Annotated in this window: 106 protein-coding genes and 1 riboswitch (2 of these 107 cut by a window edge); of the genes, 46 read left to right on the top strand and 60 right to left on the bottom strand. The window is 49.0% G+C overall.

The annotated features are described in order from the left end of the window. The 3 genes from dusA to QNM19_RS14500 all read right to left on the bottom strand — a co-directional run. A protein-coding gene (dusA, locus tag QNM19_RS14510) for a tRNA dihydrouridine(20/20a) synthase DusA (RefSeq protein WP_284026848.1) crosses the window boundary here: on the bottom strand, positions 1-651 show its 5' portion. It extends 363 nt beyond the left edge of the window; 651 of the gene's 1,014 nt are visible here — the first part of the coding sequence; the start codon lies at positions 649-651; its stop codon lies beyond the left edge, outside the window. Between the two features lie 209 nt (positions 652-860). Continuing rightward, on the bottom strand, positions 861-1,877 hold the full coding sequence (galE, locus tag QNM19_RS14505) for a UDP-glucose 4-epimerase GalE (RefSeq protein WP_049866479.1): 1,017 nt from the start codon (positions 1,875-1,877) through the stop codon (positions 861-863). Positions 1,878-1,962: 85 nt separating this feature from the next. Beyond that, positions 1,963-2,826, bottom strand: a complete 864-nt coding sequence (locus QNM19_RS14500; RefSeq protein WP_049866478.1) for a TolB-like translocation protein — start codon at positions 2,824-2,826, stop codon at positions 1,963-1,965. A gap of 170 nt (positions 2,827-2,996) precedes the next feature. Here QNM19_RS14500 and QNM19_RS14495 point away from each other — a divergent pair, with 170 nt between their 5' ends. From QNM19_RS14495 to yjjG, 3 genes are all read left to right on the top strand, one after another. Next, positions 2,997-3,896: a phosphoribulokinase gene (locus QNM19_RS14495; RefSeq protein ID WP_010383702.1), complete on the top strand. Its 900-nt coding sequence runs from the start codon at positions 2,997-2,999 to the stop codon at positions 3,894-3,896. A gap of 73 nt (positions 3,897-3,969) precedes the next feature. Then, a complete protein-coding gene (gene yjjX, locus QNM19_RS14490) occupies positions 3,970-4,503 on the top strand; it encodes an inosine/xanthosine triphosphatase (RefSeq protein ID WP_284026847.1) in 534 nt (177 codons plus the stop codon). Next, positions 4,500-5,195, top strand: coding sequence for a pyrimidine 5'-nucleotidase (yjjG, locus tag QNM19_RS14485; protein WP_284026846.1), 696 nt, complete (start codon positions 4,500-4,502; stop codon positions 5,193-5,195). Before yjjX ends, yjjG begins: the two co-directional genes overlap by 4 nt. A 34-nt stretch (positions 5,196-5,229) precedes the next feature. On the opposite strand, the gene rlmB is transcribed toward yjjG, so the two are convergent. From rlmB to QNM19_RS14470, 3 genes are read right to left on the bottom strand one after another with little or no spacing between them, the layout of a single operon-like run. Next, on the bottom strand, positions 5,230-5,970 hold the full coding sequence (gene rlmB, locus QNM19_RS14480; protein ID WP_010383706.1) for a 23S rRNA (guanosine(2251)-2'-O)-methyltransferase RlmB: 741 nt from the start codon (positions 5,968-5,970) through the stop codon (positions 5,230-5,232). A 2-nt stretch (positions 5,971-5,972) separates the two neighbouring features. Then, on the bottom strand, positions 5,973-8,468 hold the full coding sequence (gene rnr / locus QNM19_RS14475) for a ribonuclease R (protein WP_284026845.1): 2,496 nt from the start codon (positions 8,466-8,468) through the stop codon (positions 5,973-5,975). 60 nt (positions 8,469-8,528) lie between these two features. After that, a complete protein-coding gene (locus QNM19_RS14470; RefSeq protein ID WP_284026844.1) occupies positions 8,529-10,715 on the bottom strand; it encodes a hybrid sensor histidine kinase/response regulator in 2,187 nt (728 codons plus the stop codon). A 233-nt stretch (positions 10,716-10,948) separates the two neighbouring features. Between QNM19_RS14470 and QNM19_RS14465 the strand changes: the two genes are divergently transcribed. The 3 genes from QNM19_RS14465 (at position 10,949) to QNM19_RS14455 (ending at position 13,869) form a co-directional block, all read left to right on the top strand. Beyond that, the gene (locus tag QNM19_RS14465) at positions 10,949-11,812 is read left to right on the top strand and encodes a DMT family transporter (protein WP_284026843.1); all 864 of its coding nucleotides are present in this window, start codon (positions 10,949-10,951) and stop codon (positions 11,810-11,812) included. Next, positions 11,809-12,531 (top strand): glycerophosphodiester phosphodiesterase, encoded by a 723-nt coding sequence (locus tag QNM19_RS14460; RefSeq protein ID WP_049864989.1) that lies wholly within the window; start codon positions 11,809-11,811, stop codon positions 12,529-12,531. Before QNM19_RS14465 ends, QNM19_RS14460 begins: the two co-directional genes overlap by 4 nt. 120 nt (positions 12,532-12,651) lie before the next feature. After that, positions 12,652-13,869 (top strand): methyl-accepting chemotaxis protein, encoded by a 1,218-nt coding sequence (locus QNM19_RS14455; protein ID WP_284026842.1) that lies wholly within the window; start codon positions 12,652-12,654, stop codon positions 13,867-13,869. Between the two features lie 20 nt (positions 13,870-13,889). Here the strand turns inward: QNM19_RS14455 and epmA are convergent, their stop codons facing one another. Then, positions 13,890-14,888 (bottom strand): elongation factor P--(R)-beta-lysine ligase, encoded by a 999-nt coding sequence (gene epmA / locus QNM19_RS14450; RefSeq protein ID WP_049864990.1) that lies wholly within the window; start codon positions 14,886-14,888, stop codon positions 13,890-13,892. A 104-nt stretch (positions 14,889-14,992) separates the two neighbouring features. Then, the gene (efp, locus tag QNM19_RS14445; RefSeq protein ID WP_010383714.1) at positions 14,993-15,559 is read right to left on the bottom strand and encodes an elongation factor P; all 567 of its coding nucleotides are present in this window, start codon (positions 15,557-15,559) and stop codon (positions 14,993-14,995) included. A 41-nt stretch (positions 15,560-15,600) separates the two neighbouring features. On the opposite strand from efp, the gene epmB reads away from it, so the two are divergent. Then, entirely contained in the window at positions 15,601-16,620 is a 1,020-nt protein-coding gene (epmB, locus tag QNM19_RS14440) for an EF-P beta-lysylation protein EpmB (protein WP_049864991.1), read from the top strand. Between the two features lie 55 nt (positions 16,621-16,675). Here the strand turns inward: epmB and QNM19_RS14435 are convergent, their stop codons facing one another. Continuing rightward, entirely contained in the window at positions 16,676-16,873 is a 198-nt protein-coding gene (locus QNM19_RS14435; protein WP_040644570.1) for a hypothetical protein, read from the bottom strand. Between the two features lie 72 nt (positions 16,874-16,945). Between QNM19_RS14435 and QNM19_RS14430 the strand changes: the two genes are divergently transcribed. Then, positions 16,946-17,239, top strand: a complete 294-nt coding sequence (locus QNM19_RS14430; RefSeq protein WP_010383718.1) for a hypothetical protein — start codon at positions 16,946-16,948, stop codon at positions 17,237-17,239. A gap of 261 nt (positions 17,240-17,500) precedes the next feature. Here QNM19_RS14430 and QNM19_RS14425 read toward each other — a convergent pair whose 3' ends face one another. The 14 genes from QNM19_RS14425 to QNM19_RS14360 all read right to left on the bottom strand — a co-directional run bounded on the left by QNM19_RS14425 (position 17,501) and on the right by QNM19_RS14360 (position 33,348). Next, a complete protein-coding gene (locus tag QNM19_RS14425; RefSeq protein WP_049864992.1) occupies positions 17,501-17,986 on the bottom strand; it encodes a DUF3016 domain-containing protein in 486 nt (161 codons plus the stop codon). A 159-nt stretch (positions 17,987-18,145) separates the two neighbouring features. Next, positions 18,146-21,202 (bottom strand): efflux RND transporter permease subunit, encoded by a 3,057-nt coding sequence (locus QNM19_RS14420; protein WP_284026841.1) that lies wholly within the window; start codon positions 21,200-21,202, stop codon positions 18,146-18,148. Further along, on the bottom strand, positions 21,199-22,266 hold the full coding sequence (locus QNM19_RS14415; RefSeq protein WP_049865764.1) for an efflux RND transporter periplasmic adaptor subunit: 1,068 nt from the start codon (positions 22,264-22,266) through the stop codon (positions 21,199-21,201). The genes QNM19_RS14420 and QNM19_RS14415 overlap by 4 nt, the downstream gene beginning before the upstream one ends. A 12-nt stretch (positions 22,267-22,278) precedes the next feature. Beyond that, positions 22,279-22,968: a DUF3313 family protein gene (locus tag QNM19_RS14410; RefSeq protein WP_049865763.1), complete on the bottom strand. Its 690-nt coding sequence runs from the start codon at positions 22,966-22,968 to the stop codon at positions 22,279-22,281. Positions 22,969-23,290: 322 nt separating this feature from the next. Further along, positions 23,291-25,201, bottom strand: coding sequence for a flavin monoamine oxidase family protein (locus QNM19_RS14405; RefSeq protein WP_049865768.1), 1,911 nt, complete (start codon positions 25,199-25,201; stop codon positions 23,291-23,293). A gap of 687 nt (positions 25,202-25,888) precedes the next feature. Then, positions 25,889-26,158: a hypothetical protein gene (locus tag QNM19_RS14400; RefSeq protein WP_228553276.1), complete on the bottom strand. Its 270-nt coding sequence runs from the start codon at positions 26,156-26,158 to the stop codon at positions 25,889-25,891. A gap of 53 nt (positions 26,159-26,211) precedes the next feature. Beyond that, positions 26,212-26,850 (bottom strand): hypothetical protein, encoded by a 639-nt coding sequence (locus tag QNM19_RS14395; protein ID WP_049865762.1) that lies wholly within the window; start codon positions 26,848-26,850, stop codon positions 26,212-26,214. Positions 26,851-26,918: 68 nt separating this feature from the next. Then, positions 26,919-27,608 carry a PspA/IM30 family protein gene (locus QNM19_RS14390; protein WP_010383728.1) on the bottom strand — a complete coding sequence of 230 codons (690 nt, stop codon included), beginning with the start codon at positions 27,606-27,608 and terminating at the stop codon, positions 26,919-26,921. A 15-nt stretch (positions 27,609-27,623) separates the two neighbouring features. Continuing rightward, positions 27,624-28,037, bottom strand: a complete 414-nt coding sequence (locus tag QNM19_RS14385) for a DUF2170 family protein (RefSeq protein ID WP_010383729.1) — start codon at positions 28,035-28,037, stop codon at positions 27,624-27,626. Between the two features lie 80 nt (positions 28,038-28,117). Beyond that, positions 28,118-29,854 carry a polyamine aminopropyltransferase gene (locus QNM19_RS14380; protein ID WP_284026840.1) on the bottom strand — a complete coding sequence of 579 codons (1,737 nt, stop codon included), beginning with the start codon at positions 29,852-29,854 and terminating at the stop codon, positions 28,118-28,120. Positions 29,855-29,857: 3 nt separating this feature from the next. Next, positions 29,858-30,757, bottom strand: coding sequence for a DUF350 domain-containing protein (locus QNM19_RS14375; RefSeq protein ID WP_284026839.1), 900 nt, complete (start codon positions 30,755-30,757; stop codon positions 29,858-29,860). 24 nt (positions 30,758-30,781) lie between these two features. Continuing rightward, positions 30,782-31,726, bottom strand: coding sequence for a hypothetical protein (locus QNM19_RS14370; protein WP_049865551.1), 945 nt, complete (start codon positions 31,724-31,726; stop codon positions 30,782-30,784). A gap of 301 nt (positions 31,727-32,027) precedes the next feature. After that, positions 32,028-32,474 carry a hypothetical protein gene (locus tag QNM19_RS14365; protein WP_049865552.1) on the bottom strand — a complete coding sequence of 149 codons (447 nt, stop codon included), beginning with the start codon at positions 32,472-32,474 and terminating at the stop codon, positions 32,028-32,030. Between the two features lie 91 nt (positions 32,475-32,565). Then, on the bottom strand, positions 32,566-33,348 hold the full coding sequence (locus tag QNM19_RS14360; protein WP_049865553.1) for a sporulation protein: 783 nt from the start codon (positions 33,346-33,348) through the stop codon (positions 32,566-32,568). 752 nt (positions 33,349-34,100) lie between these two features. Between QNM19_RS14360 and QNM19_RS14355 the strand changes: the two genes are divergently transcribed. Continuing rightward, entirely contained in the window at positions 34,101-35,927 is a 1,827-nt protein-coding gene (locus QNM19_RS14355; RefSeq protein WP_049865554.1) for a hypothetical protein, read from the top strand. A 297-nt stretch (positions 35,928-36,224) separates the two neighbouring features. On the opposite strand, the gene groL is transcribed toward QNM19_RS14355, so the two are convergent. The 3 genes from groL to QNM19_RS14340 all read right to left on the bottom strand — a co-directional run bounded on the left by groL (position 36,225) and on the right by QNM19_RS14340 (position 38,889). After that, positions 36,225-37,874 (bottom strand): chaperonin GroEL, encoded by a 1,650-nt coding sequence (groL, locus tag QNM19_RS14350; RefSeq protein ID WP_010383738.1) that lies wholly within the window; start codon positions 37,872-37,874, stop codon positions 36,225-36,227. A 60-nt stretch (positions 37,875-37,934) separates the two neighbouring features. Beyond that, on the bottom strand, positions 37,935-38,222 hold the full coding sequence (locus QNM19_RS14345; protein ID WP_010383739.1) for a co-chaperone GroES: 288 nt from the start codon (positions 38,220-38,222) through the stop codon (positions 37,935-37,937). 163 nt (positions 38,223-38,385) lie between these two features. Then, positions 38,386-38,889, bottom strand: coding sequence for an FxsA family protein (locus QNM19_RS14340; RefSeq protein ID WP_049865555.1), 504 nt, complete (start codon positions 38,887-38,889; stop codon positions 38,386-38,388). A gap of 174 nt (positions 38,890-39,063) precedes the next feature. Between QNM19_RS14340 and cutA the strand changes: the two genes are divergently transcribed. The 6 genes from cutA to QNM19_RS14310 all read left to right on the top strand — a co-directional run bounded on the left by cutA (position 39,064) and on the right by QNM19_RS14310 (position 44,822). Continuing rightward, positions 39,064-39,384: a divalent-cation tolerance protein CutA gene (gene cutA, locus QNM19_RS14335; RefSeq protein ID WP_049865556.1), complete on the top strand. Its 321-nt coding sequence runs from the start codon at positions 39,064-39,066 to the stop codon at positions 39,382-39,384. Continuing rightward, complete coding sequence (locus QNM19_RS14330; RefSeq protein ID WP_417712407.1) at positions 39,384-41,213, top strand: protein-disulfide reductase DsbD; 1,830 nt, start codon at positions 39,384-39,386, stop codon at positions 41,211-41,213. The genes cutA and QNM19_RS14330 overlap by 1 nt, the downstream gene beginning before the upstream one ends. A gap of 236 nt (positions 41,214-41,449) precedes the next feature. Then, on the top strand, positions 41,450-41,911 hold the full coding sequence (aroQ, locus tag QNM19_RS14325; RefSeq protein WP_010383744.1) for a type II 3-dehydroquinate dehydratase: 462 nt from the start codon (positions 41,450-41,452) through the stop codon (positions 41,909-41,911). 19 nt (positions 41,912-41,930) lie between these two features. Continuing rightward, positions 41,931-42,395, top strand: a complete 465-nt coding sequence (accB, locus tag QNM19_RS14320) for an acetyl-CoA carboxylase biotin carboxyl carrier protein (protein ID WP_049865557.1) — start codon at positions 41,931-41,933, stop codon at positions 42,393-42,395. 21 nt (positions 42,396-42,416) lie between these two features. Further along, positions 42,417-43,757, top strand: a complete 1,341-nt coding sequence (accC, locus tag QNM19_RS14315; RefSeq protein WP_058796541.1) for an acetyl-CoA carboxylase biotin carboxylase subunit — start codon at positions 42,417-42,419, stop codon at positions 43,755-43,757. 171 nt (positions 43,758-43,928) lie between these two features. Continuing rightward, a complete protein-coding gene (locus tag QNM19_RS14310; protein ID WP_284026838.1) occupies positions 43,929-44,822 on the top strand; it encodes a DMT family transporter in 894 nt (297 codons plus the stop codon). Positions 44,823-44,833: 11 nt separating this feature from the next. On the opposite strand, the gene QNM19_RS14305 is transcribed toward QNM19_RS14310, so the two are convergent. The 4 genes from QNM19_RS14305 to QNM19_RS14290 all read right to left on the bottom strand — a co-directional run bounded on the left by QNM19_RS14305 (position 44,834) and on the right by QNM19_RS14290 (position 47,873). Continuing rightward, complete coding sequence (locus tag QNM19_RS14305) at positions 44,834-45,340, bottom strand: DUF2489 domain-containing protein (RefSeq protein ID WP_010383749.1); 507 nt, start codon at positions 45,338-45,340, stop codon at positions 44,834-44,836. Positions 45,341-45,343: 3 nt separating this feature from the next. After that, a complete protein-coding gene (yihI, locus tag QNM19_RS14300) occupies positions 45,344-45,919 on the bottom strand; it encodes a Der GTPase-activating protein YihI (protein WP_049866239.1) in 576 nt (191 codons plus the stop codon). A 22-nt stretch (positions 45,920-45,941) separates the two neighbouring features. After that, a complete protein-coding gene (locus QNM19_RS14295; RefSeq protein ID WP_049866240.1) occupies positions 45,942-46,592 on the bottom strand; it encodes a class I SAM-dependent methyltransferase in 651 nt (216 codons plus the stop codon). A gap of 648 nt (positions 46,593-47,240) precedes the next feature. Continuing rightward, complete coding sequence (locus tag QNM19_RS14290) at positions 47,241-47,873, bottom strand: c-type cytochrome (RefSeq protein ID WP_010383752.1); 633 nt, start codon at positions 47,871-47,873, stop codon at positions 47,241-47,243. Between the two features lie 370 nt (positions 47,874-48,243). On the opposite strand from QNM19_RS14290, the gene yihA reads away from it, so the two are divergent. Next, a complete protein-coding gene (gene yihA, locus QNM19_RS14285; RefSeq protein WP_049866241.1) occupies positions 48,244-48,888 on the top strand; it encodes a ribosome biogenesis GTP-binding protein YihA/YsxC in 645 nt (214 codons plus the stop codon). A 34-nt stretch (positions 48,889-48,922) separates the two neighbouring features. Here yihA and QNM19_RS14280 read toward each other — a convergent pair whose 3' ends face one another. The 3 genes from QNM19_RS14280 to polA form a co-directional block, all read right to left on the bottom strand. Beyond that, complete coding sequence (locus tag QNM19_RS14280; RefSeq protein WP_049866242.1) at positions 48,923-49,453, bottom strand: DUF1285 domain-containing protein; 531 nt, start codon at positions 49,451-49,453, stop codon at positions 48,923-48,925. After that, positions 49,446-50,009, bottom strand: coding sequence for a YceI family protein (locus tag QNM19_RS14275; protein WP_049866243.1), 564 nt, complete (start codon positions 50,007-50,009; stop codon positions 49,446-49,448). Before QNM19_RS14275 ends, QNM19_RS14280 begins: the two co-directional genes overlap by 8 nt. 448 nt (positions 50,010-50,457) lie before the next feature. Next, on the bottom strand, positions 50,458-53,211 hold the full coding sequence (polA, locus tag QNM19_RS14270; RefSeq protein ID WP_049866244.1) for a DNA polymerase I: 2,754 nt from the start codon (positions 53,209-53,211) through the stop codon (positions 50,458-50,460). Positions 53,212-53,645: 434 nt separating this feature from the next. On the opposite strand from polA, the gene elbB reads away from it, so the two are divergent. From elbB to QNM19_RS14255, 3 genes are all read left to right on the top strand, one after another. After that, the gene (gene elbB, locus QNM19_RS14265; RefSeq protein ID WP_284026837.1) at positions 53,646-54,296 is read left to right on the top strand and encodes an isoprenoid biosynthesis glyoxalase ElbB; all 651 of its coding nucleotides are present in this window, start codon (positions 53,646-53,648) and stop codon (positions 54,294-54,296) included. 236 nt (positions 54,297-54,532) lie between these two features. After that, positions 54,533-54,922 carry a c-type cytochrome gene (locus QNM19_RS14260; RefSeq protein ID WP_010383759.1) on the top strand — a complete coding sequence of 130 codons (390 nt, stop codon included), beginning with the start codon at positions 54,533-54,535 and terminating at the stop codon, positions 54,920-54,922. A gap of 170 nt (positions 54,923-55,092) precedes the next feature. Continuing rightward, positions 55,093-57,666: a sensor domain-containing diguanylate cyclase gene (locus tag QNM19_RS14255; RefSeq protein ID WP_284026836.1), complete on the top strand. Its 2,574-nt coding sequence runs from the start codon at positions 55,093-55,095 to the stop codon at positions 57,664-57,666. Here the strand turns inward: QNM19_RS14255 and rep are convergent. Then, the gene (gene rep / locus QNM19_RS14250; protein ID WP_284026835.1) at positions 57,663-59,675 is read right to left on the bottom strand and encodes a DNA helicase Rep; all 2,013 of its coding nucleotides are present in this window, start codon (positions 59,673-59,675) and stop codon (positions 57,663-57,665) included. The genes QNM19_RS14255 and rep overlap by 4 nt on opposite strands. A 127-nt stretch (positions 59,676-59,802) precedes the next feature. Between rep and ubiK the strand changes: the two genes are divergently transcribed. Then, on the top strand, positions 59,803-60,075 hold the full coding sequence (gene ubiK / locus QNM19_RS14245; protein ID WP_049866620.1) for a ubiquinone biosynthesis accessory factor UbiK: 273 nt from the start codon (positions 59,803-59,805) through the stop codon (positions 60,073-60,075). Between the two features lie 3 nt (positions 60,076-60,078). On the opposite strand, the gene can is transcribed toward ubiK, so the two are convergent. The 8 genes from can to ilvG all read right to left on the bottom strand — a co-directional run bounded on the left by can (position 60,079) and on the right by ilvG (position 69,522). Next, complete coding sequence (gene can / locus QNM19_RS14240) at positions 60,079-60,747, bottom strand: carbonate dehydratase (RefSeq protein WP_049866621.1); 669 nt, start codon at positions 60,745-60,747, stop codon at positions 60,079-60,081. Positions 60,748-60,756: 9 nt separating this feature from the next. Then, positions 60,757-61,950 (bottom strand): methyltransferase, encoded by a 1,194-nt coding sequence (locus tag QNM19_RS14235; RefSeq protein ID WP_284026834.1) that lies wholly within the window; start codon positions 61,948-61,950, stop codon positions 60,757-60,759. A gap of 75 nt (positions 61,951-62,025) precedes the next feature. After that, positions 62,026-63,081, bottom strand: coding sequence for an ABC transporter substrate-binding protein (locus tag QNM19_RS14230; RefSeq protein WP_049866279.1), 1,056 nt, complete (start codon positions 63,079-63,081; stop codon positions 62,026-62,028). Between the two features lie 62 nt (positions 63,082-63,143). Further along, the gene (ilvA, locus tag QNM19_RS14225; RefSeq protein ID WP_049866278.1) at positions 63,144-64,688 is read right to left on the bottom strand and encodes a threonine ammonia-lyase, biosynthetic; all 1,545 of its coding nucleotides are present in this window, start codon (positions 64,686-64,688) and stop codon (positions 63,144-63,146) included. Positions 64,689-64,690: 2 nt separating this feature from the next. Next, positions 64,691-66,547, bottom strand: coding sequence for a dihydroxy-acid dehydratase (ilvD, locus tag QNM19_RS14220; protein ID WP_284026833.1), 1,857 nt, complete (start codon positions 66,545-66,547; stop codon positions 64,691-64,693). Positions 66,548-66,656: 109 nt separating this feature from the next. Further along, positions 66,657-67,580 (bottom strand): branched-chain amino acid transaminase, encoded by a 924-nt coding sequence (locus QNM19_RS14215; protein WP_049864097.1) that lies wholly within the window; start codon positions 67,578-67,580, stop codon positions 66,657-66,659. A gap of 18 nt (positions 67,581-67,598) precedes the next feature. Continuing rightward, positions 67,599-67,838 (bottom strand): acetolactate synthase 2 small subunit, encoded by a 240-nt coding sequence (gene ilvM, locus QNM19_RS14210; RefSeq protein ID WP_010383772.1) that lies wholly within the window; start codon positions 67,836-67,838, stop codon positions 67,599-67,601. Between the two features lie 28 nt (positions 67,839-67,866). Further along, positions 67,867-69,522 carry an acetolactate synthase 2 catalytic subunit gene (gene ilvG, locus QNM19_RS14205; RefSeq protein WP_049864122.1) on the bottom strand — a complete coding sequence of 552 codons (1,656 nt, stop codon included), beginning with the start codon at positions 69,520-69,522 and terminating at the stop codon, positions 67,867-67,869. Positions 69,523-70,027: 505 nt separating this feature from the next. Between ilvG and QNM19_RS14200 the strand changes: the two genes are divergently transcribed. Both QNM19_RS14200 and QNM19_RS14195 read left to right on the top strand, forming a co-directional pair. Further along, entirely contained in the window at positions 70,028-70,909 is an 882-nt protein-coding gene (locus QNM19_RS14200) for a TraB/GumN family protein (protein WP_049864099.1), read from the top strand. A 96-nt stretch (positions 70,910-71,005) separates the two neighbouring features. Continuing rightward, positions 71,006-71,620 carry a hypothetical protein gene (locus QNM19_RS14195; protein WP_049864100.1) on the top strand — a complete coding sequence of 205 codons (615 nt, stop codon included), beginning with the start codon at positions 71,006-71,008 and terminating at the stop codon, positions 71,618-71,620. On the opposite strand, the gene QNM19_RS14190 is transcribed toward QNM19_RS14195, so the two are convergent. Then, a complete protein-coding gene (locus QNM19_RS14190; protein ID WP_284026832.1) occupies positions 71,604-73,358 on the bottom strand; it encodes a response regulator in 1,755 nt (584 codons plus the stop codon). The genes QNM19_RS14195 and QNM19_RS14190 overlap by 17 nt on opposite strands. A gap of 173 nt (positions 73,359-73,531) precedes the next feature. Continuing rightward, positions 73,532-73,708: riboswitch (Lysine riboswitch) on the top strand. Positions 73,709-73,821: 113 nt separating this feature from the next. On the opposite strand from QNM19_RS14190, the gene dapA reads away from it, so the two are divergent. The 4 genes from dapA to QNM19_RS14170 are packed head-to-tail and all read left to right on the top strand — an operon-like array spanning position 73,822 to position 77,789. After that, on the top strand, positions 73,822-74,718 hold the full coding sequence (gene dapA, locus QNM19_RS14185; RefSeq protein WP_049864102.1) for a 4-hydroxy-tetrahydrodipicolinate synthase: 897 nt from the start codon (positions 73,822-73,824) through the stop codon (positions 74,716-74,718). Between the two features lie 10 nt (positions 74,719-74,728). Further along, the gene (locus QNM19_RS14180) at positions 74,729-75,469 is read left to right on the top strand and encodes a 2,3,4,5-tetrahydropyridine-2,6-dicarboxylate N-succinyltransferase (protein WP_049864103.1); all 741 of its coding nucleotides are present in this window, start codon (positions 74,729-74,731) and stop codon (positions 75,467-75,469) included. Next, positions 75,469-76,674 carry a PLP-dependent decarboxylase gene (locus QNM19_RS14175; RefSeq protein WP_049864104.1) on the top strand — a complete coding sequence of 402 codons (1,206 nt, stop codon included), beginning with the start codon at positions 75,469-75,471 and terminating at the stop codon, positions 76,672-76,674. Before QNM19_RS14180 ends, QNM19_RS14175 begins: the two co-directional genes overlap by 1 nt. Before the next feature lie 2 nt (positions 76,675-76,676). Further along, on the top strand, positions 76,677-77,789 hold the full coding sequence (locus QNM19_RS14170; protein ID WP_049864105.1) for a succinylglutamate desuccinylase/aspartoacylase family protein: 1,113 nt from the start codon (positions 76,677-76,679) through the stop codon (positions 77,787-77,789). A 351-nt stretch (positions 77,790-78,140) separates the two neighbouring features. Here QNM19_RS14170 and QNM19_RS14165 read toward each other — a convergent pair whose 3' ends face one another. Then, a complete protein-coding gene (locus QNM19_RS14165; protein ID WP_010383783.1) occupies positions 78,141-78,344 on the bottom strand; it encodes a hypothetical protein in 204 nt (67 codons plus the stop codon). Between the two features lie 169 nt (positions 78,345-78,513). Here QNM19_RS14165 and QNM19_RS14160 point away from each other — a divergent pair, with 169 nt between their 5' ends. Then, the gene (locus tag QNM19_RS14160) at positions 78,514-79,536 is read left to right on the top strand and encodes a phospholipase A (protein ID WP_284026831.1); all 1,023 of its coding nucleotides are present in this window, start codon (positions 78,514-78,516) and stop codon (positions 79,534-79,536) included. Between the two features lie 40 nt (positions 79,537-79,576). Here the strand turns inward: QNM19_RS14160 and QNM19_RS14155 are convergent, their stop codons facing one another. Beyond that, positions 79,577-80,470 (bottom strand): bifunctional GNAT family N-acetyltransferase/hotdog fold thioesterase, encoded by an 894-nt coding sequence (locus QNM19_RS14155; protein ID WP_049864106.1) that lies wholly within the window; start codon positions 80,468-80,470, stop codon positions 79,577-79,579. Between the two features lie 217 nt (positions 80,471-80,687). Between QNM19_RS14155 and QNM19_RS14150 the strand changes: the two genes are divergently transcribed. Beyond that, positions 80,688-81,377 (top strand): spermidine synthase, encoded by a 690-nt coding sequence (locus QNM19_RS14150; RefSeq protein ID WP_040644601.1) that lies wholly within the window; start codon positions 80,688-80,690, stop codon positions 81,375-81,377. Between the two features lie 13 nt (positions 81,378-81,390). Here QNM19_RS14150 and dtd read toward each other — a convergent pair whose 3' ends face one another. From dtd to QNM19_RS14135, 3 genes are read right to left on the bottom strand one after another with little or no spacing between them, the layout of a single operon-like run. Continuing rightward, complete coding sequence (dtd, locus tag QNM19_RS14145) at positions 81,391-81,828, bottom strand: D-aminoacyl-tRNA deacylase (protein ID WP_049864107.1); 438 nt, start codon at positions 81,826-81,828, stop codon at positions 81,391-81,393. A 39-nt stretch (positions 81,829-81,867) separates the two neighbouring features. Further along, positions 81,868-82,809 (bottom strand): alpha/beta fold hydrolase, encoded by a 942-nt coding sequence (locus QNM19_RS14140; RefSeq protein ID WP_049864108.1) that lies wholly within the window; start codon positions 82,807-82,809, stop codon positions 81,868-81,870. Positions 82,810-82,820: 11 nt separating this feature from the next. Then, entirely contained in the window at positions 82,821-83,705 is an 885-nt protein-coding gene (locus QNM19_RS14135) for a virulence factor BrkB family protein (RefSeq protein ID WP_417712391.1), read from the bottom strand. Between the two features lie 108 nt (positions 83,706-83,813). Here QNM19_RS14135 and QNM19_RS14130 point away from each other — a divergent pair, with 108 nt between their 5' ends. Beyond that, a complete protein-coding gene (locus tag QNM19_RS14130; RefSeq protein WP_049864109.1) occupies positions 83,814-84,473 on the top strand; it encodes a DUF2959 domain-containing protein in 660 nt (219 codons plus the stop codon). 30 nt (positions 84,474-84,503) lie between these two features. Further along, positions 84,504-85,643, top strand: coding sequence for a DUF4238 domain-containing protein (locus QNM19_RS14125; RefSeq protein ID WP_082225403.1), 1,140 nt, complete (start codon positions 84,504-84,506; stop codon positions 85,641-85,643). A 23-nt stretch (positions 85,644-85,666) separates the two neighbouring features. On the opposite strand, the gene QNM19_RS14120 is transcribed toward QNM19_RS14125, so the two are convergent. Further along, complete coding sequence (locus QNM19_RS14120; RefSeq protein ID WP_156202238.1) at positions 85,667-85,891, bottom strand: hypothetical protein; 225 nt, start codon at positions 85,889-85,891, stop codon at positions 85,667-85,669. Positions 85,892-85,975: 84 nt separating this feature from the next. Next, complete coding sequence (locus QNM19_RS14115) at positions 85,976-86,248, bottom strand: hypothetical protein (protein ID WP_010383794.1); 273 nt, start codon at positions 86,246-86,248, stop codon at positions 85,976-85,978. Between the two features lie 206 nt (positions 86,249-86,454). Between QNM19_RS14115 and QNM19_RS14110 the strand changes: the two genes are divergently transcribed. The 4 genes from QNM19_RS14110 (at position 86,455) to QNM19_RS14095 (ending at position 88,808) form a co-directional block, all read left to right on the top strand. Then, positions 86,455-86,853: an RNA-binding S4 domain-containing protein gene (locus QNM19_RS14110; protein WP_049864111.1), complete on the top strand. Its 399-nt coding sequence runs from the start codon at positions 86,455-86,457 to the stop codon at positions 86,851-86,853. A 15-nt stretch (positions 86,854-86,868) separates the two neighbouring features. After that, positions 86,869-87,309 (top strand): PaaI family thioesterase, encoded by a 441-nt coding sequence (locus QNM19_RS14105; protein WP_049864112.1) that lies wholly within the window; start codon positions 86,869-86,871, stop codon positions 87,307-87,309. An 85-nt stretch (positions 87,310-87,394) separates the two neighbouring features. Continuing rightward, on the top strand, positions 87,395-87,619 hold the full coding sequence (locus QNM19_RS14100) for a hypothetical protein (RefSeq protein ID WP_049864113.1): 225 nt from the start codon (positions 87,395-87,397) through the stop codon (positions 87,617-87,619). Between the two features lie 97 nt (positions 87,620-87,716). Continuing rightward, the gene (locus QNM19_RS14095; RefSeq protein ID WP_049864114.1) at positions 87,717-88,808 is read left to right on the top strand and encodes an NAD(P)/FAD-dependent oxidoreductase; all 1,092 of its coding nucleotides are present in this window, start codon (positions 87,717-87,719) and stop codon (positions 88,806-88,808) included. Positions 88,809-88,810: 2 nt separating this feature from the next. On the opposite strand, the gene QNM19_RS14090 is transcribed toward QNM19_RS14095, so the two are convergent. The 5 genes from QNM19_RS14090 to QNM19_RS14070 all read right to left on the bottom strand — a co-directional run bounded on the left by QNM19_RS14090 (position 88,811) and on the right by QNM19_RS14070 (position 94,622). Beyond that, positions 88,811-89,320 carry a DUF4124 domain-containing protein gene (locus tag QNM19_RS14090; RefSeq protein WP_049864115.1) on the bottom strand — a complete coding sequence of 170 codons (510 nt, stop codon included), beginning with the start codon at positions 89,318-89,320 and terminating at the stop codon, positions 88,811-88,813. Further along, positions 89,317-90,096, bottom strand: a complete 780-nt coding sequence (locus QNM19_RS14085) for a hypothetical protein (protein ID WP_049864116.1) — start codon at positions 90,094-90,096, stop codon at positions 89,317-89,319. The genes QNM19_RS14090 and QNM19_RS14085 overlap by 4 nt, the downstream gene beginning before the upstream one ends. A gap of 124 nt (positions 90,097-90,220) precedes the next feature. Then, positions 90,221-90,961 (bottom strand): phosphoadenylyl-sulfate reductase, encoded by a 741-nt coding sequence (locus QNM19_RS14080; RefSeq protein ID WP_049864117.1) that lies wholly within the window; start codon positions 90,959-90,961, stop codon positions 90,221-90,223. 64 nt (positions 90,962-91,025) lie between these two features. Then, on the bottom strand, positions 91,026-92,750 hold the full coding sequence (cysI, locus tag QNM19_RS14075) for an assimilatory sulfite reductase (NADPH) hemoprotein subunit (protein WP_049864118.1): 1,725 nt from the start codon (positions 92,748-92,750) through the stop codon (positions 91,026-91,028). A 54-nt stretch (positions 92,751-92,804) separates the two neighbouring features. Then, positions 92,805-94,622, bottom strand: coding sequence for an assimilatory sulfite reductase (NADPH) flavoprotein subunit (locus QNM19_RS14070; protein ID WP_049864119.1), 1,818 nt, complete (start codon positions 94,620-94,622; stop codon positions 92,805-92,807). A 326-nt stretch (positions 94,623-94,948) separates the two neighbouring features. Between QNM19_RS14070 and QNM19_RS14065 the strand changes: the two genes are divergently transcribed. After that, a complete protein-coding gene (locus tag QNM19_RS14065) occupies positions 94,949-96,595 on the top strand; it encodes an endonuclease (RefSeq protein ID WP_417712385.1) in 1,647 nt (548 codons plus the stop codon). An 86-nt stretch (positions 96,596-96,681) separates the two neighbouring features. On the opposite strand, the gene QNM19_RS14060 is transcribed toward QNM19_RS14065, so the two are convergent. Genes QNM19_RS14060 through QNM19_RS14050 form a run of 3 tightly spaced genes read right to left on the bottom strand, consistent with a single transcriptional unit; the run spans position 96,682 to position 101,730 of the window. Continuing rightward, on the bottom strand, positions 96,682-97,308 hold the full coding sequence (locus tag QNM19_RS14060) for a TetR family transcriptional regulator (protein WP_284026830.1): 627 nt from the start codon (positions 97,306-97,308) through the stop codon (positions 96,682-96,684). Between the two features lie 20 nt (positions 97,309-97,328). After that, positions 97,329-100,472, bottom strand: a complete 3,144-nt coding sequence (locus tag QNM19_RS14055; RefSeq protein ID WP_284026829.1) for an efflux RND transporter permease subunit — start codon at positions 100,470-100,472, stop codon at positions 97,329-97,331. After that, positions 100,465-101,730: an efflux RND transporter periplasmic adaptor subunit gene (locus QNM19_RS14050; protein ID WP_156202376.1), complete on the bottom strand. Its 1,266-nt coding sequence runs from the start codon at positions 101,728-101,730 to the stop codon at positions 100,465-100,467. Before QNM19_RS14050 ends, QNM19_RS14055 begins: the two co-directional genes overlap by 8 nt. Positions 101,731-102,001: 271 nt before the next feature. Here QNM19_RS14050 and QNM19_RS14045 point away from each other — a divergent pair, with 271 nt between their 5' ends. Together QNM19_RS14045 and QNM19_RS14040 are read left to right on the top strand one after the other, a co-directional pair. Then, positions 102,002-103,939 carry a hypothetical protein gene (locus tag QNM19_RS14045; protein ID WP_284026828.1) on the top strand — a complete coding sequence of 646 codons (1,938 nt, stop codon included), beginning with the start codon at positions 102,002-102,004 and terminating at the stop codon, positions 103,937-103,939. 11 nt (positions 103,940-103,950) lie between these two features. Continuing rightward, positions 103,951-105,669 (top strand): HEAT repeat domain-containing protein, encoded by a 1,719-nt coding sequence (locus QNM19_RS14040; protein WP_284026827.1) that lies wholly within the window; start codon positions 103,951-103,953, stop codon positions 105,667-105,669. Between the two features lie 183 nt (positions 105,670-105,852). Here the strand turns inward: QNM19_RS14040 and QNM19_RS14035 are convergent, their stop codons facing one another. Together QNM19_RS14035 and QNM19_RS14030 are read right to left on the bottom strand one after the other, a co-directional pair. Further along, positions 105,853-107,046, bottom strand: coding sequence for a DUF3103 family protein (locus QNM19_RS14035; protein WP_049865497.1), 1,194 nt, complete (start codon positions 107,044-107,046; stop codon positions 105,853-105,855). 354 nt (positions 107,047-107,400) lie between these two features. Further along, complete coding sequence (locus QNM19_RS14030) at positions 107,401-107,781, bottom strand: hypothetical protein (protein WP_010383815.1); 381 nt, start codon at positions 107,779-107,781, stop codon at positions 107,401-107,403. A gap of 161 nt (positions 107,782-107,942) precedes the next feature. Here QNM19_RS14030 and QNM19_RS14025 point away from each other — a divergent pair, with 161 nt between their 5' ends. The 9 genes from QNM19_RS14025 to QNM19_RS13985 form a co-directional block, all read left to right on the top strand. Further along, a complete protein-coding gene (locus QNM19_RS14025) occupies positions 107,943-108,647 on the top strand; it encodes a hypothetical protein (protein WP_049865496.1) in 705 nt (234 codons plus the stop codon). Positions 108,648-108,944: 297 nt separating this feature from the next. After that, positions 108,945-109,862, top strand: a complete 918-nt coding sequence (locus tag QNM19_RS14020; protein ID WP_049865495.1) for a LysR family transcriptional regulator — start codon at positions 108,945-108,947, stop codon at positions 109,860-109,862. A gap of 257 nt (positions 109,863-110,119) precedes the next feature. Continuing rightward, on the top strand, positions 110,120-111,163 hold the full coding sequence (locus QNM19_RS14015; RefSeq protein ID WP_082225517.1) for a TauD/TfdA family dioxygenase: 1,044 nt from the start codon (positions 110,120-110,122) through the stop codon (positions 111,161-111,163). A gap of 21 nt (positions 111,164-111,184) precedes the next feature. Next, entirely contained in the window at positions 111,185-112,405 is a 1,221-nt protein-coding gene (locus QNM19_RS14010; protein WP_284026826.1) for an aminotransferase class III-fold pyridoxal phosphate-dependent enzyme, read from the top strand. Positions 112,406-112,423: 18 nt separating this feature from the next. Further along, entirely contained in the window at positions 112,424-112,999 is a 576-nt protein-coding gene (locus tag QNM19_RS14005; protein ID WP_284026825.1) for an NUDIX hydrolase, read from the top strand. Further along, the gene (locus QNM19_RS14000) at positions 112,992-113,837 is read left to right on the top strand and encodes an EamA family transporter (RefSeq protein ID WP_284026824.1); all 846 of its coding nucleotides are present in this window, start codon (positions 112,992-112,994) and stop codon (positions 113,835-113,837) included. Before QNM19_RS14005 ends, QNM19_RS14000 begins: the two co-directional genes overlap by 8 nt. Next, positions 113,824-114,630 (top strand): inositol monophosphatase family protein, encoded by an 807-nt coding sequence (locus QNM19_RS13995; RefSeq protein WP_049866292.1) that lies wholly within the window; start codon positions 113,824-113,826, stop codon positions 114,628-114,630. The genes QNM19_RS14000 and QNM19_RS13995 overlap by 14 nt, the downstream gene beginning before the upstream one ends. 85 nt (positions 114,631-114,715) lie before the next feature. Then, positions 114,716-115,207, top strand: coding sequence for an ankyrin repeat domain-containing protein (locus QNM19_RS13990; protein ID WP_049866291.1), 492 nt, complete (start codon positions 114,716-114,718; stop codon positions 115,205-115,207). Between the two features lie 17 nt (positions 115,208-115,224). Further along, positions 115,225-115,343 carry the 5' end (the start) of an HAD hydrolase family protein gene (locus tag QNM19_RS13985; RefSeq protein WP_049866290.1) on the top strand. The gene runs 661 nt beyond the window's last position, so only the first 119 of its 780 coding nucleotides appear in the window; its start codon is at positions 115,225-115,227; the stop codon falls past the right edge of the window.

The following is a 115,343-nucleotide window of genomic DNA, read 5'->3' as shown; positions in this document are numbered from 1 at the left end:
GCTGATGTGCAGATCCGAATAATCCTGCTTCAATTTGTACACGCGCGGGTAATCCAGCGGCGGAATTTCCCGGTTTTCCTTGGGGCTCAGACCCTGCAGCCAGGCTTTACGGGCATGGATAATAAAATCATCACAGCCGGCTGTCTTTGAGGCCTCAATCAGGCGGGTCAAAAACTCATAGGAATCCTGCTCATCAATACCAATCCGGGTTTTCACCGTTACCGGGATAGAGACTTCGCTTTTCATCGCCGCAACACACTCAGCGACCAGCTCAGGTTCTGCCATCAAACAGGCACCAAAGCGACCATTTTGTACTCTGTCTGATGGACAGCCCACGTTGAGGTTTACCTCGTTATAGCCGTATTGTTCGGCGCGTTTAGCACATTCAGCCAGCGCTTTGGGATCGGATCCACCGAGCTGCAATGCCACTGGCATTTCATGCTCTCCAAAGTGCAAATAATCGCCTTTGCCAAAGATGATGGCACCGGTGGTGATCATTTCGGTATACAGTACTGCATGCTTAGTTAGTTTACGATGAAAGGTCCGGCAATGACGGTCCGTCCAATCTAACATCGGTGCAACGGAAAAGCGACGAAACGCTGAATCGCTTGTATTTACTGGGCTAATACCTGATTTATCTGTGTTTGTCATACTACCTCTGAAACGCCCCATTGCACGGCTCCAAACCGCGACCAGCGTCAATAACCTAACCACATCCCAGCCCATGCTCTGCAAATAAGGCGTCGCTTGTGGTCATCAATATAGATAAGGAGGGAATTATACACGCTGTTGCGGGGAGTTTCATCCAGCGATAATGCAGTGAAAGGAGAGAGCGGCCAAAACAGGCCGCTTACTGAGAATTACCCTTCATATCCGTTCGGGTTTTGGCTTTGCCAGCGCCAGGTGTCCTGCATCATTTCATCGATGCCGCGCTCTGCTCGCCAACCCAGCTCATTGAATGCTTTTTCGGGTGCCGCATAGCAGGCCGCGATGTCACCATCACGACGCGGTTTGATTTCATAGTTCACCGGCTTGCCCGCCGCTTTTTCAAACGCTTTAACCATGTCCAGCACCGAGTAACCATTACCTGTACCCAGGTTAAAAATATGCGCCCCAGCCTGAGCTGCAATCTTGTCCAGCGCTTTGAGGTGACCAATAGCGAGATCTACAACGTGAATGTAATCACGTACACCCGTGCCATCGTGCGTATCATAGTCATTACCAAAAACGCCCAGCGTGTCTAGCTTGCCCACCGCAACCTGCGCAATATAAGGCAGCAAGTTGTTTGGGATGCCATTGGGATCTTCCCCTATCTTGCCAGATATGTGCGCCCCTACGGGATTGAAATAACGCAAAATCGCAAACGCCCAGCGCGGATCTGACTTAGCCAAGTCCTGCAGGATCATCTCCACCATCAGCTTAGAGGTACCGTATGGGTTAGTTGTCCCGCCTACCGGGAAATCTTCACGAATAGGCAAGTTGGCCGGATCACCATACACTGTCGCAGAAGAACTGAATACCAGCTGGAATACATCAGCATCACGCATCGCATCCAGCAAAGTTAACGTTCCCTGGACATTATTTTGGTAATATTCAACCGGTTTTTGCACCGACTCTCCCACAGCTTTTAATCCCGCAAAGTGGATCACCTGGGTTATCTGGTGTTGTGCAAACACGCGGTCGAGAAATGCTTTATCACAAATATCGCCCTGGTAAAACGTCGCGGTGCGCCCTGTTAATGCCTCTACACGCTGCAAGGACTGCTGAGAGGAATTACTTAAGTTATCGACAACAATCACATCCTTGCCTTCACTAAGCAACTCCAGCACGGTATGCGAACCAATATACCCGGCACCACCGGTAACTAAGACGGTCATAGTCATTTTCCTAAAAATATATCTGTGTCCATTGTAATTGATCCCAACCAGTGTGTCAGTGTTTTACACTCAATGGCGACCTCAGTTATGCCTGGTTACACACAAATACCAGTCGCGATCCTTGCTTACTCAAGCGTGAAATCGTCCCTGGGCAATACGCAGACAGATTTCGCCAAAGCAAGACCTTATCAGGGTTATCCAAATGTCGGGTATAAATACGACCGGCAATGGCATAGGCGATCGTATCGTCATCAAACCAGGTGTAATAATGTACGCTGCCTGGTAACGCAAAATGCGGCGTCACCGTCTGAGTCTGTGCATCGAAGCTGGCAAACCATTGCTGACCTTGCGAGGTATAAGTAAAACTATACAGGTTCCGCGCGGCATTGTAGGCCAACGTGCGACCGATATCACTGGCAACTAACTTAGGCAAATGTCCTTTTAAATCGGTAAATTGTAAAGTGTGGGGCTCGCCAAGAATAAACATCACCAGTTGCTCGTCCTTACCCCAGGCGTGATATCCCACCGGTGCAATATGATCAAACACGCGCCGTGGTGACTGTGTTTCTGCAAATGGATAAAACCATAGCTTTTGCGAACCATCCGCTTCGACGACCACAGCTGAAAGACCCTCATCATAAGGGTATACCGTCGGTGAGTATTCAGATACTGGCGTATTGGTCAGATTACGGGCCTCATGGGTTGCAAAATCGTAAAAAAACAGGTCAGTCTGGCCACCCTCAGGGCTTGTTACCTGCTGGGTAAAATATACACCATTGTCGACAACCAAAGGTTGATTGTGATAACCATCAGCTGCACTGATTGGCTTCACCGACAGTGAACCAGATTGCTCTTCGGCCAACCAAAGCTGCGAGGCAGGCATTGCATTAAGTGTTCCTATAACGCCCCATAGTAATCCAGTGACGATGATCTTTTGCAGCAGAGTCATTGTGTTATATTCCTTGTTTTTTTCGCTATCATACCGAGCGACAGCAGGAACTCAATCACCACAGGGCAACTCTCCGCGAAATGCCTTGCGAATTTTCCCTTATCGAGTAACATCGAAAGGTGTTAATCGGAAGTTACGCTCAGTCCAACTGAGCCAGGTAAGGGGACAAAATGTCTGCAAAGCATCCAATCATTGCAATCACGGGAAGTTCGGGGGCCGGTACCACGACCACCACGGCCGCGATTAAGCACATTTTTCGCAGCCTGGACGCCAAAGCTGAGATTGTCGAGGGTGATAGCTTCCATCGTTATACCCGCCCGGAAATGGACAAGCTCAAACGCGAAGCTCTGCAAGAAGGTAAACACCTGAGCTACTTTGGTCAGGAGGCCAATGACTTTGCCGCACTGGAAGCGTTATTTGCCACTTATGGTCAGACCGGAACCGGTCAGGTCCGGCGTTATTTGCATACCTTTGATGATGCCGTACCGTATAACCAGTTGCCCGGCACCTTCACACCTTACCAGGAGCTGGATAGCAACAGTGATATGCTGTTTTATGAAGGTCTGCATGGCGGCATAGTGACCGAAGAGCATGATGTCGCCCATCATGTCGACCTGCTGATTGGCATGGTGCCGATTATTAACCTGGAGTGGATCCAAAAACTGATCCGCGATACGCATGAAAGAGGCCATTCTCGTGAAGCCGTCATGACCTCAATCGTGCGCAGTATGGATGATTACATTAACCATATTACCCCCCAGTTCTCACGTACCCATATTAATTTTCAACGCGTTCCCACCGTTGATACTTCTAACCCCTTTAGTGCCAAAGATATCCCCTCGCTGGACGAGAGTTTTGTGGTGATCCGTTTCAGGGATATAAAAGATGTCGATTTCCCCTATTATCTGCAGATGATCCAGGGCAGCTTTATGTCGCGCGTTAACACCCTGGTCGTACCCGGCGGCAAAATGGGCCTCGCTATGGAACTGGTATTAACTCCCCTGATCAAAGACTTACTTACAAAGAAACGGGCGTTGGAACAAATTGTCCCGCTGGACTTACCCGTTTAACGACTGCTTACACTTCACCGCTTGCGGGCTGTCCGGGGGGTCGTTACACTAGCGATTTTTCAGGGCATCGCAAATGGCAGCTATTAAGATACTTGTCGGGTCCAAAAACCCGGTTAAAATCAATGCCGCAAGGCAGATATTCACGCAGTATTTTCCACAGCACGATATTCAGTGTGAGGGGTTATCTGCACCAAGCGGGGTTGCTGATCAACCTTTGGGTGAAGCCGATACACTGCTGGGAGCCCAAAATCGTGTGCAATACCTGATTGATCAGCACGCTGCCGACTACTACTGTGCAATGGAAGGCGGTGCCCATCAGTTTTCCTACGGCCCTGCCACGTTTGCCTTTGTCGTCATATCCAATGGCCAAACTGAGAGTATTGGCCGCAGTGCCAACCTGCCACTACCACAACGTATTTATGATGCGCTGCTGGCAGGTGAAGAATTAGGTCATGTCATGGATCGTATGTTCGATACCGACAACATTAAACAAAAAGGGGGGGCGATTGGGTTGCTGACCAATCATCTGGCAACCCGGGAAAGTGCCTACACTCAGGCTCTGTTGCTGGCGATGGCCCCCTTTAACCATGTAGAGCTATACTCATGAAATACACCCATATTCTTTTTGATGCCGATGAAACCCTGTTCAGTTTCAACGCCTTTTTAGGCCTGAAGGCCCTCTTCGCGCGTTATGATGTCACGTTTAGCGAAGCCGATAACGCCGAATACCAACGCATCAACAAGCCTTTGTGGGTGCAATATCAGAACGGCGAAATTGATGCAAAAACCCTGCAGGTGACCCGTTTTCAGTTCTGGGCTGAGCGTTTGAATGTATCCGCTGAAACCCTCAACCTAGGGTTTCTCGATGCGATGGCAGAATTATGTAATCCGCTGCCCGGTGCCGCCGATTTGCTGCACGCCCTGCAAGGCAAAGCGACACTGGCCATCATCACTAACGGCTTTACTGCCTTACAGGAAAAGCGTCTTGCCCATACCGGGTTTAAAGACTACTTTCACAGCATTGTGATTTCTGAGCAGGTGGGGTTGGCCAAACCCGATCCAAGCGTATTCGAGCATGCTTTATCACTGCTGGGAACGCCAGATAAATCTCAGGTGCTGATGGTCGGAGATACCCCTGCCAGTGATATACTGGGCGCCAATCGCTATGGCATCGACAGTTGCTGGTTACGTCACCCGGGCGCTGAGTGCCCGCCAGAGATCACACCCACTTATGTCGTTGATAACCTGGCGCAACTACATGCGCTATTGCTGGATCCAGAAACACAAAAGGCAAGCTAAGCTTGCCTTTTCCACCCAATGTGTAGCCAGAAGGTTATTGCGCATTGCGCTGACGCAACACCTCAAACAAACAGATCCCGGTGGCCACAGACACGTTGAGACTGGAGACAGTACCAACCATCGGTATTTTTACCAACACATCACAGTGCTCGCGAGTCAAACGACGCATGCCATCGCCTTCAGCGCCCATGACCACTGCGATGGGGCCAGTAAGGCTGGCATCAAACAATTCCGTGTCTGTCTCACCTGCGGTTCCAACTACCCAGACACCCGCTTCTTTGATATCCCTGAGTGTACGGGCCAGATTCGTCACCTGGATCAGCGGTACGGTTTCCGCTGCGCCACACGCCACTTTGCGAGCCGTGCCATTTAACTTGGCAGATTTATCTTTGGGCACAATCAGTGCGTGCGCACCAGCGGCATCAGCACTGCGCAAACAGGCGCCGAGATTATGTGGATCCGTCACACCATCAAGGACTAAAAAGAACGGCGTCGATTCTCTGGCTAAGATCTCATCCAGGTCGCGCTCATTGAGTACACGGGCGGCTTTTACATTGGCAATGATCCCCTGATGCTGCTCACCATTGGCTTTATTATCCAACGCTTTACGCTGCATAAACTGCACGGAAATACCAAACTTGCGTGCTTCATTGACGACCGCATTAAGCCGTTTGTCATCTCGCCCCTTGAGAGCATAGATCTCTAAAAAGCGCTCTGGGGTGGTGGATAGAATGGCCTCAATAGAATGGAAACCAAAAATTAATTCGTTACTCAATGTTATGCTCCCGCACTCGATTTGTTTCTTTTACGCGCGTTTTTACCCGGGCGCTTTGCCTTGGTTTTGCTGGCACTTTTCTTGGTTTTCTTCTTACCGGTCAAAGTGGCTGCTTGTTTGGCTTTTTTAGCCTTCCCTTTAGGCGTGGTCTTCTTACCCTTTTTCGGCTTTTTGCCGTCGCTTTTGGCGGGTGTCGCGTCTTTATCAGCTTTGCTGTCTTTTTTGTCTTTGCCCGGGATCTTGCCGTCTTTCAACTGCGCACGAACACTTTTGCCAGCGCTTTCTGTCGTCGCTTTACGACGCCGTCTGGCATACCGGTCTGGCACTGCCTCTTCGGCCAGTGCCAGGTTAATGCGTCGCTCGTCCAGGCTCACGGAGTTGACGACCACACTCAGTTTATCACCGAGCCTAAAGACACTGCGGCTGTGCTCCCCAATCAGACAGTGCTTCGCGCCATCAAAATGGAAATATTCGTGGCCCAGGTTACTGACATGGATCATGCCATCGATTTGTAACTCATCGAGCCTGACAAACAAACCAAAATTGGTGACGGATGAAATCACCCCCGTAAATTCATCGCCCACATGATCTTGCATAAACTCACACTTGAGCCAGTCCGCTACCTCGCGAGTCGCATCATCGGCGCGACGTTCTGTCATTGAACATTGCTCACCGAGCTTGTCAGCCTCATCGCTTTCATACACATAAGCACCGGACACTTGCTGCCCCTGCTCCGCCAGGATCCCTTTAATCGCACGGTGCACCACCAGATCCGGGTAACGCCGGATGGGCGAGGTAAAGTGTGCATACGCCTTCAGCGCAAGACCGTAGTGACCAATGTTATCCGGTTGATAAACAGCTTGTTTCATCGAGCGTAATAGCATAGTCTGGATCAGCTCCAGCTCCGGGCGCTCGCCCAGACCGGCCAGGGCTTCAGTGATCTCCAAAGGCGTTGGCTCATGGCCCAGAGTGCTTTCGATCCCTAAGTCTTGCAGGAATAATCTGAACTGGCTGAGCTTTTCCGGATCGGGCTGATCATGCACCCGAAACAGCGCACTGGCTTCGTGTTTTTCCAGCAACCGCGCCGCCGACACATTGGCCAGGATCATACATTCTTCAATCAGTTTGTGGGCGTCATTACGTACCACAGGGACGATGGACTCAATTTTGCGGTGTGCGTTGAAGACAAAACGCGTCTCCAGGGTTTCGAATTCAATGGCCCCCCGAGCCTGACGCTCAGACTTCAGTGCCATGTACATCTGATGTAACTCACTGATGTGTGGATACAGTGTGCTGTATTGCTCACGCAAAACTTCATCACCCTGCAACATCGCATGCACCTTGGTATAGGTCAGACGTGCATGAGAATTCATCACCGCTTCGTAAAAGCGGTAACCTGACAAACGACCCGCTTCGGACACTGTCATCTCGGCCACCATGCAGAGACGGTCTACTTGCGGGTTCAAAGAACATAAGCCGTTAGACAGGACTTTGGGCAGCATAGGCACTACTTGCTCAGGGAAGTACACTGAATTCCCCCGAGAGATGGCTTCTTTATCAAGCGCACTGCCTTTAGGCACATAGTGCGACACATCGGCAATGGCAACCCATAAACGCCAGCCGCCGGACTTTTTGCGCTCGCAGTAAACCGCATCATCGAAATCTCGGGCATCTTCTCCATCGATGGTCAGCAGTGGTAGATCACGTAAATCGACTCGACCGAGTTTATCCGGCTCGGCGACAAACTCACCATGTTCTGCAACCTGATCAAGCACCGCCTGTGGCCACTCATAGGGGATTTCGTGGTTTCGTAACGCGACCTCAATCTCCATACCCGGCGCCATATGGTCGCCCAGTACTTCGGTCACCTTACCCACCGCATTCATTTGCTTGCTGGGGCTTTGGGTGATCTGAACCTGAACCATCTGGTTGTGACGGGCGCCATTTTCGCTGCCCGGCAGTACAATGATGTCCTGGGTCAGACGCGGATCTTCCGGCACCACGACTGCCATGCCATGCTCAACAAAAAAGCGCCCGACTATCGGTGCGCGCTCTTTTTCGAGCACCCGCACAATGCGTGCATCCACTTTACCACCGGACCCCCTGGAGCCTGCTTTTGCCAGCACCCAATCACCGTGCAATACTCTGTCCATCTGATACTTAGTGATAAACCAGTCTTTGGCTTCGCCTTCTACCTCCAAAAAACCAAAGCCATCACGGTGGCCAATCACCCGACCTTTGACCAGGCCATCCTCCGTTGGGATCACATAACATTTGAACTTGTTGAAAAACAGCTGGCCATCACGCTCCATGGCTCTGAGACGCCGCTTAAAGGCAATCTGTCGTTCATCTTCGAAGACTTTGAGGTCCTGACAAAGCTGATTGAAATTAGTCTTGTTATTGCTTTTTTGAATATGGTCAAGAATGAACTCACGGCTGGGCACCGGGTTGTCGTATTTTTCTTGTTCTCGGCTGAGATAAGGATCCTGTTTAGACATTCACTGAGTATGTAGAGAAGTTATACCTGTATTCTAACGCAAATCCTGCCAATGGCCCACCTAACCTTGCGCTTTTTCAAGCACTCTGGCAGTGATACGCTGATGGCAAGATTGCAGTGCCGAAGCGCTTTGCTTAGCAAATTGATGTAACGCAGGCCAGTCGATATCCCGCTCCTGCGCCGTACGGCGGCGAGTATGATGCAATGCCTGACGCAGTGCATACAGCCCCAGTTGTTCCACCTCATGTTCCAGCTGCAACAGCTTTTCTCGCAATGAATCATCAGACTGAATATCAGCCAACCCACGCAGCTGAGCAAATTCATAATCCAGTCGATCACTCAAATACACGAGCCGTGAAGCAAATTCAGACCGCACAGAGGACTCACTCAGCTGACGCTCGACAAAGGCCAGATCCACATAAGCCGCCTCTGTTGCTGCCAGACCGCTGCTATTTTGTTTTACGATACGCTCCAATGCCTGTCTTAATGCCGTGACGCGTAACGGCTTTTCCAGGCAGTCGAAAATCCCGGCTTGCTGATAAGCTTGTCGCGCCTGCTGATCTACATCACCCGTTAACGCCATCACAACAGGCGAATGCGTCAGTTCAAGATCCGTAAAACGTGTTTGATACCACTCTAAGCCATGGCCATCCGACAAATGCATATCTAACAGCACCACATCGAACTGGCCTTGCAACAGCCTGTGTTCGGCATCCGCCAGGGTTTCCGCCAGTTGATAATCCAGTCCTAAATTGTCGAGATAACCACGGACAACTTCACGGTTCAGAAGATTATCCTCCACGACGAGCACAGACATATCCCCTAATGTCGTTGGCTTGCTATCGAAGCTGTCAAGCTGCTCACCCAATTGCGAGTTAACCTGTATTTCAAAAAAGAATTCACTCCCCTGTCCAGGCTCACTGTGGACTTCCAGATCGACCCCCATGTTTTCCAGTAGCTGCTTACACAGAGCCAGGCCGACCCCGGCGCTATCAGCAATCGCACGTGGCGATCCAAATGTGACAAAAGGTTCAAAAACTTGCTGCTGCTGAGCACGACTCAGTCCAATGCCAGTATCTTTAACAGCAACACGCAGTTGATGACGATTGGTACTCAAAGCGTAACCAAAAACAATCAGCTCAACCGTGCCGTGTTCCGTATACTTTATGGCATTAGAAAGTAGGTTTTTAATCACCAAAGTGAAGGGGTCTTTGTCAATCATGACCTGTAGGTTGGCATCAACGCCTTGCATTGTCAGGGTCAGTTTCAGGTGCTTTTTCTCCGCCAGCGGCCTAAAAAAGCGAATTTGTTCCTTCAGGTGTGTCGCGAGATTGACGGGCTCCACTATGGTGTTGGGCACAGCCCCCCGCGCCTGCAACAAAATCTGATTCGCCAGATCCGACATCGACATGGCAGTGGCAATAATCACATCACAAAACTGCCCATGCTGCTGCGGCTCTCTGGGTGCCCGTTTAAGTAACTCCGCATGACCAACAATGGCATTTAAGGGGGTCCTGAGTTCGTGGCTGAGCAAAGTGAGAGAGCGCTCTTTATGCTGCGCAGCAAGTTCCGCGCGATGGCGTAACTCATGTAATTCCTGCTCACGTCGCCCACTGCACAGTAAACACAAGGAGAAACATAAGATCAGGGGCATAACGATAACGGACACAGAGAAAAACTGATTCACCCAGTTATTGGTGGTCAGGCTGTCATGCTGCGTGTAGTGATTAAGCATCAATAAACGCACTGTAAACACGATAAACAAACAAATACAGGCCTGTGCAAATGCCCAGTGTGCTGGCGAAAAACTTTGCCATTGGCGTCTCTGACCCAACCACAAAGCGCGCAGACACAGGATCATGCTCAGCGCCCAGCCCATGTAGTTTAAAATCACTCTGGCAATAAAGTTGGCATCAATATACGTGTAGTACACATAGCCCGGGAAAAAGATCCCTGCCAACAGCCACCAGGGCCAACTTAAACGGGGGACTGAAAAAAACTGTTCACTGCCGCGGCTCAAACAATATAAACCAATAAAAATCAGACAATTTGAGACAAAAATGGTCCAGGTCACGGACAAAGAAAATGAGGCGATGAAGATACAACCGAATGCGGTACAAACTGAAAAGCTAGCCCACAAACGGGTCCCCAGCAAGCGGCGATGGATAAACCAGTTGACCAGCATAAACAGTGCACACACGCATGACGTCAAAGCCAGGATCTGTAAAAGTTGTTTCGGATCGCCCATACCGCATCAAACATCGTCGTAAAGAACTACTAGTATAGTATTAATTTTATGCTAGCCGAAAGCAAAATCTAATCCATCTGACATTACACGAGATTACACCTCATCCTTTACGCTTAAAAAATCACTGTAAGGCAAGCCGTTCCAACGTACCGGCTCACTCTCTGCGACTGTCACAAAGCTTTAGCGACAACCACCTAACATGATAAGCTAATGAAAAACATATCGAGTTCGCTATGCGTCCCGAACAATCCTCCCTCATTAATTTGCATCTGGCAGTGCTACTATTTGGTGGTACCGCGTTATTCTCCAAGTTAATCTCTCTCTCTGCACTGGACATCACCGTGTATCGCACTGCCATCGCCTTTATCACTCTGGCATGCATTCTCAAATTTAAAGGCAGTGTATTCAAACTCAGAGCACGCAAAGACTACGCCATTGTCATACTGTTAGGTGTCTGTGTCGGGCTACATTGGGTGACTTACTTTGCCGCGATGCAAATGGCTGGGATAGCTGTCGGGGTCATTGCCTTTTTTACTTACCCGGTGATCACTGTGCTGCTTGAGCCGCTCTTTTTCAAAAGCAACATTAAGCGCAAAGATATCTTTACGGCAGCGGTGGTGATATGTGGTATTTATTTACTGGTGCCGAACAGCGATCCGGGTAATCAAATCACTTTGGGCATCATAACGGGGGTGTTTTCCGGGGCACTTTTTGCACTCAGAAACTTACTCCAGAAGAAGCTTTTTTCCAGCTATGGCGGGCCACATACCATGTTTTATCAAACCCTGATTGCCGGTCTCATGCTATGTGCCTTTGTTGAAGTCCCCCCTTCAGATTTAAGTACTGAAAACCTGTTCCTGATTGTCCTGGCTGGGTGTGTTTTTACTGCCATTCCCCACGCGTTATTTGCGTCCTGTTTGCGTTACTTATCAGCCACTACCGCGGGACTGATTTCTTGCTTACAGCCCTTGTATGCGACCGTGTTGGCTTATATGCTGTTGGCAGAAACCATAACACTTACCACGCTGGCAGGGGGCATACTGGTTGTCAGTGCAGCCTGCTATGAGACGTGGTCGATCACAAGGAATAAGCTATGATCCAGGTTTTTGCACACCGAGGTGCCAGTGGAAATTACCCCGAAAACTCGCTCAGCGCCATTCAGGCAGCACTGGAAGTGGGCGTCGACGGCATTGAACTCGATGTGCAAAGTTGTCTGGATGATTACGCCATTATTCATGATACCTGGCTGGATCGCACCACCAACGGCCGGGGCAAGGTTAACGAAACCAGCCGTGCACAGCTATCTCATTTGAGACTCAGTAATAACGAGTCCGTACCGACACTACAACAAGTGCTGGATACCATCGGCCAACAAGCCACCATTAACCTGGAGCTCAAACATACCTTCAGCCTGGATAAGTTTGTTGCCACCATAGAAGACAATGTACAACGTGGTGTAATAGCCCGTCATCAGCTGCTCCTGTCCTCCTTTGACCATCATCAGTTATTATGGCTCAAACAAAAGCTCCCCTGGGTCAGGATCGGGGCGCTGACCGCCTCCATTCCACTTACATTTGCCCAGTTTGCCCAGCAACTTCATGCCGAAAGCATCCATATGGATAAAAACTTCATTAACCATGAATTTGTTCAGGATGCCAAACAACGCGGCCTTAAAGTCCTGGCTTACACAGTCGATAAAGCAAAAGACATTGAATTAATGTTAGATTATGGCGTTGATGGCATATTCAGTAACTACCCCTGTTACGCAAAAATGGTCGTGCAGCAACAACTCAACCAGGCATCAGACGTCGATTGACAGGGCTGACCATATGCTAGATTATGCCGCTTGCTAAAATAAATTGCTTAACCTGTAAACAGTTGCACCTGCCAGGTTTACTCTATACTGTATGCTAAACGGCACAGTGAAGAGCCTAATATGAGTTTGTACATGCGCATCTATAATTTGATCGAAGAATCTTTGTTCTTCACCCTGACCCGCAAGATTTTTGGCAATCTGGGGTTTTTGTTAGTTTTTCAAATCATCACGTTAGTGTGGCTCCACAGTGAACTAGCTGAGCACAGCGACTCTACCGGGGTTTTCTGGTTACTGGCTTTGATATCGGTAGGCGCCTTTATCTTCACCTTTTTCTACATGCGCTACCTAATTGTTCGCCCTGTACAGGCTATGCGCGACACACTAGAACAGATCAACCGCCAGGACGGCGATCTTACTGCCAGATTGCCGCAGTTCACGTATGACGAATTCCGTGACCTCAGTGAGCAATACAACACCTTTACTCAGCATCTGAGTGAATTACTGGCTGCCACCTATCAAAGTGCCGAAGCGGCAAACCGCAGTAATCAGCAGGTCACCGACTCCATGAAGCAAACCGCTTTGCTGGGTGGTCAGCAAATAGATCAGGGCGACACCATTATCGCAGCCAGCGATCAGGTTACGCATAGCCTGCAAAGCATAGTGCACAACACCGATCAGGTGTATCAGGCCAATACGGAAAGTTTGCATTTTGTTCGTGGCTCTTCACAATCATTGAGCACGCTGGTTAAAGAGGTTCAGCAAATTACCCACTTGTTGGGCAGCTTTTCGTCCACTGTCGCCGGATTGAAAGAAAACAGCGAGAACATCCGCAGTATTTTGAAAATGGTCGAGGAGTTCTCCGATCAGACCAACTTGTTAGCACTCAATGCCGCCATCGAAGCAGCGCGGGCTGGAGAAGCGGGTCGCGGTTTTGCTGTGGTGGCCGATGAAGTGCGCAATCTGTCGGTTAAAGTCAACGATGCCACCCGTCAGATCAGTGACTTTATTAACCAAATGGATGTGTTAGTGGGCGAAACCCATCAAGAGTCGGAGCAGTTGATAGATCATTCCAGCTCTGCCGAACAGGCGATTCGCACCACCTCTCAGGGGTTTGCCGATATGTCTGAGGACTTTGAGCGCAACCAGTCACAGTTGGAAGAAATTGTCAGTGCTGTTCATCAGCTTGAGTCGACTCAGCAGCACACCCACGAGTCAGTACACCGCATTGTCGAGCTCGGCCAATCTGCCAAATCACAGATTGATGCAGCACTACAGGATTGTCAGGATGCACAGCAGCGCTCCACTCAAACCCAACAGGAACTCAAACGCTTCGTCTGAGGACCTGTTTGGGCCCCGGCTTACGCCCTGTCGACGTCAAATGCTATCACTTCTTTAAGCTGTTTCTTTCCGGTCGCCAGCATCACCAGGCGATCGACCCCTAACGCAACGCCGGCACAAGCCGGTAACCCCTGTGCCAACGCAGCCAAAAAGCGCGGATCTTTGGCCACAGGGGCCAGCCCCATCGCTATGCGCTGCGCATTGTCCTCATCAAAACGGGCACTTTGTTCAACGTCGTCGGTTAGTTCGTTAAAGCCATTGGCCAACTCCATACCACGATAATAGAGCTCAAACCGCCCGGCGACTCTGGGATCTTTATCATTGAGTTGCGCCAGCGCAGCCTGAGAAGCAGGAAAATGATAGACAAAACAGGGCGCCTGCTGGCCAATCAAAGGTTCAATCTCCATGCAAAACAGCAATTGCAGCAGCGTATCACGATGTTGCTCTTGCTCAGCAACGTGCGCATGGCCACGCTGGCTGGCCAATTGCCTCAATTCCTCCATCGAGGCACTCAGCGGGTCCAGGCCCAGATGGGTAATAAAGGCCTGCTGATAGCTCAATGACTCGGCTTCAGGGCAATCCAGGATAGCCTGCATCAAGTCATTGACTTCCGCCATGAGCGCAAACTCATCGAACCCGGGTCGATACCATTCCAGCATCGTAAACTCAGGGTTGTGATGTCGGCCTGATTCTTCATTACGAAAGGCTTTACCAATCTGGTATATTGCGCCACTGCCCGCCGCTAATAAACGCTTCATAGCAAACTCAGGTGAGGTTTGCAGATATAAAGGGGTGCCAGTGGCGTGACCCGGGCCGACAAAGGTGGTTGCGAACGACGCAAGGTGTACATCCGTCACCGAGGCTTGTGACAGACTGGGGGTTTCGACTTCCAATACCTCACGCTCAGCAAAGAAAGTGCGAATTTTAGCGAGGATCCCGGCACGCTGACGCAAAGTATCAATACTGGCACTGGGTGCCCAAACGATATCAGAGGCCGGATCGGGCGCTGAATGACTCATAATAACTCCAGACAAAAAATCCCGGCAAAGGCCGGGATCTGTAGGTGACTTGTCAGTCCCAGTCCGCTTAATTTAAGCGCGGCCAGGCCATAAAGTACATTCGCTTACTTTACACGACTCACGTATTCACCGCTGCGCGTATCTACTTTAATCACTTCACCAATTTGTACGAACAGAGGTACACGTACCACAGCACCTGTGCTCAGTGTCGCTGGTTTACCACCGGTACCCGCAGTGTCGCCTTTCAGGCCAGGATCTGTTTCTGTGATTTCCAGTTCTACGAAGTTAGGTGGTGTGACGGCAATTGGGTTACCGTTCCAAAGCGTGATAGTACATACATCATTTTCAACCAACCATTTTACCGCTTCGCCCAGTGCTTTTTCATCTGCAGCAATCTGCTCAAAGGTTTCGTTGTTCATAAAGTGCCAGAACTCACCATCTGTGTACAGATAAGCCAGATCTGTGTCCATGACGTCCGCACCTTCAACCGATTCACCAGACTTAAAAGTTTTCTCTAAAACTTTACCTGAGATCAGCTTACGGATCTTAACACGGTTAAACGCCTGGCCCTTACCGGGCTTGACCACTTCATTTTCCAGGATGGAGCAAGGCTCTCCATCGATCATAATTTTTAGGCCGCCCTTGAATTCGTTGGTGCTATAATTCGCCATCGTATCCTCTAATCTTTGTATTTCGAGTAATAAACCCGCTAATGATACAAATAAATGAAGTAAATTTGCAGACTAACTGGCAAAAAGAATTGGCGAATGTCGTCACCAGTGCGGATGAGCTACTTAAGCTGGTTGGCCTGGAGAGTCATTTTAGTGAACAGGATTTAGCCGCTAAACGTTTGTTTCCACTAAGAGTTCCGCGCCCCTTCATCGCTAAAATGCGTTATGGGGATGCGCAGGATCCCTTACTGCTGCAAGTGCTCCCTCAGCATCAGGAATTCCTCGCCAAAGCCGGTTTTAACAAAGATCCGCTCGACGAACAGCAGGCTGCGCTGCCTGGACTGCTGCACAAGTACCGCTCCAGAGTGCTGTTAATGCTAAAAACCGGCTGTGCAGTAAACTGCCGTTACTGCTTTCGTCGCCATTTTCCGTATCAGGATAATCAACTCAACAAACGCTCTTTGCAGGCTGTTTTCGATTATCTGAATGCACACCCTGAGATCAATGAGGTCATTTTAAGTGGTGGCGATCCGCTGATGGCCAAAGATGACATGCTTGCCTGGCTGCTCGAGCAACTCAGTGATATTCCCCACCTGACACGCCTGAGAATACACACCCGATTACCTGTGGTGATCCCGGCCAGAGTGACAGATACACTGTGCGAAATACTGAGTCATAGTCGCCTGAAACCCGTGCTGGTCAACCACATAAATCATGCCAATGAAATAGATGTGCACTTTTCTGCGGCCATGAAAAAGCTGCGACGCGCCGGGGTGATGTTGTTAAACCAGGCAGTCTTATTGAAAGGAATTAACGACACTCTGGATGCACAACAAGCACTGAGTGAAGCGCTATTTAGCGCGGATGTATTACCTTACTACCTGCATGTGCTGGATAAAGTGGAAGGTGCGAGTCACTTTGATGTGACGGAGCAAACCGCTATTGCGCTAATGCATGACTTGCTCGAAACGCTCCCCGGGTTTTTGGTACCCAAATTGGTAAGAGAAATCGGCGGCGAACCAAGTAAGACGCCGATTGATTTGGGACTGAGCCCAGCCTGATACTGCATATAAGCAAAATGCTTACATATTCAAGTCGGGCGCAATCTATCAGCGCCTACACGTAGACGTTGATATTGTTGCCCATAGTGGCCGTGGTTGATTTTGCTGGTGCTGAATTACCAGCAGACTCAATTAAGGCCAGGGCGGCTTGTCCATCTGCTTTTTGCTGCTTTTTGGCTAGCTGCGCGCTCATTACTTCGCCGCTTTGCCCCGTCCCAGACATAGCAGGTAGGTTACTTCCGGATATATTCATAAGCTTATACCTGACAAGATTGATGGATCCAAGTACAATATCGGCCAATTCCCGTAAGTCTTTAGGAAAAATATGCAAGCCGTTATCGAAAAGCTGAATGAAAATCTAAAACTCGTTTACCGTCAAGCACTTGATGCCGATAAAAAATTAGACGAACTACAGCAGCAAGGTCACGGAAAATTCCAGGCGCTATTTCCTGAAGACGCTGGCTTTGATTTTGCCGCCAAACGTTTCAAGCCTTACGTGCTTGATGTTGCAGCGGACGTCGAAGCATTGGGTCAGGCGCAGCAGCTGGACGAGGCGCAACTGAAAAAGGCAGTCTTCAAGCTACAACAGCTTATCCAGTTACTTGCGACTTTCAAGTAATACCAATTTGCTTAATTAAGTATGCTATTTTTAGGCGAAAAAATAGGGGCGATAACACCGCTCCCGCGTCCAGCTATCGCTGAGGCACCTACATCCATATAGACGAGGCAAAAATTTGCGAACTTATACCTTAGGTAAAGGCTCCAAATGAGAAATTTTTAACGCCGTTAGTGTCATATTTGCTCCTTCAAATAGAACAGATATTAAGTGAAAGTGGTATAACTACCACCAGCCGGGCATTTAAGCCCGGCAACGGTAGCATCACCCTTGCTCTTTTGCGGCAATTTCATTTTTGTACCAAGCACTTAACAGCCGTTTATCATAGTAAAATTCGCTGTCTCGTCCCGTTCGCACCCGATCCATAAACGACAAGTCTTTGAGCACCTTCTCCTGCGCCTGTGCCACAACCGCGCCGTTATTATCGGTTAGCGTATAGCTTATCTTAAGGCGTGGGAAGAAAATGGGCTTCACAATACGAATATCATGCATGCTAAAGCGCACATCTCCCGCCAGATCTATATCATCAAAGGTGATATTTAGCTGATAACCATCGGGTGTCTTGGCCATCAATTTACTCAGATGCTTTTCAAACTGTGAGGCAATCCGTTTGTGATAGCCCGCTTTGCTCTCATTGGCCGGAACCACATCACGATAATCATTAAAGTCTCGCCACGTCACATTCGCTTCTCCTGCCAGCGCTGCCAACGGACTCAAGCAAACTAACGTAATTACATGTAAACATTTCATGGTCTTCTCCTCACGATTGCCAACCCATCTGCGGTCGCATTGATACATTCAACCTCTAAATAGTCTGCATTTTTTGCTGAACGCGCAATGAAAGGTAACATTTGACGACAAATTGATACCAATCCACCGACTTTAGCGGACTGGTATCTATCTCGTGCGTTACGACTTCACCGAAATTCGATACAACAGCGCATATAACACGGGCACAACGCCTAATGTCAGTATAGTTGAAAACAACAAACCACCCATAATGGCCAGTGCCATGGGCTCCCACATTTCTCCTCCGCCCAGGTAAAGAGGTACCAAACCCAGCACAGTCGTGGCTGTGGTGAGCAGAATGGGGCGCATACGCTGTTGCGCGGCCTGAATAATAGCCAGAACCGGGTCGTCTCCCTGATCCAACTCGTACTTAATCCGCTCCAGTAATACAATGGCGTTGTTAATCACGATGCCAGCCAGAGAGATGATCCCCAGTAAGGTCATAAAGCCAAAGAATGACTGCCCAATCAACAACCCGGCAACCACCCCAATAAAGCCCAGAGGGACAGTTGTCAGGACAATGGCCGACTTACGCAGTGAATTGAACTGGCCCACCAACAAAATCACGATAATGAAGATCGCAATGGGCATTTTCTCAGCAATAGACTGGTTTGCTTTACCAGAAGATTCAGCTTCACCACCCAGCTCATAGCTGTAACCAAACGGCCAGGACTTTTGTTGCTCCTCTAGCCAGGGTTTAAGTTTAGAAAAGCCTTCGTCAGCGGTGATACCGTCCAGCTGGGCGCCCACCGTGACCGACTTCAGACGGTCGCGCCGCAAAATCTGAGCGTTTTCCCACACCACTTCGATATCTGCTACCTGTTTCAGCGGCACCGATTTACCTGAAGCCTGAGAATATACCACCATGGCTTCCAGCTTACCGATATCCTGTCTGTCAGCTGCCACCGAGCGTAGAGTGACCGGAATAAGCTCATCCCCTTCCCGAAAGCGGGTGAGCTCCAGGCCACTGAGCCCGGTTTGTAGTGAACTTGCAATGTCTTTGCTGGAAACACCTGCACGTCGCGCGCGAGTCTGATTGATTTTGATCTGTAGTTTCTTGATGGGTAAGCCCCAATCATCGCTCACTGCTTTCAATCCTGGCGTGTCACGCATTTGTGCTTTAAGTTGATTGACCAGTCCCGTCAGCACGTCGATATCACTGCCAGATAAGCGTACTTCAACCGGGTTATCGATGGGGGAGCCGTTTTCTATCTTACGCTGCTTGATGAGCAAATCGGGGTGGCGCTGTAATGCATATGTCTCGATTTTTGCCATCAGCTCATCTATATGTCGGTATGAGGTGGTCGAGACTATCATCAAGGCATAGTTTGAGCTTGCCGGTTCCGGCGTATGCGTCAACAGGAACCTGGGACCACCATTACCCACATACGACACCCAATCGGTGACCCCTTGCTCGCGTGTTTCGTTGACTTTCAGGTCGCGGAGCAAAAAGGCTTCCATGTCTTTAACCATAGCTTCAGTCGCACTCAGGCGCGTGCCAATAGGTAACTCCAGCTCAACTTTAAAGTAGTCTCGATCAGAAGGCGGGAAAAACAACTTAGGCACCAACTGCAACCCCTGCAATGCCAGGAAAAACATCAATACACACCCAGCAAGGGTCATCCAGCGGTGCTTAATCAGTCCCATCAGGATCTGCTTATAAGTTAAATAGATGCCCGCATCATAATTGGCAGCCTGAGATTTAACCCGGGTAAACAACACACACAGCATGGGGATCATGGTCATTGCCAGTAACCAGGAGCACAGTAAAGTGATGGTCACCACTTTGAACAGGGATGCGGTGTATTCTCCCGTGGCGGATTCCGCCAGAAAAATAGGTAAAAACGCGGCACCAGTGGTTAGCGAAGACACCAACAATGGCACTTTTAGCTCATCTGCGGAATCAACCGCAGCCTCTACCGCGGACTTGCCTCGCTCCATCTGCACCATGATGCTTTCTGACATCACAATCCCGTTATCAACCAGCATGCCCAGTGCAATGATCAGAGCTGCCAGCGAGATCTGATCGATGCTGATGTCAAAAAAGGACATCGCCAGTATGCCGAACACCATGCTCATTGGGATCAGGCTGGCGACTATCAACCCAGTTCGTAAGCCCAAACTGAACAGCATCACCACGGTCACCACCAGTACCGCCTGGATCAGGTTCGACACAAAATCATCAACCTTTTGCTCAACCTCTCGCGGCAGAAATGACAGGAGCTTAAAGTCCACCCCTATCGGGTAAACAGACTCAAGATAATGGATCGCATCGAGCACCTGCTCACCCAACAGCAGGTTATTACCGCCGTGGCGCATAGAAATGGCTATCGTCATCCCTTCTTCATTGGCCACTCGCACCTTGACCTTAGCCGGGTCGACATAATCACGGTACACCCGGGCAATATCGCTGAGCAGGATCACCTGCTCTGATCCTGTGATATTAATGATGGTACCCGCGATGTCTTCCACCGATTCAAAATTACCACTGGGCTCAAGCGCCAGCGTTTCATCATCAATAAAAATGGAGCCGCCCGGATTAACGATATTGCGGGCTGCCAGCTGATCTTTCAGTTGCCCGGGCGAAATCCCAAGCGATGCCAGTTTGGCGTTTTCAAATTCAATAAAGACACGCTGCTCCTGAGCACCAAAAATATCGACCTTTGCGGCTTCCGGCAGCCTCAGCAGCTCATCTCTGACCTGCTCGGCCACTTCTTCCATCTCACGATAGGAGTAACCTTCCGCAGTCAACCCGATAACAACACCAAACACATCACCAAATTCATCGTTAACTATGGGTTTTTGCGCATCACTGGGGAGGTCGTTTTCGACGGTTTCAATCTTACGGCGCAAGTTATCCCAGATAGGCCGCATTTCCTTATAGCTTTCTTTGATATTAACACTGACGATCGAGACACCGGTTTTAGAGGTACTTTTAACAAAGTCCAGCTCCGGAATTTGCTGCACAACCTTTTCAATTTTATCGGTAACCAGTTCTTCAACTCGCTGTGGGCTTGCACCGGGAAAGTAAGTAACAACCTGTGCGGTTCTGATAATAAAGCCAGGATCATAGTCTTTAGGCATCTTATTGAACGCCACGATGCCGAAAAACACCAGGGCAAAAATCAAAACCCAGGTTGTGCGATTATTCTCTAATGCTAATCGGGTGATGTTCACTCACGACCTCCCTGAAATTTCACAACCTGCTGATCGGTCACTTTACTCATACCTGCGGTGACCACGTGTGCGCCAGCTGTCACACCAGAGATCACTGGAAAGCCCAGCGAAGAAACCTCTCCAATCTGCACGGGCGTTTTGGTCACTTTACCTTTGCCGTCACCAAGTGAGGTGACTGTCCACACATAGTGGCCGTTTTCGTCTTTAAGCACCGTAGATAAAGGCAGATACAGGCGGGATAATGCTTCACTGGGTGCACTGGCCATGACTTTGGCCGTCATACCCGGCAAAATGTTATATCCGGGAGGAGGCAGCATGCCAAGCGTGACCTCATAGGTTTTTGTCACCTCATCGGCCTGGGTACTGACCTCTACAAATGTCAGTTCAAAGCGTTTACCCTCAATCGCCGCAAATTCAGCAAATACCTGCTTCGGTGTTTCTTTGCTGACGTGGATCATAATACTTTCCGGCACATTTACCTTGAGATTAATATGCTCGATGTCCTGTAAAGTCGCCACGACTTGCTTGGCCTGCACTTCTTCGAATTGTTCAACATGTGTGCGTGCAACAATCCCCGAGAAAGACGCCCTGAGCTGGGTATAGTTCAGGTTGTTTCTGGCATTGGCCAGCTTAGTTTTGGCACTGGCAAATTGAGATTTAAGAAGATCATAATCTGACTGACTGATGGTCCCGGTCACAATCAGTTGCTCACCCCGCTTAAAGTCTGCTTCTGCTTTTTCAAAAGCCGCTTGCGCCTCCTCCACCGCCAGTTTGTAGTCAGTGTCATCTATCTTTGCTATCACGTCTCCTTGCGTCACTTCCTGACCTTGTTTCACACTCAAGTGCGTCAGTTCTCCAGACACTTTGAACGACAGATCAGCAGTGCTGGCTGCATCCACCACAGCCGGAAACTCCTGGAGCGGCCCAAAATTATTGACACTGAGCTCAATTGTTCTCACTGGCCGCAGATGTGGTGCTTTCTCAGCCGTGGTTTGTGGCTCAGAGCACGCGGACAGGACAGTCGCCATAACAACGGCTAAAAGGAAGGTGTGCTTTCTTATCATAGGTGATCACCACTATATCGTTTTTGATTTACTGATTGCTGTAACAAAGTTGTCTATCCAGATGTCGAGTACGGCTTTTACAGCCTGGGCATTTTCATCGCCGCTTTGCTTTACGACTGACTCCACCGCTTTGTGGGCAGACATCATTAAAACAGGCTCCTGACTTTCCCCCAGATAAAACATGCTTTCCAGTGAAACTGACGTCACAACCTCCGATTGCTCGGTTGCCATCAGGTAGGCACTTTTGCCAGCACTATATACCAGGCGAACAGGAATAAAGTCGCGTATTTCCATTTCAGTCGGTGCAAACTCAATTTGCGTAAACGCACCGCGGATCGTCAGTACGTCCGGGCCAAGCTGCTGCGGTTTCGCAAGCAAAACCTGATAGTGCACAGAAAGCTTTTGTTGGAGCTGAGCCTGCATATAAATACTTAGCTTGGCTAAATCCGCCGGGCTAAGCGATACTTTGGCTTCTTCATTGAGTTGCAGCCACACTTCAAAATGCGGCAAATAAATGGTGCGCACCTGTTTCAGGGCACCATTTTTAAGTTGTTCCGATACGTACAACGCGGTATCGGGATACGTATCAGAGGGTTTTAAACGCTGATAATCGGGTAAAAACCCGGAGCGTGTTGTCTGTTGGGTGCTGGCGCAACCGGTAATGAACAGGGCCAGGATAGCCCAGATCGCAATGTGACGCATCGCCAAGTCTCCATTTGATATTCAGTCTGTACTTAATACATCAGTCCCGCGCAACAGTCTGATCTAAGGTGTTAAATGATGTTTTCACAGCTGGGTCATAAGCCTCTTTTAAAAATAGCAGCCTTTTGCCTGTGTGTGGCAACAATTACCAATAATGGTTCAAATTATCGCACCACTATTCCTTATCCGGGGACAAGGGATGTGGCACAGCCTTTAGTCACTTCTGTAGTCCTCACAATACGCAAAGCGCGAACCCAAAGTCCGGGACCCTATGCCTCATCCATCTGGGTTCGCGCAGCCATATTACGAATGGGAATGCCAGTTAAACGCCTTCAACGATCAAACGCGTATCAGGTAAACATGCCAGATGCGGGATCGCCAAATCCGGACGCTCCATGCGATTGAGTGCATTTAGCGCCGCTGCAATGGCGCCCTCCTGCCAACCAGGTAAAGACGAAAGCTGATCACCAACGATGAAGAAATTGGGTTGTGTTTCAGTGCCGTCTGCCGCTTTCACCGCACTGCCCTGCGCCAATACATTAAAATGATGCACAGCCTGATCGCCGACTACATGCCACTGTGCCCAGCCGCCTTTGATATATGGCATATTTTGCCAGGCAATCGCCAGACCATGTTCCAGACCATCCCCAAATGCCTGACCGAACAATTTCGCGCCTTCACGCGCTTTGTCCAGTCGCGCCTGAACCGGCAACTTACCCCACTCATAGGCAATTTCAGAGAAGTTATAGGCTCCGGTAAGTACGCCTTTTTGGTCATGGTAGGCCGTGGAGGGGTACCAAATCTGTGTAATATCGTTGTCCGTCCAGGAGATCCCACCAAAAATAGGCACTACACCAATTTCAGAATCCGGCACACTCAACACGTCGACGTTAGCACAATCATCATGCACTTCTTTAACCTGACTACCCTGCCATAAATAACGATCGGCCTGCCAACCCACTTTGGTCGTACATGCCAGGAACTTAGCCTTGTAGCCGCCATGGTCATCGACAAACTGAGACTGATACACAGCCTGTAATGCCGATTTGAATTCACTGTTGAGGCCCACCTGACTGTTTGGATCCTGAAGCGCTTCTGACAAGATCTCTTTTAAGAAAGGTATGGCCATGTTACTGAAGCAGTAATCCGCATATACAACGTCAAGATCGTCAGTGCCTACTTTCGCGATAGAAATCGCAAACTGCTGACGCGATGTATCCCAGTCAATCTGTTTTACAGGACTGTTCAACAAAATGGTGCCACCCAGAGCAGCTACTTGCTGGGCAAAGGCATGCTGTACCTGATCCATCCCACCGACTGGCTGAAACAGCGTCGACTGCCAGAGGAAATCAACGGGCTGATAAAAACGTGTTTTGTCCCAAAACTCAGAGCCCAGTAAACTGTCGAAACTCAAAGGCTCCGCAATCGTTCCGGCATCCACGCCAGGCAGCTCTGTGTAACCCGCGCGAGAACGGCCATTCTCCATGCCATCTTCACCCGCTGTCACGACGTATTTACCCTCATTGGGACCGCTAGGTACCAGCTCCCCAAAACTGATCATTAACTCTCTCAGTTGTTGGGCACGACGCTCAATATCCTGTGCGCCCACGCCACATTCAGTGGTTTTGATCAGCTGCTCAGCATTTTCAAACACCATCTGAGCCAGCCACCCCCGGGTATTGTGATCAAGACGGCGATAAACCAGCGGCAAACCCGCAAAGCTATCTGACATCTGCACTAAGTTAGACTCGCTGTTCATGACATAGACCTCCACATCCACACTGAATTGCTTCAAATAAGACAGCAGGCGTTTGTGGCTGGAGGGAATGCGGCCAGGACCCGCATTGAGATAAGGTTCTGCATCGCCTTGTGGTCTGTCAAAGCGCACCACCTGTGGCTGGCCGGGTTTGGAATGAAACAGCTGACTGTCAACATCTTCAATTAAGGTATCCCCGGTGCGCAGGCTCAAACAACGTCCCCCGGTGCGGTTTTGTGCTTCCAGTACCGTTACTTCCATACCTGACTGTTGCGCTAACAATTCATAAGCCGTCGTCAGGCCGGATACACCCGCGCCAATGATCACCGCTTTCTTGCCCTGATATTTGTGTTTGGTCAGGGTCACCGGACCCGGTGTGACTTTAAGCTGCTGATTGGTCGCGTCATCGAGCGCGGCATGGGCTCTGGCTTTGGGGTGCTGTTGAAAAAAACGTGCGCGTGATTGGTGTTCTGCCATGAGTTGCTCCTTAATAAACACCTGCTCCAGGCCAACTCGATACATACAACGGCAAGGTTACACTGTCGCTCCGCTGAGAGACGACCTGGAGGTCTGGAAAAATAATTTATCCCTACTACCCACAGACTCCAGTAAGGGTGACTAGCCGTGTCGCCCAGGCTGACATATTGCTAAAGGCCTGGTAACGATCACGGCTTAGTAACTCTAGTCCAGTCCGCTCAGTTCTGCTCACTCAACAGGAGAATAACTTGCCACGAGCGGCGACCAACAATATGAAGAATGCTATTTAAAATTGGCCATTTGTCGCTATAGCCCTGCCAATATGGCCATATCTATATCAGCCAAAATTGAAAGACCTATCAAACTAGCCGATTAAAATGGAATGTGCGTCGCGTTATCGTGCAGGCCCGTCAGGCAAGGATATTGAGCTTTGGCTAATACGCTGTGGTAGGTATGATTTTGTTGGGTCTATTGGTAAGTGCACTGTTTGTGTCACTGTGTAGAATGGAATCTATCCCGGCCTATGTGCATGACTCCTGCCTGCTATCAGAGCCTGCCATGCCTTTTTCGGTGTCCTGCAGTTTGTGGCCGTGTTTGTTTTTACTCACTGCGTCCTCAAAGCACAGCAGGCAAACCCTTGACGCATCAAACATAGCAACACAACAAACCAGCCCAGACGCGTTTAGGCTAAGTGCCCTGCGCGTCTGTATAGCGATTGATCAGTAAACTGGCAACCTGTTGCTTAACCGCACGCTTATCGTCCGGGTCAACGCCAAAGCGCTGAGCCAATAAAGCAATTTCTTCATCGGTGAGATTAAACGACAGACGTTGCCTGGTTTTTTTCGATTTAACTTCTAAATCCAAAATCTTGCGGATCATATCCGACGGCGTTAACTCTTCATCTATCGCCTGCTTCTTCAAACTTTTCTGAACTTCTGTCGTTAAGTCAAAGGCCATTTGGGTGGCCCGCAACGCCCGTTCCTGACGTTGCCATTTGGCTTGTTTATCCGTCACGAGTCTGCTCCGGGAAACAACTCTACAATATCACTGAGCGGTCGGGTAAGCGTCAGGGAAACTTCTGTCTCACCTCCGTCCCAGACTTCAATATTGATACTGTGTTTCTCATCAGGCGATATCAGCGCTATTACCTCACAGACAGCGCCACTTTCGTCCTGATAACGTGGCAATGTACGTCCCCGATAGTCCTGTTCATAATAATAAGCCACATAAGGGGCTTCACTTTGCTGATAACTCTGTCCCAGAAAGCGCTCAAAAGCCGCCGGCTTTGAGTGTGTTTCGAGCTGTGTCAGGGATTCTTCATCGAAGATCCGGGCAAACTCATCGAGGGTAAATATCGCATCCACATCATCACGCTGGATCTTCACCGAAAAGTTAGCAAACTCTTCACCATCATCCTGCTCAATCTGCAAAAAAACCGCTTTACCAGACTCTGACTCCAGCACAAACTCATAGTCTGCACTGTGCTGGTATTGATATGTCTGCACTGTGGTGACCTTGAGTGTCTGGCCTTTTAGCCAGTCAGGATAAGCAAATGAATCAATCACTGTCAGCATATCGCCGACACGCAGATCGCGGGCATGATCAAGTTGGCGCTCAGGGGCCTTCTTAGATTTGAAAAAACCAAACATAACTCACCTTTTAGAAATTAGAGCAAGCAAAAAAGGAGGCCAGGCCTCCTTTTTTCACTTCGGCCACATTACTTTGCTTGTTTAGCCTTAATGCGGTCCAGAATATCATTGCTCTTTTGGGTTGTACCTATGCCCGCTTCTGCCATCTTGGCTTTCAGATCGGCACCTGTTTCAGCGGCTTCCAGCTCTTTGGCAGCGGCCAGCTGATCTTGTCTGTCCAGCTGACGTTGCTTAATACGCTCCAGAGACTGACGTGCATTGACCATAGATGACTCATTGGTATTGAGTGTGCTGTTTACCGCCATCGTGGCTTTTTGCACGCTTTCCGTGGTTTTCACCATGGTCAGTTGGCGTTGGTTTTCTTTGATCGACTTTTCTGCATCCTTCACCTGCTGCTTGAGCAGAATCACATGCTTAGTAAAACCATCCAGCACTTGCTGATGCTCTTCTTTCTCTGTTTCAAATTCACCAATTTTCTCGGCAATTTCTACCGCCAGTGCCTCATTGCCCTGTTGCAATGCCTGACCTGCATAGTCTTCATGCTCGGCAATGCTCTCATCCAGTGCAGCCAACTTACGTTTGGTTTGCATTTCTTTCGCCATCACTTCGGTCAGGCTTTTCTTGGCTTTCGCCAGTGCGTTTTTCGCATCAGCAATTTCTTGCTCAAAAATACGGATGCCGTTGGCATCGACAATCGACTCACCCACTTCACGGGCACCACCACGCACTGCGGTAAATAATTTCTTTAAGATACTCATCTCACTTCTCCACTATTAATCTTTTAAATACACAGTCACAGCGTCCAGGGCTTCGATGGCATTGTCTGCCAACGTGACCAGTTCGTGCGTTATCTCATCGATGGAGGAGGAAACTGCCAGTGCACCAAAGATAGCGTACTGTTCATCAATTTTAGCAAACGCACTCAAAGGGATCGGCACATTGAGTTTTAACAATGCTTCATTTAACTCGTTCAATAACTCAGGCTTCACTTCATTTTCATTAAACAGGTAGCTGATACACACTAACTGCTCTTCGGTCTGAGTGACAAAGATCGGTAATTCGTCATTTCCCTCAACAATCACTTGTAATACATCCTGCTCACCTTCATTCGCGATCAGGAAGGATTCGAAGTTAGCACCTTCAGTTTCAAATGATGCCAATTTGATTGATAACTCGTTTAATTCCATCTTTCTTTACCTTTTCGTTTTGACATATTATGTCTGAGTTAAGATTTGCATGTGCGACATAATATGTCAACACTGTTGCGTTAATTTTTATACAACTCATCTTCCGTTTGCCATGCCTGACGATAATAATCGTACAGTACGCCAGTTCCTAAGCGATTGACCTCAATCTCTTTATTCCTGTCAAAAAAGTGATTTGGAAAGACAAAAGAGGACAGTAAATATTTTTTGCTGACCCAGTTGCTGGCAACCGGCAATGCTTCAACTGCTGCAATTCTTGCACTGGCTGGCTGACCGGTGGGCGTTGCAATGGTCCATCCCCACTGTCCAAATGAAGGAATATTCTGCTGATATTGTTCAACATGGCTAAATCCAGCCTGTTTCACCGTTTTTGCAATACTGATGAAGGCGTTTTTAGCGTGATAGGGAGAGGTAGACTGGATAGCCAGCGCGCCATCCGGTGCGAGCAATTGCCTTACATGGTTATAGAAGTAATCGCTATACAGTTTGTTCAGATCCGGATGATTGGGGTCCGGTAGATCAATGATGATGGTATCAAACTGCAGACCCCGATCGAGCATGCTTTCAATTTCTAAAAAAGCATCTGCCACAATGACTTCTGCTCTGGGGTCATTCAGTGCATTCTGGTTCAGCTGAACAAGCTTGGCCGTGATCTCTGGGCGAGATTCAAATTCCTGCCCCTGCAGGCCAAATAGCGACAGTAACTGACCATCCAGATCGATCAGGGTGGCACTGTGCACTGGCCACTTAAGTACATCACGCAACGCCAAGCCGTCTCCTCCACCAATGATCAACACCTTGTCGTGCCGGTTTGATGCCAGCATGGCCGGATAGACCAACATAGTATGATAGATTTGCTCGTCTATTGATGAGAACTGTAAGCGGCCATTTAAAAATAAATCATTGATGGGCGCAGACTGTGTCCGGCTGAGGCGCTCTGTGATCACCACATGCTGATACTTAGTTGACTCTGAATAAATCACTTTGTCTTTGTATAACACATTACTGAGATCTTTCATCCATCCGCTGCCCTGGTACAAGATGACCGCGAAGATAGCCAACAATAAGAGATGACAGATCAGTAATAATTTGGCAAAGCGTACAAACGCAAAGTAACGCCATAAAAAAATCAGTCCGGCCACGATATTGAATAACGCCGTCCAGGCAGCAGCTTGCATAATCGGTAAGGCCAGCATGATCGTCACCCAGATAGCAGCCCCTACTCCTGCCCCGATGTAGTCAGCACCATAAATGGTGCCCGCATTATTTTCTAAAAACCGACCGTATACCTGCTGACGGATACGCGCAATTAGTGGAATTTCCATACCGATCAGAATGCCGAGAATAAGCCCAAATATATAAGGTAAAAAGCGGGCAAAATCCTGTAGTAACTGGAGAGGCCTGCCATCGAGTATGCTGTCAGGCGGCAGATTATAAAGCGTAGATAACGTGTGTGGTAAGGTGTAGGTCAGTGCAATAATACTGGCAATGATTAAAATACTGCTCATGCCTAATAACGCAATCACACTCTCCAGCCAGGCAAAGGCAGTGAAAGGGTCTTTAAACCAACGTGCTAAAAATGCCCCTATCCCCATGGCCACTATCATAGTGCCAATCATGGCATAAATGGCACTTTCCACCGAACCAAGCACCCGACCTGCGTAATGTGAAAGCAGGTATTCATAGATCAGACCACAGCCGGCCAGAATGGCCATAACACCGATCAGTAACACATCGTGACCAAACAGCGACATGCTGCCGGTCACTTTAGATTGAGTTGGCGGTACCGATACGCTCAAGAATTACGCACCTAACAAGGTGGCCATGGTTACACCCACAGCAAAAGAGACAGCGGCAGAGATGGTTGCCACACCAATGTTCTTTTGACGATTAACTTCGTCAGAAATATCAGTGCCAGCCAGGATCACCTTGATCATCACCAGGTGCAACAAAGCAAACAACACTATGCTGCCCAGTGCAGCAATACTCCAGTAAATCAGGCTACTCACCATGTTATCGGCAACATACGGTGCCAGACCAGACGCCGCAGTGAGCGCCAATGCAGCCCCAATGAGAAATCCGGCATAACGGATCCCGACCGCAACATTGTTATCCAAGATAGCTTGTTGCAGACAGTCGCCGTTACGATTGGTACGCTTAAACAGTTGCACGCGATATTGGCTCACCAACAACATACATACATTGCCAATGACAAAGGCGACGACCACGATTGGCAAACCGTACCAGCCCTCAGTCAGCACCCAGAGTAACGCTGAGCGGATCACGATGGCGACACTGACCACATGACCAAAATCAATCAAGGCAGAGGTGATATTGCCTTTAATGATCTCGCTGTGCAGATCGACTTTACGCAGCGCCACTTTATCCTGAAAAAAGTGGCCAAGCTTGATCAGCACAATACCAACCAGGCCATAGCCCGCCATTTGCATCGCCTCCTGGGTCAGTGTGCTGGCAAAGGCGCCGCTGGTGATCCCCGTCAATACAATGGCCAGTCCGGTCAGGCCACCGGCAAAGCTCAGACCAAAGGCAAAATTGTCTCGCTCGGTAATTTCATCATTGGCATGCAGGTTGGACACCCACCCTTTGATATATTTTAAACTCACGAACAGGGCAATGATCACCGCCATATCGATGAGAAGTGCCTGTAATGTCCAGGCTGTTAATCCGTTAAATTGATACATTTGTTAACTCCGCTATCTGATGCGCTACTTGCCCCGGCTCACGCCGCGAGAGGTCCGGTTTGAACTATTGCGAATTGAGCCCGAGCCCGACTTGGCTCTCGAGTAGCTGCTTCGCGATACTGCTGATGGGGTATGACTGGCACGGCTAAGGCCCGAAGCGCCTGCCTTTCTTTTCGCATAAGGACTGGTAAATTGTCGCCCCTGCCGCTGGTAAGATTGCCGTGTACGCTGCTCTATTGCGCTTTGACGTTTATAGCCCTGATAACTGGTGTAGCGTTTACGGCCATAGTCGCTGTAATAGCTGTATTTACGACGTTTGCTCCAGCTGTCATATTCAACATCTCCCACCAAATCACCCAGCATCCGGTACATGCCATACCACATCCAGAAACTGGTGCCATTAGAGTTGGTCTGCCATTCGCCATAGTTGGCATTACCAACCAGTTGGTTCCCTACAGCGGGTTGACCATTACTGGCAGCCTGCTCTGCAGACTGGCTAATGGCACCAACCCGAGCCAGCGCCCCATTGGACATATCGGCAAGTACGTTAATGGGATCGGTCAAAGCATCATTAAACAGACTCAAAGAAGCGGCTTCTTTGAGCAAAATTGCCTGTTCGATGATGTCATCACTGCTCATGCCCGGTTGGGGAGATTTCAGCGCCTGATAGCGAGAAAGTAAGCTCTGGTACAAAGGACCACCACTGGTTGCGTCCTGTGCAATCAGCTGAGCAATATTGTTCAGTTGTGGATTTTGCTGGCCCAGCACATTGCCATACTCAACCAGCAGGTTAGCATTGCGCACTTGGTTTTTATCCAACGCATCACCTAAGGTGTTGATCGCACGGGACGCATCCTGAAGTGAGTGGGTAATTGTCTGCTGGATGCGTTCCTCTTTCGACTCACACCCGACCATTAAAAACATGATACAGAGCAGACTTATCAGTTTCCAAACTTTAAAATCGGACATTCATTGTCACCTAATCTACCTTGATACGAATTCAGATTTTCTATTCTACATAATTGCGATGGATAACCAAGCGACAAAATTAGCTTGGGCAATAAATGACACACCACACATTCCGGTAAAAGCCAGTTTAGTATGTGCCCCCTTGATTGGTCATATTAAAATCACGGAAGAATATGGAAGACGAAACCGCATTATATCACTGAGGGAAGGCATCGCTCGCCTGAAATATTACGAAGCGAACCTTGCTTACGTAGCACGTGGGCAAAACAATGTTGCCCACAGCTAAGGCATGTATAACACACTAGAAAGTGACCAACACCTCTACATCATCGCCTGAATACAATGCGGTATAATTGATGATTGCAGGCTTTTCGGCACCTGGACTCATCATATTGGCACTACACCAAACTTTTTGTAATGCAGTGTCCTCGGAAGACTGAGCAATCTCAGAATATCGCAAATCTTGTTGCTCAACAGCCTCATCGACAGCATCCAGCACCGTTGCCAACTCGGTTGAACGGCCTTTCACTTCAACCGCACGCTCGTATGTGATTTCGCCAGATTTACCGGCTTGTGCCAGCATCACCTCAAACAACTGTGATTTCACTTCATCTTTGACGATATCATGAACCAGTTCCATCACATCTTCATCGTCACATTGGGGTAATTCTGTCTGTTGTGAGTCGCTGCCACATGCAGCAAGTAGTAATAACGTCGGGATAGTTAGCAAAGAAGTGAGTGCTTTCATTATAGTCCTTATAATTATCTATAAAATAGTTAAATGCCTGCGGCATAACTGCCGTGTTGTATGCCGCGGGCCTGGCAATAAAACCTGTCCGTTAACAGTTATCCTCGAGCAGGTCATAAATCAGATCTTCCAGGTCCTCCAGACTATCTTCGTCGATAACCAGGCGAGCTTTAGATTCATCTAAATCGAGTGCTTCGGCAAAAAAGCCCTTGAAGCCCCGAGCTTTGCGGTCAATTTCAAAAATGACCTCCAGCTGAGCGCCACGATTGAAAAAGACAATCTCTACTTCATCGAAACGGCCATGGAATTCGCCGGCAAAGGTTTTAAACTCCAACTCCTGTACGAATGGCAAACGAGAGAAGGAAGCCTCTTCAATGCCTTCACAGTCCGATTCATACAATTTGAAACCCAGTTCTTCCATGCTATCGATAACAGCTTGTTGCAGGGCGGTTGGAACAACGCGGATATAATCACGATCGGACTTATCCAGCGCCATGTCGATGTCCAGATTGGTGGCAATCCAGGTTTGAGATTCACCGACTGTGATAGGTGTTTCCAGGTCTAACTCAAATGCAAAGGGAATATGCTTTTCATCACCTGGCTCAATGGTAAAACGCTCATTAATACGAAACTTGGCTAAGGTGTGTTGCTTAGTCACCGTTTCCGACTCACCTTCATTGTTTTCTCTTTCAATGGTGTAAGTACACATCACTTTGAGATCGATTTTGTTGATCTCCTGAGCGACTTTACCTCCATTAATTTTAACGGTGCCGGAAATTTCCTCGCCAGGTGCAACCTGATGGTAATCTAACAATGTGTCGACTTTTGCCGCGCCAATACCCACAGCGCCAAGTGCTTTTTTGAAAAAAGACATATTCATCCTTATTGATCTTATTTCCCCTCTGTCAGTGAGGGTTTTCAGCATCGATTATAGAAACGAATATAAAATCGTCAACCTCAGTTTTATTTCAAAAATTTGACCACAAAAAAAACCAAAACCAATAAATACTTAATAAACAGTCATCTTTTATCTTATATTCACATAGTAGCAGTACATACAGAGAGATATATACAACATTAAGGTGAGAAATAAATAACCCAATTTTACGCCCACTATTTAGCTATTAATTTATTTATATCCATTCCATTTCGCATGAATCTATTTATACCTATCTATTCAGAGATATCGCACATTTAAGATCAACATTTTCTTCAAGCACTTCGTCAATGCAGGTGTAACTCCCCCATTACTGCACCAGCTCTTGAATAAAACTTCGATTAACATAAGAAGGAAGTTTTACGATGAGGCAAAGCAAGCTCATCGAGTCATACATTGTTGTCATGATCAAAGCAGCTGAAGCTGGCGTTTCGGTGCCTGAAAGTGTGCTTGCCTCTTTGGAACATAATCAAGAACACTGAAATACACCATTCACAGTCACAATCAGCACGACTTAAACCTAAGTAGTTGATATTCTTATACCTTACAAAAAAATCTAGTTAACTTTGCAATAAAAAATGAACTGAAAACCTTTACATAGTATGTTTTTTGATCAAAATTGTATACTTTATACCATTGACAACGATGTCAAAATCAAACGATTTCGATACAACATGAGAGACTAACATATGCAAAAAATACATCTTCACTCTATTTATAGTGCGCTGTTGCTCAGCATGAGCACTCAAGTATCAGCAATAAAAACTATCGACTTGGCTCAGTATCGCCAACTATTACCAACTCACAATGGCAATGTGGATTACCGCATTTTGCTCGCCGACAGAATAACTGTAAATTACCATTGTGAGATCATAGAAACTCCTGACGGAGGGTATGATATTGATAGAAAAGGTTGTAATAAACCTGGCCAGTTTTACCACATTGATTGGTATGCTGAGTTTCCAAACGAGATAAACCTAAGCGTACGAGGTATTCCATCCTCGAATACGATCACCGAACACAAGCTGTGGGCATTAGCCTTTGCCCATGCCAGTGCGTCGAGCCGTGTACAAATGCAATACGGCTTAAAAAAGGGCCCAAATGGTACTTTTGATTTATCCCGACCATTCGCGACAAGTGAACTATTCGGTGACTATTTTGAACGACAAATGAATCCAAACTACTTTGTATCAAAAGGCCTACAAGAGAGCTCCCTTGGTAAGGATCTGCCTGGTGGTGTTGAAGAAGATGATGGCGTGCTACAAATCGAATACCCTGGCAGCGCTTGGTCAGAATTGCAGGGCGTTGTTGGAGGAGGGTTCCCTATTCCGTTTAAAAACCTTGATCCAAAGACAGTATTAAGCTCACATGCGGGACCGGCTCGCAATATACTCGGCTCATCTTTGAGCAGTGGTTTTTATAACGGCTCTGCACTAGCAATAGTAAGTGGCTCATTACCTTGGAACCAAGGTTCTGACTCCTCTCAAGATTCAATGCATCTCTTTTTACAACAATCTAAAGATCCTGACGCACTGTCTATGCTTATGTCTTTTATGTACAACCGAGGGCCTTATGCCGCAAAAGATCAAGTACTACGCTCACAGGACGTTTTTGATCACTGTGTGGAAATTGAACAAGACTTAGAAGACGATTGGACTTGTTTTCACAAACAAAATGACTTCGGTGCCCGCTATATTAGACAGATCCCTGATGTAACTAACACGCTTTCTCAAGCCGCGCGCCAGGGAAGCAACTATGACACACAACTAAGTTGGAATGATATAAACAACTATCTAGAGCTATTGCAAAATTATGGCTTTTACTCGCAAAAGAACATAGATAAAGCTAAATCTGCTGCTAAGGCCATTTTTGATAACATTAGTACGGATAGCTTAATCTCATATCAAAGCCAATTCGGTAAAATCCTAGAACATATTATTACTAGCCTCCCAATTTACGAATTAGGCGAAGGCGGCCCGTACGATCAACAGGGTAAAAAACAGTTCTACCTTTACAATGAGACACAAAAAACGGTACTTGTTGTCGCCAACAATGAAGCTGGCCAATCCGATGTGAATGAATTTGTCTTGTCAAAAAATAAAATTGCTGTTGATATCAAAGGCCAATTCACGCAATTTAATGTCAGTGATGGAGCATTAAATTGTATAAATGAAGCGAATGATGCGCTTGCAAAACTCAAAGCGAGTACTGATGAAAGCTATATATCATTAAGTGCTCAACTCAAGTTTAGTATGACTGACGATCAGCAGTGTCAATTTGAGCAAGGACCACATACACCACCTCCTCCTGTAAAAGATGGCTATTGGGATCCTAGCCAACTATATGATCAACCCGGTAACACCGTTATAGACGTACTCGACTGCCATGAATATAGCAATGAGTGGTACGTTGTTGGAGGACCTGCACCGAGTAAAGCTTTCGCCGAGGACCTGTGGGGAGTATGGAGGCGAATCTCACAACGCCCGAACGCAACCTGTTTGAGCGATAAATCTTAATTCAGGAACTTTTGATATTATTGTAAGCGCTTAGCGCTCATCATTGAGGGGATTGTTGCATAAATCAATTAGATTGGGCCGGATTTAATGTCGTTCATATCCAAGATACGACCACATGCTTCTTCGTGAGAGTGTCGGCTTCCCTGACACTAGACACTAAAAGCAATACAGGGGAACTTATTCGACACCCCAGTTTATCCTCCTAAAATGATGAAGCTTTAGCAAATTTCAGATATAAAAAAACCCTAACATCAAACTGTTAGGGTTTTTCTAAAAAGCGATTTGGGTCGACTTTTATTACATCATGCCGCCCATGCCACCCATTCCGCCCATGCCGCCCATGTCTGGTGCAGCAGCAGCTTCTTCCTTCGGAATTTCAGCAACCATGGCTTCTGTGGTGATCATCAGACCAGCTACAGACGCTGCGAACTGCAGTGCAGAGCGCGTTACTTTAGTTGGGTCAAGAATACCCATTTCGATCATGTCGTCGTATTGACCGTTCGCTGCGTTGTAACCATAGTTACCTTCGCCGCCTTTCACTGCGTTAACAACCACAGACGCTTCATCACCTGCGTTTGATACGATTTGACGAAGTGGTGCTTCCATCGCGCGTAGCGCAACTTTGATACCGTGGTTCTGATCTTCGTTGTCGCCAGTCAGAGATTCGATCTTGCTCGCAACACGAACCAATGCAACACCACCACCTGGTACCACACCTTCTTCAACCGCTGCGCGAGTTGCGTGTAGTGCATCTTCAACGCGGTCTTTCTTCTCTTTCATTTCTACTTCAGTTGCTGCACCAACTTTGATCACTGCAACACCGCCGGCCAGTTTAGCCATGCGCTCTTGTAGTTTCTCTTTGTCGTAATCTGAAGTGGCTTCTTCGATTTGTGCTTTGATCTGTGCAACACGGCCGTCAATGCCTTCCTGCTCACCCGCACCATCAATGATAGTCGTGTCATCTTTAGTGATAACAACGCGCTTCGCAGTACCCAGGTCTTCAACAGTTGCTTTCTCAAGCTCCAGACCAATCTCCTCAGAGATAACAGTACCACCAGTCAGGATAGCGATGTCCTGCAGCATTGCTTTACGACGGTCGCCAAAACCTGGCGCCTTAACCGCTGCAACTTTTACGATGCCGCGCATGTTGTTCACAACCAGAGTTGCCAGCGCTTCACCTTCCAGGTCTTCTGCGATGATAAGCAGAGGCTTGCTGGTTTTTGCAACTGCTTCCAAAGTTGGCAGCAATTCACGGATGTTAGATACTTTTTTGTCAACCAACAGGATGTGTGGGTTGTCCAGCTCAACCTGACCTTTTTCAGCATTGTTGATGAAGTAAGGAGACAGGTAACCACGGTCAAACTGCATACCTTCAACAACGTCTAATTCGTTTTGTAGTGACTGGCCTTCTTCTACAGTGATAACACCAGATTCGCGGCCTACTTTTTCCATTGCTTCTGCAATGATGTCACCAATTTCTTTGTCAGAGTTTGCAGAGATAGTACCTACCTGAGCAATCGCTTTAGCGTCTGAACAAGGAACAGATAGCGCTTTCAGCTCTTCAACCGCAGCAATCACAGCTTTGTCGATACCACGTTTCAGATCCATTGGGTTCATGCCCGCAGCCACTGATTTAAGGCCTTCGTTCACGATAGCTTGTGCCAATACCGTCGCAGTCGTAGTACCGTCACCCGCCGCATCGTTTGCTTTAGACGCCACTTCTTTCACCATTTGTGCGCCCATGTTCTCGAACTTGTCTTCCAGTTCGATCTCTTTTGCAACAGATACACCATCTTTAGTAATGGTAGGCGCGCCGAACGACTTATCCAGTACCACGTTACGGCCTTTTGGACCCAAAGTTACTTTTACTGCGTCTGCCAGTACGTTTACGCCTTTAAGCATTTTTGTGCGGGCATCGCCTGCAAAACGAACTTCTTTAGCTGCCATGATATTTATTCCTCTAAATTCTTTCGATTAACCGTTAAATGTTGAGTGCGACGACCGGGCTTACTCTACGATGCCCAGAATGTTGTCTTCGCGCATGATCAGGTACTCCTGACCTTCGATTTTTTCTGTTTTCTCAACATACGAGCCAAACAATACTGTGTCGCCCGCTTTAACTTGTAATGCTCTCACTTCACCATTGTCCAACACGCGGCCGTTGCCCACAGCAACCACTTCACCACGGGTTGATTTTTCAGCGGCAGAACCAGTTAAAACGATACCGCCAGCAGACTTAGTTTCTTCTTCAAGACGCTTAACAATAACGCGATCATGTAAAGGACGAATGTTCATGTGTTTAGTTCTCCTAACAGTTTCTGAACAATGACAGAATACATAGTGTAGATGTTTGCCCGCTCAACCTTATCCGTTGATAAGGGGCTAACTAATTAATACTTGAGTTGCTTCACTTTATGGGGATGGGCAAAACAAAACCCAAGCATTTTTTTCAATTTTTTTAGTCCTTGCGCTTAAACTCACCTTCTAATGTGGTATTCCCTTCACCACGTTCCGGCTGCACATGAGCAGACGTACGACCGGCAAACGGATCGAACTGCTGTTCCTGCTGTGCTGAGTGCTGGTTGAACATGCTTCCACTTTGCACCTGTACCGTAGCACGCTGCAACAGGACTTTTGCCAGCTTCTGACGAATGGCAGGTGTAAGCAACATAAAGCCCAGTACATCCGTCATAATACCCGGTGTCATTAGCAATACACCGGCAATGATCACACAGATCCCGGCAAACAGATCACTGGCAGGCAGCTGACCTTGCGCCATTTGTTGCTGCACATTTGCGTAAGCACCCAGGCCTTGTTGTTTTACCAGACGTGCGCCCAATACCGCCGTCAGGATCACCAGCGCCAGTGTGGCAAATCCGCCAATGACGTCACTGACTTGCAATAACAGGGCTATTTCAGCGATGGGAATAACAATAAAGAGTAGAAAAAGGACTTTAAACATAAGATCTCCAAAATAACTGAAATAGATGTATGGGTCCTCGGGTCTTATTTCAAGCCCGTGCATCAGGCACAACAAAGCACGCGACCAATGCGACGAAAGAGCAGGTGAAGCGCTTGGGATACCCAGCTTGTTTAGTTACACTAGAGCAAATTTAGCTCAAGTGAAAGGATAACCATGGCGACACCTTACCGACTGGTCATGACCACCTGCAGCACGCAGACGCAGGCGCGAGACATTGCCCGACATTTGGTGACAAATAAACAAGCAGCCTGTGTGAACATTTTGCCAAGCGTTGAGTCCATTTATATGTGGCAGGGCGAGGTTACTCAGGACAACGAGTACAAGTTAATGGTGAAAACCCATATTGACTTTGTTACTGCTGTTATGGAGACCATTCACCGCTTGCACCCCTATGATGTACCTGAAATACAGGTCATCGAAGTTTGTGCAGGATCACGGGACTATTTTAACTGGATTGATGAGGTACTGAATTAATGCGAATGCTGACGCACTTTTTACCCAGCGGCATACTGGCCGTTTTTATCAGCCTATTTATGCTGATGAGCCCCGCCACTCAGGCGGCTGGCAATGCCACTGTGCTAGATAGCTTGCTGGCGCCCAAACAGCAAACGTTTTTACCGGTCGATGAGGCATTTCAATTCGACTTCGATCAGCAGGGCAAAGTGCTCTTTACTGGCTGGGATATTGCGCCCGGCTACTACTTATATAAGAAGAAACTGGAGATCATTGCCAAAGGCGCTGACATCACAGTACCCGAATACAGCCAGGGTGAAATGATCGAAGATGAATTTTTTGGTAAAACCGAAGTGTACTTTGACCAATTTGCGGTGATCTCCCGGCTCAGCAATATCACCGACGGTGCGGTAGTCAAAATACGCTACCAAGGCTGTGCCGAAGCGGGACTATGCTACCCACCAGAAGTGATCACTGTCCCTTTAACGGCCTTAGTCAGTGCCGATGATGATGCAACCCCACCCGCCACTAAAGCAACCAGCCAGCCAGATGTCTCCTCTGGTAATGACGACGACCTGAGCTTCACTGAACGCCTGGCACAGCAATCACTACTCACCAACCTGGCAGTCTTTTTTGCGGTTGGCGTGGGACTGGCATTTACCCCTTGTGTCTTCCCTATGTTTCCAATCCTGTCTAGCCTGATCGCCGGACAGCAACACTTGTCGACCAAAAAGGCCTTTAGCCTGTCTTTTGTTTATGTTCAGGGCATGGCGGTAACTTATGCAGCGCTGGGACTGGTCGTTGCCTATTTTGGTGGCCAGGTGCAGGGTTATCTGCAGCATCCAGCGGTGCTGATAAGCTTTAGTTTACTGTTTGTGTTACTGGCCTTTGCGATGTTCGGCTGGTACGAAATCAAACTACCCAGCTCCATGATGAGCAAGCTGACTGAGATCAGTAATCAGCAAAGTGGCGGCAACTATGTCGGGGTGTTCTCCATGGGTGTGTTGTCAGGCCTGATTGCCTCACCATGTACCACGGCCCCGTTGTCTGCAGCCCTGCTTTATGTTGCTCAAAGTGGCGACTTTATGGTGGGCGGCCTGACACTGTACGCGCTAAGTCTGGGTATGGGTCTGCCACTACTGTTGCTTGGTACCTCAGGTGGTAAGCTACTGCCTAAAGCCGGGGGCTGGATGGATCAGGTTAAAACCCTGTTCGGTTTTGTCATGCTGTTTGTGCCTTTGATCCTGCTTGAGCGGATCCTCGACTTTAACATTATTCTGGGCATGGCATCGGTGCTGGCAGTGGCAACCGCTCTGTATTTGCATCACTGGCAAAGTGGACAGGCACAAGGTAAAGGTAAAACTGTACTCTGGGCAATGGCAACCAGCTTGTTTATCGTCGGCTTACTCACCGCAAGAAGCGTGGTTTTTCCGGATACTAACACCACCCCGGTAAGCATTGCGCAGAATGAAGACAAGCAAGAGTTCCGACTGCTGGACGACCTGGCTGCACTGAACGTTGCAATCGAGCAAGCCAACAGCAAAGGCAAAATTGCCATGGTGGACCTGTATGCAGAATGGTGTGTGGCCTGTAAAGAGTTTGAGAAATACACTTTCCCAACCGAGCAGGTGCAGACCCAGTTTGCCTACTTCGATACCTTAAAACTCGACCTGACCGAAAGTAACGACACCACCATAGAGATCATGGAAGCGTTTACCGTATTCGGTCTGCCCAGTATTTTGTTCTTTGATGCGCAGGGCAATGAGATCCCCGAATTACGTGTTACCGGGTTCCAGGACGCTGACGAGTTCGCCGCGCACCTGGAAAAAGTACGTCAATACGTCCTGTAACCTGCCTTTTTAGCGAGTGTTCCGCTACCCAGACACAGAGGCCTGAAGATTTGCCTCTGTGTCTCGTCTCTTCTTATGCTGATTAGACCAGTATTTTGCTGCTATTTACCTTGAACTCTCTATAATAGTTCGCGAACGTGAGAAATATTTGCTATTTACTGTGCATACGCTTAAGTTAACAAGGTCTTTGCTAATAAAAGTCGCTTTGTTTTCTAAATAAAGGAATTTCACGCATTATGTCTACAAATTTAAAGATTTTAGTCCTGAATGGCCCAAACCTGAATATGCTGGGCCGACGTGAGCCGGATAAGTACGGCACCCGGACCTTAAAAGACATCATGCAGGACCTCACGCAGAGCGCAGTAAATTACGATGTTGAGCTGAGTCATTTTCAAAGCAATAGCGAAGCCGAGCTGATCGATCATATTCACGCACAATATGATCGTGTTGATTGCATCATTTTCAATCCGGCGGCATTTACGCACACCAGTATTGCGCTGAGAGATGCCTTATTGAGCGTCAGCATCCCGTTTTATGAAGTGCATTTATCAAATGTCTATGCACGCGAGCCCTTTCGTCACAAGTCCTACTTTTCGGATGTGGCGCAAGGGGTAATATGTGGATTAGGTGCGCTGGGCTACGAAGCGGCATTGATGGCCGCCGTAGCCAAGCTGCGCAAACAAGATAACTCAAATTAACTAACAGGCGGGTCAAGTTATGGATATTCGCAAGATCAAGAAACTTATCGAATTAGTAGAAGAATCAGGCATTGCAGAGCTGGAAATCACCGAAGGTGAAGAGTCTGTACGTATCAATCGTCACAGCAGCGCTCCGGTTATTGCTCAGCCACAGCAGTACTCAGTACCAGCGGCAGCGGCTCCAGCACCAGTAGCAGCACCAGCTGCGCCAGCCGCAGAAGCACCGGCAGCAGCAAATAACACGCCAGCTGGCCATCAGGTGAAGTCACCTATGGTTGGTACTTTCTACTCAGCTTCTTCACCAACGGCTGCTCCGTACGTAGAAGTAGGCTCAAAAGTCAACGTAGGTGACACACTGTGTATCGTTGAAGCGATGAAGATGATGAACCAAATTGAAGCTGACAAAGCCGGTGTTGTGAAGGCGATCCTGCTTGAGAATGGCGACGCGGTTGAGTTCGATCAACCTCTGTTCATCATCGAATAATGCCCCTGGAAGGTTAACACTATGCTAGATAAAGTAGTCATTGCAAACCGAGGCGAAATTGCGCTTCGCGTATTGCGTGCCTGCAAGGAGCTGGGGATTAAAACAGTTGCGGTCCATTCGACTGCCGACCGTGACCTCAAACACGTGCTACTTGCAGACGAAACCATTTGTATTGGTAAACCCGCCGCCAGTGAAAGTTACCTGGATATTCCACGCATCATTGCTGCAGCTGAAGTTACTGATGCCGTTGCCATTCACCCAGGCTACGGCTTCCTGTCTGAGAATGCAGATTTTGCCGATCAGGTTGAACAGAGCGGCTTTATCTTTATCGGTCCAAAGGGCGATACCATTCGTCTGATGGGTGATAAAGTGTCAGCGATTGAAGCAATGCGTAAAGCAGGCGTCCCTTGTGTACCAGGTTCAGATGGTCCGCTAACGGATGACAATGAGCGCAACGTACAGATCGCTAAGCGTATCGGTTACCCGGTGATCATCAAAGCTGCCGGTGGCGGTGGTGGTCGCGGTATGCGTGTTGTACGTTCTGAAGAAGAGCTACTTGACTCAATCGCACTGACGCAAACTGAAGCCCAACAGTTCTTTGGTAATGGCATGGTATACATGGAGAAATTCCTTGAAAACCCACGCCATATCGAAGTACAGGTACTGGCTGACGGACAAGGCAATGCTATTCACCTGGGTGAGCGTGACTGTTCAATGCAACGTCGTCACCAGAAGGTTGTGGAAGAAGCACCTGCACCTGGTATTACTGCAGAAATGCGTAAGTTCATTGGTGACCGTTGTACGCGTGCATGTATTGAGATCGGCTATCGCGGTGCAGGTACTTTCGAATTCTTGTATGAAAATGGTGAATTCTACTTCATCGAGATGAACACGCGTATCCAGGTAGAGCACCCTGTTACTGAAATGGTAACTGGCGTTGACCTAATCAAAGAGCAGCTGAAAATTGCTGCAGGTCAACCCTTGTCTATCACTCAGGATGATGTTGTGATCCGTGGCCATGCGATTGAGTGTCGTATCAATGCTGAAGATCCGGAAAGTTTCATTCCGTCTCCAGGCAAGATCACACGTTTCCACCCAGCCGGTGGATTGGGCATTCGCTGGGACAGCCATATTTATGCTGATTACACAGTGCCGCCGCATTACGACTCAATGATCGGTAAACTGATCACTTACGGTGAAAACCGTGACGTGGCCATTGCCCGAGCTCGTAACGCGTTGAATGAACTTGTGATTGACGGTATTAAAACCAATACCCCGCTACACAAGAAAATTCTGGCGGACGAAAACTTCCAAAACGGTGGCACAAACATCCACTATCTGGAAAAGAAACTGGGCCTGTAAGCCCGTTTACGCAGGGGCCAATGTGCTCCTGCGTGTCTTACCTCCTCCAAGCCCTCTCCTGGCCACTTTCAGAACCTACACTCTATTTCTCATTGCATCAAGGCATCTATTCGGTCACTTTAAGACTATCATTTCTTTCACCCGCAGACTGGCTCTGTAAAAGAGAACTTTATGCCATTAACTAGCTTTATCCGTTTGATCTGTCTGGCAGCAATATGGGGCGGTTCATTTTTGTTTATGCGCATTGCTGCGCCAACCTTTGGCCCTGCTTATTTAATTGAATTCAGAGTGAGCTTTGCCGCACTGGCGTTGCTCGTGATAGCCTTGTATCTGAAACAATATCTGCACTTTCGCGCCCACGCCCGTCACTATTTTATTTTGGGTTTGCTCAATACCGCGCTGCCTTTCGTACTCTTTGCCTATGCGGCACAAACCCTGACGGTTTCTATGTTAGCAATTTTGAACGCCACGGCGGCCATTTGGGGTGCCTTAATCGCTTTTTTCTGGCATCGAACACCCCTTTCTATCAAGTCCGTGATCGGCATGGTGCTTGGGATATGCGGCGTTGTGATCTTAGTTGGCTGGGACGAAACACTGGTCTCAGAAAAGCTGATTTGGCCGGTCCTGGCAGGTGTACTTGCTGCGGTCTGTTACGGGGTTGCGAGCAACTATGCTAAAAATGCGCCCCAGATCCCCGCATTTGATAATGCCCATGGCAGCATGTGGGCGGCCGTCGTCTGGCTACTGCCACTGCTTCCTTTCGTACCCATGCGGGCGGTACCAGATAGTACCGAGATCTCTGCCGTGATCGCCTTAGGTGTGATCTGTACCGGCATTGCTTACTTATTATATTTTCGATTAATTTCAGAGGTAGGCGCGGCTTCTGCGCTATCGGTTACTTTCTTAATCCCCCTGTTTGGGATTATCTGGGGCTATTTGATATTAGACGAGCAGGTTGGGCTCAATACATTAGGCGGGATGGTGCTGGTATTAACAGGCACTATGCTGGTGACGGGTTTTTCACCCGCCACCTTGCAAGCAGAGCGCACTACGCGCTCTCAGTAGAGCATACATGGCTACTGAAAGACCACGTTTTCACTGCCCGGTAAGGGCTTAAAACGACTCAGTAGCTTTTCACAGTCTTCCAGGATCTGTGCTTCAAGACGCTCTTCAGCACGCCAGCGCTGAGCATCCATTTTGTAGATCTCTTTCTTACTGTACTTTTTACGCGCTTCATGGGTTGGCATTTCTTTGACTTCTTCGTACATCTCATGCACACCCGGATAACTCTGACTCAGCTCAATTTCTTCATCGAAGCTGTACTGAGACATCAGTACCCATACCCGTAAACAGCCCTCGGAGTACTCACACTGTTTCTGCTGCATCGCTTTGGCGATCAGATTGATACTATCGGATAGCTTAGCATTTCGTTCCTGACGAGAACGCGCCAGCTTCTCTTTTTGCTCCTGCTGCAATTTTGCTATCGTGTCTTTCTGAACTTTCAGCTGCCACAGCAGCTTGCCGGCATAAAAGGCCAAACCGGCAATGATCAACGCGCCTACCACAATCGCGGCTATCCACATAGTTTAACGCTCCTCGTCTTCGTCTGTTAACCACTCATCAGCCAGATCATTACTCATCCACTGATCCAGCTCATCTTCCTGAGCCATATCGGCTTCTTCAAACTCATCATCAATGCCCAGTAACTCACATAACGCCTGGTGACGAGCCACCGACTTATTGAAGTACTTGGCATCTTTGCCTGTCAGTAACTCACCACGCTCATGACGCTCTAACAGCGCCATCAGACGCTCATCATTTTCCAGCTGTCGTAGCTCTTCTTCCGGTGTTAATGTCACCTGTGTCACTTTCTTCAGCTCCACCTGAGGCTTCAGATCACGATTTAACTTCGGCTGACTTGGCTGCTGTGACTGAGGAACCAGAGCAACAGGCTTTTTACTGCCCGCACGCGGATCCTTTTTACTGCCAGTGGTTTGATTCTCCTCCACTTTGGCTTCCTGTGCATTTCGCGAGCCAGGCTTTTTACCCTTCTGCTTTTTAGAACGCTGATCTTTCAGTGCTCTGAGCTCCTGCAGCTTTTCTTTGCTGAGTCTGGGAGTACCTATATTACCCACTTTACGGGATTTTTTCTTTCTCGTCATACTAGTCTTTACTCATTCTTCGCTATCGCTTAGTCAAAATGATGACATCATTGCCGATCACTTCAACCTGGGTATTAAATTGCTCTGCAATATAGGCAAATGTCTCCCGACTAAAAAACGCAATATGGGTTTGATCGTTTTTGTAGTGCCAGGTTGCAAAGCGTGCCTGATCTATTACCAGTTTCGTCATCAATGCTAACGGAGCACCAGGTTTCAACATGGTTAACAGCCTACGCAACACTGTGCCTGGCTGAGCCAGATGCTCGATCACTTCACTACATGTGATAAAGTCATACTGCTGGTCCAGCACTTTGGGATCATCGGCATAGTATAAATCATAGACGGCCATCCGGTGTCCCGCCTCGGTCAGCATTTTTGCCAGTAAAGGGCCCGGACCACAGCCGAAGTCCAACCCGGATTGCGCAGCTGGCAAGCGGGCACACAACGGCTCAGCCAATCGGGATAAAAACCGTCTGTAACCAGGATCCGTCAGGCTATTTTCATGGCTGTCGTAAATGGCTTTTTCCTGCTCAGCGCTCAATCGCTGTTCGGGGGAGACAGATACCAGCTTGCAGCGCTGACACTGCCAGTAGTCTCTGAATTTGTCCTGATGGTAATGCGTCAGTGAGTCGCCTTCACAAAGGCCGCAACGCCATGACTGAGGATTTTGCAACTGAGATAAACCGAAATGCCTTAAAAGCCGTATTGTAACAGCAATCAATTAGTGAACAAATATGCACGAAAAAATAAAAAAGCGGCAGAGATTGCTCTCTACCGCTTACTAATCTGAGCGTCACAAACTGGACACTTCTCCCTTCGACTTTTAAGTCATTGTTATTTTTATTGTGGTATCTTCCGTTTTGTTTTTGTTGTCACTTCCGTGAACACTTTCCATATTGTTATTGTTATCAAACTTCCAATGCATTTTTTATTGTCGGTCTTCCTGACACTTTCTTAATCATCCTGTGTATTCACAACTGAATACTTAACTCTGCCACCGACGCTTCCGATACGAATTGTCCCTGTTTTTGTATTATCTGGCGACAACGAATAATCTACGCCGATCTGAAACAGTTACAACTAAACAATAACAAAATTATTACCTGAATATTTTGAAACAACATCAAACCAATTTTATTACAATAGGTTACAACTAAACACAAAATGAAATTAAGTCAAGTCGTACAGATCGTATAGGTACATATCCTACATCATCATTGAGATATATCTCACAATCCGAGATCAAAAAAAGGCAGCTCAGTTGCTGCCTTTTTTACAATACCCAACGTTTACACTGGGTTAGTTTTTCGTCTATACGACTTTAGTGCAGGCCACCCAAGTACTTAGATAATACTTCGATGTCTTTGTCAGTCAGTTTCTTTGCGATATCGCTCATCATACCATTTGGATCGTTGTTACGATCGCCGCTACGGAACTTTTCAAGCTGTGCCTTGATGTACTCAGGGTGCTGGAATGAAATTTTCGGGAACTTAGACAGTGACGTGCCGTTACCACGTGGACCGTGACACGCAGCACAAGACGGAATACCGCGCTCTGCATCACCGGCAGTGTAAAGCTTTTGGCCAACTTCAACTACATCCTCTGGTGTAGTACCTGAAGACATTGGCAGAGACGCAAAATATGCCGACAGATCTTTCATGTCCTGATCAGACAGTGGCATTGCCATACCGCTCATCACAGGATCCATACGCCCTTCTTTACCACCAGACGTCATGCCTAGCTTGAACTCTTTCAGTTGCTTATAAAGGTAGTCGGCATGTTGGCCGGCGATTTTCGGATACATAGTAACAGGAGCATTGCCATCCGGACCGTGACACGCCGCACAGGTTGCAGCTTTTGCTTTACCGGCTTGCGCATCGCCATCAAATGCCGCGACGTTGCTGGCTGACAAGGACCCTAGCAACATAGTTAAAGTTAATGCTATTTTTTTCATGGTAAATTCTCTGTTTCCGACCCTGTAATTTTGACCCCAGCCGAAAAAGCCTCGTTTCTTTTACTGCGTGGGCAAATCTTATTTGAGACCGACTGACCAAGCTTGCTAAATGTGCACTAATTGGCACAGCCAAAGTCAATGGACTCGAGTTTTACGTTGCAATTGCTACATTCTACACGATATTAATTTCTCTGGCACGTTTTCTGCTCACATTAAGCCCATAAATTATAGGGATTTGACCTGGATTAAGTTTCCCATCCAGGGCATAGCGCAAAAACTCACCCAGGGTGAAGATTTTATCGGCTTTTGCTTTAGCAACCAAGTATAATAAAATAGACAATAATGAGATCAATCCCCTTGAGGAGTCGAAGTGCTAAAATCCCGCATGCCGTATAACCGTGCTCAGTTTGTAACGAGTGCCCCAGATATTTCCCGATTACCCGCCGATACCGGTATTGAAGTAGCGTTTGCTGGACGCTCCAATGCGGGAAAATCCAGTGCACTGAATGCTCTGACTGATCAGAAACTGGCGCGGACCAGTAAAACGCCGGGCCGTACTCAGCTCATTAATACTTTCTCGCTCGACGAAGATAAACGCCTGATTGACCTGCCCGGTTACGGCTTTGCGAAAGTACCGCTTGAAATGAAGAAGAAGTGGCAAAAATCACTGGGCGAATACTTGCAAAAACGCCAGAGTTTGAAAGGTATCGTGGTCTTGATGGATATCCGTCACCCACTGAAAGACCTGGATATGGACTTAATCAACTGGGCCGCAGGTAGCGATATTCCGGTGCTGGCTCTATTAACTAAGGCCGATAAGCTCAAGCAAGGTAAGCGTAAAGCAGAGGTACTTCAGGTACGCAAAGCACTGGCAGAGCTCAATGCCGATATCACCGTCCATGCTTTTTCGTCGCTCAAAGGTCTGGGGCTCAAAGAACTTGCCTGGCAGCTGGACGACTGGTTCCTGGGGCCATACGTCAAAGAAGACGCAGAGCAGGACACCCCTTCGGCCTAATCATAAGGCTCACAGGCTGTGCCCCTGGCGCAGCCTAACCAATTACAAATGACGTATTTGCCGACGTCAACACAAACTCATCACCCCGAGACTGCGCCAACTCAGCCCACTGATAATAGACCGAACGACTAATTCGTGCCGATAAGCCATAATTGAGCATCAAATACGGGACTGGCTGACCCTGATAGGATTTAAGCACCAGGGGAAATTCACTGCAAACAGGCCATAACCGGCCCAGATTATCTTGTGCGATTAAAGTCGTCGACAAGCCCAAGGTTGGGGCCAGGTTGCAATACTGCCAGCTCACAATCACAAAGGGGCTATCAGCGACTTTTACCGGGCACGTCTCAGCGGGTGATTTGAGCAGGTACTGACCCTGCTCATAACACAACACACTGGCGAACAGCCTGACCAACCCTGCTCGGCTGATCGGCGCGCCGTCGTGAAACCAGCGACCTTGTGCATCAATTTCAAACGCGCCGACGCCACATTCATCCGCATGCCAGCGCCCGGTGGGGGCATGCTGCGTGACATAATGGTCGATCAGCGCCTCAATCTTACTCACTGAACACCAGATTAAACGTGACAGGTACCGCAGTGGCAATGGTATTCAGACCGGCAACCTTGCGCAGCGCTTCAATACCTGCATCCAGACCAAAATCGCGGCTGTTGATCAGTACGGCACGCAATGGGGTCACCTGAAGTTGCTGAGCGCCTTTGTTGACCACCAAATCAACATTCAATGTCGCAACCTGACCATGCAAAGCAAGCGTAACGGGCACTTTGCGAATGATCTGTGCGCCCGGCTTTAACGCTTTCAGATGCTGACTGACATTTGCAGTGATCTTGGCTTCAGGAAACTTAGCCACATTAAACAACATTTTTTGCATGCGCTCATTGCGGATCGGGATAAGGCTTTCAATGCTGCTCAGATCTAATCGCAAATCCAGTTCGCCGGCTTTATTAATCGAGCCTGTCAGTTGTTTAAAGTGGTGGTTTTCGGCAACACTGCCCGCCTTAATTGAAGTAAAGCTCACATCGCTGTGTGTTGCATCCAGTTGCCATGCCTGGGCAAACTGAGCGGACAAGCCAAGAACAGAGAAAAGAAGAGGTTTAAGCATGACGTATTCCTTGAGAATGAAAACGCTCATATTAACTGTATATCTTGAGCAGATGCAATGGCGGTGTCCCTAATAATAGCCTGACTTCTGGCGGGCTTATTTGCAGATTTCGGGATGAAATAAGAAGAGAAAAATCGGCTCGCACCATTCACATTGCGAGCCGTTATAGCAATCTGGGGAGAAGCTATCAATACACTGTATCTTCACTAGGAGAGATACATCATCAACAGGATGTCCTACAGGAAGAGGACGCGCGCACTGTAGCAAATCACTTAGGGGAAATAAACCATCAAAAGCAAGTTATGCGCCAATTTGATATTTTTTAAACATCAGGCTGCGCATTTTTACCTCTGAGTTACACCAGATACATTTGCAAGGCCCGCCATTACTGGGATCTGAGCAATAAAAAACACGGCCGAAGCCGTGTTTTTTTTACCAAAGAGGGAGGTTAGTGGGCTTGTTCCCAGTTGTCGCCATGGTCAGCTTCTACCAATAACGGAACATCCAACTCGGCTGCTTCACTCATGAGCTGACACACATGTTCGCTAAACTGCGCCACTTTGTCGGCTTTAACTTCAAAAACCAATTCATCGTGCACCTGCATCAGCAGTTTAATGTCACTGTCCTGCTGTGTTGCCAGCCACTGGGCCACTTTGATCATGGCCTTTTTAATGATGTCTGCGGCAGTACCCTGCATCGGGGCATTAATTGCAGCGCGTTCAGCCGCTTTACGACGTGCACCATTACGGGCTTTAATATCCGGCAGATACAAGCGTCGACCAAAGAGGGTTTCGACATAGCCCTGCTCGGCTGCCTTCTCGCGTGTTGATTCCATATACTCTAATACACCCGGGAAGCGCTCAAAGTACTTATCCATATAATGCTGTGCTTCGTGACGCGGAATATCCAGCTGTCTGGCCAGACCAAATGCACTCATGCCGTAGATCAGTCCGAAGTTCACCGCCTTAGCTTTACGACGCATGTCTGACGTCACGTCTTCGAGTGGCACAGAGAAAACCTCTGACGCAGTAGCACTGTGAACATCTTTGCCCTCAGCAAACGCTTTCAATAAGCCCGCGTCCTGAGACAGGTGTGCCATGATCCGCAGTTCAATCTGGCTATAGTCCGCAGCCATGATCACATGCTCCTGATCTGCCACAAAGGCCTGACGAATACGACGTCCGGCTTCGTTACGGATTGGAATGTTTTGCAAGTTTGGATCCGTCGAGCTGAGTCGGCCTGTTGCCGTCACAGCCTGATGATACGAGGTATGCACACGTTGTGTCTGTGCATTAACCATCTTAGGTAGCTTGTCGGTATAGGTCGATTTCAGCTTGGCCAGACCACGATGCTCGATGATCAGTTTCGGCAGTGGGTAATCATGAGCCAGCTCCTGCAAGACTTCTTCCGCTGTAGAAGGGGCACCTTTGGGTGTTTTCTTCAATACCGGCAGTTCAAGTTTATCGAACAAAATTGCCTGTAACTGCTTAGTAGAGCTAAGGTTAAACTCTTCTCCGGCCAGCTCGAAAGCTTCCTGTTCCAGCTCTTTTAGTCGCGTTTCAATGGTGTGACTTTGCTGCGCCAGCATATTGCTGTCGATTTTAACGCCCGTGCGTTCAATCTCAGACAATACACTGACCAAAGGCAACTCGATCTCTTCAAAGACGCTAACCAGCGTCGGATGTTGCTGTAATTGCGGCCATAAGTGCTGGTGCAGTCGCAAGGTAATGTCGGCATCTTCAGCGGCGTAAGGTGCCGCTTTATCAAGTTCAATCTGGTTAAAGGTCAGCTGGTTTTTCCCTTTGCCGGCAATCTCTTCAAAACTGATATTTTTATGGCCTAAGTATTTAAGTGCCAGCGAGTCCATATCATGGCGCGTGCCCACACTGTTAAAGACATAGGATTCCAGCATAGTATCAAAGGCAATCCCGTTAAGCTCCAAACCGGCACGTGCCAACACGCTCTTATCGTATTTGAGGTTTTGTCCGACCTTTTTATGTTTGGGATCCGCCAGGATCGGACCAATCAGCTCAAACACCAACGCCTTATCCAGCTGTTCAGGTGCGCCCATATAGTCATGACCCAATGGCAGATACGCAGCTTCACCTGCGGCAACCGCAAAGCTCATACCAACCAGTTCAGCCTCCATATAATCCAGACTGGTGGTTTCGGTATCAAAGGCAAACAGCTCAGCATCACGCAACTTGTCCAGCCAGCGCTCCAGTTGCTCACGCTCCAGAATAGTCTCATACTCAACCTCGACCGGTGGCGTCACCGATGACGCTTGCTCAGTATCAGCGGCCGTTTCTGGTGCACTTTGACCATCCAGCAACTCAGCAAGCCAGCGTTTGAACTCACACTGTCCATATAGCGTGATTAGCTGATCTTTATCCATCTCCTGGATCTTGAACTGTTCCAGGTCCTGCTCAACTTCACAGTCCAGCTTGATGGTCGCCAATTCATAGGATAATTTAAGCTGAGCTTCATTTTCGGTCAGTTTTTTCGACATGGTCTTAGAGCCACGGAAACCCAGGTCCGCGATTTTATCCAGGTTAGCGTAAAGCTCGTCAATCGACCCCAGCCCCTGAAGCATCGCCAGCGCGGTTTTTTCACCCACCCCAGGCACGCCCGGGATGTTATCCACCTTATCGCCCATCAGCGCCAGATAGTCGATGATCAATTCAGGTCCGATGCCAAATTTATCCACCACCCCTTGTGGGTCCAAAATGGTATTAGTCATGGTATTGATCAAAGTCACATGCTCATTGACCAGCTGAGCCATGTCTTTATCACCAGTGCTGATCAGTACATGTCTTTGTTGCTCAGACGCCAGACGGGAAAAGGTACCAATGACATCATCCGCTTCTACCCCTTCAATACTGACCAGAGGCAGGCCCATTGCACGAATAATATCGTGGATCGGCGCGATCTGGGTGCGCAGATCATCCGGCATAGGTGGACGATGGGCCTTATACTCACTGTACATCTCATTTCTGAAAGTTGGCCCTTTGGCATCAAACACCACAACCATATGGCTTGGCTGATATTGCTTGAGCAAGCTTTTCAGCATGTTGATGACACCATAGATGGCGCCTGTGGCTTCTCCTTTTGAGTTGGTCAGGTGCGGTGGCGCATGATAAGCGCGAAATAAGTACGACGAACCATCGACCAGGATCAGCGGGTTTTCAGGGATCTGAGACATAGTTATTGGGATCCTAAAATTGGAAGTTTTAAATCTGGGTTAGCATGCCATAAGGGCGAGCATAAAACGAGCCTGATACAATCCAAAACGGCTCATGAAAAATGGGGATGGCCTGTGGATAACTTTGTAGATAAACAGGGGCCATCGGCCCAAATCTCAAAAAAAGATCTAGGATTGAATTGTAAAACAATGAATATAAAAGGAAATTTCTTTTTACTCTTTTATATGCTTTAAGCTAAGATTGTGGACAGTGACTTTGGAGTCAGTTTACAGCCAGTGACTGAGTGGCTATAAATTCACCGCTTTTCCTCAGGCGGAGGCGTATACTAACACAAACGATCAAAGATCAAAGCAGATCCTTTATATTTTTTTCTTACAAGCCAAATGACAAAATTGCATATATTGAAATTTAAAGACCTTAAAAGGAGATCCCGATGAAACAAGTAGCGATCATTTTAAGCGGTTGTGGCGTCTTTGACGGTGCTGAGATCCATGAATCCGTGCTCACTATGCTACACCTTGAGCGCCAGGGCGCCCGTTATCAGTGCTTTGCACCAGATATTGAGCAGCACCATGTGATCAACCACCTCACCGGAGAAGAGCAGGATGAGCAACGCAATGTTCGAGTAGAAGCAGCACGTATTGCCCGTGGCGATGTGGCGTCACTGGACACACTCGATGCCAGTGCCTTTGACGCACTGATCTTACCCGGTGGTTTTGGTGTAGCCAAAAACCTCTCTGATTTTGCTTTCAAGGGAGCGCAATCCAGCATTCTGGCAGCGGTTAAAGAAAGCTGTCAGGCTTTTAACCAACTCGGAAAACCTATTGCTTATTTATGTATTGCACCCGCACTGATTGGTCATATCCATCCCGCAGGCACGCTGGCTACCATTGGCAATGATGAGGCTACCGCTCAGGCAGTTGAAGCCTTGGGTGCCAGCCACGTGAATTGTGGTGTCGCTGATATCGTGGTCGATGATACGCACAAAGTGATCAGTACACCGGCCTACATGCTGGCAGGCTCTATCAGTGAAGCATCCACAGGCATTGAAAAGGCCGTGCAAAAGCTACTTGAGTTCGCGTAAGCTGAAGTTAGGCGGTGGCATGCCGCCTACTCTGCGCTTAATGCTCAAAAAAGCAGCAAAATAGCTAAACTCCTCCTCACTTAACCCAGCGATTTTTTGCCCTAACGCAATAAATTTTATTTTTTAGTCGCTTATAATCAAGTTTACGTTTTATAAATTAGTTGGTGACGTTATAATCGGCTTAATTCCGTCATCCATCGTGATAGATCACGTTCAATTTGAAGTGAGCAAGGTAAATGAAGAAACTTTCAGCAGCACTGTTATTGCTATCTACTGCGGCAATCGCACAGCCATTCGACAATTCTTTAACTGAAGAAGCGATCAAGAAGCGTCTTGAGCCTGTCGGCTCGGTCTACCTGGCGGGTGCCGAAGATACTGCTGCCGCGGCCCCAACTGGCCCTCGTACAGGTGAGCAAGTGTATCAGGCTTCCTGTTTTGCTTGTCATGGCACAGGCGCACTGGGTGCACCAAAAACCGCTGATGACTGGGCACCACGTCTTGCTAAAGGCAACGACGTACTGCTAGACCACGCAATCAATGGTTTCAATGCCATGCCTCCTCGTGGTACCTGTATGGACTGTAGCGATGACGAAATTGCAGCAGCCATTGATTTTATGATTAAGTAAATAATCATCCGTTGGGGGTGAGCAATACACCCCCTACAATAGGCGTCTCTTGTCGCAAAGTTCACGACAAATATCACCATATTGTTATTAAAATTTTGCACTTGACCCCTCATTGTAAAAATGAAAATATAAGAACAATAAATAGACAATAACAACTCTTGGTTTCATCATTGGAAGATCCCAGCGTCTTAGTTCGCAAACTGACTCGGAAAAATCACCGTTTAGAGTCCTTGCTGAAAAAGTACAAACAACACTCTCACTTGCAGCATGCTCTGATCCAGTTATCCGAGCAGGCCAGCACAGTTGCGGAGTTGACGCTGCTATATCCCGCTATTCATAGCATTTTAGAGCAATACTTACCGAGCAAAAGCTTTTATGTTGTGCTGCAAAACCAGTTCACTCAGGGGCTGGAACTGTCTTATTTTGTCGATGAGAAAGACGGCATCTCAGTGCCGCTGCACGAAGCAAACCACTTCAGCCAGGGAATAACAGGCTACGTTTTTAAAAACCGACAAACTTTGTACCTCAAGCGTCAGCAGATGGAGCAAATGAGTGCACAAGGCCTGTTTAAAGCGCTGGGCACTCAGGCTGAACACTGGGTCGGTGTGCCTATTTTCCGCGAAAAAACCATTATCGGCGTCATGGTGTCCCAAAACTATGCGCCGGATCAGCATTACAGCGAGCAGCAGGTAGAACTGCTCGAAGTCATGTCCCTGTACCTGGCAACCGCCATTGAACGGGTAAAAAAGCGTGAGTTGTTAGAATCAGAAGTTAAAATTCGTACCCGTGCTCTAATGCAGAGTAACGAGGCACTCAATACTGAAATAGAGCAACGTAAACGGGCACTGGAACGCCAGCAAATCCTCTTTAAGATCGCGGAATTGGCGACTCAGTTCAGTGATATCGACGATGTATACCAGCAAGTTCACCAGATCATGCGGTCCATTACCTTTGCTGATAACCTGTTTATCGCATTGCATGACAAGGCCTCAGACTGGCTCAGCTTCCCGTACAGCGTGGATGAGATGACTCAGTACAAACCGCGTCCATTTGCCAATGGCTATAGCGAGTTAGTGATCACCACTGAACGCAGTCAACTGATAGACACTAAGCGGGCACAGGTATTGATCGACAATGAAATCGTCAAACGCCCGGACAATTATCAGCTACAAAACGCAGCAACCAGCTGGCTGGGCGCCCCGCTGAAAACCGCCAAAGGGGTCATCGGTCTCATTGCCTGCCAGGCATATAACCATGAGTACGAATATAATCACGAGGATGTTGAATTAATTTCATTTGTCTCGAATCAAATCGCCTCCGTGTTACAAACGCATCTCGCCAACCAGGCACTCAAAGCCAGTAATCTGGAACTGGAACATCGGGTCGCAGAAAAAACCAAAGAATTACGCCAGACCAATTTACATTTGCAAATGCAAATCGAGGAAAGAAAAAAGATTGAGCAGCAACTCTATCATGATGCCCACCATGACCCGCTGACGACGCTGCCCAACCGGTTGTTATTTTTGACCCAGCTGGAAAAAACCTTACAAAAGTACCAACGTTATCCGGACAATAATTTTGCTGTGCTGTTTATCGACCTGGATAAATTCAAGGACATCAACGATGAACTCGGGCATCAGGCGGGTGACCAGTTTTTAATCTGGGTCAGTAAAGCATTTTCAGAATGTATTCGTGAGCACGACTTATTAGCCCGTCTGGCGGGAGATGAGTTTGTGATCCTGCTGGATCATTTGAGCGATCGCCAGCAAGCGGAAGACGTTGCGAAACGCCTGATCAGAGTCATGCAACAGCCGTTCTGCATGAAAGGCCTGTGCATGCAAAGTGGTGCCAGTATTGGTATTACTTATAGCAACAAAGACTACAAAGATACCGATGAGATTATCCGCGATGCCGACGCCGCCATGTACTACGCTAAGAATGCCGGTCGCGGTCGTTATGAGTTTTATCACCCGCTACTCAGCGCAGCCAGCACACAAAGCAAACAAACGGAATATCATCACCTGAGTGCCCTGCCGATCCATTTTCGCAGCACTGAAATTGTGAATATGGCCAATCATGGTCAGCATATTGTGATGCTCGAAGCCTTTGGTGAACACCCGGTTCTGGGTAGCACCAGTTTCGATATCCTCAAGAAATTTGCCGCGGCGAAAGATGAGCAGCTAAAAATAGAAATGCAGTTGCTCAGTCAGGCACTCGAACAGGCCGGGCGCGTAGCCAAAGCGCACACTGCTGATGTGCTGTTTGCCTGCTCCTGTGCGATCCTGGAAAGCACCACCTTTGCAGAGCTGAAACAATTATTGAGTCAACACACCAGCCACCTGAGCCTACTGTTTGATGAAAGCGAAATCCGCTACGCGTCCAGCATGCAGCTCGAGAACCTCAAAGAGCTGTGCAGCCTGGGCATCGCCGTTGGCCTCAATGATTTTGCCAAAGATCGCTGCGATCTGGCGCTGCTCAGCCAAATTGATTTTAAATATCTGCTGCTCAGCTCAACATTCAGCAAACGGGTGCTGCAACAAAACAGCTATGATGTGCAATTGCAGGGGATCCTTGCGGTAACAGCCCTCAAAGCCATTCAGGTCATCGCCAAAGGTCCTGCGATCCTGAACTTCAGAAGTTTACTGGAACGTCACGGGCTGAGTTTATTTTTTGGTAAACAACAGAGCTTATCGGGCACTAAACCAAGCGAAGTGCCCTCCTCACACGAATCTCTGCCGCTTTAACGTTTCAGCATCGCACGCAGGTTCGCAACCCTGGCCTGACCTTTCTCCATACGTTCAGACTGTGATTGTACGGGTTTCTTGCCCTCACTTTGAATGTCATCTTGCGGCATTTCCTGAACAAACCGGCTGAGCTCAGGTGTGATCTGCTCACCAAACTGACGACGGCTTTTGGCATAGGTCATGGTCAACGTCTGTTGTGCACGGGTTACGCCCACATAAGCCAGACGCCGCTCTTCTTCAACATTGTCTTCATCGATGCTGGTCTGATGCGGTAGTAACCCTTCTTCCATTCCGACCATAAAGACATGGGGATATTCCAGACCTTTAGAGGCATGCAGCGTCAACAGTTGCACCGCATCGCTGTCATCTTCTTCTTCGTTGCGCTCCAACATGTCTCGCAGTGTCAGTTTGCTCACCACCTCAGGCAAAGTCATAGGTGGATTATCCGCATCGCCGGTCAGCATATCGCTGATCCAGCGATACAGTTCCGAGACGTTCTTCATGCGCATCTCGGCGGCTTTCGCGCTGGGCGATGACTCATACAAATAGGCTTCGTAATTGATCTCTCGCACCATGTCTTTAACCGCTTCGAGTGTGTCTCCCCGGGTTGCTCGGTCACTCAGTTCAACCACCCAACGGGCAAACCCCATCAACGCATTCAGACCGCGACCACTGAGGCGTTGCGGCAACTCAGGCTCAAAACACGCGGCAAATAAGCTGATGTGTTTATCGTTGGCCAGACTGCCGAGTTTCTCCAGAGTGACGGGCCCTATCTCACGTCGTGGCGTGTTGACGATCCGCAAAAAAGCATTGTCATCATCCTGATTTACCAGCAGCCGCAAATACGCCATGATGTCTTTGATCTCACTGCGGGCAAAAAACGACATGCCGCCGCTGATTTTATACGGAATGCGGTTCGCCATCAGGGCTTTTTCGAACACCCGCGCCTGATGGTTACCCCGATACAAAATGGCGTAATCACGATAGCTGGTCCGCTTCATAAACTTATGAGAAATGATCTCAGCGACGACCCGCTCGGATTCATGTTCTTCATCTCGGGTTGCAATCAAGCGTAGCGGATCCCCATAACCCAGTTCACTGAAAAGTTTTTTGTCGAATTCATGAGGGTTATTGGCGATCAGAATATTCGCCGCTTTCAGGATCCGCCCGGCACTACGATAGTTTTGTTCCAGCTTAATGAGGCGTAATCCTGGAAAATCTTTGCTCAGCAGCACCAGATTTTGTGGCTTGGCACCACGCCATGAATAAATGGACTGGTCGTCATCCCCTACCACAGTAAAGCGGGCGCGCTCGCCCACCAACAATTTTACCAGCTGATACTGGCTGGTGTTGGTATCCTGATACTCATCCACCAGCATATAACGAAAACGGGCCTGCCAGCGTTCACGTACTTCGACAGAACTGTTTAGCAATAAGGTGGGGATCATGATCAGATCGTCAAAATCTAACGCGTTATATGCTCTAAGCTGGGTCTGATAGCGGGCATAAAGCTGCGCAAATAACGCCTTTTGTGCCTCTCTAGCCTCTCGGATCGCCCGCTCTGGCTGGATCAGTTCATTTTTCCAGTTGCCGATCTGCATTTTTAGCTGGTTGAGCAGATCTTTGTCACGATCCAGCTCTTTTTCTGTCAATTCGGCCAATAACTGATTCGTATCCTGATCATCAAACAAGGAAAAGCCAGGTTTGTAACCCAACGTTTTCACTTCTTTTTTAATGATCTCCAGCCCCAGCGTATGAAAGGTCGATACCCACAGACCTTTGGCTTCTTGTTTGCCCAGCGTCTGTGACACCCGCTCACGCATCTCTTTGGCAGCTTTATTGGTAAAGGTCACCGCCGCAATGTTACGTGCCTTGTATTCACATTTTTGTACCAGATAAGCAATTTTATTGGTGATCACCCGGGTTTTTCCAGAGCCGGCACCGGCCAGTACCAGACAGGGTCCGCTGATATACTTAACAGCTTCATCTTGTTTCGGGTTCAGTTTCATATTCTGTGATCACCTTTAGTCAATAAGCTGCTAAGTTTACCGTAATGCTCAAGTGGATCCCAAGCGCTTTTAACCGGTGACCGCTTTAGGTAAGATAGAGACATTAATCAAGCTTAGAGGCCAGCCCATGATCAACCCAGCAAAAATTGAAGAAATCGCCAAGCAGATCTCCAGTAACATGCCACAAGGTGTGAAAAACCTTGCAGACACTTTTGAAAGCAAAACCAAACAAGCTATTCAGAATAAACTGGCAGAAATGGATTTTGTCAGTCGTGAAGAGTTTGATATTCAGAGCAAAGTACTGATCAAAACCCGTGAAAAACTCACCGAACTCGAAACCAAAGTGGCCGAACTAGAGGCTAAGCTGGCAGCACAAGACAGCGACCAGCCAGAACAGTAATTCCTACAACTGGTATCGCCTGGCCAGATCGACCAGGGCCCGTTCATAGTGCGCTGCCAGTTGCTCTTCCTGCTCAATCTGTGTATTGAGTTCCTTCAGCAAGCCATCCGCCAGACCATAAACCCAGCCATGAATGGTCAACTTTTGCCCCCGCGACCAGGCATCCTGCACCACATTAGTTCGACAGACGTTTCTGACCTGCTCTATCACATTCAGCTCACATAACGCATCGCAACGTTGATCAGGCTGTATTTCATTGAGCATCGCCTGGTGCATCTCTTTGACATCGCCGACATGGCGTAACCAGTTATCGATCAGGCCTAGACGGGCATCTTCCAGAGCAGCACGCACCCCACCACAGCCGTAGTGACCCACGACAAGCACATGTTCAACTTTCAGCACCTCAATGGCGTACTGCATCACAGACAAACAGTTATGATCGGTATGCACCACCACGTTGGCCACATTGCGGTGGACAAACAAGTCTCCCGGCATCAAATCAACAATCTGGTTGGCCGGCACCCGGGAGTCCGAGCAGCCAATCCACAGATAGTTGGGATTCTGTTGCATGGATAATTTGGCAAAAAACTCCGGGTTATTGGTCTGGGTCTGTTTCGCCCACTGGCGATTATTATTGAGCAGATGTTGCAGCTGACTGTCAGACTGGCACATGGTTTTTCCTTATTTTGCTGATTGACACCGTGTAGCCTGGATCAAAATATTTCTTGGCGTCAGTGATTTATGACAAAATTCCGAGAGGCTGACATCATACCCGGCCTGTTCAAGATATAACACCCTGTCGAGCACCAGCCACACTTCTATGGCGCGACGAAACGCATGACGTACCAGCTCGATGCGCTCAGTGATACGCTGACGTGCACGCCCTTGTGCCAGGTAATAGTCAGCATCAAAGTGTGCCGGTAAGTCTATCTGCTTTTGCTCAGCAGCCCAGTGACAGAAATCAACGAACGGCCCGGAAAAAATCGCTTTATTCACGGAGGGCACACTGAGGTACTGAGTATCGCCAGTCACATCACGACGCAGCGCATCAAAAGCCAGTCGCCACTGGACCTCTCGTTTACGTACTTTCGCGACTCTCCCTGGTGCAGTAACCGTCTCCTGCAACGCCAGCTTCATGTCACTGTGTGACAATTCCAAAGTACTATGCGCTGCAACGCCACTCATCGGCTGGTAGGTGGGCTCAGTAAACAGATGATAACAACAGGGTGACAGGCTGATCTGCTCGCACTGTGCGGCGCTCGCCTGCTCCATAAAGGTCTGATGTAACCGACCGCAGGCATGCAATGCAACAGCCTGCTGTCGTGGTCGAAAATACTGTGTGATCGGATCATTAAGTACATCGGCACAATGAAAGGTCATGGCCAACTTTTGTTGCTCGGCACTGTGCTGCCCTTGCTGACATAAAGCCGCCTGCAACTCAACACTGTCGACATGCTCCGCGCCCAGATAAGCCAACAGCCGGCCCAGGTGACCTTTACCCGCGCACCACTCCAGCACCGGCAGCTTTGGCTGATATACCTGAGCAACAAAGTCCTGTAACTGAGCCAACTTGCGGCCCTTGATGCCATTACTGAGCCAAAACGGAAACTCTGGTCGACTCGCAACGTCCAGCGACAGCGCCGTCAAAGTCGGGAGCGTTTGCAATGCCGGAATATAAGGTGCAAGAAACACTATCAGTGACTCAGGGTCCCGATCCAGAGCCGTCACGTCCTCATCACTCAGCGATAACAGCGCCTCTTCCAGATCTGGCCAGGGGATGTCGATATGATCAAATGCCAGTAATTGCCAGTAACGACGTGTGTCTGTGAGCAATGCATCCAGGGCTAAAAACTGAGAAGAAAAGGAACTGTGCATGCGGGCCACCGATACCGAACTAACTAAAGGGCGCTTATTGTATGCGCTTGCGCCCATCTCGCAAAGCACTGCCAGTCATTTTAAGGTAAAACGCCGGTGACGGAAGAAGATCAAATGTATGTACATGGGCACACAGATCACACCCACTATCGCCGCCAGGGTCAACATCCACGACCAGCTATCTTCTTCTTGATCCGGCTCAGTATAAAGAAACTGATGTTTTTGTTCATGAAAATCAGCAAGGTCGAGCCGATAAAGCTGAGCAATCCACAACCAGCGAGCCTGAGACATAGCACCCAGTGAAATGCCTGGCGCTTTGATAAAGGGCATCAGTTTATCGGCCTCGTTTGCCAGCGCAGAAATGCTCTTCGTGGTTGCATACTCAGCTTTAGTGACCGCCAGCGCTTCATCGGGGTTGCTCATGGCATAGCGCCAGCCCTGTAAGGAAGCGCGGCGAAATCGGGCGACGGTTTGCGGGCGATAATTCAAAACATCTTCCGAGGTAAATAAAATGTCCGCATAGACATTCAGACCAAAGTGCTTGGGGCAGATCTGCCGGGTCGCAATACCCTGTTGTGCCAGCTTAAAAGGTTCGTTTGAAATATAGACCTGCAATGCATCAAAGCGCCCGGCAATAAAATCCTTGATGGGTTCCAGCCCGGCATACAGGGGTAAGTGAGGGACATCTATCCCCGCCCGCTCCAGCATCACCACCAGTTCAGCCCCCTCAATTCGCCCAAGGTGGCTGATTTTTTTCCCCATGAAATCTTTCGGGACATAGATATCACTGTCGGCACGCACCATCCAGCAATAAGGAGAAGACTGGAAGATCGCGGCCAGGGCCACCAATGGCTTACCCTGTAAGCGCTGCTGTAAGATACCTGAGTGGGTTACGCCAAATTGCGCCTGACCTGACAACACTTTAAATTGCTCATCCGGGTTATCCGGATCGGCAGGCACGATTTTAACGTTTAACCCCTGCTGGCGATAAAAACCTTTGTTGAGGGCCATGTAATAACCGGCAAATTGAAACTGATGGGTCCATTTGAGTTGTAGTGTCACCTCTTCCAATGCGCTAAGCGCACTGCTCCACCACAGCGCAATGGCCAATACAAAGTGATGATAACTCATTGTGATACGCGCCCGGAGCCTGCCCTGATACAACTATAGAAGGCGCCGGACGGAATGCAAAACTAGCTGACGCGGCGATCCGCCTGCATCATGTCATGCTGAAGGTACTGCCTGAAACACGGATTGTCGGTCTCTTCCTGATACTGATAACCCAGACGCTGCAAATGCTCATCAAACCGGACACTGTCTTGTGCGCCCAGTTCAAACGCCGCCAGCACATTCCCCTGCGCGGCACCATGATTACGATAGTGAAACAGGGTAATGTTCCAGTTACTCCCTAAGGTCTCTAAAAAGCGCGCTAAAGCGCCGGGATATTCTGGAAACTCGAAGCGAAATAACCGCTCACTCAATGCCACCGGCGGCTTGCCACCAACCATATAGCGGATATGTAACTTAGCAAGCTCGTTGTCGGACAAGTCAGTAAATTGGTAATTCGCTTCAGTCAGGCTGGTTTTAAGCTCCTGTAACTCCTGTTCACCGCCACGTAAACCGACCCCCGCAAAGATCTGTGCGGTATCGCCACCGGCGTAACGATAATTAAACTCCGTGATTGCGCGGCCAGACAAGCTGTGACAAAAGCGTTTAAAGCTGCCTTTGGATTCCTCTATGGTCACACCCAACAGGGCTTCACTGCGAGCACCCAGTGCCGTGCGCTCAGCAATATACCGTAAGCGGTCAAAATTCAGGTTCGCGCCGGACAACACAGCAGCCAGTGTTAAGCCCCGCTCGTCGCGCTCCTGACACCACTTTTTAAGCCCGGCCGTGGCCAGTGCTCCGGAAGGCTCTGCGATGGCGCGGGTTTCAACGAAAATATCCTGTACCGCAGCACAAATTTCGTCTGCACTGACCGTAACCACGTCATCACAGAATTGCTCAGCAAGACGAAAAGTCTCACTGCCAATGCGTTTCACCGCCACACCGTCAGCAAAACTGCCGACCCGCTCCAGCTCCACCGGACGCCCGGCTTCCATCGCAGCCTTCAGGCAGGCGCTTTCTTGCGCTTCCACACCAATCACCCGGATCTCCGGACGCAAAGACTTGATATAAACCGCCATCCCAGCTAGCAAACCACCGCCGCCCACGGGAATAAAGACCACATCCAAATGATGAAGTTGCTGCATCAGCTCTCGTGCGACGGTGCCCTGACCTATGATCACCTCTTTGTCATCGAACGGTGGCACAAACACGCCCCCTTGTGACTGACACAAGGACTGCGCATACTCCTGAGCAGCATCAAAGTGATGACCATGCAGTACCACTTCGCCTCCCTGATTACGCACTGCATTGACTTTGATCTCGGGTGTCGTGACTGGCATCACAATGATGGCGCGATGGCCCAGGTGTGCGGCGCTCAATGCCACCCCCTGCGCATGATTACCAGCGGATGCCGTAACGACCAAACTGCCAGTAGGAAGTTTGCTCAGCTTGTTGTATGCCCCACGCAGCTTGAATGAATAAACAGGTTGTTGGTCTTCGCGCTTGAGCCAGATCTGATGTCCGAGCCGGGCCGAAAGCCCGCTCAGCTCGCTGACCTCGGTTTCCCGGACCAGCGGCGAGACATTGGCCTGCACAACAGCACGAAAATAATCGAGCTCTTTTGCCACCATAGTTAACTCAATGCCTCCAGCTTTTCAAAATCGCGTACTGCACCTTTGTCAGCACTGGTTGCTAATAAGGCGTAAGCTTTCAAAGCCGGGCTGACATAGCGCTGACGATCTAATGGCTTATAAGCCATTTTACCACGTGCTGCCTGCTGTGCTTTGCGTGCCTCAAGTTGCTGTTCATCCAGTAAGACGTCGATGCTGCGTGCGGGAATATCAATGCGGATGGTATCGCCATTTTCTACCAGTGCCAGCGCGCCCCCACTGGCCGCTTCAGGAGAGGCATGGCCTATCGACAAACCAGACGTGCCGCCGGAGAAGCGACCATCCGTCAACAAGGCACAGTCTTTATCTAGCCCCATAGATTTGAGGTAGCTGGTCGGATACAACATTTCCTGCATCCCAGGTCCACCTTTCGGGCCTTCGTAGCGGATCACCACGACATCGCCCTTTTTCACCTTGCCACCGAGGATCCCTTCAACCGCATCGTCCTGAGATTCAAACACCACAGCTGTGCCCTCAAAGCGCAGCATGTCGTCTTCTACCCCCGCACTTTTAACGATACACCCGTCCAATGCCAGGTTGCCGGTCAACACAGCTAGTCCGCCATCCTGACGAAATGCATGTTCAACACTGCGAATACAGCCGCCCTCGCGGTCCAGATCCAGCTCGTCCCAGCGACATTCCTGACTCATTGCTTGGGTGGTACGTACGCCGGCGGGACCAGCACGATAGAAAGTTTGCGCCCGCTCATTGGCCGGATCGGTCGCATCCCAACGCTTAATGACCTCACCCAGCGTGCCACCTGCAACATGGCCCACCGCCAGGTCGAGTTTGTCAGCTTTAGCCAGTTCATTGAGGATAGCCATAATGCCACCGGCCCGGTGAACATCTTCGATATGGTACTGCTGGGTTGCCGGTGCCACTTTACACAGGAAAGGAGTTGTGCGAGATAAGCGGTCAATGTCAGCCATATCGAACTCAACTCCCCCTTCTATTGCAGCCGCGAGCAGGTGCAACACCGTATTAGATGAGCCACCCATTGCAATATCTAAGGTCATCGCATTGGTAAACGCGGCCTGATTCGCAATGTTACGCGGCAGTGCCGCCTCATTGTCTTTGCCATAATACTCATCACACAACGCCAGGATACGCTTTGCTGCGCCTTCATATAAGAAACGGCGATCGGCATGCGTGGCCAGTGTGGTGCCATTGCCCGGCAATGCCAGTCCCAGCGCTTCCAATAAACAATTCATTGAGTTAGCCGTGAACATCCCGGAGCAAGACCCACAAGTTGGACAGGCTGAACGCTCCACTTTATCTGAGTCTTCATCACTGACACTGGGATCGGCCCCTTTGACCATGGCATCGACCAGGTCCAGTTTAATGTCGATATCAGCCAGACGCGTTTTGCCCGCTTCCATTGGCCCGCCTGAGACAAAGATCACCGGGATATTCAACCGCAGTGCCGCCAGCAGCATCCCCGGGGTGATCTTATCGCAGTTTGAAATACACACCATGGCATCTGCACAATGCGCATTGACCATATATTCTACAGAATCAGCAATGAGATCTCGCGACGGCAAGGAATACAACATGCCGCCATGGCCCATCGCAATGCCATCATCAATGGCAATGGTATTAAATTCGCGCGGCACACCGCCGGCTTCCCGGATAGCGTCCGCCATCAATTCGCTGAGTTGGTTGAGGTGCACATGCCCGGGCACAAACTGGGTATACGAGTTCACCACCGCCACAATGGGCTTATGAAAATCACTGTCAGTCATACCGGTGGCGCGCCATAGTGCACGGGCGCCTGCTTGTTGTCTGCCTTCAGTGGTTGTTTTGCTGCGTAACTTTGCCATGTTGACCCCTTTTCCAGTTTGCGTTGCCCCATCTGGCAACGGCTTTCCTCATTCCAAAATATGTATGCCGGACCAGTCAGCCCGGCGTGTAAGCACTAATGTGCCGGTTTTATTCGTTTACGTAATCCAGCCAGCCTTGCAGATCCTCACTTTGTCCTTTAACCAGATCAAAGTAAGCCTGCTGCAATTCTGCGGTGATAGGTCCGCGCTGACCATCACCCACCTGGATCTGATCAACACTGCGTACCGGTACCACTTCAGCCGCAGTACCCACCATAAAGAACTCGTCTGCCAGATACAGACCCTCACGAGCGATTGGCTCTTCTCTGACTTCATAGCCACGCGCTTTAGCCAGATGCATGATGGTGTCACGAGTCAGGCCCGGCAAAATGCTCGCCGTGGTTGGCGGGGTATAGATGATGCCCTTACGGATCACAAACAGGTTCTCACCGGCGCCCTCACTAAGATAGCCGTTTACGTCCAGTGCGATCCCTTCAACATAGCCGTGGCGCTTGGCTTCTGCGGTGATCAACTGAGATGACAAATAGTTACCACCTGCTTTTGCGGCAGTTGGCATCGTATTCGGTGCCAGGCGCTGCCACGAGGAAACACATGCATCAACCCCATTTTCCAGGCTGCCTTCACCCAGATATGCACCCCACTCCATCGCCGCGACAGTGACCTCGGCCCGGTGTGATTTTGGATGCACCCCCAGACCAACGTGACCTAAAAAGGCAAATGGACGCAGATAAGCATTGGTGAAGCCATTTTTTGCCACCGCGTCTTTACACGCCTGCATGATCTCTTCCTGCGTGTAAGGGATCTCGATACGATAGATTTTGGCCGAATCAAATAAGCGCTGAATGTGATCCTTCAGACGGAAAATAGCCGGACCCTTTGGCGTATCGTACGCTCGGATCCCTTCAAATACGGAGCTACCATAATGAATGGCGTGACTGAGCACATGCGTGGTTGCTTGCTCATATGGGATCAATTCGCCGTTGTGCCAAATGTATTGTGAAGTTTGTGTCATTATTTAAAACCTTATTTATTATATTGCCTGCTGTAGTGTGTGCAGATCGACTGATTGCACTTCAACAAGCTTATTTAATTGTGACGTCAATAGATAGATAGGTTTGTCACTATCTACTGTCATTTTGACGTGAAATAACTCTTCGTGGCCCTGGAGCTCCAGTTGCGTCAGGCGAAACCCGCGATGACGGGCGACGCGCAAAAAACGCTCGACTGCGATGGCTTGATTGTTTACCGCTACGGTGAGTTGATGTTTCATGGTATTCGCTCCGTCAAAGGAAATAAGTTTAGTTTTGCTGCTGCGATTGCGTCAGCATTTCATGATTAGCCGCGCCTGGCGGTACCAATGGCCAGACGTTTTCTTTGTCATCGATGCAAGCGTGCAATATATAAGGCCCTGTGGAAGCCAATAGTGCATCAACTGCACCATCGACTTCATCGGCACGGGTGATGGTCTGCCCTGGGATCCCAAACACAGCCGCCAGTTGTACAAAATCCGGATTGTCTGACAAATTGGTCTCACTGTAGCGGCCATCGAAAAAGAGCTGCTGCCACTGGCGTACCATACCCAAACGCTGGTTATCGAGAATGACAATTTTGACCGGTAAGTTATTGCGTCGTATGGTTGCCAGCTCTTGAATATTCATCATGATGGAGCCATCACCAGAGACCGTGATCACCATGTCATCAGGCCGGGCAACCTGGGCACCGATGGCTGCCGGTAAACCGAACCCCATAGTCCCGGCTCCCCCACTGCTCAAATGGTTACTTGGGTGACTAAAGCGCATATGTTGTGCCACCCACATCTGGTGCTGACCCACATCGCAACACACCACTCCAGTATCCGGCATCAAACGGCTCAGGCGATTGAGCAAATAAGGCGCGAATACTTTGTCGCCGGGGTAGTCGTAGCGCCAGGCGTGTTGCTCAGCCAGTGCGCTGATATGAGCACGCCACGGCGCCGGGGCCAGTTCGCCCTGCAATAAAGGCAGCGACACTTTCAAATCGGCGATCAAAGAAGCAGCCGCGGGTTTACGCTTACCGACTTCGGCCGGGTCAATATCCAGGTGGATCACTTTGGCCGCAGCGGCAAACTTAGCCAGGTTACCGGTTACCCGATCGTCAAAGCGTGCACCGATACAAACCAGCAAATCAGATTCTTGCACTGCCAGATTAGCTGCCTGACCACCGTGCATTCCCAACATACCCAGGTCGTAGGCATAATCAGGTTTTACACTACCTAATGCTTTCAAAGTCGACACGGCTGGCATCTGTGTACGCTGCAAAAAGGCCATCAACTCGGCTTGCGCATCTGCACTGTGAACACCGCCTCCCACATAAGCAACCGGCTTTTTTGCCTGAGCTAACAACTCGTTGGCTTTGTCCAACTCAAAGCTCGACAGCGGAGTTGGCTGATGCGCTTCGGCCTGCCAACCATGAACAGGGACCTGTGCCTGTTGGATGTCTTTAGGGATATCAACCAGTACCGGGCCGGGCCGGCCCGACTGCGCAATGTGCATGGCCTCCTGCAGCACCTCAGCCAGGTCTTCACCCCGCTCGACCATAAAGCTGTGCTTGGTACAAGACAACGACATGCCCAGGACATCGACTTCCTGAAAAGCATCTGATCCAATCGCTGCGGTAGGCACTTGTCCGGTGATCGCAAGCAATGGCACTGAGTCCATCATGGCATCTGCCAGCGCCGTTACCAGATTGGTTGCGCCCGGACCTGAGGTAGCAAAACATACACCCAGCTTACCTGTACTTCTGGCGTAGCCAACCGCCGCGAAACCGGCGCCTTGCTCGTGACGCGTCAGGTAATGCTTCAGTGGCGCACCGTATAACGCATCGTAAATCGGCATGATGGCACCACCCGGATACCCGAATACTGAACTCACCCCTTGTTTTACTAACATGTCTATTACCAATTGTGCGCCTGTCATTGTTTTGCCCATTGCCCTTTGTCTTTGAATTTGGCCCTAAAACGAAAAAGCCCCCCGAACTTTTCAGTGCGGGGGGCTTTTTGCTAATACTTTTCGAACAGCACTAACCAGCCCCCGCGGTAATAATAATCACCACGTTGATAATCACGACTAGTAGAGAAACTGTTTTTAACATGTCACTGCTCTTCTGAAAAAACGAATACTTTGCACACGCGCTAAGCGCTCTGTTGTGCTCTTTTTCTATTAGTAACCCGTAGGCCCCCAACAAGTCAACCCTAAAAATTATGCCAATTTCCTTTGTTAGATCACACAAAAACAAAATAAAATTCAAAATACCACCAAAACAAGGATAAAAAATACCTAAATCAAACTCCCTATCTGGAATAAACTAAAGTGAGTGTTTTTTCCCACACGATTCATTCTTGCTCATCACAACATTAAATTTTTATGATTTACTCCGGGAATTGATTATGATGTGCCCAGTTTTGAACATTTGGAGGGAACCATGCCTCACTTTATTCGCCTGACACAGTTTATCTCTGCACTCTTTTTGTTGCTCCTCAGCCAGATTGCTATCGCACAACCTGCACTATGGAGCGTAGAAAAAAACGGTATCACGTCTTACCTGTTTGGTACTGTGCACGTTGGAGATAGCACAATGCACGGCCTGGATCCGCGTATAGAAACCGCTATACAAAGCAGCCAGACAGTGGTAGTCGAACTCAATACCGAAGCCATTAGCCCCCTGGAGCTACAACGAAAAACCTTGCCTTTTATGCTGCAAAAACCAGGGAATACACTGCAAACCAGCCTGTCTCCGGTGACTTATAAACAAGTAAAAGATTATCTCTCCAAGCGCAAAATCGATATCGCGCTGTTTGAAAGCTATCAGCCCTGGTCTGTTATGCTCACCATTCTGCGACTGGAGTATCAACAAGCGGGATTCAGTGAAGACTATGGCATTGATAAGCAAATAATTGAGTTTGCCACCCGCATCAAAAAGCCCATTATGGAATTGGAAAGCCTGGAGCAACAACTAAGCTTATTCAGTACGCTGGGCGATCAAAACGACGCCATGATAGCCGACACACTGAAGCAGGTTGAGGACTTTGAGCAATACTTCACCCAAATGATAACAGCCTGGAAACAAGGCAATTATCAGAAACTAAATACCTTTTATAAACTGAGTTTTGATGACTCCGAGTATGGTCAGCACGCCGAGCAAGTCATGCTCATTCAACGCAATAACACCTGGGTAGCGACATTGACACCCCGGCTGGCCAAATCACCCCACTTTATCGCCGTGGGTGCGCTGCATTTACCCCAGCAGCATGGACTACTTACTCAGCTGGCAGAACGAGGGTTCACCGTACAACGAGTCAAGTAATGCACTTAACGGCGATTTTTTTACGTCGCTTTTAAACCTTTGTGTTTTTACCCGCGTCATACAGATATCAAAACGACAGAATGGAAGGACAACAGGATGAAGAAAAATCTGATAACTGCGGCACTGTTGGTGCTAAGTGCCACCGCTCAGGCTAAAGAGACACGCACATTAACACACTCCTTTGAACTGGCAGACAGCACAGAGCTCGAGATCCAGTTTCCTATTGGTAAATTAAAAACACAAACGCATTCAGGCAAAACCATCGAGGTCACCATTGAACTCGAACCCGTCGAGCATGATATAGATAAAGTGACGGATGCACTGGAAGACGTGCAGCTGGCAAGCCGCCGGGCAGGCAATGAGCTTAGCCTGAGCCTCAATAGTAAGTACGTAAAACAGGACTGGACGGTGAAAGTCCCTGAGTCAATGGAACTGGATGTCGAAGTGGATGTCGGCAATGTGAAACTGCTCGGATTAAACAATGACGCCGATGTCGAAGTGGGGGTCGGCAATGTCACGATAGAGACAGACGCCAAAGACTTCCGACGCGTGCGATTCGATTCCGGAGTCGGTAAAACCAAGCTATCTGACTTGCCTGGTAACGCAGAAACAGAACGCAACATGGTCGGTGAAACCCTCCGCTATCATGGCCAGGGTGAACACAGCCTGGATATCGAAGTCGGTGTTGGTAACATCAAGTTGCGTCGCTGAGGGTGAGCACTTTGTGCAGGGCGCGCTCCAATGCCCCCTTTTCAACAGGCTTAAACAAATAATCGGTCGCGCCAAGCTGCACGGCCGATTTAATTGCCTGCTCTGAGGTATTCGCGGTCAATACCAAAATTGGCGTCGACAACATCAGCGTCTGACGGATCTCTTTAATGGCTTTAAAACCATCCATAATCGGCATATTCAAATCCATCAGGATCACATCAAAAGACTGGTGTGCCAATACCTCAATGGCCTGTCCCCCATGGCTCGCATGAATACTGGTTAGCTCCATGTTATCCAACATTTTTTCAATAATTTTGGCATTCAATTGATTGTCTTCCACCAGCAGCACTTTATGGCGGGCCAGTCCACTTACCGGCTCCGGCTCCGGGAGTCGCTTCAGCGGCAAGCTCAAAGATGCTTTTGTACCATGTGGTTCACAGGGTAAAAAAGTCAACTCACCAGACATAATCGCCAACAACAAGTTGCAACGGGCTAACCCCAGTTGCAGCCCCTGATAATGGTGGCCGTCCGTGCTGATGCCCGACGCAGATGCTTTGATCTGCGCCACATTAAATCCGGGCCCGCTGTCTTCTACTTCACAGAAAAAACGCCAGTTCAACTCATCTTCTTCCGGATTGACAGGCTCCACGCGGGCGGACAATCTCACCGTGCCTTGCTCGGTGAATTTAACGGCATTGTCGAGTAGCTGACCAATAACCCAGCTCAGGCGTTCATGATCACAGGCAAATATTTTTTCGGTATGGCTGCTAAAGTGATAGCTAAAATCCAGGCCTTTCTCTCTGGCCAGCAGACGATAAGTAGCCACAGGCTGACCCAGGGTGTCGGTCAGCCTGGCCGGGTGGCAATTTAACTCTGGTTGCTGTTCGTCAGACAAGCGATTGTAATCCTCCACAGACGCGATCAGGGCCTTCAGTTGCTGGGCAGCTTTATTCGCTTGCGCAAGGTAGCTGTCACGCTGTGATTCCTGATATAAGTGCAGATACCCCAGCACGGCCTGCAAGGGCGTCCGCAACTCGTGACTGGCGCGAGCCAGAAACATGGCGCGACTTTGGTTGGCATGCTCAGCTTTCAAACGCGTTTGCTGCAAGCGGTCTATCGCGCTGGTGATGCTGCGTTCCATGGGGAAAAATATCCACTTAATCTCAGCGAGCAGCAAAGCCAACCCCAGTAACCACATCAGCAGTTGCAGGTTCCTTAATTTCTCAAGTTTTTCATTGGTAAACTGCTCAAACAGCAACACCGCATGATCTAAGTCCTGTAACAACAGTTGAGAACGGGTGTGGATCTCCTGGATCTGATCTAAATCAGGCTGACTGGCAACCCCGGACAACAGCGCCAAATATTGTTTTAATTGCCTGTCCAAATCCCCCGGTTGCGCAAAATACCATTGATAAAGCTCCGTATTGAGGTGCTTGTATTGCTCGCCATCGCGCATGAGCAAAAAATCATGGTTGGCTTGCATAAGCTGCAGCGCATTGTTCAATGCCTGACGATCTGCCGCCACGTTGTGTTCGCGCATGATGATGACATACTCCAGGTGCAAGGCGGCTTTTTGCGACAGCATGCGCTGCATACCTGCAACATTGATCACTCTGGCAACCTGTTTTTGCTGCTCCAGCAGATACAAAGTCAGGCCAGTCGTCATCGTCAACACCAGCAACATGATCACCAGTGCGACCAGGTATTTCAGGCGATAGCGTGTAACCAGATTGTCCAAATTATCCCTCCCAAAACCAGCCGGATCATCCAGGCGCCAGACTCTTTCCCAGTTTAGATTAAATTTCAAACTTTTGCTGAGAGTGACTTGACACCCAGACGGCCAAAATGTTTCAATGCGCCCGTACCCTATTTTATCCAGACGGCCATGCATCTAAAAAGTGTGGACGTCTTAGGGCTGGAAGAGGTGCGTTATTCAGGTATTTGAGTGGAGGAGAGCAAACTCCCGTGAAACTCAAAGAGGGGAATTAACGCCGAGAAGCACTGCGCTTTGCTTGCGTACTGCTTCGGGCGACTGGGTTGAATCCCAGCGACTGTCACCAACACATTTGGTGGAGAGCTTCTGGTCTTAGAAACAATATGGCCAGCAGCCTATTCTTTTTAAGTCCATTGCTCTTCGAATTTTAAACGGTTCGGAGTAGGACACCTTCCTGACTACCGGACCAGCAAGAAGTTCGGTAGAGATGAAATCACACATTCAGTTATCTGATCAGTTATCTGACTACCCGTTATGGACGGCCCTTGTCACACCTTTTGACGCGTGCGATCAGGTCGATTATCACAGTTTACAGCAACTCGTTGCTCAGCAAGTTGAAGCCAACAATGGCATCTTGCTGCTTGGCAGTACCGGTGAAGGCCTTGCCCTGACTCTGTCTGAGCAGAAAAAAATCGTTGAGTTTGTCTGTGCACTTGCGCCTCAGGTCCCCATTATGGTTGCCGTCGGCGGCATCAATCTGGCGGCCCAGCTGGAGTGGGTCGAGTTTTGTAATACCCAAAAGATCGACGCGCTGTTGCTCGGCTCTCCATTGTACGCCAAACCCGGTGTCGTTGGTCAGACCCATTGGTTTGATGCCCTGCTTAGCGCAGCAAACGTCCCCTGCATGATCTACAACGTTCCAGGGCGCAGTGCCGTTGCCATTGCACCTGAAGTGCTAACGAACCTGGCACATCATGACAACCTGTGGGCGCTCAAAGAAGCCAGCGGCGATATTGCCACGTTTGAAGCATTTCGTCGTGCCTTACCCAGCCTGGCAATATACAGCGGTGATGACGCATTGCTGCCTTACTTTGCACAGGCAGGCGCGGCCGGATTGGTGTCTGTGGCATCGAATGCCTGGCCTGGCCAAACTGCCGAATTTGTCCGCCGTGCGCTCAGCGGCACCTGCCCTAACCTGTTCACTACCTGGGCCGATGCCATCAGCAGCTTGTTTGCCGTTGCCAACCCTATCCCGGTAAAGACACTGATGCATTTACAGGGCACGCTAACCACGCCCCATCTGAGGCCACCGCTCACGCACCTGGAATTAACCAATCATGCGGCACTGAATGCTGCGAACGAACAGATTTTATCCTGGAATTAAGAGGCTCCCTATGACCTGGTCAACACTATTAGATAATTTAGAAAATGGTTCACAACGTGCTGCGAACCAAGATGAACACGGCAACTGGCATGCTAATGTCGAAGTCAAAGAAGGTATTCTGGCGGCTTTCCGTGCGGGTCAAAATATCGAATACCCGGGCGGTTTTGTAGACAAAGACAATCTTGCCCCACGTGGTTTTGCCGCCGAAGATGCCGTCCGTATGGTGCCCGGAGGCAGCAGCGTGCGTCGTGGCGCGTATGTCGCTTCAGGCACCATCATCATGCCGCCAGCCTATGTTAACATTGGTGCATATATCGACACCGGCACTATGGTCGACAGCCACGCACTGGTTGGTTCTTGCGCCCAGATTGGTAAAAATGTGCATTTAAGTGCCGCAGTTCAGATTGGTGGCGTACTAGAGCCTGTCGGTGCCAGCCCGGTCGTGGTTGAAGACGAGGCGTTCATTGGTGCGGGCTGTGTGCTGGTTGAAGGCGTAGTCGTAAAACGCGGTGCAGTGCTGGCACCGGGTGTTCGCCTGTCTGCCAGCATTCCAGTGTATGACTGTGTGAATGAGCGTACCCTGGAAAAAGGGGAAGCCATTCCGCCTTTTGCCATTGTGATCCCGGGGTCGCGTCCAGCCTCCAGTGACTGGGCCAAGGCACAAGGGCTGAGCATGTCCTGTGCACTGATTGTGAAATACCGTGACGAACAAAGTGATGCGTCGTTAGAACTCGAAGAGGTACTACGCTAATGACCACACTGAGTACGCCACTGCGTGAGCAACTGACTGCACTGTGCCCTGATCTGGACATCCCATTCTTCGTCTACGACCTGGATGCACTGAGCGCACATGTTAATCACCTGACCACCCAAAACGTGGTCAAGCTCTGGTATGCCGTTAAAGCTAATCCGTTATCCAGCGTCCTCAAAACACTGGACACCGCGGGCTTCAACTTTGATGTTGCCAGCCGGGGAGAGCTCACACAGGTCTTGGCCCAGGACATTGCGGCCGAACGCGTACTCAACACTGGGCCGGCCAAATCACCGGCCCAAATCCAGCATTTTCTCGATGCTGGCGTCACTACCTTTGTTGCTGAAAGCCTCAATCAAGTGCGCTGGCTGAACGACGCGGCACAGCAGCGTCAACAGACTTTAACAGTGCTGCTTCGCGTTCAATTACGCTGGCCAGCAGGAGACAAAAATCCACTCGGCGGCGACAGCCTGACCCCATTTGGACTCGGCTGTGAACAGTGGCAACAACTGACTTTACGCGACTATCCTGCGCTGGATTTTGCAGGCCTGCATATTTTTCAATGGGGCAACATGCTCGACGCCTCCAAACTGGCCAGCCTGTGGCAACAAATGGTCCCCCCACTGACTGAGCTGAGCCAACAGCTGGGTATGCGCCTTAGGATCTTAGATCTGGGCGGGGGATTAGGGGTGCCTTACGAGTCAGGCCAGCAGGCACTCGATTGGGACCAAGTCATCGCGAGTCTGGCCAAAATTAAGGCCGAAGCGGGCGTGCAAGAATTATGGATGGAGCTGGGTCGCTATGCCGTGGCGCAGTGTGGCTACTACCTTAACCCGGTAGTGGAACAAAAATGCAATTACGACGAACATCAGCTCATCCTGGCAGGTGGCATCAACCACCTGTTGCGACCGGCCGTGACCAGTCAGGCTTTTCCGGTGCAGGCACTGCGTGCATCTGATACTGCTCAGCGCCAATATCATTTACATGGCCCATTATGTACAGCCCTGGATCACCTTGGTTCGCATAGCTTGCCAGACGATCTCGCCTATGGCGACTGGCTGGTGTTTGACCAGTGTGGGGCCTATGGCTTCACAGAAAGTATGCCGTACTTTCTGTGTCACGAGCTACCCGCAGAGTATGTTTTCACTCAGGGTCAATTGTACTGTATTCGTCACAGCGAAACCGCCGACTATTATCTGAGGTAACCATGAACACTATCACACAGCAACATATTCAGGTTGGGGAAATCGCCAATGGCCTGCCTTTGACCATCCCGGTCTACCGTTTGCAAGGTAATGGCACAGGCCCGAGCGTATACATTCAGGCCAATATGCACGGCGCGGAGGTACAGGGCAATGCGGTGATCTATGCACTGCTTGAACAATTAAAGCACCTCACTCTGGCGGGTGACATCACTTTGGTGCCCTATGCCAACCCGATCGGCTGTAATCAAAAGTCGGGGGAATTTACGCTTGGAAGATTTGACCCCATTACCGGCATGAACTGGAACCGCATGTATCATGACCATAGTGATCAGGTACAGCGCTGCCTTGCTGAGCACGGTGAAGCTTCCGATGCGGCACTTATCGCCGCCTTCCGTGAACAGTTGTGTCAGGCAACCGATGCGCTACTTGATGCGCCGGCACATACACTGACGACTGGCAAGCGCATTGCACTCACACTACAAAAACTGGCGCATCAGGCTGATATCGTACTGGACCTGCATACCGGTCCTATCTCAGCGAAACACTTATATTGTCCGGAATACGCCACAGACAGCGCGCGCTATTTTGACATTCCCCATGTACTGCTGATCCCCAATGAATTTGACGGTGCAATGGATGAAGCCAGCTTCTGTCCCTGGTGGCAACTCAGCACAGCGTTAAAAGCACAAGGCCGCGACTTAGCCGTGCCCGTTGAAGCCTTTACTGTTGAATTAGGTTCACAGGAAAAAATTGATCTGGATGAAGCCGTGCATGATGCCAACAGCATTCTCAGCTACCTGACACACAAAGAAGTGGTAGCAGATGGCAATCATCAGCCAAAGAACATCAAACGCTACGCCTGCGCACTGAAAGATTACCTGACCTTCTATGCGCCTATGGGTGGCATGGTGGAATATAAAGCGCAGCTCGGTGAACACATCAAAGCAGGGGAATGCATTGCGCGTATTTTGCGCATGGAGCAGTATTTATCCGAAACGCCTCTGCACAGCCTCACATTGACACAAGATGCCATTGCGATACTGCATTTTGCCTCAGCCAGTGTCAATCAGGGCACTGAATTATATAAATTTTTCACCAACTACTATGAACTGTAGTGGATCCATCTGTATTGGCCAAAACTGCGGCTCGATGACATACACAGCGAAGCAACGATTGCGTGAGAGTAGGTGAGCAAACCCTCACTTGCTAAGGTGGGGCGGCAACCTAAGTTGCCGCCGGCCTTTTTATACCAATTTACTTAATTAACTGGTCCATTTTGAGGCGAGAAAATAAAGGAGCTAACACCGCTCCTGCATCCTGCTATCGCTTAGGCACCTAGAACCATATAGGCGAGGCAAAAATTGGCGAACTTATACCTTAAGTAAAGATGCTAAACGATAAATTTGTAACGCAGATAGCGTCATATTTGCTCCGTCAAAATGAACACGAATTAAGTGAAATTGGGATTAATCTGGCATGCAGATCTCAAAACGGCCAGAATAACAATCTCGACCAGTCGGACACCCAAGGAACACCGCCGTATCACAACCCAGTGATTCACAAGCCGGATGGCCCGATGCACCACCGGCTACATTCGGTGTCTGAGCGAGGCCCAGTTGTTGGTTATTACTCAGTTGCTTAATACTTTTTTTGTTCAGTGATATTTTCATTTCAATCTCCTTTTATGCAATGTGCTTAATTAACCTAGCGCCAAGATGAACAAAAATCAACCAAACACCACTTGACTAAATATATTGCTGACAATTTTGCCCTTCTTAGTTTTTTCTTTGCCATGATACTATGATGATAATTTGCTTTTGACTAAGGACTGCACTGCCTATGAAACTCAGGATACTCGCTTTTTTATCTTTACTGGCCCCCTCTACCCTGCTCGCCAATGAACAAAACGCGAAGGACGACCTGGAGTTGATAAAGCAATGTGTACTGAATGAGATCATTGCGGGTGATCAACAACAAACGATTGAGCAGCTCAAACTTTACTGTCAAAAACTGCAAGAGACCCGCCTCAGCAAACTGGATCGCCGCATGGCACGGGAAATGGTCACGGAAAACAACCGCAATGTGCTGACACCGCACAATCGCAACTATATTCTGCCAGTGACCTATGTCAAAAACCCCAACTCTCGCCCCTTTGATGGCTTAAAGGCCATTCAGGAAGAAGAAGGGGAGCCACTCGACCACATGGAAGTCAAATATCAAATATCGATGAAAGTGCCTCTTTATCGCCACTTTAAAGACAAAGATCAGGCGGTCTATGTCGGGGTCACCTTGCAATCTTACTGGCAGCTATACAACAAAGATATCTCCTCTCCGTTCCGTGAAACCAATTACGAACCGGAAATCTTCTGGGTTAACTTCCTTGATGACGACAATGTGCTGTGGGGCGATGAAATGGCCATCATTTTAGGCGCATCACACCAGTCAAATGGCCGCAGCCAGCCTAACTCTCGGTCCTGGAACCGCCTCTATGCAAACTTTATCTGGGAATATGAAGGTTTCGTGTTTAGCTTCAAACCCTGGTATCGCCTGCCAGAGGACGACAAGCCCGAGCCATTAGCGGCAAAAGGGGATGATAACCCGGATATTCACAAGTACATGGGCTATTTTGAGTTCAGTGGGGCTTATCGCCATGGCGACCATGAATTTGGCTTTATGACTCGTAACAACTTCAACAGTGACAACCATGGTGCGGTGCAACTCGACTGGTCGTTTCCTTTGCTTGGCTCCTCACGGGTGCGAGGTTATGTACAGTATTTTAATGGCTATGGCGAGAGCTTGATTGACTACAACGCACACATTCAGCGCCTAGGCTTGGGTATTGCGGTCACAGATCTGCTCTAAGCACAACCATGACGGCCTGCATCGGCAGGCCGTCAACGCATTATTTGAGCACCACAAACAACCCTTCAAACTTCGCAACCAACACGTCACCGTCGTAGACGTTCACCGGCACACGATACTTGGCTTTACCCTCTTCATTAAGCGCATTCAACTCACCACTGCAGTCGGCCAATGTGACCGTGGCACTGGGTGCTGTGGTTAAGGGTTTCAGATACTGAATATTGGCGTCTGCCAGTACAATATTGCCTTCCAGAGCCAATTCTTTGAGCGCCAGATACGTCGCGCCCCACCCGGTTAAGGTGGCCATACTGTAAACCGATCCCGCAAACATCGAATTATGTAAATTCAGATTCGCTTTCAGATCTGCGCGGGTGGAGAATTGCCAGTCGGTGTAACTTTCAACCTTGATCCCCATCGCATCACTGATAGGGATCGACTCACGCCAGGTATCCTGTAACACCTGGGTCCACTGTGGATGGCGGAACCAGCCAGGCTCTGAGGGCCGCTGTTTCACCATTTTCCAATGTTGTACATCGCCATAGGACAGGTGGGCTTTTTCGATCATCTGATAACCGTGGCGCTCATAAAAGGCCAACGCACGTTCACGGGCAAACAACACCAGCTCTTCGGCCTTCTGCGTCCAGGCTATTTTCTCCAGTTCATGCAACAATCGGCTGCCAAGATGATGACCTCGATGCGCTTCGTCAACGGCCATATAACGAACCTGCGCTTGCTGCTGATTATTAAAATGCAGGCGTGCTACACCCAGCACCTGACCTTCGTTGTTTTTGATATAACGATGCTCAGCTTCCTGCTCCAGATCATCCTGCTCGCTGCCTCTGGGCTGATCCCAGGGGGCCCGCAAAACCTGCCATCGTAGTTGATAATACGCTTGCCAATCTTCACTGCTCTGTGGCGCTGTTATTTGAAACATGGTGACTCCTGTGCTTTTCCTGTCGCTGCGGGATAATGTGCCCGACTCGTGCAAACTGGTCCCCCATTTTTGCGGGGAACTTTTGTCTAATTTATGGACCTTACCTTACAAGAAAAGTGTGCAACAGGGAATGATCGGCCAGATTTGGTCAATTTGTCATGTAAATTCAACGAAACGCGGTGGCAGAACTGTGAAGCCAAGCTATGCTGATGTAACTATGCAAGATTTTATTACTGAACCCGGTACCATCAGTAACGAGTTTGTGCACCAGAGTCATCAGCTCGGGCACCTGCTGTATTGGCATAAGCATGGCAAAGTCAGCATACAGGTACGCCAGGAAAAAACCTTACGCTGGTTACTGATAAACGACACACTGCAATCCGTGATTGAGCTCAATCATCCGGAGAGGCTGCTTTTTCCGCATTTGCAGATATTAGCAGCGCTGTGGCAAAAATGTCCTGCTCCAGGTAAAGTGCTGGAATTGGGGCTGGGTGCGGGTGCTATCCGGGATTATCTGCACATCAGCTACCCGGATTGTCAGATTACCTCTATCGATAATAACCCTGACATTATTCATTGCTATAAGCGCTATTTTGGTGGCGATCCGATCTCCAATGTCAGTTGCAGCGATGCCTATCAGGCACTGGAGAACAACGGCCATTATGACTGGATCATCCTGGATTTGTTCAGTCAGCTTGATGCCCCCCGATTTTTGTACGAACACAAGTTTTACACACAAATTCGTGCCACCCTCAACGAGGGGGGCAGGTTGTATATCAATTTTCTTGCCGAGCACGATTCGCAGCTAAAACAGCTCGAGCACCTGCTTATTACTAACTTTGGTAAAAAACCCTTCGTACACAAAGTGCCCGACTATGCCAATCACATTATTTCTCTGACGCGCTGAGCACGCGGCTGGATCACACCGATAAATTAAAGGTCACAGGACCATCATTACACAGGCTGACCTGCATATCTGCAGCAAAGCGGCCGGTCGCAACACGCAACCCAGACGCCTTTGCCTGAGCCACGAAATACTCGTAGAGCGCTTCAGCTTGCGCCGGCGTGGCAGCAGAGGAAAAACTCGGTCGCATGCCTTTTTTGGTATCCGCTGCCAGCGTGAATTGAGATACCACCAACAACTCGCCTTCTATGTCTCTCAGGCTCAGATTCATTTTGCCCTGTGCATCGGTAAAAATACGATAGTTACTGATTTTATGTAACAAGCTGTCTGCACTTTTTTGCTCATCGGCCTTTTCTACGCCAAGTAATACCAGGATCCCCTGACCAATTTGACCAACACACTCACCTTCGACCACCACACTGGCCTGACTGACTCTTTGAATTAATCCCTGCACTGTTACCTCAATGGTTTGCGGAAATGATTGATAATGCGCCTAATGTGCCAGCTTACAAAGCAGCAGATCAGCAGCGCGACGGATGGCTTCGGAATATACTGCATTTGTGGCGCAGTGCCCAACTTCTTCGAGGATCAATAACCGTGCATTCAGTTGTTCCGCAAGTGCCTGCGCCATTGCAAAACGACAGACGTAATCGTGACGACTATGGATCATCCAGACAGGCAGACGCTTGAGTTTGTCAGCATAGGCAAAGATCTGCTGCTCCTCGATAAAACAGCGTGAGTGGAAATAATGCACCATGATCCGGGCCTGCTGAACAACCGCCTGTTCATGGTCCAGCTGATAACGCAATGCCTGGCTGCCAATGCTCAACTGACGGTCCCAGTCATGCCATTGTTGCGCAGCCCGCCTTACGGCGACTTCATCATTGCTGTGCAATAACCGGGCATAACGCGCCAGCACTGCCTTGTAATCTCCTTCCCCCTGGCTAAAAATTTGATAACGCTCCGGGTAAAATTGCGCGCCCACACCGCTCACACCATACAGCCACTGTAAATCGCTCTGACACCCCAGAAAGGTCGCCCAGAGAACTAAGCCCTGTACGCGTTCCGGGAAGCGCTGCGCGAACAACAGCGCTAATGTGGCACCCCAGGAGCCACCCGCCAGCACACACTGACCGATCCCTAAATAAGTCAGCAGACAATCTATGTCCTGCAGTAAGTGCTCTGTGGTGTTGTGGGTGAGTTGCTGGGGCGAAGACTGGCCGCATCCGCGCTGGCTAAATAAGATGATCCGATAGCGTTGCGGGTTAAAATAACTGGCCGAGCTACGGCACAAGCCGCTGCCCGGGCCACCATGGCAGATCACCACAGGCAACCCACTCTCCAGCCCAAACTCTTCAACATGTAGCTGGTGCCCATCGGACACCGCCAGATGAAAACTACGTCGCGGAGACTCCAGCCGATATAATTGAGTCATTGCACACCTCTTTATTCTGGTGTGTCTTGTTCCTCACATTCCTTTTCGGACAAACAGGCAGTAAATTCAGCACCTAACAGCACCACCATCCAGGACAAGTAAACCCACACAAATAAAATAGGCACTGTCGCCAGAGCACCGTAGATCACCTCATACGAGGGGAAATGGCTGATATACAGGGCAAAGCCTTTTTTAGTCAGCTCAAACAATAAAGCCGCAAAAAATGCCCCGGGTATCGCTGCCTGATAAGACACGCGTGTATTTGGTACTAAAGTATAGAGCATAAAAAAGCCTGCCATGGAAATAACATAGGGCAAAAGCTTCAATAAAAAGCCACTAAAGCCCGGGATCCCCTGATCGGCAAACGATACCAAAGACACGATATAAGAGGTCACCCCAATACTGGCGCCCAACAATACCGGCCCCAGTGTCAGTACCATCCAGTATATCGCGAAGGAAATCATCATCGGCCGGGACTTTTCCACTCGCCAGATACGATTGAGGGCAGCGTCCACATTGCGGATCAACAACAGGGCAACGGCCGTCAAAAAGCCAATCCCCACCGCAGTCATCTGATTAGCATTGCCGGTAAAGGCACTGATATGGGCTTTAATGGTGTCAGTCGACGTCGGCACAAAATTCGTAAAGATGAAATGTTCTATGGCGTCTCGTGTATCCTGAAAGCCCGGGAACGCCGTAAATATCGCCACCCCAACCGCCACTAGCGGGATCAAAGACAGCAAGGTGACGTAGGCCAGATAACCGGCATTGATCATGAGCTGATCTTGCTGGCAGCGCTGGTAAAAACGCAGCCACCAGAGCGGCTGAGCGCTTAAAAATAGCTTGCCCTGCTGCCTCAGATGCAACAGGCGCTGTAACCACAATTCATTCATCATTACACAGGTTTACAGAGTGAGTTTTGCACATCTTACCAATCCCAGTCATAATTCATAGAGTCTCAATTAAGTATAAGCCGTTCTGTTTCAACCGCATTAGGAAAGCCGATGAACAATTCTGTGATAAAAAAGAGCCTCGTCATCTTCACCCTGTGTTTGCTCAGTGCCTGTCAAAGCGCCTACTATGCCGCCTGGGAAAAAGTGGGTGTGCACAAGCGTGAAATCTTAGTCGATCGGGTGGAAAATACCAAAGCAGCACAGCAAGCCACACAGCAGGAGTTCCAGTCTGCACTGGAGCGCCTGACGACCCTGATCAACTTTGACGGTGGCGAGTTACAAAGTGTCTACGAACAACTCAATGATGACTATCTCGCCAGTGAAGCCGCCGCGCAGGACGTCCGTACCAACATAGACAAGGTCGAGGATGTTGCAGAAGCCTTGTTTGCTGAATGGCAGGACGAGCTGACGCAGTATTCAAGTGCCAAACTGAAACGTCAGAGTGAACAAAAGCTCCGTCAGACCCAACGTCAATTTGATAAGCTACTGCGCTCAATGCGTGCCAGTGAAGCAAAAATGCAGCCCGTACTGGATTCTCTAAAAGACAACGTGCTGTACTTAAAACACAATCTTAATGCGCAGGCGATTGCTGCCATCAAAGGCGAGTTTAGTGGGTTAAAACGCGATATTCAGTCGCTGATCACCGATATGAATCGCTCTATTGAGGATTCAAATGCCTTTATTGCCAGTATGAATAATGCCAACCAATAGTAACACAGTGGCTGCTATGAGTAACGCTTGATGGCACTAATTAGTGCCTCATGCCAAAACTCTAAATATCTTGACAAGGTAATTATGGCTTCAAACAAAAATCAACATTATGTTCCGCAGTGCTATCTAAAAAACTTTTCAGTAGATGCTTCAAAAGCATCAATTTGTCTCTACAACATGGATAGAAAAAAGGTAGTAAAAGTTGCTCCAATTAAGAACCAATGCTCCAAAAACTATTTTTATGGAGAAGATCTTGAGCTTGAAAAAGCGCTACAACCTATTGAGGGACACTTTTCCGCGATGGTGCGTACCATAGAGAAGCCCAGCTACGTATTAAATGATAAGGATCAAGCCTTTTTAAAGCACTTTTGGTTACTTCAATATCTAAGAACAGAAGCTGCATCTCGTCGAAATGTCGAATTGAGTGAAGGAATGCATCAGTTTACAGGTGTAACTGAATTGAAGTTGGGAATAAAGGATGCCGTTCAACATTCAATGCGTTCTTTTTCCGAAATTAAACATGTAGTTAGTGACCTTAAAGTTTGTCTGGTAAAAAATAATACGCACACAGACTTTATTACTTCAGATGATCCAGCTGTGCTCACAAATAGGTGGCACCTACTAGATAAAAGGGCCGAATTACAATCATTTGGTTTAAGCTCTGCTGGTTGTTTGCTTTTTTTACCATTGTCTCCAAAGATACTAATGGTCGCATATGATAATGATGTTTATAGCATCCCACATAAAAATGGATGGGTTCGTATCAAGAACCCATCTGATATAGATTCTTTCAACTACTTACAAGCTTTAAATTGCCAAGCTAATTTGTATGCTCATCGAGTGGATATAGAGATATATTTTAAGCACGTCCATAAGCAGGTGGAGAACATCAAACCAGAGCGTAGGCATAAAATCATATATGCAATTTTGAATGAAGAACAAAATGGGACGAAGATATTTAAAGTGATTGACTCTCCGGAAACAAAAGAACACACAGAGGCACTAATGCACTGCCAACCTATTTATGTTGCACCGCCGACTTGGCCTCGAATAATCAAATGGAGACCTAAGGGGTTTGTAACTACTAACGATACTGGCATTGGGTTTATTAGGCTACCAAGGGTTCAAGAAATGGATACTAAGGGTTTTTACAAGTTACGTATCCGATAAACTCAAAATAAGTTTAAGATAAATCAAACTTGCTTTTTAGTTACTGTTGGACACACAGAGAAAGAACCATTACTAGATTTACCTGATACAGGAAGGTCATTCAGGACATAGTGTATGTTGGCCTGCTCTAACTGGCTGACCAATCTTTGCTGCTGTGTATCGTCCAACGAGGCGTGGAATACGTGTACCACAGGGTGCGTGCTGCAGGCGCTCAATAACACACATCCAGCCACCGACCATACTCTCATGAAAGCTCCCTGTTCTTGTTATTATGGTCTGAGTAAACCACAGCAGCGTGACACCTGTCCATTGGGTCATCGCCACTCTCGGCATCAGTGGCTGCGCGTCAGCCAATTTTGTACCGCCGATTTGGGATACACAATTTCTTTAAACAGACGGTGACGCTCAAACGTCAGGTCGCTTTCCTGGCTGGGTAAGCCAGCTTGTACCTGGCTGTGATGTTCATTGAATCGTGAGATCAGTGTCAATTTGTCCCGGCCCTGATTGAGCTGAGTATTGAGATAGCCACGCACATCATCTGCTGTCATTAATCCAGATGCCTCTAAGTTCATCAGATCTTTTTTTAATGCAGAACGGATCCCCATGGTGTGTCTCCTGTTGTCATAATTTACAAAAGCCGCAGCGAATGACTGCTAAAAGCGACGGCTCAAGACCGCCCGACTCCGATCGGCGTGCAAGATACACACCAAATGCTGCAATTACATTAAAGACACGGTGATCAGCGAAAAAGTTTCGTGGTTCACCGCAGCGTCGCGCTATACTGTCGCAAAACATCCAGTGAGGTTGTGATATGAATCAAGAATATATCGAAATAGAGCTTGAAGAAGAGCCAATTGAACTTTGTAACCTGTTAAAAGTATTAGACTTTGCAGAGAGTGGCGGACAAGCTAAGCAGCTGATCGCGGCTGGATATGTGGGCGTCAACGGCGAACTTTGTACGGTTAAACGCAAGAAACTGTACGCCGGAGACACCCTCTATTTTAACGAAGAAACTTTTATGCTAACCCTGGCAGAAGGCGCCGTGCCCGCCGAGCGCAGCCAGCCTAATCCACCCGCTACGCACCAAAGCAGTGCACCTCAAGCCTCTGACAAAGGCAAAAAGCCAAGTCAATCTGGCAAAAAGAAACGCAATAAGCAAAAAAACAACGTCGACAGCGTGACGGGCCGAAAGCCCATTTCGTTCGGATAACCGGGAGCACACGGAATGAGTATCTGGTACCGCCCAATTACGTTAGCACAGTGTCAGGCGCTGGATGAAGGACTTCATCAAAAAGGCACGCTCATGCAAACGCTCGGGATCGCCATCAGTGAAATTGGCGATGATTATCTGGTGGCCACCATGCCGGCAACCCCTGCACATCATAACCCGCTGGGCATGGTACACGGTGGCGCCAACGTCGCACTGGCCGAGACCGTTGCCAGTTATGCGGCCAACTTTGCGGTCGACTTTGAGCGCTTTTACTGTGTCGGACAGGAGATCAACGCCAATCACCTGAAAGCATCACGCAATGGCATCCTCACCGCAACGGCACGGCCTTTACATCTGGGCCGCCGTACCTCCGTCTGGGAAGTGAAAATCGTTAATGCCCGTGGCGAACTCTGCTGTGTCGCCCGTATGACCGCCGCTGTCGTTGAACGTCGATAACAATAACGTCTGTTTGATGTAGCGCAACGCTTTTTATTGTTTAAAACCGCACAATGAAATTAGCCCAAACCCGGAGGCTAAGATCATGAGCACACAAAAACGTCTGATTGTTATTCTTCACTGTGTCATTGTGTGTGGACTGTTGCTCATTTTTACAGGCCACACGCTGCTAAGTGCACAGTGGCTGACTGAGCTGGGGCCCACAGGTTACGTATTGGGCGCAGCCTGTATTGCCGTTGGCCTGATCTGTTCATTACCAACCAAGATTTACCTGACAATTTTGCTAATGCGCAGAGAAAAGCCAGACTGATCCAGGTTACAGGGTATCTCCCATCCCGCCGGTTTTTTGCCTAAGCGCAGGCATTTCGTTACACTTTTGCCTTTCAGCCGCTCACTCACACAGTATCATGGACCATGTAGAAACAGTCATCATTGGCGCAGGCGTTATTGGCCTGGCCATTGCCGCACGCCTCAGTCAGACTCGCTCCGTCCTAGTCATCGACCAGATGGGACAATTTGGCGAACACACCAGTAGCCGAAACAGCGAAGTGATCCACGCCGGGCTCTATTACGACGAACACAGCCTCAAAGCACGCTTGTGTGTCCGCGGTAAAGCCTTGTTATACGCCCATTGCGCGCGTTTCCATGTACCTGTAAAACAACTTGGTAAAATCCTGTTTGCCCGCACAGCGTCAGAACACGATAAACTGGCTGCCATCGAGGCGCAGGCAAAGCGTAATGGGGTATGCGATCTGACGCCGCTCAGTCAGACCCAGGTTGGGGATATGGCACCAGGATTATCTGCCAGCGCCGCGCTGTTTTCTCCATCCACAGGCATTATCGACAGTCATCAGTTTATGCTGTCACTGGTTCATCAATTAGAGCAAGCTGGCGGCAATCTGGTCTGCCACACGCGCTTTGACTCTGCCGAACACACAGCCAGTGGGTTTCACATTGCGCTGGATTGTGACGGGGAAGCCTTTGCGCTCAGCTGCGATACGCTGATCAATGCTGGAGGTCTGTTTGCACAGGATAATGCTAAACGCATCAATGGGCTGGGAGAACGCCACATTCCACAAAGCCACCTGTGTCGCGGTCAGTATTTCTCTTATCAGGGCCATCACCCATTCAGTAACCTCATCTATCCGATGCCTGAACAACATGGTTTAGGGATCCACGCAACGTTAGACATGGCCGGCCAGCTGAGATTTGGACCCGACACGCACTTTATTGATCGCCTCGATTACCAGCTTGACCCCGATGCCAAGGCTCGCTTTGTTGAGGCCATACAAAGCTACTGGCCCGCACTGGACCCTGAGCGGCTAAAGCCGGACTATGCCGGGATCAGGCCTAAGCTGTCTCGGGACAAAGGACAGGATTTTGTAATTGAGGGACATCAGCATCATCAGGTCAATGGACTCATCAACCTGTTTGGTATCGAATCACCCGGACTGACCGCCAGCCTGGCGATCGCCGAGTATGTCGAAGCGCAGCTCTGAGGCTATAGTTCCTCCAGCTTTTTACTGCGCTCCTGCATCAGTTTTTCGATGTTCTGCGCATCCTGCACCAACTTCTTGATGTCTGCCGGGCTCATGTTCGCCGGCAGATCTTTGGGAATGCGGCCGGCATCTTGCTGCACTTTAAGCTGTTTTAGAATGTCGGTGTTTTCGGCTGCCATAATGGTTATTTTGCTGGGGTCTAAAGTCATTTCTTCACTTTGCCCACGGGCATTCGGTCGATCTGAATAATGCCAGTTGCCCTGTGCATCTTGCCATTTGTAGATTTTACCAGACTGCTCTTGGGGTGCCTGTGCATCGGAACTACTCACCATATCCACGGCTTTGTCCAGCTGCTGCTTTGACTCATCGAGCATGTGCTGAGCCTGGGTTTGTGCTTTGCCCAGAATATCATCCAGGCTCAACCAGGTACGCCCGTCTGGACGCTTAAGAACGAACAGCGACGCCACGCCGACCAGCATCACCATAATTAACAGATAACTTGCGTACTTCATTGCGGCACTCCTTTTATATCGAGGCCATACTTTAACAGTATAGAGTGATATTCGGTAGAGTGACGAAAGCGCACAAAGAAATCACGAAATTGCACACAGCCACGTAACCCCAGTTTGGAATGATTAAATTGTAATTGCAAAGGCGCGGTATCCACCACGTTATGTACCTTGAGCGCGCTGACAAACTTAGGGTTACTCAATTTCAGCCAGCGAATCGCAGGCAAACTCATCACAGCAAAGCGCCGGTCCTCTTTTACCGGCGAAGCCAGCGCAGCCAGCATTTCTCGCTCTGAATAAAACAGCTTTTGTTGCAACAGCCCTCTTGTCAGTGCCTGCTCAACGGTCGGGTAGGTATAACCAAACCGGCCAAGCATAATGAACCCCTGATAGTCCTGTTCGGGCACACTTGCCCCCTGATGTGTCACCAACACATCCTCTACCCAATATAATCCCGGGCTCCAGCACATGGGCGTATTCCCGCGATACCAGGATTCAGACTCCATTCGCACATGTATCTGCTCCTGGCTGATCAGCTTTTTTGACCGCTCTTCCGGGATATATGCTATCTGAACCGGCTGACCATCCAGAGTAAAATGGGCCAGCAGCTCTGGTAACACGCCTGGCCGGGCTGGGTCACCGGTGACAAACGGTGGAAACGCGTTATACGGCAAAGCGACACGCAAGACCGGCAGGTCAGCCCCACTCAATGACTGAGCACTGAGGCTTCCCGATACCAACCACCACAACAAACCAACCAGACAGTAAATTGGGCGCATCTCATTTACCTGCTCATTTCCTTCATGAGTCTCAGTGTAGCTTTTGTGACTCAATAGTGACAAAAAAGCGGACTGAGCTAGGTTGCAAAGTCCGCTGTTTACATGCTTTCAGGCAATACGATTGCTATATGCCATCGCCGTCAATGTGCAAGCCACACTCCCGGTTCAAGCCAAAGAAACGCGTATCTTCTTCGCTCATGCCCGGCTCAAGTTTACGGGTGGTATGAACATCGCCCATAGATACATAGCCTTCATCCCATAGCGGATGGTAAGACAAACCATGTTTAGTCAGATACTGATACACATCGCGGTTATGCCAGTCGATGATAGGGTACACTTTCACCGTGCCACGGCTGATCTCTAAGATCTGCTTGTCCGCGCGGGTCGAAGATTGCTGTCGACGTAAGCCACTAAACCAGGTCCCGGCCTGTAGTTCGTTCAGTGCACGGGTCATCGGCTCAACCTTATTCAAGGTGTTATAGCGCTTGATGCCCTCTTCACCCTGCTCCCACAGCTTGCCATATTTCGCTTCCTGCCACGCCGGCCCCTGTGCTGCGCGATACACTTTCAGATTCAGCTGCAGCTGTTCCGTCAGTTCATCAATAAAGCGATACGTTTCCGGGAACAAATAGCCGGTATCTGTCAGAACCACCGGGATATCCGGACGCTGACGGGTTACTAAGTGCAGCATCACCGCTGCCTGGATCCCAAAACTGGATGACAAAATGGGGTTATCTGGCAAATTTTCCAGTGCCCAGATAACGCGATCTTCGACACTTTTTTGCGCCAGCATGCCATTGGCATCATTCAATAAAGCCTGTTGTGAGGCCTTATCCAACGTCAGGATTTGTTTAAAGTCACTCATTACTCATTCCCAGTATTCCACCACCGCTAAAAGCCGTGGTCAGGGGCGCTGAGCGCCCACTTCATTATGCATGGAAGTCGGTTTTAGACACCTTCACTTCCGCCACAATTTCCTTACGGATCACAAAGTCACCAAAACACTCTTCCGGCTGACGCTCTTTGGCCCACTGACCAATCAACTCGTCCAGCGCCGGCAGGTATACGTCTTCACCCACGTTTTCTAAATACAGTTTCGGGATCCGCGTACCGGCACGGTTACCACCCAGATAAACGTTATACTTTCCAGGTCCTTTTCCAACAAAGCCAATTTCTGCCAGCATGGCGCGGCCACAGCCGTTCGGACAACCGACAACACGTAAAATGATGTCATCATCAGCAATCTCATGCTTCGCCAGGATCGCTTCAGTTTTTTCAATCAGGTCAGGCAGGTAACGCTCTGCTTCCGCCATCGCCAACGGACAAGTCGGCAATGAGACACAGGCCATTGAGTTTTTACGCTGCTCTGTATGCGCCTCATCAATCAAACCGTGTTCGCGTGCCAGTTGTTCAATTTCCGCTTTTTGCTCTGCCGGTACACCCGCGATGATCAGGTTTTGGTTTGCTGTCATGCGGAAATCCCCCTGGTGGATCTCAGCGATCTTGCGACACCCTGTCTTCAGAGGCTTATCTGGATAATCCAGGATCCGGCCGCTTTGAATAAAGACCGTCAGGTGGTGCTTACCATCTATCCCTTCTACCCAGCCAATGCGGTCACCACGGTGGGTGAACTCATACGGACGGCTTGGACCAAATGTCACACCCGCGCGCTTTTCAACTTCCGCTTTGAACGTATCCGTCCCAAAGGTATCCAGCGTATATTTGGTTTTTGCGTTCTTACGGTTAGCACGGTTACCCCAGTCACGCTGAACGCCCACTACATGCTCAGCCACAGCTAAGGTGTCGTCCAGACTGATAAAACCAAAGTCATCGGCCTTACGTGGGTAAGTGTTCACATCACCATGAGTCATAGCCAGGCCACCGCCCACCAGAACATTGAAGCCAACCAGCTTGCCGTCTTCGGCAATGGCCACAAAGTTCAGGTCGTTGGCATGCACATCCACTTCGTTATTCGGTGGAATAGTCACTGTGGTTTTGAACTTACGCGGCAGGTAAGTGCTACCTAACACTGGCTCTTCTTCAGTGGTTTCCTGCTTTTCACCATTGAGCCAGATCTCGGCATAGGCACGAGTTTTTGGCAGCAAGTGCTCTGAGATGCGTGCCGCCCACTCATAAGCTTCCTGATGCAGTTCAGACTCAACCGGGTTGGTGGTACACAGGACGTTACGGTTTACGTCACCCGCGGTGGCGATGGAGTCGATACCCACATCGTTCAGCGTCAGGTGCATTTCCTTAATGTGTGGCTTAAGTACACCGTGGAATTGGAAGGTCTGACGCGTGGTCAGACGAATGCTGCCATACTCAGTTTTTTCTTCCGCAAATTTGTCGATCGCCAGCCACTGATGCGGCTTGATGATCCCGCCCGGCATCCGCGCACGCAGCATCACGTTGTGCATCGGCTCAAGCTTCTGCTTGATACGTTCAGCACGGATATCACGGTCATCCTGCTGATACATGCCGTGGAAGCGGATCAACTGGAAGTTGTCGGCAGTAAATCCACCGGTCAGCTGATCGCCCAGGTCGGTTTTAATGGTGCCACGCAGCAGGTTGCTCTGAGTTTTCAAACGCTCGTTATCAGACAGTTTGGCGTTCGGGTCGAGCTTACTGTTGGGTTTGTAATCGCTATTGCTCATCTTTATTCCTAAATTCTTACACTGTGACGGTGTGTACTGACTAATCCCGCAGGATTAGTACACGTCTTTTTGATAGCGACCCGCGCTGCGTAGCTCTTTGAGATACTCTTCAGCTTCCTCGTCGCTCTTACCTGCATACTGCTTAACGATGTCCACTAATGCCTGATGAACGTCCTTGGCCATACGGCTGGCGTCTCCACATACATAAAAATGCGCACCATTTTGCAACCATGTGTATACGTCCTGACCCTTCTCACGTAAACGGTCCTGAACGTAGATTTTGTCCGCCTGATCGCGGCTAAAGGCCAGATCAATGCGATTCAGTACGCCCGATTTCACGTACTTTTGTAATTCAACCTGATACAGGAAGTCCTGAGTAAAGTGCGGGTTACCGAAGAACAACCAGTTGTCTCCCTCAGCATCACGCGCTTCACGTTCTTGCAGGAAAGCACGGAATGGTGCGATACCGGTACCAGGGCCTACCATGATCACCGGTGTATTGTCGTCTGCTGGCAAACGGAAATTGTCGTTATGCTCGCTGAACACTTTAATTTGCGTGCCTTCCTCAACGCGATGCGCCAGGTAACCAGAGCAACCGCCCTGATGTGTTTCACCAAAGGCGTCAAATTCCACCAACCCTACGGTCAGGTGCACTTCTTCCTCAACTTCAGCCTGGCTCGATGCAATGGAGTACAAGCGTGGCTGGATCTTACGACAGCTGTCCACCAGTGCCTGTGCACTCAGCGTGCCTGGCTGTTGTTTGATGATATCGAAAATCTGGCGCGCTTCGATGTACTCGCGCAGCGCCGCTTTGTCGCTCACCAGTGCACTCAACTCTTCATTACTTGTTGCTGCCGCATATTTTTCGACAAAACCAGGGTAAGACTGCGTCAGTTCCAGTTTTTCAATCAGCGCAGTGCGCAGTGTTAGCGTCTCAGTGCCCAATGTGACTTCACTGTCCCCTTCCAGCGCAAGCAAGGCGATAACGTCGTCGACACGTTGCTCATCGTTAAGGAAGAAAACGCCCAGTGAATCACCTGGCTGATACGCAATGTCAGACCCTTCCAGTGAAATCTCTACATGGCGTACATCTTTGGTCGAGTCTCGACCGGTGATCTTCTGGACCACCGAGATTTCTGCGTTGAACGGATTCTGCTTAGTGTATTGGCTGGCATGGGCACCGGCCGTTGCCAATGGCATAGCGACCACGTTGGCACCGGCATCCGCCTGTTGTGCTTTCAGCGCAGGCTCAAACGCGTCCAGGGCACTGTCAATCCAGGTTGTTGCCTGATCTTCGTAATCGACATCTAAATCAGCACGTGCAACGACAGACTCAGCACCCAGTTTTTGCAGGCGCTCTTCAAAATCAATGGCAGTCTGACAGAAAAACTCATAGCTTGAATCGCCCAGGCCCAGTACAGCCACTTTAACACCATCCAGTTTCGGGGCTTTTTTACCTGCCAAAAAGGCATGCAATGTCTCAGCATCTTCAGGTGGTTCACCCTCACCGTAGGTGGATACCGCAACGGCAATAAACTGTTCTTTCTTCAGGGCTGAAGGCTTGTAGTCAGCCATATTAACCAGCTTGGTTTGCAGGCCACGTGCCTTTGCTGCACTTTCTAACTGAGCCGCAACGCCTTTGGCATTACCCGTCTGAGAGCCATATAAAATGGTCAAAGGCGCCGCTTCAGAAACCGCCGCTGGCGTCTGTCCTAAACTCCCCGCAAGCGCGGCGGTGTTGGCATTGGCAGCCAGATAACCACTGACCCAGGCTTGCTGGATCGGATTAAGCTCCGCCACTAACCCCTGTAATTTTTGCAGTTGTTCTTGTGTCAGCGGACTGGCCGCGGCACTGAGTTGACTTAACAACATGATGATTGTTTCCCCATAACCCTTATATAGCTTGCCCCGCCGAATTGCCCCGGCGGTTCCACCCGCGCACATAGATGCAATTCGGTCATTTTCTTAGCATGCAGGATACGCAACTCACCGCGCGACAAAAAGAACAGTATCTGCTTTGTTATTCCATTTGGTTATGGATATTCAAAAACTCCAAATAAAACAGATTAAAAATAATTGTACCGATTTACACAATACAAAAGTTAACGACAATGTAACAAAAACCCTTTAAACTCCCACTCGGTTTTTTACAACCAAACAACAATGATAAGTACAAAATAGAACACGGGAATAATAAAATGATTACAAAAAAACAGGCTTCGTGCCTGACAAAGCGTCTGGTGGGCAGTGCCTTAGGCTTGCTCAGTACCATGACATGGGGACAGGTAAACAATGGAGATTTCGAACAATGGCAGCAGGGTAAGCCCAGCAACTGGACCACCATTGACTCGGGTATCTCTTTGACTACCGAACAAAATCGCGTTCAAAGCGGACAGACAGCGGCGGCCGTCAGTGTGCTCACCACAACGCAGGGGAATACGGATCTGACACAATCTGTGTCCGTAGAGGCCGGTAAGACATACACCTTCAGTACCTGGGTGTATCATACGGAAGGCGGCGTCAGAGCTCGCCTGGTAGCCGACGGTTATCACAATTATTCAGACCCACTGCAATTAAACCAATGGCAACAACTGCGCCACGATTATACGGCCACCAGCAATGGCCAAATCACCGTGGGCCTGCGTTTTTACGATGTCAGCGGGTTTGACGGCAACGAAACCGTCTATGTCGATAACTTTCAGCCCAGCGGCGCGTCAACCACCCCGCCGCCAAGCGGTGGAAGCTGCCAGGATCATGCGCTCACCTTCAGTCTGACCACAGACAGATATGGCGAGGAAACCAGCTGGGTCATCAAGAATGCGTCGAACGCGACTGTGGCCAGTGGTCAAAATTACGGGGCCAGCCAGAACTACAATGAAGCGGTGTGTTTAACAGATGGTTCATACACTTTTACGATATCTGACAGCTATGGTGACGGTATTTGTTGCAGTTATGGAAACGGTTCATATAGCCTGACAGGCCCATCCGGGACGCTGGCGTCGGGCAGCCAGTTTACTTCTTCGGCTTCGCACAGCTTCACGCTGGGCACGGACAATGGGGGTGGCGACGGCGGTGGTGATACCCCGACTGGTTACTATAGTGCCGCAGCAGGTTTAAGCGGTTATGCGCTTAAAACAGCACTTCATAATATCATTGCCAGCCATAACAATCAGGGCTATAGCGCTATCTGGTCGTTCATCGATCAATACGAGCGTGACCGCTACTTCGAGAACAATGGCACAGTGTTGGACCGTTACTCAGAAAAACCAACCGGCACCGACAGCCACGAGTTTACGGCGGTGAGCGATCAATGTGGCACCGCCCGTACAGAAGGCGACTGCTACAACCGTGAACATTCGTTCCCGAAAAGCTGGTTTGGTGGCAAGATTGAGCCAATGAACTCGGACATACATCATATCTTTGCATCCGATGGCTACGTGAACAATCGTCGCAGCAGCTTTCCATTTGGCGAAGTAGGCAGCAGCACATATATCTCCAGTAATGGCAGCAAAGTCGGCAGTGGTTCTGGTATCGGTTACAGTGGCACCGTGTTTGAACCTATCGACGCGTTTAAGGGAGACTTCGCCCGCGCCTATTTCTATATGGCGACCCGCTACCAGGACCGCATTGCCAGCTGGCAAAACTACTCCACCAATGGAGATGCCGTGCTTAATGGTAGCAGTGATCAGGTCTTTGAGAACTGGGTTGTCACTATGCTCAAACGCTGGCACCAGGCAGATCCGGTTGATGCACTGGAGCGTGCCCGCAATGACGGTGCCTATCAGTTCCAGGGCAACCGTAACCCATTTGTTGACCACCCTGAATTTGTAGAGCAGATCTGGTAACGCATACCACTGTATTAACAGCAATGGGGTCCAGCGCACTAGGCAGTGGCTGACCCCAGTCAACAAAGGCGGACACTTGTCTGCCTTTAATCCACTTTCAGTCCGCCGCCGCGTAAAATCAATCTGACTGTCTGCGTCACGGTCTGAGACAGTATCCCCTGACGGGTTGTCAACCAATGGAGCAGCGCCCCGACTAAAGCATTAAGCAATGCCTGACTCACCGCTTCTATGTGCTGAGCGTCGCCTCGCGGGCCCAACCAGTGTGCCTCATCCATATCACCCATGAAGGCCGCGAACGTATCCCGCGCTTTCTCCAGATCATCTTTGTCCCGCTTAAGCAATGCACTGAACTCATCAGTATATTCACACTTAAACAAGATCACTTCCTGAAAAGCAATCAGCGCCTCTGACTGCTCCAGCGTTTCAAAATAAAAGGCGATTGCATCAATCAGGTTTGCCGGGCTGGGGGTGAGAGTTTCCAGCTTTTGCTGCGCGGCCTCATCCAGCGGCAAGGCGTATTCCTGAGTGATGGCCTCCAGCACTTCCAGCTTATTTTTGAAATGCCAGTAAAACGCCCCTTTGGTGACGCCAGCAGCCCTGGAAATGTCCATCAGGGTGGTGTGCGCGACCCCTTTTTCACTGAATAATTGCAGCGCCGATTTGATCAGCGCCAGTCGTGTCTGTTCGGCTTCTTCTTTGGTTCTTCTGGGCATGAGTTTGTTCCAACACACTGTTAAGCAGGCTTTTCGGTTACTGGTCGCGAGACTAGCATGTACATTGCCGGTATGACAATCATGGCTACCAGTGTCGATGCCAGTAAGCCAAAGATAATCGCAAAGCACAGCGGGAACCAGGTTGGATCGCTTAATCCCAGCGGCACTAACCCGACGATGGTGGTGATGCTCGTGCCGATGATAGGCCTCAGGCGATCTGCTGCACCACGCGCGCAGGCTTCGCGTAATACCACACCCGCTTTGATATGGCCGTTAATGGTGTCAAGCATCACTATCGCGTTGTTGACCACTATCCCCACCAAGGCTATCAACCCTATCATGGCCGGGAAAGAAAACGGAATTTGAAACACCCAGAATCCGGTGAAGGTGCCTATCAAAGCCAATGGGATCGTAAACAGGACCACCAGAGGTTGTTTAAAGGATCCCAGCGCAAGGGTCAGGACTGCAAACACCATCATGATCGCCAGTACAAACACCATCCCGGCAGAGCCATAGGTTTCCTCCGCATTTTCAGCCTCCCCTGCGTAACTATAGTAATACCCTTGTGGCCAGTTTTGCTCCCTGGTGCGCAGCTGCGGTTCAAGCTGCGAGATCACTTCCCCAACCGTGATGCCGTCCACCTTGGCTTTGATGGTGATAGCACGCTGAGTCTGCGCGTGGGTGTAAAGTGGCGGCACCGCATCAATCTCATACTCAACCAGGTTGCCGCCCGGTACCAGCTCACCACTGGGTGTGAACAGGCTGATCAGGTTGATCTCAGCATGAGATTTTGGTCCGCCAATGTCCTCATCGCGACTTTCCCAGTATGTACTGAGCCTGATTTTCAGGTCATCTTCGGTCCCTGCCAGTTTAAATTTACCGAACTCATCGGCTTCTGTTGCCAGGCGCAGTTGACTGGCAAAGTCTTGCTCTGTAATACCATGAAAATTGAGTGCTTCCCTGTCAGCTGTCAGCCTGACCTGACTTTGCCAGGCGCCGAGGTTGTTACGCACGTCAGTGACACCGTCAATGGTTGCCAGCAGCTGCTGAACCTCGCTGGCATACGCCGACAATTGCGCCATATCCGGACCACTGAGTACAATTTGCACCGGATCATCATTACTCGACCCTCCCACCTCCGGCGTAAACAGCACTGTGACACCCGCCACGCCTGCCAGCGCTTCGTTGAGGCCCGCTCTGAGCTCAGGCACATACTCATAGGCTAACTGCTCCCGTGCATGCTTTGGCACAAATAAGGCCGAAAAGCCGACCAGGTTCGGGTTTTCATTGAGTAATAGTTGATCACTGATAGAACTGATTGCCCGGGGACTCTTCTTACCCACGTACATGGTCACGTTTTCAAAGTATGGCTTGTTGGCCAGGTAATCCCCGGCACGTTCAGCCACCATACGACTTTGGGCAAGCGTTGCATTGGGCCCCAGCTCAATCGTAATCGCCAAATTGCGGCCATCCCCTTTTGGATAAAGCAGTGAAGGCAACGTGCTCATCAGCCCAATTGATATCACCCACACCAGTATGCTGCCAGCCACCCAGGCACCGGCCTGACGGCGGCTACCCAGCGCAAACCGACCGAGCCAGCGCTGCAACGCCTGTCCGGCAGTCTGAGTCAGTGTGTCCACCTTACTCAGCTGTGTCTGTTTAGCATCACGCAACAGATACTGCGACAAAGGAATGCAGATTAAAAAAGCTATCAGGTAACTCAGCACCAGACACAATACAGCGGTAATGGGGATAAGACGGATGAATTTGCCATCCACGCCGCCAATTGCCATCATCGGTGCCATTGCCAAAATGGTGGTCAGCTGGCCAGAAAACGCCGGCATGGCATAGGTTTTAACGGTTGCCAGCGCCGCGTCCTGAAAACGCAGCCGTTTGCGATGCAGGTTGTCATGCATGCCTTCCATCACCAGAATGAACACATCAACCAGCATGCCCAGAGCCAGCACCATGCCGATGATCATCATTGTATTCAGGGTATAACCGAATAGACCCAGGATCATCAACGCGCCAAGAAACGTCAGTGGAATGGCAGCCCCCGCGATCAGTGCCTCCCGCCAGGTGAGTAACACCATCAGAATAATGAACACGGCCAGCATGGCCTGCCAGATATTGCCAAACACATTGGCAAACGACTCATCAATCAGGGCACTCTCATCACTGATGATTTGCACCTTCAGACCCTCCGGCCAGAACCCTTGCGTCTGATAGTCCGCCATGGCGGTTTTCACTTCATTGATCAAGGTAATGGTGTCAACGCCCGGGCGCTTTTTCACCCCCAGTGACACCCCCTGCGTGAACGCCTCCCCCTGTTCGGAAAAGTAGGTTTCACTTTTCACTTTATCCAGCCCTTTATAGACCAGCGCCACCTCTTCCAGACGCACTAAGCGGTTGTCACTGAGCCTGGCTACCGGCAACTGCTGCAGCGTTTTGATGTCATCAAAGCGACCCGCAAGGTAAAGACGGTGGATACGATTCCCATTGTCATACTCACCCCAGCTGGTATCCAGATTGGCTTCTTCGATGCGCTGACGAACCAGATTAGGCGATATTTTCAGCGATCTTAACCTGTCCGGTAACATCCGCACATGCACCACAGTTTCGCGATATCCGCCCTTATCAACCTTTTTCACCCCGGGCTTGGCCTCAAGGCGCTTTTCAATGGTTTTAACCACCCGACTGAAACCTGTATCGTCCAGCGAGCCATACAACATAAATTCAATGACAGGTGTATCATTGACCGACACTTGTTCGATCAGTGGCGTTTTCACTGCACTGGGAAACTCCGCCTTCCCCTCATCTACCTTGGCTCTGAGGCGCTGCATTGCCTCGCTCATCGGTTCGTCAGATTTAAACTCCACCGCGATCACAGCGTAAGAAAACTGCGAGCCACTTTGCAGCTTTTTCAGCCCCTGTAAGCCATTAAGCGCATCTTCCAGCGGTTTAGTGACTTCCTTCTCAACCTGCTCGGCGGCAGCGCCTGGCCATTCCACCGTGATAATAGCTTGAGGTATTTCCAGGTCTGGGTAATTTTCTTTCAGCATACCGGAGTAAGCCAGAACACCACCCACCAGTAAAATCGCCAACAACAGCGTCGAGATGACTTTGTCGACAAACAACTTGTACGCCAACCCCTGCTTATTCATGGGCAGCTCCGACAATGCGTACCTGGCTGCCATGCACTAACAAGTGCTCACCATTCACCACCACCCGCTCGCCCGCTTTCAGGCCAGCCACAACCTCAACCCGATAGAGGTCTTCAATACCCGTAGTAATTGCTGTCAATTGCGCTTTATTGTCTTGATTAACCACGTACACAAAAGGTTGATTATTGCGCATCATCACTGCCTGATGAGGCACACTCAGGGCCAGTGGTTTCTCTGCAACGTTGATCCAGGCGCTCACGTGCATACCGTCTTTGAGGGTATCAGCCCCCTGAAACGTATGTACTTTGACCTCAATGGCACGCTTGTTCAGGCTAATACTCGGGCTGACCGAAAAAATTTTGCCAAGACTGATATCCTGTGTGGTAAATCCGCTGCGTGCGGCATTCAACAACTTCTCATTGCTCCAGCTCAGATACACAGTTTGCCCTTCTGCCAGCTTATCCGCTGCATAGTAGGGAACGTTGAGCGTGACTTCATACTGACTGGTATCGATCACCACCATGGCCGCATGCATTTCTCGTTCTTTATCTGACATAGCTGCCGCCGGACCTGCCCAATAATCCCCCTGACGAATATTGACGGCTCTGAGTTGACCATCAAACGGCGCGAAAATACCGGTTTTCTCCAGGTTGACCTTGCCCTGATTCAGCTGGGCCTGTGCAGCCAATTTCTGACTTCGGGCAGCAGCCAGTGCCGCAGATGCATTATTCATCGATTGCTGGGTGTTAAGCAGGTCGGTTTTTGCTGCCTCATAGCGCTCTTTGGAAATGAGCGCTCGCGCCCACATAGATTCGGCACGCTGAAAGTTAGTTTGTGCAAGGTGATGATTATTTTGTGCCTGATGCAACTGTGCCTGAGCCTGTTCAATACCTAATATGGCACTACGCAAAGACGCCTCATAGCCTTTTACGGCTTCCGCGCCAGTGCGCTCGTCAATCCGCGCAAGCAACTGACCAAAACGCTCACCTGATTTAGGACCGCTGACAAAGCTGCCAGGGCGTAAACGATTGCCACTGTGATCATCCGCCAGAAACACCACCTTACCGCCACTTTCAAAGTTCAGGTATTCACGACGGATCCCCTGCGCAATCCCCTCGGCAAATGCCCAGTCTCTCACCGCTTGCTTGCTCACCGGGCTGACTTCAACAGCATAAGCATCCGGTGTGCTCTGCGCATAAACGGGCTGAACGAACCACAGACTCATCATCATGGTTGCAATAACGGGATACAATTTCACATTCACTCTCACTTACATACCAGCTGGAATGTTTGCATTATATACATACCAGAACGTATGTAAAATAATTTTGTTTGTTTTTTATGCGCCTCACACGGATGAACGCACTCCACATTGACATGTAAACAGGCAACATTAGAGTGAAGGCTCTACCAACAATGATATAAAGCACTGATATTAATAAATAAAAAACAATTTTACGCATTTAAATCCACACTCTCTCCATAATTATATGGGTACAATGAAGCCCCCTTCTTTAGACGAATAAATTATGCGCAAGATACTCTTAAGCCTGAGCATGTTGGGTGCTCTTACAGCCTGTGGCGATCAGGAATCACTGAGCATTGTTCAACCCACATCGAATGATGAGACCACCCAACCCGTTGCCAACGTGCGTTTGGACAGTCTGAGCAACCCGCAGCAAACAGCTTTGCAACCCGGACAGCCACTGCAACTGGATTACACTATCCACAGCACCTTATTGGAAACACAACACGTGGGTGTCACCTTTATGGCCATTGCTCAGGACAAAGTGGCGCAACTGGACAGTGAGGTAGAACCGCAAGGCTATAACCTGGGTACCCATTATGTTCCTCAGCTATCCGACGGTGAGCACACCTTTACCGCCGAACTGATGCTGCCCAATGAAGACATGCCTAGCGGGGACTACCTGATCGCCGCCTACGTTGACAGCGCCCAGAGTATCGAAAATGAAGCCGACCTCAGCGATAACCGCTCTCGTAACGTTGATCAGGGAGATCTGACCACCTATGCCCAGATCAGCATAGACAGCACCTATTATCATGACTTTGTCATGGACACCCTTGTGGTCGGTGATGGTTTTGCCATGTTCCCGGATAAAGGCAAACGTGAGATCACCTCTCAGGGTGCGCCCGAGCACAAACGTTCTGACATCATCGGCCATTTTGATGCCAGCAAATTTGGTCACCTGGTCAGCGATGCCAAAGTCACCGCCACACTGAACGTTGCCGGGACCGACTTTGATGCACATTTTTGGCAAGAAGGGCAGGACAAATATGCCGACAGTATGTTGATCAAGTTTGCAGACCATACGCAAAGTCACTATTTCCCTTACGATATCGCTATCAATGGCGTACTCCTGGATAAACTGCAGCAAAGTTATGACAGCAATGCAGAAGAGAATACCTTTGAGCTGACACTCACGTTGCACGATCTGTCGACGCATTCTGAAGCAAATAGTGAGAACAATAGCCTCACCATCACAGTGCCCTATTCGCTGTACGATCAACAGCAGCCCGATCAGAGCTGGCTGGACGACCATGATCTCACGGCCCCGGCAACGGTGAATACACCAGCAATCAACCAAAAGGCCGCTAATTACGCGCCAAACACAGACTCGCAGGGGATCTCCGGGCTGCTAAGTAACAGTGACACGCTCTGGGCATTTGAAATTTTTAGTAATACATATGGTGATAAGTCTAAAGTTGCGATCGTGCCCTCTTTCTTGTCCTGGGTATTACTCCAGTCCTCCAATGGTGGCCTGGCATGGACCGTGGCCTCGGGCGGTTTTGACTTGTATATGTTCGATAAAAGCACCGATCTGTTTTCCGCCGGCGCGTCTGGCATCGCCTCCGGTGCAGACGGTACAGTCACCTATTCAATGGGGGTGTCTTTGCTGGGCAACAGCCTGATCAAAGAAGGCGATACCGTCTCTGCCCTGGATGAATCCTATGGTTATGATTGGGAAGAAGAACAGAAGCTATTCTCTACCACCTTTACGATTGTGATTGTCCCGGTCTCTGTATCTGCCGGCGTAAAAGGTTCTGTCGGTGTAAATACCGATCTCAAATATGAAGATCAAAAGTTCAGCATTGGGGGTGACGTACTCACGGCCAGCCTGGACGCTTATGCCACAGCGGGGATCGATCTGCTGGTTGCAAGCGGTGGGATTGGTGTAGACTTCCTGATCATCTCAGACACCTTATCAGCCGAAGCCTATGTCGATATCAGCAAAGCAATTTCTGACTCTGAAATTGGTTACGGCATTGATGTCAGCAACCACATGAAAGCGATTGAAGGTGAGTTCTACCTGTGGGTGAAATACCCGGGATATGAGTTCTGCTGCTCATTCCCAACTAAAACGGCCACCAAAACTTTGTACGATACTGGCGCCTTGTATAATAAAACCTGGCAAATGCTGGATTATAGCGACAGCTTTAAGTTTTGATGATGACAACCATGACGATTGCACGTTTTCTTCTCGCCTGTGCGCTGCCTCTGGGCAGCCTGCAGGCGCAGACACAATGCACCTTCTGGGGCGACTTTAAGACCGTGGCCGAAACCAATATGCTGACGCTCAATCAGCCAAGCAGTAATCATCTCACTCTGGACGGCCAACTGATGTATCGCCCTCTGATGCGCACTGAAAAATACTATTGGCTGGGCCTGCAACTGGTGAAACCTACGCTGCGGCTTGACCAGCAAGCGGTTGAAGCCACCCTGTATAGCGTACCCTTTGCAGTGAAAATACATGCCCAGACCAAGCAACTGATGGCACATCACTTTGCCGGTAAGCTCAAAAGTGCAGATCAGCAAAAGCTACTGGCGATTTATCAAAGCCTGCACAGCGAACACCTGCAATCGCTGGACTTGTCCGTGCCCAGCACACTGCAAGAACAAGACAATCTGGGGCAATATCAGGTGACTTACAGCCGCAACGCGGATCACTCCATCCATCGCGCCAAACAGGCCTACCTGAGCACCAAAGCCAGTGCGAACTTGCTCGAATTCAGACTCCCGCAAGTCCGTGCAGATCAGTTTACGCTCACATTGGACAAGTGTGGCTTAACCCGGCTCAGCGGACAAAATCATACCCGAGTTGAAAGCAAGCAAGGCGACATCCGAATTGACGTGAAGCAAGACATTCAGTTTCGCTATAATCCAGCCCCCATCCCGGCAACTACTTTGCTCTTAACACTGGAGGATGACCCGACCTTGTGGCCGCAGCTCAGCGAAGCACAACTCTACCCCAGGCCACCCGCGCAACCGTTAAAAGATGCCCAGCAGTTTGTCGCATTGTTGCACTCTCAAGATATCAGCACATTGAGCTCCGACGCATTGGCTCAACTACTGTATGACAACCAAATTTACCTCGGCGCGCTGAAAGCAGTAATCAAATCGCAGAGCCTGTCTGATCAGGCATTGAAGCGTTTGTTTATGATGGTTGGCAAAAATGATTCGATTTACGCACATCAGTTACTGGTGGATGTGTATTTAGATCCGGAAATACAAGGTAAACAACGCTTCAGAAGCCTGATGGGTCTGAAATACGCGCAGCAGCCACTCAACCCTGAATTAGTCGACCTGGTTATGGAGTCCGCTCGCCAAACGGGCAACGGGGAACAACGCCGCCTGAGTAACAGTGCCATGATGGTGCTGGGTGTTATTGCGCACAATCAGCAAGGCAGTGAATTCGCCAGCGATGTTACGCAGCGCCTGACACAACAACTCAGGCAAACCTCACACAGTCACCGTCAGGTCAGCCTGCTGGCTGCGCTCGGTAACAGTGGTGATGCAAGCCAGCAACAGCATATTGCCCCCTTTTTGCAAGCCAGTGCACCCAGACTGAGACAACAAGCCGCCGAGTCTTTGGGTAAAATGCCCAACCCGCAGAGTCTCGATTATCTGACCACTCAACTCACTCAAGAGCAAGATCAAGAGACTCAGGCAGCGCTGCTCAAAGCCATTGGCAACAACGAGCTCACCAGTAAGCAGGTCGATGGCTTATTCAGCTATAGTCAATCTCAGCCTCAGACAGTGCGACTGGCTGCAGTCGCGGCGTTGGCACAACAAACCAAAACCAACCCGGCGCTCAAGCCACGCCTCAAAGCCCTGGTGAAAAAAGAAAAAGATCAGCAAGTCCTGCGCGCGCTGATGCAAGCCATCTATTCGCACTAATAGCAGTTTGCTTAATTAAGTGTTCTAGTTGAAATGGGTATAATTACTCAGTGACGGAAACGAGCGAGCCTGCACTATGGCAGGCTCGCGGGAGAATAAAAAAACCGGTCTAGTCCATTAGACCGTAACCTACTCAACGGGTTGTGAGCTTAAGAAGTGAGGCAATAGACACGCTACTGACGCTTATCTTGGCTCGATAGTTAAGGGAGATAAGGTGATTTTTGCGTTGTTGCTGGCACCCATATAACCGCTGTAATTCTGACCTTCAAATAAGGTATAGAACACATCGACGTAGTCATCGTCATTGCTGAACCAATGATCTGGCATGGCTTTAATCAACTGATTGGTCAGCTGTGGGATGATCGCATAACCCTGTACATTCGGATCCGGGATAGTGCGCATCACCTGCGTCACAATGTCCAAAAAGGTCGTCGCTAAATCTTTGTAATTGGTGTTGTCATCCTGCTCCATCAACAGCACGTCAGCAGCCTGCCAGCGATAACGCTCCCAGTGGATAAGGATTTGGTTAGGTGTGTAGTCTGTACCATCATGGTCCAGGTAAGGCATATCAACGATATCCAGCACGGGTTCGTCACGTGATGGGCTCACCCCGGTGACAATCCCATACACTTCCGCTTTACCCAGTATCCAGGGTTCCTGATCATTATTAAGACGAATACGCTTTAAAACGCTGGTCGAGATCGCGTCAGACTGAATACGCACCTCATTGGTTTGCAACATGTCCTGTGCAAAACGCTCAACGGTCTGAGTCTGTCTGGCACGGCTGAAAATGTCCTGCATCACCGCTAATCCTTCGCGGCGCACCTGCTGTTGATCCAACTCCAGGACCAGCACCGGACGCTGTGGCATTTGCTGCGCATCCAGCAAGTGCAGCTGGCCCTCGCTGTCATAAGCCTCAACATGGATCCAGGTTTTATCATCGCCTTTAGGGGCAAAGGCGATCAGCGGTGTTTCACCTTCCTGCCATTGGTTCAGCATAGTGTCAGATGCCAGGCGCAATTGATATAAATTGCTATCGCTTTGTGGCAACCCTTTTAATACCCGTGTCTGTGTACTTGCCTGGCCAATCAGTGACTGTGCCTGAGCAGATACGCCCATTTCCTGCACAGTGAGGCGAGACTGGCTCGCCAGGGTTGACTGCCAGCTCGGACCTTGCTGTGCCAGTTCCTGAGCCAGTGATTTCGCCATCACTTTTTTGATGTCACTGACCTGAAAAGCCTGCGGGTTAAAACGGTCAATCTGCGCCAGCGGTGCTGCCAGATTATTCACAGCGTCAATCGGGGCTGCGGTTGCATTTGCCGCTGCACTCAGGCTCAAAGCCAGTGCAGATAAGGTCATCTGAGATATGCGTTTCATTGTTATAATTCTCCAGAAATAATCCTGTTCTGGCCTCACCTGAACCACGGGAAGCCACCTCTCGTGTGCCAAGTCAAGATAAAACACGAAAATAAAATTATCAACACATTAATATAAACTTTACACAAAAAAATTAACATAAATACAGCAAGCTAATGTTTTAAAAAGATTTTAAATGTTAAAATTAAAGTGGGTTTTAGATCTGGATTTAAACAAGAGCGAAGACTCTATTTTGTTTGGTTCATTATTTTTTGTTGGGAAACAGTGACAGGCAGGCGGTACAATGGCGACCAAGGCCTGTGCAACTGAACAGGCCCGGCTCTCTAAACGAGTGAAGGTAATTAATAAACGTTGTTATTTTTCAACAGGGTAAAGCGTAATTTCCATACCCGCACCGATGGCGGAGATGCGTAACAAGGTGTCTGCGTGCAGCGCCTGAGAATAGCACTTAGGCTGCTCGCCACTACTGAAGCCGATATCAAAGGTGCGCTTAGAACACCCCAGCCACTGCTTGAGCGCAGCTTTAGAGCATGATTCGATCAATTCACACAAGTGATTGATGGCTTTATCCGGACTCGTCACTTCGGCACTGGCCTCAATTCTGGCCAACTGGCGATACTCATCCTTATCGTAATGCAGTATCACTGCGTTCTTTTTAAGATCCGCAACCAGGGCAGAAATATCCTGCTTGGATTCTAACTCTAAATCGACATTTAAAAACTGGATTTCTGACATGACGGGACATTTACCTTGTTTCTTTATGAGTGGTTCGCTGCCATACCTGCGCCATGTTCAAGCGCCAGAACACATTCGATTGGCAGGTGCGACAATATGTCACTATTGATTTTACGCGAATTCTCATAAGCTATCAGCAATTTTGACGAAAAAACAGCACTATGAATAAATCCCGCTTCAAACCCATCCGAAAATTCCATAAGCTGACAGGCTACCTGCTGGCATTACAGATCTTTGCCTGGCTACTCGGTGGTCTGGTCATGAGTGCCATACCTCTGGAGATGGTGCATGGTAAGCACCTGGCCAAGCGTGCGCTGGACAACCCGTTTAGTCAGACTGATTATCGCGCCGACCTTAATCACCTGGCACGCTCTGTTAATGGGTTTAACACACTGACATTTAGTCACTTTCTGGATCAGCCCATGATCATTGCCAGTGGCGAAGAACATGCCTATTTCACCGCCACAGGGGCGCCGTTTCCTGCTCCCACAGAAGCGCAGATCCGTGCCAATGCACAAGCCCACTTTCTCGGTGACAGCCCCGTCGACTCCGCACAGCTGCTCTCTACAGGTCCCCGGGAAGTGCAATATCGCCCTCACATATGGCAGGTCACTTTTGCTGACACACTCAGCACGACCCTGTATCTGGATGCCCTTAGCGGTCAGGTGATCACGGTAAGAAGCACGTTGTGGCGCATTTTCGACTTTTTTTGGATGTTGCACATCATGGATTATGACGAGCGTGATGATTTCAACAACCCTCTACTGATCACGTTTGCTGCCAGCAGTGTCGCGTTTTGCCTCAGTGGTATGTTGCTGTTATTCCAATCGCCTCCCTGGCGTCGGCGCCGCCAACACGCCCGTTAAGCGCCCTGTATAACATCTAACCGGCACCGGACAAAGAGTGTGCGAAAGCACGCTCGCCTCTGGTTCCTGCCTATTGGTCTCGTCATGTTGTCGCTTTGTTCTTGCCTTAGCTGGCTCTGTTAAGTTTTAATGACAACTTACAGTAAACGCACTATTTTATTAGGTTTCATTTTGGCCCGATTGCATGGATACACGCCAATTGATGCCTGCGCTTACTTTAACTTGCACCTTTGTTATAAAGGAAATAACACCCAGAGGTGATGTAGCAATTTAATAAAAGTAAAACGGAATTCGAAGATGTGTCGTTATGTATCGGATAACCAAGCGAAGCTCAGTATCTGGCTCCAGTCTTTTTATCATATTGCGCTCAGTGGTAGCTTTTCCAAGGCTGCAAAAAAGTTAGGCCAATCGCGCAGTACCCTAACAAATCATGTATTTGAACTTGAGTCCTTGTATTCCGTTCGGCTAATCAACAGAACCACAAGAAGCTTTTCCCTGAGCCGTGAAGGCGATGCCCTATTTGAGCAATGCAAACGGCTCAATATGGCCATTTCAGAGAGTCACGAAATGCTCCGTGACTTCTCACAAAACAGCGAAGGGCTACTCAGGGTTAAAATCCCCAGCGTCCTCGATAACAAAGTCTTTCATGCCCTCCTCAGTCAATATAAAAAAAGCCACCCCAACGTCATTTTAGATATTATGGTCGACAACAACCTGGGAGACCTGGTCGCAGAAAAAGTGGATGTTGCTTTACACCTGGGGGAGTTACCTGACAGCAACTATATTTGCAAACGCCTTACGACATTTAATACTTATGTTGTTGCCAGTAAAGAGTACTGGCGCACCCACCCAAAACCCAGCCACCCAAGTGAGTTAATTAATCATCCGTGTATTCGCTACCGCCACTGTAAAACCGGTAATAAGTGGAGTTTCAGTGATATTGGAAAGCAGTTTTTAGTTGATATAGGGACGTCCCACATCTGTGACAGTGATGAAATGCTCATCTCTTTCGCACTAGACGGCTCAGGTATTGCCACCGCGTTAGACTTTACATCGAAGCAATACATTGAAGATGGGACATTAGAGACATGTCTTGAGGAGTGGACGCACGAAGTGCAACTCAATGCCTTGTTGCAGCACAGAGACAATATGTCGAGCCGCGTAAGAAACTTCATCGATGCACTTATCACACTGATACCGAGTCTAAATACCTAACCGGGCAGGAGTGATAATTATATCACTCCGCAACATGATTATTTTTTTCTCTTTATAACACAAAAATTTAACACAGGATGATATACTATATCAGCCGAATAGCATGCCTCCTCCCCTTTTTTTGTCTGTACATATATTCCACTGATTGTTCCACCTAGTAACATCTGATGTATGAGATTCTGAACATTACTTCAAGTACCCTTAACCTCAACATACAAGCTCATAATTGAGAATTAACATCATTGGAGGTTAAGGCAATGAGTATCAGCGCAGTTCCAAAAGGACGAGGATTGGAACTTAACTTCAGCAAAGGGCTGACCAGTTCAAATGCCGTGCACAGTTATTTGCAAAGCAACTTGAGCAATTATGATCAGGAAATAGAGCCTTACGTTATTAGTGAAATTGCAAAGCACGTAATACGGCAAAAACTATTTGAAAATCAATCTATCTTACAAAAAGTAGAAAACTTTGCTGAAGACAATGAATATGACTGGATAATCTTTAACAACTGTTTTGATACATCAGGTATTCCATCGACGCCTTGCAATGATAATCCACCTGAACATAAAACATGGAAAATGCCAGCGGCAACATTAATGGGATTGATTTCTCTAACTGGACACAAAGTTGCCAGTTATAAAGGTGAAATGAATGGGCGTTTAGCCCACATGGTGATGCCAGCAAAAAATAACCCGTTATATCAAAGCCGCTCAACAAAACAGCTCAAACCTCACACCGAAGTGGTGAATGGACTTTGGCCTGAAGAAATAAAAACCAATACAGACAAACACTGTATTGCACCCGACATATTTGGCCTGGCCAGCATCAGAAACCCAACCAATTGCGCTACACGGGTTTGGTATTTGCAAGATCTGCTGGATAGCCTGCCCTACTCAACCATTCGCAATTTAATGCGACCTGAGTTTAGAACCACCAGCCAGTCTAGCTTCGACATTAACTACGTCAACGAAGGGGTGAGCGTCATCAGAGAAATCAATGGCAAGCTCAACATTCGCTTTAGCTATAGCAAGCTAGAAGGGCTAACGCCACGTGCCAAATCCGCACTGACGGAACTCAAGGCATACCTTGATGATGAGCGTACCGTCACACGTCTCGTGCTCAAACCCGGACAAGTACTGATCCTGAATAACAGAACACTCCTGCATGGCAGAGACAACCTCACCAATCACGCCCTATACGATGGCAATGACAGGTGGTTAATCCGGATGTATGGGTTTAGTTATGATGGCTGGAGAAAACTGCCGAAAAATGAACGCCTTCAACATGTAGCAACCGTATAAAAGAGAAGAAAAGGGAAAAAAATGATTTCACCGTTAGTAGGAAGTGATAGGTACTTTGCCAAGAATGATGCACCTATTTTATTTAAAAAGGCAAAGAACTACACAGTGACAGACCAAAATGGCAACCAGTATATCGACTTCATTCTGGGCCTGGGACCTGTCATATTGGGCCACTCTGATGAAGAATTTGTCCGCAGAATATCAGAACAACTAAGCAATGGCCTGTCATTTCCTGGTTTTGCCGATGTGCATACCGAGCTTGCTAAAGTGTATGAAGCCCAGTATCAGGATATGCGTGTCGTCACCCTATTCAAAACCAGTTCAGAAGCCGTAACCGCAGCAATGCGCTGTGCCATGCTGGAAACAGGTCGCAGTAAATTCATTCGCTGTGGCTTCTTAGGATGGCACGACAGCCAGATTGCCAACACACCAAGCTGGCACGAGTGGCCAGGCAGTGAAAAACGCGAAGCACTGAGATTCTCACAAGGTATGCGCGGGATTGATGGTCAGCAGGGCGTATTTAACTGGACAGATGGTGATATCACGAGTCTGGAAACACTTCTGAGCGAACATGGAGACACCACAGCCGCCTTTGCCATTGATGTCTATCAGCTGGCATTCATGACCATGGAAACGTTGCAGCAGGCAACCGCATTGTGTCGTCAATATGGCGTAAAAATCATCATCGACGAAACAAAAACAGCCGGCAGAACAAATCCGGCAGGCATGCTTGATACACAAGCAATTCCAGCAGATTACATCATCCTTGGCAAAGCCGTGGGCAATGGGTTACCGCTGGCGGTGCTACTGGGCAAACCAGAGCACATCAAAATTTATCAAAGCGCGAGGATCGGCGGTACCCACACCAAAGAAGTCCTGTCAGCACACGCCGGGATCATAGTCGCCGACATAATGCAGCAACGAGAAGGCTATGCGCGCCTGCCACTCATCTGCCAAAAGATTGTTTCAACCATCAATGCCGCCATCACGCATTCGGCCACAACCGAGTTACTCAGCGCAACCAGCTTATTAAACGACACCCTGTTTGATCTGCGCTTTTCAGACCCTATGCTGAACAACTTTGCGGCCAGAGAGCAGCTGAAACAGACCATGATTGCTGAGGGTATTTTCATGTTGCAGGGGCACAACTCATTCGTGTGTTTAGCCCATGAGCAAATCGATTTTAGCCAACTGGAAGACACGTTGACCACAGCGCTGCGCAACTGGTCAACACAACTGTAAGCATACCAAGGAAGACTCATGAACAAAGAAAATACAATCAATGAATTACAGGATTTGTTGGAAAACTACGCGACTACATACGAGATAGAGGCGCAGTATCGGGAGCACATGTTGTCATTCCTGAAAAGCAGTGACGACCCCATTTATAGTAGCAATCAGGCAGGACATTTTACCGCTTCTGCCTGGGTCTTGTCGCATGACCGCCAACACGTATTGCTCACTCAGCATGCCAAAATTGGCAAGTGGTTTCAGCTTGGTGGACACATTGAGCCAGAGGACAGCTCTTTTATTGATGCCTGCTTACGAGAAGCAACCGAAGAAAGCGGCATCACCTCACTGTCATCAGCAAACACCTTTGTGCTCGACATCGATATTCACGATATCCCGGAATACAAAGGAATACCGCAGCATCCGCACTATGATGTGACCTGCTACTTTGTTGCCCCGGCACAGGCAAAAGCGATTAAAAATGCAGAATCGACACAGTTGCAATGGATACCACTCGATCAGGTGAAATCACTCACCGACGATCCGGCAATCCACAGAATGGTCGAGAAAACACTCGAACTAGAGACCTATAAAGACCATGCTTAAATACCATTTACAAGGTATATCCGCAAACATCATTTGGGGTTCTCTGCCTTTATATTTTTATTTCTCTGGCGAGTATCCCCCGCTTTTCTTCTTGCTGGCACAAATTATCAGCACCTTTATATTGCTGGGTTTGTATCTAAAAGTGATGAGAGCAGAGGAAACGCAGCGCTTTAGCTTAAAGCTAAACCTGCTCCCCGCATTATTATTAATGCTGAATTGGGGTGGATATGCCGTAGCAATAAAGTCGGGTTATGTAATAGAGGCAAGCTATGCCTATCTTTTACTCCCTATTTTATTGCTGTCAGTGAGTATTTTTAACGGCGAGAGTAATCAGAAAAAGGATTGGTTCTTTTTCTCACTCTCCCTCTTTATCGTTTTTCTTGAATTCTATATTAGCGGCAATTTTCCATTTATAGGCCTGCTGATCTCAATACCATTTGTGCTGTATTTACTGTGGCATAAAAAGCATAACATCGATCCGTTAACAGGGTTATTTAATGAAACTAAAGTGATGCTGCCGCTGTGTTGTTTATTGTGGTTCTTCATTGATTTTAGCTTTTTAGAAAGCGTGAAATTAAATGACTGGGCAATGCTATTAATGCTAGGCCTTATTACCCTTTTACCGCTCACACTATTTGTGAGTGCAAGTAAAAAGGTGAGCTTCAATGTGTTGTCTTTGTATCAGATTATGTCCCCTATTTTAGGCATGATCATCGGGTTTCATTTATACCATCAGGACTTAAGCACTTATAAATTTATCCTGTACTCATCACTGGCTTTGACCTTGATTGTGTACAACATGACAAATCAAATTGGGACAAAAAATGAATCTTACTGATTTACTCGATGAAGTAGTGAAAATTGCAAAGGAAGCTGCACAAATAATAGAGAAATCTAAACTCAATGCAGAGTTCTCTATGAAAAGTGATAACACGTTTGTCAGTAAAGTGGATATTAATGTTGAGGAGTTCATTAGCCTGGCGCTTAAATCCCTTGATTACAATATACCTGTGTTTGGTGAAGAGCTGGGTGTATCAGGGATGGAGACACACGACACGTATTGGCTCATCGATCCCATTGATGGCACCGCCTGGTACCGGTTGGGTGTGCCAATTTATGGCTCACTGATCAGCCTGATTGATAAAGGCGAACCCGTATTAGGGTGTGTGGCGTTACCTGGGATCAATGAGGTGTGCTACGCCGCTAAGGGACACGGCTGTTTTATTGAAACCCCTTATCAAGCCGCCACCAGAGTCTCTATTGAGGATCCGGTCACCTCAGTCAAAGAGGCGGTGATCACCGCATCGGGTATCCATGGCACCAACCTGTGGCTTGAAAATGGCAAGTATCCGTGGCGGATCGATAACGTATTTCAGGAAGCACGACTGTTTAAACTATCAGGTGATTGCATTCAACATGTTCAGGTCGCCTGCGGCCGAGTCGATGCCGCCATCGACACCATCATGAAACCCTGGGACAGCGCCGCGCTGATTATCTGTTTGCGAGAAGCAGGTGCTGTGGTCATGGACTTGCATGGCAACCAGGATCAGTTATTACAACGCGACTCCCTGTTGTCAGCGGCTTCTCTGCCATTGGCACAAGAACTGTTAGAAAAACTTTCATATCAATAAGCGAAAAGCGGCGCGGACAATTAGTCCCGCGCCGTCACCCCAGATCATCAAACATAACGATAAAACTCTTAGAGACGAGGTTGGAATGAACAAGGAAATTTTAGAACTAGCACAACAGCAACAATGGACTCAGCTAACCACACTTTTGCAGGCAGACAACACAGTCGTCAATGTGCAAGACGAAAAAGGGTATTCCCCCTTACATTATGCAGCGATTCAGGGACAGTGTGCGGTCATCGACGCCCTGGTCGCCAAAGGCAGCGCGCTTGAGGCTGCGACTGGCAACGGCAGTACCGCGCTGCATAAAGCAGCCACCTTTGGACAGCTTGATGCCATCCGTACTTTACTCTCGCTGGGCGCCGATTTAGAAGCCAGAACCAACAACCCGGATGTGCCTTCATTTAGTGGACGTACCCCTTTGCATGAAGCCGCAGTGGAAGGCCATGCCGACGCAGTCACGCTGTTACTTTCACTTGGCGCTGATCAAAACGCGCTGACAGACGCACAGGAAACCGCGCTTGATCTGGCGGTATATTATAAACATACCGACGCCGCAGCGGCCTTGTCGCGTTCTTAATCTTAAGTGAACGCATTATGTTTACAGAAATAAAAGCCAAACATTGGCTGTTTGACATTGACGGTACAATCGCCTTTGACAACCAACCCGTCAGTACGGCGTTGACCGATGCACTGCTCGAGTTGAGCGCCGACAG

Source organism: Pseudoalteromonas ardens, from assembly GCF_030125445.1.
Classification (GTDB): Bacteria; Pseudomonadota; Gammaproteobacteria; order Enterobacterales; family Alteromonadaceae; genus Pseudoalteromonas; species Pseudoalteromonas ardens.
Note: the sequence above shows the minus strand (reverse complement) of the source record. Positions and strands in the feature narration are given on the sequence as shown.

Excerpts from the sequence above, each read along its gene's own strand:
- QNM19_RS14000 (WP_284026824.1), top strand. The coding sequence starts at position 112,992 with ATGCTTAAATACCATTTACAAGGTATATCCGCAAACATCATTTGGGGT.
- QNM19_RS14115 (WP_010383794.1), bottom strand. The coding sequence starts at position 86,248 with ATGGGGATCCGTTCTGCATTAAAAAAAGATCTGATGAACTTAGAGGCA.
- QNM19_RS14430 (WP_010383718.1), top strand. The coding sequence starts at position 16,946 with ATGCAAGCCGTTATCGAAAAGCTGAATGAAAATCTAAAACTCGTTTAC.
- QNM19_RS14355 (WP_049865554.1), top strand. The coding sequence starts at position 34,101 with ATGCAAAAAATACATCTTCACTCTATTTATAGTGCGCTGTTGCTCAGC.
- QNM19_RS14065 (WP_417712385.1), top strand. The coding sequence starts at position 94,949 with ATGATTACAAAAAAACAGGCTTCGTGCCTGACAAAGCGTCTGGTGGGC.
- yjjX (WP_284026847.1), top strand. The coding sequence starts at position 3,970 with ATGGCAGCTATTAAGATACTTGTCGGGTCCAAAAACCCGGTTAAAATC.
- QNM19_RS14165 (WP_010383783.1), bottom strand. The coding sequence starts at position 78,344 with ATGAAAATATCACTGAACAAAAAAAGTATTAAGCAACTGAGTAATAAC.
- QNM19_RS13995 (WP_049866292.1), top strand. The coding sequence starts at position 113,824 with ATGAATCTTACTGATTTACTCGATGAAGTAGTGAAAATTGCAAAGGAA.
- QNM19_RS14415 (WP_049865764.1), bottom strand. The coding sequence starts at position 22,266 with ATGATAAGAAAGCACACCTTCCTTTTAGCCGTTGTTATGGCGACTGTC.
- QNM19_RS14500 (WP_049866478.1), bottom strand. The coding sequence starts at position 2,826 with ATGACTCTGCTGCAAAAGATCATCGTCACTGGATTACTATGGGGCGTT.
- yihI (WP_049866239.1), bottom strand. The coding sequence starts at position 45,919 with ATGACGAGAAAGAAAAAATCCCGTAAAGTGGGTAATATAGGTACTCCC.
- QNM19_RS14215 (WP_049864097.1), bottom strand. The coding sequence starts at position 67,580 with ATGACACAAACTTCACAATACATTTGGCACAACGGCGAATTGATCCCA.
- galE (WP_049866479.1), bottom strand. The coding sequence starts at position 1,877 with ATGACCGTCTTAGTTACCGGTGGTGCCGGGTATATTGGTTCGCATACC.
- QNM19_RS14410 (WP_049865763.1), bottom strand. The coding sequence starts at position 22,968 with ATGCGTCACATTGCGATCTGGGCTATCCTGGCCCTGTTCATTACCGGT.
- QNM19_RS14345 (WP_010383739.1), bottom strand. The coding sequence starts at position 38,222 with ATGAACATTCGTCCTTTACATGATCGCGTTATTGTTAAGCGTCTTGAA.
- QNM19_RS14425 (WP_049864992.1), bottom strand. The coding sequence starts at position 17,986 with ATGAAATGTTTACATGTAATTACGTTAGTTTGCTTGAGTCCGTTGGCA.
- QNM19_RS14130 (WP_049864109.1), top strand. The coding sequence starts at position 83,814 with ATGAACAATTCTGTGATAAAAAAGAGCCTCGTCATCTTCACCCTGTGT.
- QNM19_RS14110 (WP_049864111.1), top strand. The coding sequence starts at position 86,455 with ATGAATCAAGAATATATCGAAATAGAGCTTGAAGAAGAGCCAATTGAA.
- QNM19_RS14080 (WP_049864117.1), bottom strand. The coding sequence starts at position 90,961 with ATGAGTGACTTTAAACAAATCCTGACGTTGGATAAGGCCTCACAACAG.
- QNM19_RS14060 (WP_284026830.1), bottom strand. The coding sequence starts at position 97,308 with ATGCCCAGAAGAACCAAAGAAGAAGCCGAACAGACACGACTGGCGCTG.
- QNM19_RS14435 (WP_040644570.1), bottom strand. The coding sequence starts at position 16,873 with ATGAATATATCCGGAAGTAACCTACCTGCTATGTCTGGGACGGGGCAA.
- QNM19_RS14180 (WP_049864103.1), top strand. The coding sequence starts at position 74,729 with ATGACCTGGTCAACACTATTAGATAATTTAGAAAATGGTTCACAACGT.
- QNM19_RS14230 (WP_049866279.1), bottom strand. The coding sequence starts at position 63,081 with ATGAGTTATCATCACTTTGTATTGGCCATTGCGCTGTGGTGGAGCAGT.
- QNM19_RS14465 (WP_284026843.1), top strand. The coding sequence starts at position 10,949 with ATGCGTCCCGAACAATCCTCCCTCATTAATTTGCATCTGGCAGTGCTA.
- QNM19_RS14390 (WP_010383728.1), bottom strand. The coding sequence starts at position 27,608 with ATGAGTATCTTAAAGAAATTATTTACCGCAGTGCGTGGTGGTGCCCGT.
- QNM19_RS14150 (WP_040644601.1), top strand. The coding sequence starts at position 80,688 with ATGCAAGATTTTATTACTGAACCCGGTACCATCAGTAACGAGTTTGTG.
- QNM19_RS14095 (WP_049864114.1), top strand. The coding sequence starts at position 87,717 with ATGGACCATGTAGAAACAGTCATCATTGGCGCAGGCGTTATTGGCCTG.
- QNM19_RS14105 (WP_049864112.1), top strand. The coding sequence starts at position 86,869 with ATGAGTATCTGGTACCGCCCAATTACGTTAGCACAGTGTCAGGCGCTG.
- QNM19_RS14340 (WP_049865555.1), bottom strand. The coding sequence starts at position 38,889 with ATGTTTAAAGTCCTTTTTCTACTCTTTATTGTTATTCCCATCGCTGAA.
- QNM19_RS14055 (WP_284026829.1), bottom strand. The coding sequence starts at position 100,472 with ATGAATAAGCAGGGGTTGGCGTACAAGTTGTTTGTCGACAAAGTCATC.
- accC (WP_058796541.1), top strand. The coding sequence starts at position 42,417 with ATGCTAGATAAAGTAGTCATTGCAAACCGAGGCGAAATTGCGCTTCGC.
- QNM19_RS14120 (WP_156202238.1), bottom strand. The coding sequence starts at position 85,891 with ATGAGAGTATGGTCGGTGGCTGGATGTGTGTTATTGAGCGCCTGCAGC.
- QNM19_RS14005 (WP_284026825.1), top strand. The coding sequence starts at position 112,424 with ATGAACAAAGAAAATACAATCAATGAATTACAGGATTTGTTGGAAAAC.
- cysI (WP_049864118.1), bottom strand. The coding sequence starts at position 92,750 with ATGAGCAATAGCGATTACAAACCCAACAGTAAGCTCGACCCGAACGCC.
- ilvD (WP_284026833.1), bottom strand. The coding sequence starts at position 66,547 with ATGGCAAAGTTACGCAGCAAAACAACCACTGAAGGCAGACAACAAGCA.
- QNM19_RS14025 (WP_049865496.1), top strand. The coding sequence starts at position 107,943 with ATGAATAAATCCCGCTTCAAACCCATCCGAAAATTCCATAAGCTGACA.
- QNM19_RS14195 (WP_049864100.1), top strand. The coding sequence starts at position 71,006 with ATGAAGAAAAATCTGATAACTGCGGCACTGTTGGTGCTAAGTGCCACC.
- QNM19_RS13990 (WP_049866291.1), top strand. The coding sequence starts at position 114,716 with ATGAACAAGGAAATTTTAGAACTAGCACAACAGCAACAATGGACTCAG.
- QNM19_RS14290 (WP_010383752.1), bottom strand. The coding sequence starts at position 47,873 with ATGAAAAAAATAGCATTAACTTTAACTATGTTGCTAGGGTCCTTGTCA.
- QNM19_RS14170 (WP_049864105.1), top strand. The coding sequence starts at position 76,677 with ATGAACACTATCACACAGCAACATATTCAGGTTGGGGAAATCGCCAAT.
- ilvG (WP_049864122.1), bottom strand. The coding sequence starts at position 69,522 with ATGACAGGCGCACAATTGGTAATAGACATGTTAGTAAAACAAGGGGTG.
- QNM19_RS14305 (WP_010383749.1), bottom strand. The coding sequence starts at position 45,340 with ATGTGGATAGCCGCGATTGTGGTAGGCGCGTTGATCATTGCCGGTTTG.
- QNM19_RS14125 (WP_082225403.1), top strand. The coding sequence starts at position 84,504 with ATGGCACTAATTAGTGCCTCATGCCAAAACTCTAAATATCTTGACAAG.
- QNM19_RS14090 (WP_049864115.1), bottom strand. The coding sequence starts at position 89,320 with ATGAAGTACGCAAGTTATCTGTTAATTATGGTGATGCTGGTCGGCGTG.
- QNM19_RS14405 (WP_049865768.1), bottom strand. The coding sequence starts at position 25,201 with ATGGCAGAACACCAATCACGCGCACGTTTTTTTCAACAGCACCCCAAA.
- QNM19_RS14375 (WP_284026839.1), bottom strand. The coding sequence starts at position 30,757 with ATGTATCAATTTAACGGATTAACAGCCTGGACATTACAGGCACTTCTC.
- polA (WP_049866244.1), bottom strand. The coding sequence starts at position 53,211 with ATGTCTCAGATCCCTGAAAACCCGCTGATCCTGGTCGATGGTTCGTCG.
- ubiK (WP_049866620.1), top strand. The coding sequence starts at position 59,803 with ATGATCAACCCAGCAAAAATTGAAGAAATCGCCAAGCAGATCTCCAGT.
- can (WP_049866621.1), bottom strand. The coding sequence starts at position 60,747 with ATGTGCCAGTCTGACAGTCAGCTGCAACATCTGCTCAATAATAATCGC.
- groL (WP_010383738.1), bottom strand. The coding sequence starts at position 37,874 with ATGGCAGCTAAAGAAGTTCGTTTTGCAGGCGATGCCCGCACAAAAATG.
- QNM19_RS14045 (WP_284026828.1), top strand. The coding sequence starts at position 102,002 with ATGCGCAAGATACTCTTAAGCCTGAGCATGTTGGGTGCTCTTACAGCC.
- QNM19_RS14015 (WP_082225517.1), top strand. The coding sequence starts at position 110,120 with ATGAGTATCAGCGCAGTTCCAAAAGGACGAGGATTGGAACTTAACTTC.
- yjjG (WP_284026846.1), top strand. The coding sequence starts at position 4,500 with ATGAAATACACCCATATTCTTTTTGATGCCGATGAAACCCTGTTCAGT.
- QNM19_RS14155 (WP_049864106.1), bottom strand. The coding sequence starts at position 80,470 with ATGTTTCAAATAACAGCGCCACAGAGCAGTGAAGATTGGCAAGCGTAT.
- QNM19_RS14085 (WP_049864116.1), bottom strand. The coding sequence starts at position 90,096 with ATGCGCCCAATTTACTGTCTGGTTGGTTTGTTGTGGTGGTTGGTATCG.
- QNM19_RS14470 (WP_284026844.1), bottom strand. The coding sequence starts at position 10,715 with ATGGGCGATCCGAAACAACTTTTACAGATCCTGGCTTTGACGTCATGC.
- QNM19_RS14030 (WP_010383815.1), bottom strand. The coding sequence starts at position 107,781 with ATGTCAGAAATCCAGTTTTTAAATGTCGATTTAGAGTTAGAATCCAAG.
- QNM19_RS14400 (WP_228553276.1), bottom strand. The coding sequence starts at position 26,158 with ATGGCCTTTGACTTAACGACAGAAGTTCAGAAAAGTTTGAAGAAGCAG.
- elbB (WP_284026837.1), top strand. The coding sequence starts at position 53,646 with ATGAAACAAGTAGCGATCATTTTAAGCGGTTGTGGCGTCTTTGACGGT.
- QNM19_RS14275 (WP_049866243.1), bottom strand. The coding sequence starts at position 50,009 with ATGCTTAAACCTCTTCTTTTCTCTGTTCTTGGCTTGTCCGCTCAGTTT.
- QNM19_RS14020 (WP_049865495.1), top strand. The coding sequence starts at position 108,945 with ATGTGTCGTTATGTATCGGATAACCAAGCGAAGCTCAGTATCTGGCTC.
- QNM19_RS14040 (WP_284026827.1), top strand. The coding sequence starts at position 103,951 with ATGACGATTGCACGTTTTCTTCTCGCCTGTGCGCTGCCTCTGGGCAGC.
- cutA (WP_049865556.1), top strand. The coding sequence starts at position 39,064 with ATGGCGACACCTTACCGACTGGTCATGACCACCTGCAGCACGCAGACG.
- accB (WP_049865557.1), top strand. The coding sequence starts at position 41,931 with ATGGATATTCGCAAGATCAAGAAACTTATCGAATTAGTAGAAGAATCA.
- QNM19_RS14370 (WP_049865551.1), bottom strand. The coding sequence starts at position 31,726 with ATGTCCGATTTTAAAGTTTGGAAACTGATAAGTCTGCTCTGTATCATG.
- ilvM (WP_010383772.1), bottom strand. The coding sequence starts at position 67,838 with ATGAAACATCAACTCACCGTAGCGGTAAACAATCAAGCCATCGCAGTC.
- ilvA (WP_049866278.1), bottom strand. The coding sequence starts at position 64,688 with ATGGTGGCAAAAGAGCTCGATTATTTTCGTGCTGTTGTGCAGGCCAAT.
- efp (WP_010383714.1), bottom strand. The coding sequence starts at position 15,559 with ATGGCGAATTATAGCACCAACGAATTCAAGGGCGGCCTAAAAATTATG.
- QNM19_RS14010 (WP_284026826.1), top strand. The coding sequence starts at position 111,185 with ATGATTTCACCGTTAGTAGGAAGTGATAGGTACTTTGCCAAGAATGAT.
- QNM19_RS14260 (WP_010383759.1), top strand. The coding sequence starts at position 54,533 with ATGAAGAAACTTTCAGCAGCACTGTTATTGCTATCTACTGCGGCAATC.
- QNM19_RS14035 (WP_049865497.1), bottom strand. The coding sequence starts at position 107,046 with ATGAAACGCATATCTCAGATGACCTTATCTGCACTGGCTTTGAGCCTG.
- QNM19_RS14175 (WP_049864104.1), top strand. The coding sequence starts at position 75,469 with ATGACCACACTGAGTACGCCACTGCGTGAGCAACTGACTGCACTGTGC.
- QNM19_RS14100 (WP_049864113.1), top strand. The coding sequence starts at position 87,395 with ATGAGCACACAAAAACGTCTGATTGTTATTCTTCACTGTGTCATTGTG.
- epmB (WP_049864991.1), top strand. The coding sequence starts at position 15,601 with ATGATACAAATAAATGAAGTAAATTTGCAGACTAACTGGCAAAAAGAA.
- QNM19_RS14140 (WP_049864108.1), bottom strand. The coding sequence starts at position 82,809 with ATGACTCAATTATATCGGCTGGAGTCTCCGCGACGTAGTTTTCATCTG.
- dapA (WP_049864102.1), top strand. The coding sequence starts at position 73,822 with ATGAAATCACACATTCAGTTATCTGATCAGTTATCTGACTACCCGTTA.
- QNM19_RS14395 (WP_049865762.1), bottom strand. The coding sequence starts at position 26,850 with ATGTTTGGTTTTTTCAAATCTAAGAAGGCCCCTGAGCGCCAACTTGAT.
- QNM19_RS14070 (WP_049864119.1), bottom strand. The coding sequence starts at position 94,622 with ATGTTGTTAAGTCAACTCAGTGCCGCGGCCAGTCCGCTGACACAAGAA.
- QNM19_RS14235 (WP_284026834.1), bottom strand. The coding sequence starts at position 61,950 with ATGCACAGTTCCTTTTCTTCTCAGTTTTTAGCCCTGGATGCATTGCTC.
- QNM19_RS14160 (WP_284026831.1), top strand. The coding sequence starts at position 78,514 with ATGAAACTCAGGATACTCGCTTTTTTATCTTTACTGGCCCCCTCTACC.
- aroQ (WP_010383744.1), top strand. The coding sequence starts at position 41,450 with ATGTCTACAAATTTAAAGATTTTAGTCCTGAATGGCCCAAACCTGAAT.
- QNM19_RS14330 (WP_417712407.1), top strand. The coding sequence starts at position 39,384 with ATGCGAATGCTGACGCACTTTTTACCCAGCGGCATACTGGCCGTTTTT.
- rep (WP_284026835.1), bottom strand. The coding sequence starts at position 59,675 with ATGAAACTGAACCCGAAACAAGATGAAGCTGTTAAGTATATCAGCGGA.
- QNM19_RS14365 (WP_049865552.1), bottom strand. The coding sequence starts at position 32,474 with ATGAAAGCACTCACTTCTTTGCTAACTATCCCGACGTTATTACTACTT.
- rnr (WP_284026845.1), bottom strand. The coding sequence starts at position 8,468 with ATGTCTAAACAGGATCCTTATCTCAGCCGAGAACAAGAAAAATACGAC.
- QNM19_RS14310 (WP_284026838.1), top strand. The coding sequence starts at position 43,929 with ATGCCATTAACTAGCTTTATCCGTTTGATCTGTCTGGCAGCAATATGG.
- epmA (WP_049864990.1), bottom strand. The coding sequence starts at position 14,888 with ATGAGTCATTCAGCGCCCGATCCGGCCTCTGATATCGTTTGGGCACCC.
- QNM19_RS14455 (WP_284026842.1), top strand. The coding sequence starts at position 12,652 with ATGAGTTTGTACATGCGCATCTATAATTTGATCGAAGAATCTTTGTTC.
- QNM19_RS14360 (WP_049865553.1), bottom strand. The coding sequence starts at position 33,348 with ATGTCTTTTTTCAAAAAAGCACTTGGCGCTGTGGGTATTGGCGCGGCA.
- QNM19_RS14135 (WP_417712391.1), bottom strand. The coding sequence starts at position 83,705 with ATGATGAATGAATTGTGGTTACAGCGCCTGTTGCATCTGAGGCAGCAG.
- QNM19_RS14495 (WP_010383702.1), top strand. The coding sequence starts at position 2,997 with ATGTCTGCAAAGCATCCAATCATTGCAATCACGGGAAGTTCGGGGGCC.
- QNM19_RS14460 (WP_049864989.1), top strand. The coding sequence starts at position 11,809 with ATGATCCAGGTTTTTGCACACCGAGGTGCCAGTGGAAATTACCCCGAA.
- QNM19_RS14200 (WP_049864099.1), top strand. The coding sequence starts at position 70,028 with ATGCCTCACTTTATTCGCCTGACACAGTTTATCTCTGCACTCTTTTTG.
- QNM19_RS14385 (WP_010383729.1), bottom strand. The coding sequence starts at position 28,037 with ATGGAATTAAACGAGTTATCAATCAAATTGGCATCATTTGAAACTGAA.